This is a genomic window from Marivita sp., from assembly GCF_022763305.1.
In the GTDB taxonomy this organism is placed as follows: domain Bacteria; phylum Pseudomonadota; class Alphaproteobacteria; order Rhodobacterales; family Rhodobacteraceae; genus Marivita.
Genome location: NZ_JALEGT010000031.1, coordinates 1 through 89,597, shown reverse-complemented (window position 1 = coordinate 89,597; position 89,597 = coordinate 1). Strand labels below are relative to the sequence as shown.

Here is an 89,597-nt window from a genome sequence, read left to right as displayed (position 1 = left end):
CTCAAAAGCTGCATATTTGGCGGTAGCACCCAAAACATACAGCATTTCAGACGGTTACGCTACCTCCGCCGCCTTCTCGTGAATTATCCGGGCTAATATCCTAGTTGCAAAGTTATGGGGGGATCGTGCTATGTAGATGTCACGGCCAATCGCATCAGGAGGGCTCGATCCATGGGGACACCCGTTCAGAAAACCGCCGCACCGCTGCCCCTGCCCCAACTGCGCCAGCCGGTTCAGCCGTCGATTGCCGATCAGGTCTTCAAGGTTCTGCACGACCGCATCCTGTCGCTCGAACTGCCGCCGGAAACCAAGATTTCCGAAGCCGAAGTCGCGGCCAAGATGGGTGTGTCCCGCCAACCGGTGCGCGAGGCGTTCCGCCGTCTGGCCAATCTTGGCTTCCTGCAGATCCGTCCGCAAAGCGGCACCACCGTCAGCCTGATTTCCGAAGAAGCCGTCCTGCGCGCGCGATTCATCCGCCTTGCTTTGGAGTTGCAGACCTGCCGGACGGCGTGCGGCGTCATTTCCGACGAGGGGCTCCGCGCCCTGTCGTCACTGATCGAACAGCAGAAACAGGCCATCGCTGACAAGAACCGCACCTTGTTTCACGCTTTGGACGATGCGTTCCACCGCGAGATCTGCGTTCAGTCGGGTGTCGGGTATGTCTGGGACGTGATCAGCGAAAACAAAGGCCATATGGACCGTGTGCGTATGCTGACCCTGGACACGTCCTCGCAGAATTTTGCGCTGAATGAACACATCGCCATTCTGGACGCCGTGACCGCCCGAGACGCAGATGCTGCAGCAGATGCCATCGACAAGCACCTGTCGCGCATTCTGGTTCAGATCGAACAGATCAAGGCCGAGAACCACAACTGGTTCACGGACCTGTCCCAATGACGCGCATCGTCTGCATCGGGGAATGCATGGTCGAAATGGCCCCACTGGCCGAGCGCGGCACCTATCGCATGGGCTTTGCCGGGGACACGCTGAACACCGCGTGGTACCTCGCGCGGCTGCTGTGCGACCGGGCGCAGGTGTCCTACTTCACCGCGATCGGAACGGACGGGATTTCCGACCAGATGCTGACCTTCCTCGAAGACGAGAACATCGGCACGCGAACGATCCAGCGTCGCACGGACCGGACACTCGGGCTCTACATGATCCAGCTGCAGGACGGCGAACGCAGCTTCAGCTATTGGCGCGGCCAAAGCGCGGCCCGCACGCTTGCGCAATCACGCCCGGATCTCGACGCCGCCTTGCAGGATGCGGATATCGCGTATTTTTCGGGGATCACATTGGCGATCCTGTCGGACTGGGACCGTGAAACCCTGATGAGAGCGCTGGACCGCTTCAGTGCTGCGGGCGGCGAGATCGTCTTCGACCCGAATCTGCGGCCAAAGCTGTGGCCCAATGCCAATGGAATGGTCAACGCCATCATGCAGGCCGCAAAGCTGAGCGATATTGTCCTGCCCTCGTTCGACGACGAGGCCACATGGTTCGGCGACCAGACCCCCCTTGCCACCGCTGAGCGCTATGCCAGCCACGGCGCCTGTACCGTGGTCGTCAAGAACGGTCCGGGCGAGATTGTCCTGCTGAATGATTGGGAGATCAGCCGCTTCACACCCACGCCGATGGACGATGTGGTGGACACGACCGCTGCCGGGGATTCCTTCAATGCGGGCTTTCTGGCCGGTCGCATCGTGGGGCAGTCGCTGGAAAAGGCGGTGGCGACGGCGGCAGCGCTTGCCGCGCGGGTGGTTTCGCACCGCGGCGCGCTTGTGGCCGACGCCGTCACGTGCACGGACCTGAGTGGCTGACGCAGCACCTCAGGCGTCCCGCGTCATGATCCATTCCACCTCGGGCGCTGGCACGAACCGCCATTTGCGCAGCGGGCCGGCCATGACGTTGAGGTAATACATCTCGAACCCGTAGGGCGCGCCGCAGGGGTGATGCCCGCGCGGGACCAGCACCACGTCGCCGTCGCTCACGGCCATGGTCTCGTCAAGCTTGCCGTCATCGGTATAGACCCGCTGGATGCCGAACCCGTTGCCGGGGTTGAGGCGGTGGTAATAGGCCTCTTCCAGATAGGTGATGCGCGGGAAATCATCCTCGTCATGGCGATGGCTCGGGTAGCTCGACCAGTGACCATTCGGGGTGAACACTTCGGTGACAAGCAGACTGTCCGCGTAGTCCTCGTTCTCCATCGCAATGTTGTTGATGTAGCGGGTGTTCACCCCCTTGCCGCGTTCGGTGAGCGTGATCCCCTCCGGCCCGATCCGCCGCGCCGCATGCCCGCCTTTGCCCGGGGCATAGCAGACCGCAACCGTACACGCGGTTACGGCAGTTGCCGTCCAGTCCGATCCGTTGGGCAGGTAAAGGCAATGCGGTGGGGTTTTCTCGAACACATCCATGCGGTCGCCCAGCACCCCCCAATCCTGCCCGGCCCCGGTGATGCTGGCTTTCCCCTCGACCATGACAAGGATCACCTCGCGGTCACCCGTGGCCTCGCTCACGGTTTCGCCTTCGCGCAGGCGGTAGAGCGAAAAGCCGACATAGCGCCACCCGGCAGAGGCAGGCGTAATCTCGTGTACCTTTCCGTGGGTGCCGAAGGGTTTGCGCAGAAGATCGGGCATGGTCTTGTCCTTTTGGAGCCTCGGGACGCCGATGCGACGCCCCGAGGCAGGGAGGTTACTGGCTCAGGCCGCCTGACGGGCGGACATCTGACCAAGGGCGTCGTTGAGGTGATCCGTTGTCCACCCCTCCGACACCGCGCGGCGCAGGAGATCGGCCTGGCTTTCCGGCGCAAGGCCACCCACCGGCGGGTCTGTGTCGAGGTTGGTCGGAAAGCTGTAGCCCTCGGCACAGGCCGCAATCGCCGCATCGAGTTCTGCGGCACTCAACCGCCCACCCTGTTTCAGCGCCACCAGCGCCGGGAACAGGGCAGACGTCATCGACCGACGGTCGATTGCCTCCATCGCCCGACCGAAGGCCGAGGACACTTGAAGCAGGTTCACCATGCGGTTGATGTCCGCGCTCCGGTTCTCACCCGCCGCATGGAAGAGTGCCGGGTTGAAGAACACAGCATCGCCTTTTTCGAGTGCCACCTGAACATGCGCCTCTTCGAAATAGGCGCGGTGGTCCGCCTCGTGAAAGCCCAGATACCCTGCAGGATAAAGCTGCGAGAACGGCAAAAGCTTGGTCGGCCCGCTTTCGATCGGCAAGTCGCAATGTGCCACAGCGCCCTGAAGCGTCAGGGTGGCCGTCACTTCATGCGCATGCGCCGGATAGCGCGCCGACTGATCGGCCGTCATAAAGCCCAGATGGTAATCCCGATGTGCCGATTGCGCCTTGCCGCCGGGCCGGACCTGATTGACCTGTGCGGTCATCTGGTAGTTCGGTCCCAGCCACGCCTCACAGGCCGCCGCGATGGACGCGTTGCCGTAGTAGAGCGCAAAGCCTTCGGGGTCGCGCAGGCATTGCTTCTGCAGCGAATTCCAGACCCGGTCATTTGCGCCTGAGGCGGCAAAGTGATCGCCCTTCCCGGCAGATCCGGCCTTTTCATCCGCGATGATGGCGTTGAACACATCCGACGCCCGGTCGATGACCGAGGTGTCGGCATAGGCGTGTTTGAGCGCGATCACCCCGGCCGAGCGGCGCAGCACCTGCGCCCATTCCGCCATCAGCGCGCGGCGTGTGCCCGGGTCGTCCAACGCTGGACGCAGCGCCGCCATGTCGTAAAGCGGCACGTTCTTCTCGATGGCGGCGGCATGGGGCACATCCGCCGCGTCAAGCTGTTGCGAGGTCAGCACCTTGAATTCATCCAGATCGCAGGATTCCCGGTCGAAATAGCCGATATATCCGAATGTCTGATGTACCATGTCGTCCTCCTGTTGCATGGCATGCGGTGCTGGCCCCGAAGCGGGACCGGTGAAACCTTAGGGCGCGATCTGCAGACCGGAGGCGGCGGCAATCGCGCGGATGTGGTCGTAGCCCATTTTCGAATACTCATAAGGCGGCGCTTTGGCGGGGTCCTGTTCGGCCTCGACCACGATCCAGCCGTCGTAGTTCATCGCCTTCAAACGTTCGGTGATGGCCTGAAAGTCGATGCAGCCTTCGGGATCGCCCGGGACAGAATAGACCCCAGCGGCGACACCATCGAGAAAGCTGCGATCCTCGGCGCGGACCCAATCCAGAACCGGCTGGCGCACGTCCTTGAAATGCACGTGGTGGACACGGTGGCCCCATTTATCCAACACTGCGAGCGGATCAGCCCCGGCAAAGTGCAGATGCCCGGTGTCATAGAGCAGCGTGAGGTCCTCGGTCGAACCTTCCATCAGCCAGTCGATGTCCTCGGCACCCTGCACCATCGCCCCCATATGGTGGTGGTAGGACAGGACACAGCCCTGATCGGCGGACCACTTGGCCAGTTCAGACAGCTTCGCGCCGTAGCCCATAACCTCGTCACGGGAGAGCTTGGGACGCTGGCTGACCGGGCGGTGAATGTCGCCCTGAATGGTGTTGGAGCACTCGGCATAAACGATGCACGGCGCATTAAGAGCGGCGAATTGCTCGACCTGCTGACGGATCGCGGCCTGTTCGGTGGCCAGATCGTTGACCATCAGGTTGCCGGAACACCAGCCCCCGCAGAGCACGACGCCATAACGGTCGAGATAGGCGCGCAGCCCTTCGGTGTCGGCTGGCATGCGCCGTCCACGCTCGACGCCCTGATAGCCGATGCGGCCTGCATCCTCCATCGCGCCTTCGGTGGTGAAGGCGGCGGTGAGGTCCGGCAGGTCGTCATTCTGCCACGCAATGAGGGAGATCCCCAGTTTCACAGCCATCAATCGGCCCTTTGCAGTTTCTTGTTGCTCACGTATTTCTCATGCGCCGCGCGCACTTCGGCCCGGTCGGACACTTCGGGCACGCCGACTTCCCACCATGTACCGCCATGCTCGGTCGATGGGTACGGGTCGGTGTCGATCACGAGGACATAAGGCACGCTCTTGTCGTGCCGCTTGGCCAGCGCCTCTTCCAGTTCAGCGATGGAGCCGACCTTGACGCTGACCGCGCCCATCGCCTCGGCATGTTTGGCAAAGTCGATGGCGCTGGGGTTGGCGTGGACGGCATGGTCCAGCAGGTTGTTGAACTCGGCCCCGCCGGTACCCACCTGCAACCGGTTGATGCAGCCGAAACCCCGGTTGTCGGTGACCACGACGGTGAACGGGATGCCCATCATCGCGGCGGTCGCCATTTCCGAATTGGCCATCATGTAGGTGCCATCGCCGGTAAAGCAGATCACGTCCGCATCCGGCTGGGCCATCTTGATGCCCATGGCGCCTGCGATCTCGTAGCCCATGCAGCTAAAGCCGTATTCCATGTGGTAGCTGCCCGGCTTGCCTGCCTTCCAGAGCTTGTGCAATTCGCCCGGCATGGTGCCCGCGGCGCACATCACAACCGTGTTTTCGGCGGCGGCGCGTTGGACGGCGCCGATCACCTGCATGTCGGTTGGAAGCTGGTTGCCCTCTGGTGCGTCGGTCAGTGGGTCAACCTTGGCGAACCAGTCGTTTTTCAACGATGCTGCTGGCGCTTCAGGCGCATAGCCTGCCAGTTCGATGGAAAGCTCGGTCAGACCAGCCTTCGCATCAGCCTGAATGGGCATCGCGCTGTGTTTCATCGCGTCATAGGCCTGCACATTCAGACTGATGAGTGTGCGGTTCGGATTTGCGAAGAGGCCCCATGACCCGGTTGTAAAATCCTGAAACCGTGTGCCGATACCGATCACCACATCCGCCTCGGCGCAGGTGATGTTGGCTGGCTCGCCCCCCGTCACGCCGATGGGGCCGAGGTTCAGCGGATGGTCCCACGGCAGCGCGGACTTGCCCGCCTGCGTTTCCACCACGGGAATGTTGTGCGCCTCGACAAAGGTTTTGAGGTCGGCTGTCGCGTCCGAATAGTGCACCCCTCCCCCGGCAACGATCACCGGGCGCTTGGCAGCGCGGATCACCTCGACCGCGCGGTGCAGTTCGTGCGGGTCGGGATGGATGCGGCGGCGGTGCCAGACGCGGGGTTCGAAAAAGCTTTCGGGGTAGTCATAGGCCTCGGCCTGCACATCCTGACAGAAAGCCAGCGTGACGGGGCCACACTCTGCCGGGTCAGTCATCGTGCGGAAGGCGCGCGGCAGGGCGGTGAGGATATGTTCGGGCCGGGTGATCCGGTCGAAATAGCGGCTCACAGGGCGGAAGCAGTCGTTTGCGCTGACCGTGCCATCGCTGAAGACTTCGGGCTGTTGCAGCACCGGATCGGGTCCGCGATTGGCGAAGACATCGCCGGGCAGCAACAGCACCGGCAGGCGGTTCACATGGGCAAGCGCGGCGGCGGTGACCATGTTCGTCGCCCCCGGCCCGATCGACGAGGTGACCGCCATCGCACGGGTGCGGCGCAGTTGTTTGGCGTAGGCAATGGCCGTGTGCGCCATCGTCTGTTCGTTGTGCCCGCGATAGGTCGGGATCGTGTCGCGCACGGTATAGAGCGCCTCACCCAGCCCTGCGACATTGCCATGACCGAAGATCGCCCAACAGCCCGCGATGAAGGTGTCGCCGTCCTCGTTCAGCTGTGCGGTCAGGTAGCGCACCAGCGCCTGTGCGGCGGTCAGTCTGATGGTCTTACTCATGCTGCGTCCTCCTTCGCGCCTCTGCGGGCGTCGTCCCATATCCGGCAGAGCCGGGTGTAGCGGTCGGCCATCTGTGCCACCGCGTCGGTGTCGCTCATCTGGCCTTGCAGCCATCTTCGCGCCGCATCGCCGAAGATGGTGCGCCCGACGGCAAAGCCTTTGACGAGCGGTTGTTTCGCTGCCAGAGCAAAGCTGGCCGCCAATTCATCCTCGGACGCGTCGAGGCCGAGCACGACGATGCCCCGTGTGCGCGGATCGCTGCGGGTGATCGCGTCAACGGCGTTCTGCCACGCTGCGTCTGTCTTGAACGGCTCCAGCTTCCACCAGTCAGGGTAGACGCCGGCGTCGTAGACCGTCTGGATCAGGGTGGCAGTTGTGCTGTCGTCCACCGGGCCGACCTTGGACGGGATCACTTCGAGCAGGAATTCCAGCCCGTTGCGGCGGGCCGCAGTGAACAACCGTTTGACCCGAGCGACCTGCATCTTGGCTGTCTTGTCGTCATCATCCGGGTGGCAGAAGACCAACAGCTTGACCACGTTCTCGCGCGCCCATTCGCGCAAACCGCCGAGGTCGTCGCCCAGTTCCGGCTCAAACTCGATGGGCCGCGACCCAGGCAGTTCGGTGGGCCGTCCGATCCAGAGGCCACTGCCGCTGGCCCGGTGCAGCGCGCTGCGCCCGATCCGGTTGTCGCAAAGGATTCCATAGCCCCCCTGCCCGTTCGCCACCTTGAGCGCCGCGTCGAGGCAAAGTTCCTTGAACGCCGCACCCTTGGCGGGCGTGTAGCCCGGCATCTCTTCCAGTTGTGACCGGTGGTCGAAGGCGAAGGTGCGCAGGGTGGACCAATCGCCCTTGCGGTTCGTGGCCCAGTGGACCTGTTCAAGCTCTGCATCGTTGCGCAGATCGGGGCGTTTGATGCCGCGTTTGAAGAAGAATTGCAGCTCGTCCCAGCTTGGGTAAGCCGGGGTGCAGCCGTGGCGGCTGACCGCGAAGGCCCCGCAGGCATTGGCGTATTTGAGCGCGGTGGGCCAGTCTTCGCCGTCCAGCCAACCCTTGAGCAATCCGGACATGAACCCGTCACCTGCACCCAGCACGTTGAACACCTCGATGGGAAAGCCCGGTCCGGTCTGGCTGTCGTCCAGAGAGTCCGGGATGTCGCCCTCAAACGCCACCGCACCTGCGGCCCCGCGTTTGCAGACCAGCGTCGCACCCGACACGGCCCGAACCGCACGCAGGGCGGCAATCGTATCGGTCGACCCACCCGCGATGTGGAACTCTTCTTCGGTGCCGACGATCAGGTCGAAATAGTGCAGCGTCGATTGCAGTTTGGCCGTCACGGCAGCGCTTTCGACAAAGCGGCTTTCCCCATCGCCATGGCCCGCCACGCCCCAAAGGTTCGGGCGGTAGTCGATGTCGAGCGCGGTCTGCATGCCCGCATCCCGCGCGATCTGCAGCGCCTTGAGCGTCGCGGCCTCCACCCGGGGATGGCTGAGATGGGTTCCCGTGGCGACCACGGCCCGCGCCCGGCGGATGAACTCAGGGTCGATGTCCTCAACCGTCAGGCCCATATCGGCACAGTTCTCGCGGTAGAAGATGAGCGGAAACTGCTCCTGATCGCGGATGCCCAGAAGCACCAGCGCGGTCAGGCGGTCGGGGTCGGTCTTGACCCCGGTCGTGTCCACGCCCTCTTTCTCCAACTGCTCGCGGATGAAGCGGCCCATATGTTCGTCGCCGACCCCGGTGATCACCGCCGATTTCATACCCAACCGCGCCGTCCCGCAGGCGATATTCGTGGGCGAGCCACCGATATACTTGTCGAATGACCCCATATCCTCGAGCCGGCCGCCCACCTGTGCGCCATAGAGGTCCACCGATGATCGGCCGATGGTGATGAGGTCGAGTGTCTTGGTCATGGCTCAGCCCGTGATCTCGGAGACTTTGACCGCGCGGCCCTCCTGAACCGACAGCACCGCCGCATCGGCCAATGCGAGCGCCATCAGCCCGTCCTGCCCGGTGGTGGGCGTCGGAGCGCCATCGGCGACCGAGGCGACAAAAGCCGCGATTTCGTTTTCGTATGCTGCGACGTAGCGCGTCATGAAGAAGTTGAGCAGCGGCGGCGTGCCGAAGCCAGAGCCGTTGGCCAGTTCGATATTCGCCTCAGCCATGTTCTTTGCGCTAACCATACCTTCGGAACCCAGCACCTCGATCCGCTGGTCATAACCATAGGTGGCGCGGCGGGAATTGGTGATGATCGCCTGTTTGCCGGATGCGGTGCGCAGCATGACGTTGACGCTGTCGAAATCCCCCGCCTCGCCGATCTTGGGATCGGTCAGGACCGAGGCCTGTGCCGTCACGGTTTCGACCTCTTCCCCCAAGAGCCAGCGGGCCATGTCGAAGTCGTGGATGGTCATATCGCGGAAGATGCCGCCGGACACCTTGATATACTCGACCGGAGGCGCGCCCGGATCGCGCGAGGTGATCGTGACCATCTCGACCTTGCCGATGCGGCCTGCGTCGATGGCCGCCTTGACCGCCATGAAGTCGGGATCGAAGCGGCGGTTGAAGCCGACCATCAGGGTCGCCCCTTCCGCCGATGCGGTGGCAAGGCAGTCCTGCACCCGCTTCAGACTCAGGTCCACGGGTTTTTCGCAGAACATCGCCTTGCCCGCCTTTGCGAACTGCTCGATCAGGTTCGCATGTGTGTTGGTCGGAGTGCAGATCGCCACCGCGTCCACGTCATCTGACGCCGCGATTTCGTCGATTGTGCGGATGTCGCAGCCATAGCGGTCGGCCACAGCCTGCGCCGCGTCTGCCACGGGGTCGGCGATGGCAACCAATGTGGCACCCGGGGTGGCGGTGACAGCCTTGGCATGGACCTGGCCGATACGGCCTGCACCAAGGATCGCGAATCTGACAGTCATGGGTCTTCCTTTATCCTCCCAAAGCCTTTCGCTTGGGACGTTCTTGTTCTCATTGCACCGACACCCGCATCACATGCCTGACAGCGGCATCCAGCGAGTCTCGAGCGTGCCAGACTTACGCGCGGCACGCCCGTTCATCAAAGCCTCTTCGGCGTAGAAGCGCGGTCAAAGCGCCTCGGCCACCTCGTATTCCGGCTGCGTCTTGGCGCCGGTGATATAGGCCACCACATCCTGCCCGTCGGTGTCTTCCTTGCGCAGGTTCGCGCAGATCCGGCCCCTGCGGAACACGACGATGCGGTCCACAAGATCCATCACCTGCCGCATATTGTGGCTGATGAGGATCAGGGGTTCACCCTGCTCTTTCAACGTGCGGATGATGTTCTCCACCTGCGCGGTTTCCTGCACCCCCAAGGCCGCCGTCGGTTCGTCCATGATGGTCAGCTTGGAATGAAACGTCGCCGTGCGGGCGATGGCCACGCACTGACGCTGACCACCTGACATGTTCTGGATCGTGTTTCGGATGTTGGGGATCTTCACCCCCGTCTTGTCGAGTGCCGCCAGCGTGTCGTCGCGCATCGCCTTGTAGTCGAGAAACCGGAACGGACCCAGCCAATCGAACCTAGTCTTCTCGCGCCCCAGAAACAGGTTGTCCGACACGTCCAGATCATCGGCCAGAGCCAGCGTCTGGAACACCGCTTCGATCCCGGCCTCGCGGGCATCCAAAGGCCCAGCAAAATGAACCGGTTTGCCGTCGAAATGGATCTCGCCGCGCGTGGGCTGTTCGACCCCGGTGATCTGGCGCACGAAGGTGGACTTGCCCGCCCCGTTGTCGCCCATGATGGCCACGTGTTCGCCTTTGCGCAGGGTGAAATTCGCGTCCTGCAGGGCATGCACACCGCCGTAATGCTTGGTGAGGTTGCGGGTTTCGAGGATAATGTCTGACATGGGTCTTCTCCCTAAATCCGCATGCTGGAGCGTTGCTGCCGCCACTTGTCGAGAACGACCGCGCCGATGATGATCGCGCCCATGGCCATGATCTGAAAATACGCGTCGAGCTTGATGTAGGTGAAGCCGGACTGGATCACGCCGAACACCATCGCGCCGAGAACCGTGCCGATGATGGACCCGCGCCCGCCGGTCAGGCTGACGCCGCCGATCACCGCCATGGCGATGGCGTAAAGTTCGTAGAACAGACCCATCCCGGATTGCGCCGTGAGGTTCTTGGAGCTGAGAACGATGGCGGCGAAAGCTGCCAGCATCGACGCGATCATGTAGACCATGACCTTGTGCCGCTTGACGTTGATGCCCGACATGCGCGCCGCGTCTTCGTTCGATCCGATGGCATAGGTGTGCTTGCCGTAGACCGTGTAGCGCAGCAGCACGTGGCACAGGATCGCCAGCAGAACGAACCAGACCACCGGCATCATACCCGCGCCCAAAGCGGCATAGCTTTCGGTCGGGAAGGAGACCGGCTGGCCCCGTGTCCACCACTGCGCGATGCCGCGGCAGATCAGGAACATGCCAAGCGTCGCGATAAAGGGTGGGATGCGGGTGAAGGCAATCAGACTGCCATTGATCGCGCCGATGAAGGCGCCGAAGGCAAGGCCGACGATGATCGGAATGAGAACCGGAAGATCGAACGCCCACGGTCCGAACACCGCCTTGGGGTTGGGATTGCCGTTGACCAGCTCGGTCTGGGCAAAGGACATCACGATCATCGCGGTCGCGGCCACCAGAGGGCCGGAGGACAGGTCGATCCCGCCCGAGATGATCACCTGCGTCACCCCGAGCGAGATGATCCCGATGATCGCGACCTGCAGGATGATGATCTGCAGACGCGCTTCGTTGAAGATGGAGTCGAACCGGTCGTTCGTGTCGAACAGGAAACTCTGGCCGTTCATGTAGGGCAACACCTGCCCAAGCAGTTCGAAGATCGCGACGATGATCACAAGCGCGATGAAGATGTTGATTTCATTGGGCCAGCTGCGCTTGGAACTGTCGTATTTCAGCCCGCCTGTCCCGTGCGTGGTCTCCGCCATGGATGACACTCCCGATGGATATGGTCTGGGCCCGAAACGGGCCTCAATGCTCGAAGGGAGGCAGGGCGTCGGATGCGCCCTGCCCTGCCACTCTGCGCGAAGATCAGTTCTTGCTCAGGAAGTTTTCGACATTTGCCGGGGTCACCAGCTGGAACGGGATGTAGACCTTCTGGTCCACGTCTTCGCCACGCGCGAGCGCCAGCGCCGCATCGACAGAACCTTCGCCCTGACCAAACGCGTCCTGGAACACGGTGGCGTCCAGATCACCGGCCTGCATGGCGACCAGCGCGTCCTGTGTCGCGTCGACGCCAACCACAACCACATCCTCCATCGAAATCCCGGCGGCCTTCATCGCCTGGATCGCACCGATGGCCATTTCGTCGTTGTTGGCGAAGACGACCTGGAATTCCTCACCCGAGGACAGCCAGTTGGTCATGAGATCCTGCGCTTCGTCGCGCGACCAGTTGGCGGTCTGACGGTCGATGATCGAGATGAAGTTGCACATGTCGATCCCGATGATGTCGTCAACGTCCTTGGTCCGCTGTACGGCGGCCTGGTTCGAAAGCTGACCCATCATCAGGTAGCCCTTGGCACCGCCCGCATAGCCCATGCCGCGCAGCAGTTTGCAGGCCTCGAACGCGGCCAGCGTGCCGGATTCGATCTCGTTCGAGGCCACAAAGGCCTGATTGTCGGGCAGGCTGTCCACGTTGATCGGCTGGCGGTTCACATAGACCAGCGGGATACCGGCATTCGCGGCAGCCTGCGACATCGCTTCGGTCGCCGAGGTGTCCACCGCGTTCACGATGATGGCATCGACGCCGGACGCGATGAAGTTGTTGATCTGGTCAAGCTGCTTGGCCACATCGTCCTGGGCGTCCTCGACCTGCAATTCGACACCGTCGATGCTCGCCGCGTAATCCACCATCCCGTTGCGCATGACGGTCAGGAAGTTGTCGTCGAACCGTGCAATCGACGCGCCGATGGTTTCGGCCATCGCGGTGGTCGACATCAGGGCAGCAAGGCCTGCGGCGATAAGGGTTTTCTTCATCAGTTTAGTCCTCCCAATTTGGTGCCGGCACACCACTCTACACGCCGGTGCCCCGTTCGGGGCGGTTTGTCTTCACTCAGGCGGCCTCCACCGCGAGTTGCGAAGAAATGAACTCGAACGACTGACGGAGCGCGCGCTCCGGATCGGGCAGAGCATGGGTCTCCGGAGAGAAACATTCATAGGATACCGGGCCGTCATAGCCGGCCTGCAACAACGCCCGGATCTGCGCCACATTGCCAAGACGGTCCTTCGCATCGACCAGAACGCGATGCGCGTCCTCCATCTGGTCAAGGCCAAGCGACGGGTCGACGACGCCCGAGATGTGCACGATGCCGGTCTGGGCGGGAAAGATCGGCCCGCCCCCGGCCAGCGTGTGGTGGAACGTGTCATGGACGATCCGGAACACGTGCGACGCATCCAGCGCCTCGATCGTGTCGACCAGATCCTGTTTTGACCGCAGCGACGAGCGCGGAAAACCCAAGGGCTCGACCAGCGCGATCAGCCCGGCCTCTTCGACCATCGGCTTGATGTTCTTGAGCGCGATGCGCAGGTTCGCATGGCGTTCGCCATTGCCGCATTCGGTGCCGTCATTGCGCGGGATCAGGCTGATCGTTTCCGCACCGCAGGCCTTGGCGATGCCGATCAGATCGCGGACCTTGGATTCGATGTCGGTGGACCAGCTGTTGAACGGGTAGACCTGGCTCAGCCCGACAAGGCGCAGGCCGCTGTCACGCACCATCTGGCCTGCCGTGACCGCGTCAATCCCGTCAAACAGAGGGCGATCAAGGTCGTTGCGGACCTCGACCCCGATACAGTCGAGGGCCGAGGCAAGGGCCAGAAAGGGCTCGAAGCCAAGATGCGGAACCGTCATGTGATTGAGCGCACGCTTCATGTCGATCACATCCTCCCAAATGCTTCGGCCAGTCTGACGTGGCGTTAGCAGTGCGAAGCTGTGGCGATTCCGTCAACGCTCAGCAGGTCGCTTTGCATCACACATGATGGATTTCTGCGGCTGCAAAATGATGTTTTTACATCATCACAGGATCTCGGGCAGGATGATCCTCGGGTCCAGAAAGTGCTGCTCGACCGAGGTGGAATGCGGGTCGGAACAGGCCTTGATCGCGAGGTCGATCAGGCTCTGGCAGACCTCTCCAAGGGGGGTGGAGATCGCCATCTGCACATACCCATCCAAAAGCCCGGCACGGCTTTCCGGGGTCACCTCGTTGACCACAAGCCGCACTTTTCCGGGGGGGCGCACCTCGCGCAGGGCGGCAATCGCGCCCTCCATGCCGCCACCTGCCACATAGATGCCGCGCAGGTCGGGATGTCGGTCCAGGAGGCTCAGCGTGGCCTCATAGGTCAGTTGCCGGGTCTCGAGATTGACCAACGTTTCAAGCGTTTCGAAACTGGGCGCGTTTTCCCGCATAAAGGCGCGGAACCCCACCTCTCGCAGGTCGTGACCGTGCCATCTGTTGCCGCCGACAAAGATCGCCACGCGCCCCGGTGTGGCCGTCTGAGTGAGCATCCACGCCGCCTGACGCCCCACCTTCATGTTGTTCAACCCTATGTAACTGCGACGAATTCCCTGAGCAAAGTCGTTCAGAAGAGAAAACACCGGCACATCTCGCGCCTTCAGGTCCGACACCACCTTGTCAAGGCTTTGATGGTTGACGGCGACGGCTGCCACGGCATCACAGTCCTGCCCAAGCTTCTGCAACAGCTCGGCAAATTCGGACGGGGATTGCGAGTTGGAAAAGCGGATCACGGCCTTGCCACGGATGTCGGTCCGTTCCGAGATCGCCTTCTCGATCTGGGCGCGGAACGCTTGATAGAAGGCCTGTTTCTCTTTCAGCAGAACAACCCCGATCCGCAGTTCGGGCACAGTTGCATCCAACCGGTGATCGAGAAGACCCCGCGCGTGATAGCCCACCTCGCGCGCGGCGTCCGCGATGCGGCGCAGGGTTTCCTCGCGCACCTTGGAGCGCCCGTTCAGCGCCCGGTCGATGGTCGCGGTGCTGAGCCCCGACACGCGGGCGATGTCCTTGATCGTTGCTCTGCGTGCCATGCGGTGTCCCTTTGCCATGAAAGCCCTCATTGCATCACGAATGATGTCTTTTCGGCAAGAGGGCAATTTTCGCGGCCGGATTTTTGCAACCTGTTGCAAAATCCTGCAACGCGCCTGCAAACTGCTGCAACGCAAAAGGAACCTGACCCATGCCCATCACGCTTCAGGACGTCGCCGCCCGCGCGGGTGTGTCGAAATCGGCGGTGTCGCGCACCTTTACCCCCGGCGCGTCCGTGTCGGCCAAGACGCGCGCCAAGGTCGAGGCGGCGGCGCGCGAGTTAGGCTATACGCCGAACGTGCTGGCCTCCAGCCTGACCACGGGGCGCACGGCGTTGGTCGGGCTGATCTCCAACAACTTTACCAACCCCTACTTCCTCGAAATCTTCGACCTTTTCACCCGCGCGCTGCAGGAGGCCGAACTGCGCCCCCTGCTCATCAATCTGAGCGCCGAAGAAGACGCAAGCCGGTCGCTGTCGATGCTGCGGCAATACAACGTGGATGGGGTGATCGTCGCATCTTCGACCCTGCCACCGGACTTTGCCAAGGTGTTCCACGATGCAGGCATTCCGGTGGTGCATGCCTTTGGCTGGTCCTCGGACACGCCAGAAACGGGCCGTGTGAGCATCGACAACACCGAGGCCGGGCACCTTGCCGCCGTCACGCTGATCGAACGGGGGTACACGCGCGTCGGCTTTCTGGGCGGACCGCAGAGTGCCGCCACCACGTCAGACCGGCTGGACGGCTTTCGCGCGGAACTCGCCACACATGGGATGGCGCCCGAGATCCAGTTCGCTACCGCCTACTCCTATGATGCCGGGCGCGTCGCGATGGCCCGCGCGCTCGAATCCGCCCCGACGATCGAGGCATGGTTCTGCGGCGACGACGTGATCGCCATCGGCGCGATGGATGCCGCACGCGCCTTGGGGCGGGTCATCCCGGATGACCTTGGGCTGATCGGTCTCAATGACATGCGGATGGCGGGTTGGGATCGCGTCGGGCTGACGACGATCCGCCAGCCCGCACCTCAGATCGTGGCGGCCTCGGTCGATCTGATCCGCAGGGGCATCGCCGATCCGGCGATGCCACCGCAGCGGGTGCTGCTCCCCTGCACGCTGGTCGAGCGCGGCACCCTGCGCGCCAGACACTAGCTGCGGTACATCGGCGGGCGGGCATCGACCCAAGCCCCCTGCGCCTTGCCGCTTTCCGCCACCGCGAACACCGCCGCCATCGACCGCAAGCCGTCTTCCGCGCGGGGATAGAGGTTTGCCGCCGGGTCCATAGGGCGGCCCTCTTTCTCGGCCCGAATCGCCTCGGCCAGATCGGCATAGATATTGGCAAAGGCGAGCGGCATGCCTTCGGCATGGCCGATGGTGACACGGCTGGTGCGGTCGGCCTCGGGCGACAGGTTCGCCTCACCGCGTTCGATCACCTGCAAACGCTGGCCAAGCGGCATGAAGTAAAGCTGGTTCGGCTGTTCCTGCGCCCAGCGCAGCCCGCCCTTTTCGCCGAAGACCTGTATCGACAACCCGTGCTGGTTGCCCAGCGCGATGGACGAGGTCCAGAGCCGCCCCACCGTCCCGCCATCAAAACGCAGGTTCAGCATCGCGTCATCTTCGAGCACGCGGCTTTCGATGCAACTGACCGTGTCGGCGCTCAGCCGGTCCACCTCCTGCCCGATCACGAAAGACGCCATATGCAGCGCGTGGATGCCGCAATCGGCAAACTGCGCGCTGACCCCGGCCTGTGCCGGATCGTAGCGCCAGCGCACACGCGGGTTGTCGGCATCGGCGGCATCGGCGTGATGGCCGTGGGCGAACTCGGCCTTGACCAGCCGGATGCGCCCCAGATCGCCCCGCGCCACCATCGCGCGCATGTGACGGACAAGGCTGTAGCCGGTATAGCCGTAGTTCACCGCGCAGATGCGCCCTGTGGAGTGCGACAGGCGCACGATCTCTTCGCCCTCGTCCACCGTCATGGTCATGGGCTTTTCGCAGAGCACATGAAACCCGGCTTCAAGGAAGGCCTTGGTGATCTCGAAATGGGTGGCGTTGGGGGTTGCGACCGTCACCAGATCAACGCGGTCGTCACGCCCCTTTTCGCCCGCCAGCATCTCGCGCCAATCGCCATAGGCGCGGTCCTCGGCCAGACCCAGCCGCTTGCCGTAGTCGCGCCCGGCATCGGGCCGGTGATCGAGCGCACCTGCGGTAAATTCGAAATGCCCATCAAGCCCCGCGCCCAAGCGATGCGCCGGGCCGATCTGGCTGCCTTCGCCGCCACCGATCATGCCCCACCGAAGCTTTGCCATTCTGTTCGTCCTTTCGTGAAACGCCCTGACCCTGTGCCGGGATCAGAAGCCGATAGAGGTGAGGTACTCGCGGTTCGCCCGCGCATCGTCGATGGGCCGCACGTCGAGCGTCGGATCACAGTCCTGTTCGACCGTGCACCAGCCGTCAAACCCCGCGTCCAGCAGCACTTGCCGGACCGCCGGGAAGTCGACATCGCCCTGCCCGAGGTTGCAGAAGATGCCCTGCCCGCAGGCCTTGTAGAAATCGGTGCGTTTGGAGACGACATCCGCTTTCACCGCCGGGTCGATGTCCTTGAAATGCATGTAGGATATCCGGCCGATATGGCGCTGCATGAACGCCACTGGATCGAAACCGGCATAGGAGTGGTGGCCGGTGTCGAAACAGATCTTGAGCAGGCTCTCATCAACCTCGTCCAGCAGCCGTTCGAGCTCCGGCTCGAAGTCGATGAAGCCACCGGCATGGGCATGGATCGACGGGATCAGGCCATACTCCTCGGCCCCGATTTTGGCAGCCGTTTCAATGCGCTGAACAAAGGCGCGCCATTCATCCGAGCCCATCTGCTCAGCCTCATCGGCGCGACCTGCGGTGGGCGCGCGACGCAGCGAGATCGAGTCGATCAGCACGAAATGCTGCGCACCGTGCGCGGCAAGCGCCTTGGCCGTGCGATTCACACCGTCCAGCACATCTTCCCACTTGTCCGCTTCGTGGAACGGGCGGAACACCACGCCGCCGATCAGCTCCATCCTGAATTCCGACAGCGCCTCGCCCAGTTCCGCCGGGTCTTCGGGCATGAAACCCACTGGCCCCAGTTCGATGCCGGTATAGCCCGCCTCGGCGCAATCGCTCAGCACCTGCCGCCAGGGCGGGTTGCGCGGATCGCCTGCGAATTCGACACCCCAGGAACAGGGGGCATTGCCGATGCGGATGGTCATTCTGGGGTCTCCTGAAAATCGCTGACATTGGTCCATGCGCCCGATGCGGCAGAGGTGTGAATGGCTTCGATCACCTCGGCGACCGCAAGCCCATCGCGGAAAGTGGGCCAGACGGGGTCTCCGGTATGGATGGCGGCAAGAAAATCACGGGCTTCGATGATGATCTGGTCCTGATAGCCGGTGCCATGACCCGGCCCGAGGCAGAACGGCAGATAGTCGGGATGCGCCGGTCCGGTGAGGATCTTGCGGAACCCGCGCGTGGTCTCCGGCCCTTCGACCAGATAGAGCCAAACCGCGTTCTGGTCTTCCTGATCGAACCGGATCGCTCCCTTCGTGCCCGTGATTTCATAGGCATAGCCCATCTTACGGCCCGTCGCGATGCGGCTGGAATAGATGTGGCCCATCACACCCGACGCGAACCGCACCATGATCTGCGCGTGATCGTCATTGTCGACGGTGCCGCCGGGGCGGGTGCTGTGCACAGTTTCGAGATCGGCGCAGACCTTGGCCACCGGCCCCATCAGCGCCAATGCGGCGTTGATCGGATGCGGGGCGAGGTCGCCCATATTGCCATTGGCAAGACCGGTGCAGCGCCAGTTGAACGAGGTTGTTGGATCGGACAGGAAATCCTCGGTATGTTCGCAGCGGAACCATGTGACATCGCCGATGGTGCCTTCGGCCAGAAGCTGGCGCACGAACTGGCTGGCGGGCGTGCGGATGTAGTTGAAGCCGATCATGTTCGGCACACCCGCCGCCTCGGCCGCGCGGACCATCGCGCGGGAGTCCTCAAGCGTGTCGGCCAAGGGCTTTTCACAGAGCACCGGCTTGCCCAGTGCGATGGCCGCTTCGGCAATGGCGCGGTGCGTGTCCTGCGGGGAGGCGATGATTACGGCGTCTACCTTGGGATCAGCAACCAGCGCCTGCCAATCCGGGGCCGCGCGATTGAAGCCAAAGGCGGCGCGATAGCGTTCGGCACTCTCCGGCGTCGAGGCCGCGACCATCTCAAGCCGGGGGCGCAAGGGCGTGTCGAACACCGCGCCGACAGACGCCATGGCCACGGCGTGCGCCTTGCCCATATAGCCCCCGCCGATGATGCCGATTCCGATCTCGGACATGGCTTCCTCCCTGCATCTTGCAACCGGTTGCAAAATCTGTATCGTCAGCGCGAAACCGGTGCAACTCAAATTGCGTGAGACCATGAAAGATCTGGCCCGACTGCACGGCAAAGGCTTCCTCGTCATCGGACGCGCGGGGATGGATTTCTATGCCGACCCGCCCGGAACCCGGCTGGAGGACGCGGTGCAGTTCACCGCAGCCTTGGGGGGATCATCGGCCAATATCGCCGCCGGTCTGTGCCGTTTGGGATGTGACGCGGCTTTGGTGACATGCCTGTCAGACGATGCCATTGGCCGTTACTGTCTGAAACAATTGGACAATTACGGGATCGACCACCGCTTTGTCCGGTCGGTCGGTGGCGAGGCGCGCAATTCGCTGGCGGTGGTGGAGACACGGATCGAGAACACGCAATCGGTGATCTACCGCAACAACGCCGCCGATTTCGCGATGACGATGCAGGATGTCGAGGCCCTGCCCTATGCCGGGTTTTCGGCGCTTATCACAACCGGCACCGTGCTGGCGGCAGAGCCGTCGCGCAGCGCGACATTCCACGCGTTCGAGCGCGCCAATGCCGCCGGGGTGCCGGTGATTTTCGACTTGGATTACAGGCCCTATTCATGGTCTTCGGCGCAGGAGGCGTCGGAGGTTTATTCCCGCGCGGCAGCGCTGTGCGACATCGTGATCGGCAATGATGTGGAATTCGATTTCATGGCCGGAGCCGAAGGCCAAGGGCTTGAAAAGGCGCGGTCTTTGATCGGCGACGGCGCGCAGATCGTCGTCTACAAGATGGGCGAATTGGGCGCGATCACCATCACGCCCGAGGGCGAGACGCGCACCGGGATTTTCGAGACCGAGGCCCTGAAACCGACAGGCGCGGGCGACAGTTTTCTTGCCGGGTTCCTTGCCGCTCTGGCCGACGGCCGGAGCGTCGCGGACGCCGTGCGCCAAGGCTCCGCCGCCGCCGCCATCGTGGTGTCACGCGTGGGCTGCGCGCCTGCCATGCCGACCCCGGACGAACTCACCGACTTCATGGCGCGTGCCGACATGCGCTCTGCCAGAGAGGAGGCTTTATGCACATTCCCCCCCATGACAACGGCAACAAGCCGATCGTCGATGTCGATCACCCGCTGGTGCCGCTCAACTACTTCAACATCGTGAAGCTGAAGCCGGGCGAAACGTACGAGTATAGGCTTGAAGCGTACGAAACCTGTATCGTGCCCGCGACCGGGACCGTGACCGTGGAAACGGCGGGCGAGACCTTTGCCGACATTGGTCATCGGGGCGAGGACGTCTGGGATGGCGACCCCGAAGGCGTCTATGTGCCCACCGGATCAGGTGCCCGGATCACCGCGCGGACAGAGACCGAGGTGTTCATCGCCGGTGCAAAATTTGCAACGACGTTGCAACCCTTTGCCGTCCGCAAGGATGATCTCGACCTCGTGCAGTACGGCAGCGACGACACCAAGACCCATCGCAAGATCAAGCACATCCTCGGGGCCAATCACCATGACCGTGTCGGGCGTTTGCTGGTGTCGGAACTCTTCACCGTGGGCGCTGGCGGCTGGTCGGGATTTCCGTCGCACAAGCATGACACGGACCGCCTGCCGGACGAGACCCGGCATGACGAAACCTATAATTTCCGCTTCAAGCCGGACTATGGCTCGGGCCTGCAGATGCTCCAGCGCGTCGATAACGAGCCGGGGGACGCGTATCATATCATGAATGGCTCTACCGTGCTGATCGACAAAGGGTATCACCCCTGCTGCGCCCTGCCGGGATACGAGATGTATTACTTCACCATCCTTGGCGGGCTGTCGCAGCGGTCGCTCAAGCAGTATTTCCAGCCGACCCATGCCGAACAACTGCACACGATCCCCGGCATCATGGACATGGTGGCCAAGTTCAAATGACCCGCGCCACGCTGGTCGAGGTGTTGCAGCCCGCCCTGCGGGAGGGCTACGCGGTGGCGGGGCTGGTCTGCCTTGGCTGGGAAGACGCCCGCGCCTATGTCGCCGCCGCCGAGGCCGAAGGCGCGCCGGTGATCCTGCAGGCCGGACCGGGCGCGCGGGCGCATATGCCCCTGCCCGTCTGGGCGGCGATGTTTCATGCCTTGGCGGATGCCGCCTCGGTGCCGGTGGTGTCCCATCTGGACCACGGGACCAGCGTTGCAGAATGCTCAGAGGCGATTGCGCTGGGGTTTACGTCGGTGATGTTCGACGGCTCGCGTTTGCCGTTGGAGGAAAACATCGCGCAGACGAAGGCCATCGTGGAGATGGCGCATGCGGCGGGTGTGTCTTGCGAAGGTGAGATCGGGTTTGTGGGATACGCGGATGGGGTTGCTTCAGAAGGCACCGATCCCGAAGACGCAGCCCGCTTCGCGGCGGAGACAGGCATTGACGCGATGGCGGTGTCCATCGGCAATGTGCATCTGCAAACGGATCAGGTAGCGCAGATCGACCGCGACAGGCTGGCCCGGATCGAAGCTGTGACGGACGTGCCGTTGGTAATCCACGGGGGGTCCGGCTTGCCGCATGACCTCCGCCACGACCTCGCGCGGACCAGTCCGATCTGCAAGTTCAACATCGGGACGGAGTTGCGGATGAGTTTCGGCGGGGCTTTGCGCGAAACCCTCGCGGCACGGCCTGATATGTTTGATCGGATCGCAATTTTGTCAGCGGTGGAGGAACCTTTGACAGCGAAAGTGCGGGAGGTGATCCGGGGGTTGCGCTGATCCTCCGGCCTTTTTGCCCATTCAGCTTCGAACCAGCGTCGCGCCCGCCCCGTGGGGGCGGTTCGGGCGCTGCCTGTGCTTGGCACAGGCATTGGGCACTGGATTTACAGAACACTCCCTTCAATCCTTTCGAAAAACTGTCATGTTGGAAGCACTCGACCCACCAAAGGACAAACTCCTATGATCGCCTATGTCACCGTTGGCGCAGATGACATCGAAGCCGCCAATCGGTTCTATTCGGCGTTCCTGCCTGCCCTTGGCTATAGCATGACCCAAGGCTCCGAAGGACTGAGCTTTGCTCTGCCGGTGCCGACGGGTGAAGCGCCCATTCACCCGGATTTTTACGTCAAACCCACCTTCGACGGGCGTCCCGCATCGGGCGGGAACGGGACCATGGTGGCGTTTGAGGCCGCCGATCAGGTACAGGTCCGCGCACTGCACGCCGCCGCGCTGGCCGCAGGTGGGTCGGATGAAGGGCAACCGGGGTTTCGCGCCAATTACGGCCCCCGCTTCTATGTTGGCTACCTGCGCGACCCGCAGGGCAACAAGATCGCACTGTTTTCGAGCAATCCGAACGAAGCCAGTCGGGACGACTGAGGCTCAGACCTCAATCCACACGCGGCCGCCTTCGACCTCGGTTCTGTAGGTGTTGAGGTTCACGCAGGCCGGAGCGCGTTTGGCCTCTCCGGTGCGGTAATCGAAGGTGGCATTGTGCTTGGGGCACTCGATTTCGTATTCCATCACCAGCCCGTCTTCGAGATGCACCTGCTCGTGCGTGCAGAGGCCGTCGGTGCAGAAATAGTCACCGTCGGGGCTGTGGTAGATGGCAAAGGTGCGGTCTTCGTGATCGAAGCGGATCAGGTCTTCTTCGTCGATGTCATCGGTGGCACAGGCGTCGATCCAGGGCATATCTTGTCCTTGCTTGTTTCTCAGATCATTCGGCGGCAGCGACAAGGGCGGCTGCGTGGAAGTCCTCGCGATAGGGTTTCGCGGTGGGCGGCAGATCGCGTTTGAGGAAAACGTCCTCATAGGCCAGTTGGCGGCGCAGTACGGGCAGGATTTCGCTGTAGGCCTGCCAAATGGAGGTGTTGGCCGCGGGCAGATCGTGTTTGATCGCTGTGTGAAGGTCGGGCAACCGGTGATAGGGCACCATCGGGAACATGTGGTGTTCGACGTGGTAGTTCATGTTCCAGTAAATGAAGCGCGAGACCGGGTTGATATAGACAGTGCGGGAATTCAGCCGGTGGTCGGTGACATTGTCGGCCAGACCCGCGTGCTGCATCACGCCGGTCAGGACGTGGTGCCAAGCGCCGTAGAGCCGGGGCAAACCGATCACCATGAGCGGCAGGATCGACCCCATTGCAAAGGCCAAAGCGATGGTCGCGGCATAGATCGCCACCCAGATCCGGGCGATGCGGATCACCTTGGGCTGTTCCTGCTCGGGGATGTAATCCGCCTCTTCCGGGTGGATGCGGCCCGAGGCGTTCACGAGCATCCGTTTCCAGCCATCATACGCGTCAAAAATCCCCAGGAAATTCAACGCGATCCGGAAGAGCGCAGGCGGGCGCATGGCGACGATTTCGGGATCGCGCCCGACGATGATCGTGTCGGTGTGGTGGCGCGCATGGCTCCAGCGCCAAGAGACCGGGTTGCGCACCATGCAGAAGCTGGCGATCTGGTAAAGCCAGTCGTTGTAACGGCGCGTCTTGAATGCCGTGCCGTGGGAACATTCGTGCCAGCGGGAATCCATGGCCGACCCGTAGAGCACGCCGTAGGCCAGCCAGAACGGTGCGCTCCACCACGAGGGCCACAGGGCGATGCCGATGGCGGCGAACAGCACCATGCAGGCGAACAGGATGACCGTGTCGCGGATCGCGGGCTGATCCGAGCGCTGCATCAGCTCTTTCATCTGCTTGCGCGGGATATCGGTGTGATACCACTCCGCCGCGGCAAGCCCGGTTTCAACGGCTTGACGGGCGTTTGGTCCAAGGAGGGAATAGTCACGTTTGGCCATGCTGCAGCACCTCGGGCGGGTCACGCTTGGTTCAACCTATCTGTGGCACGGTGTGCGGGAAAGATTTTGCGCGGCCAATCACATCAGTTTACATCAGTTCCGGCAGTGGTATTGATGGAAAAGACATCAGAGCGGATGTGCCATGCCCAAACGCCCGACCCTGCAGGACCTGGCTCAGGCGGCCGGCCTTGGCACCGCCACGGTGGACCGGGCGCTGAACGCACGCGGCAACGTATCGAGACGGAGCCTAGCTGCGGTCATCGCGGCGGCGCAGCGGATCGGCTACCCCCTGCCCGCACAACTGGATGGGTCCGAGAGGCGCGACCGCATCTCACTCGGGTTCGTTCTGCACAAGCGAACGCAAGCCTTCTATCAGCGGTTCGCAGATGAGATCGCCCACGCCTGTGCCGCCTTTCCGGATGCGGTAGTCACGCCGCATCTTCATTTTTCACCATCGCAGGCCCCGGACGATTTCGCGGAGGCCATCCGTGCGGCTGCCGCCGACGGACAGGCTGTGGCGGCGACCGCGATCAATCATCCAAATCTGACACGGCTGGTCGAGGATTTGAGTGCCGCCGGCACTCCGGTCTTTTCACTGCTCAACGATTTCGCCGGGCGCGCCGGTGCGGGGTATTTCGGGCTCGACAACATGAAGGCGGGGCGGCTTGCCGGGTGGATGATGGCAACGCAGTTGCAGCGACGGTGCCGGGTTGCCGTGATCGTGGGCGGTGCCCGATGGCATGGGCAAGGGCTGCGCGAGACCGGGTTTCGCACAGCGCTCCGGGAACATGCGCCGCAAATCGCCATTGCCGATACCAGCATCAATCTCGAAACCCGGCAGGTCACGTACGAAGCGACGCTTGACCTGTTGCAGCGCCATGCGGATCTTGCCGGTCTCTACGTGGCGGGCGGTGGCATGGAAGGCGCGATCGCGGCGCTGCGCGAAAGCCGTCCACCGGGCAAGCTGTCTTTGATCGTCAACGAACTGACACCCGAGAGCCGGACGGCACTCGCGGACCGCTATGTCACGATGGTGATCGCAACACCGCTCAGCGAGATGTGCGCGGCGCTGGTCAGGCGGATGGTGGACAGCCTGCGCAAGGGTGCCACCGGGGCTGCACCGGCCCATCTGATGGAGCCGTTGATCTATCTACCGGACTCGCTCTGACGCCACACCAACGCGGCAAAGCCAGATCAACCGTTGCGTGCAGCGCGCCCTTATGGCGTGCAAATGCTTCCGAATTGGAAACAGACGTGCGGATATCCTGCATTGTTTCCGGACCGGAGCACCAAAGACCACAAGCGCGCCAAAGTCGTTCGAAATTGTGGCCCCAATTTCAGGTTACGACCTTTTCAAGGGGATCCGTCCAAGGCCGTGCCATCCGGTCGAAGCCAGTGACAGACCGCCGTTGGAATGAGTGACTGGAGTACTGTCTTGGCGACCAAACTGCTTTCTCGGGCCGATATGACGACCCGCCGGAATCTGGCCGACATAAAGCGACCAAGCTTTGAGCCGTTACCTGCATTGTCTGTATCTGCGCCCAAGGACGCGTAACGATGGCCACCTACGTCGTCTCATCATTGAATTGGAACTCCGTCGCGTTCTGGACGGCCATCACGGAATCCGCGAGCGGCCATACTCTGGATTTCTCGGGGCTCGACGCGACATATTCCGTCGTTGTGGACCAGACGACCGGTGTCATCTGGATCACGAACAGCGCGACCACCTTCATCATCGGGGAAGCCGGTGTCACCGGAGTGAACGCCAATTTCGGCGGCAGCACGCTGCTTGATTATTTCACGACCATTTCCGGCGCTCAGAGCGGTGACCGCGTCACGGGGTCCGCATCCAATGACGTTCTTGACGGGAATTCCGGCAATGACAGCATGGAAGGCCTTGACGGGAACGACACGCTCTTTGGCAATGGCGGAACCGACGTACTGTACGGTGACGACGGGGCCGATGTCATCTACGGCGGCAGCGAAGCCGATCTGCTTTACGGTGGTGCGGGCACGGACCAGGTGTTCGGCGAAACCGGAAACGACACGATCGACGCCGGAACGGGCGAGGACTTCGTCGATGGTGGCGCAGGTGCCGACCTGATCTATGGTGGTGCCGATGCCGACCACCTTGAAGGCGGTTGGGAAGACGACAGTGCAGATACGATCGAAGGCGGCACCGGCAATGACCTGATCTTCGGCGCGGGCGGCAACGACGTGCTGCTCGGCCAGGACGACTGGGACTGGATCGACGGCGGCTACGGAGCCGACTTCATTGACGGCGGAACGGGCAACGACCGGCTCGTGGGCGACAAGGACAATGACACCATTCAGGGTCAGGTCGGGATGGACACCCTCACCGGGGGCGCGGGCGCTGACATTATTTTGGGGGGTGCCGATGCGGACGCGATCTGGGGCGCTGCCGGTGACTTCATCGACGGCGGCGAGACCGGCACAGACTATGACACACTGAACGTCTCGAACGTGTCCTCGGTCAGCTATTTGACCGCCGAGTCCGGGACGGTCTTTTTCAACAGCGGTGGGTCGTTGACGTTCCAGAACATCGAAAACGTCAACATCCTGTCGAACAACTACATCGTCGAAGGCACGGCCGCCGGTGACCAGATCGGTCAGTTCTATTTCGATGCCGATGGCGACTGGGTCGACAATAATGATGCCTTGGGCGGCGGCGAGGCGGACAGCATCCGCGCAGGGGCCGGCAATGACACGGTCTGGGCCAACGAGGGCAACGACACGATCCGGGGCGACGACGGCAGCGACCTGATCTACGGCGGCGGCGAGAACGACGCGATCTATGGCGGTGACAGCAATTTCCTGACCGCCGATGATGCGGGCGGCGCAGACACGATCTATGCCGGATCGGGCAATGATCTGGTCTTCGGCGAAGCGGGCAACGATGTCATCTACGGCGACGATGGGCTGGACACGCTCAGCGGCAACGAAGGCGCCGACCAGATCGACGGCGGCGCTGGCGCGGATTCGCTTCAGGGCGGCCAGGGCAACGACACCCTTCTGGGTGGCAATGACAACGACATCCTTTTGGGGGACGGTCAGTGGTACAACCCCACCGATTTCTCGTCCGGTCCCGGGATTACGGCCACCAGTCTTACAGTCATCAACAGCGCCGACGGCCCGATTGAGCTTTGGTGGATCAATGACGTCGGCACACCGATTCAATACGCCACAATTCAGGCGGGCAGCACTTATGTGCAGGGCACCTTTACGGACCACAACTGGGTGCTCCGTGACACGGATGGCCATTGGCTGGAAGTCATCGCAGGCGCGCCGAACCAGACCGTGGTTTACGGTGCCGAAGGGCTGAACGACACGCTCGAAGGCAATGCGGGCGACGATACGATCTACGGCCAGTTCGGCGATGACCGGATTGAAGTCGACTCCGGCAATGACCTTGCCTATGGCGGCTATGGCAATGACAGCATCTACGCCGGGACCGGGTTCGACACGCTCTATGGCGACGCGGGCAACGACTTCATCGTTGTCGGCGAATTGGACGGCACCAGCACAATCGACGGCGGGACCGGGAACGACACGCTTGATGTCGATACATCTACATCCGGTGGCTTTTCGGTCATCTTCAACACAACGGACGGCGGGACGCTCAACGCGACGAATACTTCTGCCTCCGGTACATTCTCGAATATCGAGGCCGTGTGGGGCAGCTCGGCCAACGACACCATCGATGCTGGCGCGGACACCGACGGAACCGAGGTTCTGGCGCAGGGGGGCAACGACAGCGTGGTCGGTGGCTCCGGCAACGACACTCTCGCGGGCATGGATGGCAACGACATCTTGCGCGGCGGCCTGGGCAATGACAGCCTGACCGGCGGCCTTGGACAGGACACATTGATCGGCGAGGCTGGCGCAGACTTCCTGCAAGGCAACGAGGACTCCGACCTTGTCGATTACAGCGCCTCGGATGCAGCGGTCACGATCGTTCTCGATGGCGGTGGTGCGGCTGGATTCGCGTCTGGCGGCCATGCCGAGAACGACACGATTGTCGGCATCGACGAAATTCTCGGGTCCGCGTTTAACGACTCTCTGACCGGCTATGACGCCACCCATCACGGCACGCTCAGCAACATCATCGATGGCGGAGCGGGGGATGACACCATCGACGGGATGGGCGGAAACGACATCCTGTACGGTGGCACGGGTAACGACAGCATCGCGGGCGGTGCGGGCGACGATTTCATCGACGGCGGCGACGGCAATGACAGTCTGACCACCGGAGCAGGGACGGACACCGTTTTCGGTGGCGCGGGCAACGACACGATCCGCAACGGCGAAGGCGACGACAGTCTGGTCGGTGGCACCGGCGACGACCTCATCATCGCGAGCGCGGGGAACGACACGCTGGAAGGCGGAGACGGCAACGATACGCTGGATGGCGGCATCGACAATGACAGCATGTCGGGCGGCGCGGATGCCGATACGTTCATTGTCAATGACAACTTCGGCAACGACACGCTCGCGGGCGGCGAGACGGTCACAACTGGCGTCGATTCAGACACCATCGACCTGAGCGCCGTGACCACGGGCGTCACAGTCAATTTCTCGGCGGGCGAAGCGGGCACCATTGACGACAACGCCAGCACCGACGTCATCACGTTCACTGAAATCGAACGGCTGATCCTGACGGATCAGGCCGATGTCGTGAACGGTGGCGGCGGCAACGAGGTGATCGACGCGGGCGGCGGCGATGACACGGTCGCCACGGGCACCGGCAATGACAGCATCTTCGGCGGCGCAGGCAATGACAGCCTGATCGGCGGCGACGGCAATGACACGGTCGATGGCGGCGCGGGCGATGACTACGTCGCGGCCTTTACCGGCGATGACCTGTTGCTCGGCGGGGATGGCAATGACGAGATCTTCTCGTTGGGCGGTGGCAATGACACGCTGGATGGTGGCGCGGATGCCGACCTGATTTCGGTCATGACCATGAGCACCACCACCGTCACAGGTGGTGAGGCCGTCACAACCGGCACCGACAACGACACGCTCAACGCGAGCACCGGGGTCGACATGACCCTGACCATCACCGGCGCCGAATCTGGCACGATCACGGCTGGTGCCGACACGATCTCGTATTCCGAGATCGAAGCCGTTCGTCTGGGCTCTGGCAATGACACCGTCGAAGCGGGCACTGAAACTGCAGGGCTGAATATCGACGCGGGTGGCGGGGACGACCTCTTCAACGCGGCCTCCACCACTGGCAATAACACGCTCGAAGGTCAGTCGGGCAACGATACGATCTACGGCGGCTCCGGCGACGAAACGCTTGGCGGTGGCTCGGGCAACGACCAGATCTTCGGCGGCGCAGGCAACGACTCGATCCGAAGCGGTGGTGATGCCGACACGGTCGAAGGCGGCTTGGGCAACGACACCATCGACGGCGCACAGGGCGATGACCTGCTTGATGGCGGTGATGGTGCCGACCTGATTTTTGGCGGCGACGGGGCCGACACGATCATCGGCGGTGTCGGCAACGACACCCTTGCGGGTGGTGGCGATGCGGACACGTTTGTCTTTACCGACGGGTTCGGCATCGACACCGTGAGTGCCGGCGAAACCGCGACCATCGGAACCGATTTCGACACCATCGACCTGAGTGCGCTGAATTCCTCGGTGACGGTCATCTACTCCGGCGTCGAGGCGGGTACGGTCGACGTTGATGCCACCACGGACAGCATCGGATTTACAGAAGTCGAACGACTGATCCTGACGGACCAAGGCGACAGCGTACTGGGTGGTGCCAGCGATGACGTGATCGACGCTGGCGGCGGCAACGATACCGTGAACGCCGGCGACGGCAACGACACCATCAACTTTGGCAGCGGCGATGACAGTGGAACGGGTGCCGCGGGCAACGACAGCCTCGACGGCGGGGACGGCAACGATACGATAACCGGTGGAGCCGGGAATGACACGCTCATCGGTGGCAGCGGGGACGACTCCCTGTTCGGCGCGACGCAGGCCGACACTCTTAGTGGCGGCGACGGAAACGATACACTGGATGGTGGTCTCGGCGCGGACTTCCTGTCTGGCGGGGCAGATTCCGACACGTTCCGTCTGACGGACAGTTTTGGCAACGACACCATCGTCGGCGGTGACACGTTCACCACCGGTGCGAACTACGACACGATTGATCTGACAGCGGTCTCGAATGCGGTCAGCGTGGTGTTCAGTGGTCAGGGCGCGGGCACGATCACCGACAGTGTGACCGGCCATGTCGTCACCTTCTCGGGGATCGAACAGCTGATCCTGACCCAAGGCGACGACACCGTCGATGCGACGCTGGATGATGGCTACACCTACATCCAGACCCGTGGCGGCAACGACTACGTTCAGGGCAGCCCGGCCAACGACGTCTACGACGACGAGATTTTCGGCCCCAACGGCTCTGGCAACGACACGTTCATCGGTGGAGATGGGGCCGATCAGCTCTGGGGCGGAACGGATCAGGACAGTCTCGTCGGTGGTCTGGGCGATGACAGCCTCTATGGCCAGTCGGGCAATGACACGCTGGACGGCGGTGCGGGCAATGACGTGCTCGAAGGTGGCATCGGCGATGACAGCGTCACAGGCGGCGACGGCGCGGACCTGATCACCGAGTACAGCTACGGCGGAACGGTGGTTGCAGACGGCACCACGGTGACGGGTACGAACAGCAATGACGCGTTTGTCTTTGCCGGAGCAGCAGGCACCAGCGCGACGATCATCCTCGACGACGGGTCCGGCACGGCGAATGATGCCGACGTGGAATATGACACGGTCTTCGTCACCTCCACCGGCGATGCGGCAAGCCTGACCCTCGAAGGGTTCAGCTACGGCACCGACCGTATTCAGGTGTCCGAACCCTGGGCGGGCCTCGCATCATCGGAGATTGCATCGGGCCATCATCAGGTCACCGTCACCTACGCGAACGGCAATACCCAGACCTTTGACGTTCTCCACGACAACGGAACCGATTTTGACCCCACGTTGGTGATGTTCACCTATGCCGGCAACGACACGCTGGATGGCGGCGCGGGCAATGACACGATCCTGGCTGCCTATGGCGACGACCTCGTCTTCGGCTGGACCGGCGACGACAGTGTGCTGGGTGGTGACGGCAATGACACCGTGTTCGGTCAGGACGGTAATGACACCATCTTCGGCGGGGCTGGCAATGACTCGCTGGACGGCGATGACGGACTTGCAGGCGCGGATTCCATCTTTGGCGAAGATGGCGACGACACGATCATCGGCGATGGCGGCATGGACACGCTGTCTGGTGGTGACGGCAATGACCTGATCTTCGCGGGTGCCGACAACGACTCTGTCACCGGTGGCAGCGGGAACGACCAGCTGTTCGGCGAAGGCGGCGCGGACAGCATTGATGCAGGTTCAGGTGATGACACCATCGACGGTGGCGATGGCAACGACACGATCATCGGTTTTGAAGGCAATGACAGTGTCCTTGGCGGCGCAGGTGATGATGTCATCAACACCCGCACCTCGCCCGGCACGGGCTTGCCGGACGAAGGCTATGGCGCTTCCGGCAACCCGCTCTACTATCCGGCCGACCCGGATGCGTTCAATGACCGTGACTTCGTTGATGGCGGCATCGGCAATGACAGCATCCTGACCGGCGACGACAACGACATCATCTTTGGCGGTGACGGGGCCGATACGGTCGATGCCGGCTTTGATGACGACCTTGTCTCCGGCGGCGCAGGTGCGGATGTTCTGGAAGGGAACGAGGGCAACGACACCATCGACGGTGGCGCGGATGGCGATCTAATTTATGGCGACGTCGCACCGACCAACCCCGATTACGCCGTCTTTGCCCCCTATGACCTGCCCAACGACGGCACGGATCTTGCGCCGAACAACAATGCCGACAGTCTGACCGGCGGCGACGGCAATGATACGATCTACGGCCAGGACGACAATGACACGCTCGAAGGTGGGCTTGGCGACGACGTCCTCGATGGCGGCACTGACAACGACTATCTCGACGGGGCCGACGGCGCCGATACGCTGATCGGGGGAACCGGCAACGACACCCTGCTGGGCGGCAATGATGCCTCGGCTGACAGCCTCGACGGGGGTGCCGGGAATGACGAGCTCAGCGCAGGAGATGGCAACGACACGCTTCTGGGCGGGGATGGCAACGACTCGCTCTTCGGCGGCGGCGATGATGACCAGCTCGATGGCGGGACCGGCGCAGACACGCTGGATGGTTGGTCGGGCAATGACACGCTGACCGGCGGGACCGGCGACGACCTACTGACCGGGAGCGACGGCAACGACACGTTCGTCTACGTCGCGGGCGACGGCACTGACACGATTACCGATTTCAACTTCGGCAACACCGGCACGCTCAATGACGGTGACATCACCAACAACGACCGGATCGACCTGTCGACCTTCTATGACGACATCTGGGAACTGACTGCCGACTTCAACGATGACGGCGTCCTCAACCAGTCCAACAGCACCCTGCTTGGTGGCACGGTCGATTACTCGAACAACGCGAGTTTCGGCGGCGGTGGTGTGGCCTTCACCAACGGGGTCGGCGACACAAGCTTCTTCACCGCCGAGAATACGGGCGTCGTCTGCTTTACGACGGGGACCCGCATTCTGACCGAAGCGGGCGAGCGTCCGATCGAAACCCTGCGATCCGGGGACCGGATCGTGACCCGGGACAATGGTGTGCAAACCCTGCGCTGGATCGGTCAGCGGCATCTCAACCGGTCCGAGCTGAGCTGCGCGCCCAAGCTGCGTCCGGTCCTGCTGTCGCCCGACCTGACCGGGGGGGACGCCCCGTTGATCGTGTCGCCGCAGCACGGTGTCCTGCTAGACCTCGATGGCGAGGAAACGCTGATCCGCGCGGCCCATCTGGCCCGGATGAAGGGTGGATCGGCGCGGGTGATGCAGGGCTGCCGGGCGGTCACCTATGTGCACATGCTCTTTGAGGCGCATCAGATCGTTTTTGCCAACGGAGCCCCGTCCGAAAGCTTTTTCCCGGGACGCTTTGCCCTCGCGGCCTTGAAGACCGGCGCCCAGGGCGAGATTTTTGACCTGTTCCCGGAGTTGAGGCATCTGGAGGCCGAGACAGCCTACGGACCGACTGCCCGCAGCTTTGCCCGTGGCGTGCATCTTCCAAATCACCTCAAGTCACTCAAGGCCCGGCAGCGTTTCGTGCCCGGTGCTGTGATCGCGGCGCGGGCACTGTCCTCTAGGCGGCGGGCGGTACCTCGGATCGCGTCTTGACTGGCTGCCGCTGTCTCAGGACAGGATCGCCGACCGGTCGATGCCCAGCGCCTTGATCCGGGAATAAAGCGTGGTGGGCTGCACATCCAGCAGCGCCGCCGCGCCGGAAGGACCAGAGACCTTGCCCCCGGTTTCGCGCAGCGCCGCGATGATGTTGCGGCGCATCATGTCCTGCATCTCGGCCTCGGTGCGGACCGTGGCGTTGGTCGGCGACGCCACCTGCCCGCCCCCACCCAGTTCGAGCACCAGTTTCCGGTCGCGAGACACGATGGCGGCGCGTTCGATGACATTGTGCAATTCGCGCACATTGCCCGGCCAGTGATAGGCCTGCATCTGCTGGACCACCCGTTCGGTCAGCACCGGCACGGGGCGTCCATGCCGACGGCAAGCCAGCTTCAACAGGTGCGCGGCAAGCAGCGGAATGTCCTCCAGCCGATCCCGAAGCGGCATGCAGGAAATCGGAAAAACGTTGAGGAAGAGGTAGAGGTCTTCACGAATGCGGTTTCCCGACCGCGTGTCGGTCGGTGCCTGCGTCGTGGCCGCGATCACCCGGATGTCGAGCGGTTTCTCGCGCGTGTCACCCACGCGGGTGACGGCGCTTTTCTGCAGCGCATGGAGCAGCTTGCCCTGAATTTCAAAGGGCAGTTCCTCGACATCGTCCAGAAACAGCGACCCGCCATGGGCGAGTTCGAGCTTGCCCGGCTTGTCGCGCGTGGCGTTGGGGCCAGCCCCGCGGACGTGGCCGAACAGTTCCGCCTCGACATCCTCGGGCGCGACCGAGCCGCATTTGAAATGGATCAGGGGGCGGCGCGACCGGGGGCTGGCCTTGTGGATTTCGGTGGCGACCAGCGCCTTGCCTGTGCCAGCCTCTCCTGTGATCAGAACGGTGGCGTCGGTACCCGCCACAAGGTCGATGCGCGTCACGACCTGACGGATCGCGGGCGAGCTGCCGATGATGTCGTGATGCGCGCGTTCCGAGCTGATGGCCTCTTGCAGGTATTCGTTTTCCTGCTCCAGCCGGTCCCGCAGCGCCGCAACCTCGTCCAGCGCCTCGCGCAGTTTGCGCTCGCCTTCCTTGCGTTCGGTGATGTCGCGGAAGATCACCACGGCCCCGGCGAGCACCTTCTGGTCGTAGATCGGGGTCGAGACATATTCGACGCGAATAGGTTTGCCATCCTTGCGCCAGAACACCTCGTCCTCGATCCGGTGGACCTGTTCGAACCGGAATGAGCGGTAGATCGGGCATTGCTGCGACGGGTAGACCTCACCGTTCAGATGATGGTGGTGGATCATCGAATGGATGTCCTTGCCCAGCAAATCCTGCGTGGTCCAGCCCAGCATTTCCTGCGCGGCGCGATTGACGAAGGTGGTCTTGCCTTCGGCGTTCACGCCGTAAATCCCCTCGCCCGCCGCATTCAGGATCAACTGGTTCTGGCGTTCCAGTTCGGCGAAGAAGGTCTCTGCCCGTTTCCATTCGAGCAATCCGGCGCGGTGCAGTTCGGCGGCTTCCGCAATCTGGGTGCGTTTGTCGAACGCATCCAGATCGGTGAAGCTGAGCAGAAGCCATCCCGGCTGATCCGGCACGCCCCGCGCGCGGATTTCGCAGCGCAGGGGATGCCCGTCATAGGTGGTCAGGGGCACATCCCGCGTCCAGCACTCGCCCCGGTGATCCACCTCTTCGACAAAGACTATGAAGGTCGCAAGCGCTTTGCCCAGAAACGCCGAAAACCGGATGGGATGGTCCGTTTCACCGTCGACGCCAAGAAGCGTCGCCGCCCTAGGGTTGAGCGCCACGACCCTGTCCTCGGTCGTGTCGAGAAGCAGCGCCGCATCGGGGAAAGCGGCGAGAAGGGAATCAGAACGGGTTAGATCATCGAGCATAGCGACAAAGATGACGCCGCAGCGCAGAACAGTCTAACGAAATTTCGTAAATTACGATTTATCGTAAAATATTGTTATCGCTAAACCCTCACAACCCACTGTTTTTAATGTGTTTTTACAGTTCGAACAATTATTGGGCACTCGGTTTTGCGACGTCAATCGGCCTGTCACGATGTCATCAATCACAAGGAACATCCACCAGACAGGGGACTGCACATGACGATCAAGAGCCTAGGAAACCCGTTTTCCGCAGACACTGACCTGCGTCACGGCGCGGATTGCGGTTGCACAAGCTGCGCCGCCGGTCACACCCACGCAACCAAGGATGCCGACCCGGCGCAGATGTCCTCCGAGCAGATGCTGGAGCGTGCTGTTGAAAGCGCCATCGTCCGCTCGATCTTCGGCCAAAGCGACATTGGCCGCCGGTCCTTCATGGGGATGCTGGGTGGCAGCACGGTGGCAGCGGCTCTCGCGTCTGTCTTCCCGATCAACGAGGCCAAGGCGGCCATCCTCGACAATCTGGGCACGCCGGAAAAAACCGATCTCAACATCGGCTTCGTGCCGATCACCTGCGCCACCCCGATCATCATGGCGCAGCCCATGGGCTTTTACGAACGCTATGGCCTGAATGCGCAGGTCATCAAGACCGCCGGTTGGGCCGTGGCGCGCGACAAGTCGCTGTCGGGCGAGTATGACGCGTCGCACATGCTGACGCCGATGCCTCTGGCGATGACGCTGGGCGCGGGGTCTGTGGCGACGCCCTACATCATGCCCGCCGTCGAGAACATCAACGGTCAGGCCATCGTGCTGTCGAACGAACATCTCGACAAGCGTGACCCGACGCAGTGGAAGGGCTTCACCTTCGGCGTGCCGTTCGAATACTCGATGCACAACTTCCTGCTGCGCTACTACGTGGCCGAATTCGGTCTCGACCCGGATGTCGACATCCAGATCCGCGTTGTGCCGCCGCCCGAAATGGTTGCCAACCTGCGCGCGGGGAACCTTGACGGCTACCTGTCGCCCGACCCGTTCAACCAGCGCGCGGTCTGGGAAGGCATCGGCTTCATCCATCTTCTGACCAAGGAGATCTGGGAGGGCCATCCCTGCTGTGCCTTTGCGGCTCCGCTGTCCTTTGCGACCGAACTGCCGAACACCTACGGCGCGCTGCTCAAGTCGATCATCGACGCAACCCAATTCGCCTCAAACCCCGAGAACCGAAAGGAAATCTCGGCCGCGATTGCGCCCACGAACTATCTCAACCAGCCGGTGGAAGTGATCGAACAGGTCCTGACCGGCACCTTTGCAGATGGTCTGGGAAATGTGCAGCAGGTGCCCGACCGGATCGACTTTGACCCGTTCCCCTGGCATTCGATGGGGGTGTGGATCCTGACCCAGATGAAGCGGTGGGGCTATATCGAGGGTGACGTAGATTACAAGGCCGTGGCGGAACAGGTCTATCTTGCCGCTGACGCGAAGAAGGTCATGGAAGACCTCGGTTATGAGGCACCGGACGTCACCTACAAGTCGCACACGATCATGGGCAAGACCTTCGATCCGGCGGAACCCGAAGCCTATGTGTCCAGCTTTGCGATCGGACGGGGCTGATCCATGCTGGACAGTCTTTCCGTCAACAAGCGCGCTGCGATCCTGTCGATTGCCATGCTTGTGGTGGGCCTCCTGATCTGGGAGGCCGCCATCCCGGCACAGAAGGCCGCAAGCGAGCTGACCGAGTATGAGCGCCTCACCGGTGGGGGCGCTCAGAAAGCCGGTGTGCCGCCGCCCAGCCAGGTCTTTGCCAAGGCTTGGGAGCAGTTGAGCAACCCGTTCTATGACGCAGGCCCCAACGACAAGGGTATCGGCATTCAGATCGGGTATTCGATCTATCGCGTGCTGACCGGCTATTTCCTCGCCGCTTTGGTCGCCATTCCGCTCGGGTTTCTGATCGGCATGAGCCAGGTCGCCTACAAGGCGTTCAACCCGTTCATTCAGGTGCTACGTCCCATTTCACCGCTGGCGTGGATGCCGCTGGCGCTGTTCATCATTCAGGATTCCGAGGCGTCTGCGATCTTTGTGATCTTCGTCTGTTCGATCTGGCCCATGCTGCTGAACACCGCGTTCGGCGTGGCCGGGGTGCGAAAGGACTGGGTCAATGTCGCCCGGACACACGAGTTGAGCCCGCTCAAGACAGCCTTCACCGTGATCCTGCCCGCCGCCGCCCCCACCATCGTCACGGGCATGCGGATTTCCATCGGCATCGCGTGGCTGGTGATCGTCGCGGCCGAGATGCTCGTCGGGGGAACCGGCATCGGCTACTACGTCTGGAACGAGTGGAACAACCTCGACCTGACCTCGGTCATCTTCTCAATCCTCATGATCGGCGTTGTCGGCATGCTGCTGGACTCGGCCTTCGGTGTCCTGCAGCGCGCGGTCGCCTACGCCGAATAAAGGAGACACCCCATGGCGAAACCTTTTCTCAGTATCGAGCGATTGACACAGCAATACCCGGACGGCGCGGGCGGCATGATGACCGTCTTCGAGAACGCCAGCTTCGGGATCGAAAAAGGCGAATTTGCCTGCATTCTTGGCCATTCCGGATGCGGCAAGTCCACGATCATGAACATCCTTGCCGGTCTGGCTGAACCCACGTCGGGTGTGGTCAAGATGGACGGGTTCGAAGTCTCAGGCCCGTCACTGGACCGGGGCGTGGTGTTTCAGAACTACTCGCTTCTGCCGTGGCTGTCGGCGCTGAAGAACGTGACCTTCGGCGTCAAGGCCCGGCATCCGGACTGGTCAGCCGAACAGGTCGAGGCGCATGCCCGCGACTACCTTGCAAAGGTGGGGCTTGAAGGGGATGTGGTGCATCGCAAGCCCAGCCAATTGTCCGGGGGCATGCGTCAGCGCGTGTCCATCGCGCGGGCCTTTGCCAACCAGCCAAAGCTGCTGCTTCTGGACGAACCGTTCGGTGCGCTGGATGCGCTGACGCGGGGCACCATTCAGGAAGAGCTGATCAAGGTCTGGGCAGGTACAGAACAGACCGTGTTCATGATCACACATGACATCGACGAGGCGATCCTGCTGGCCGACCGCATCCTGCTCATGACCAATGGGCCGTTTGCCCGCGTGGCGGAATCGGTCGAAATCACCATCCCGCGCCCGCGCAGCCGGACCGAGATCGTCGAGCATCCGAACTACTATGCGATCCGCAACCACCTGGTGCAGTTCCTTGGTCAACGCTCCAAGGAACTGGCGGGCAAGCAAAGCGACGATGCCGATCAGCGCCCGGAAACGGTTCGGATCGACAAGACGGCCGCCGAGGACGAACCCAGCGCCCCGCCGCCCTTGCGGGCGGTGAATGAGTGAACAGGGGTTTTCGGGGATGACACATCAGGACACCCCACGCGCACCCCTGCCCCCGTTCTCCTATGAGGACGCGGTGCTGAAGGTGCGGATGGCCGAGGATGCGTGGAACAGCCGCGATCCAGCCAAGGTGGCGCTCGCCTATACGCGGGACACGATCTGGCGGAACCGGGACGAGTTTCTGAACGGACGCGCCGATGTCGAAGCGTTCCTGACCCGGAAATGGTCCAAGGAAAACGGGTATCGCCTGATCAAGGAGATCTGGGCGCATGAGGAGAGCAGGATCGCCGTGCGCTTTTGCTACGAATGGCATGATGATGCCGGCCAGTGGTTCCGCGCTTATGGCAACGAGAACTGGGAGTTCGACGCGCTTGGCTACATGGACGTGCGCCACGCCTCGATCAACGATCTGCCCATCGCAGAGTCGGACCGCCTGTTTCATTGGCCCCAGGGCCGCCGCCCCGACAACCACCCCGGCCTGACGGAACTCGGGCTGTGACCCACCGATTTTTCAATACGACCCAGGAGGACAAACAATGAAAGACAATTACGAGGTGCCAGTCATGATGACCAAGGAAGACGTGACGATGATGATCCTGTCGGCCAAGAAACAGGCCGGCATGACATGGGAGGGCATCGCCGAGAAGATCGACATGTCTCCGGTCTGGACGCATTCGGCCTGCATGGGCATGAACGCGTTTCCCAAGGACAAGGCCGAGGCGCTGGTGTCGGTCATGGGTCTGCCGCAGGAAGCGGCCAGCGTGCTGGAAGAACCGCCCACCAAGGTCTGGGAGCAGTCGATCCCGACCGACCCCTGCATCTACCGCCTCTACGAGATCGTCGGCGTCTACGGTCCGACCATCAAGGCGTTGATCGAAGAAAAGTTCGGCACCGGCATCATGTCGGCCATCGACTTTGACATGCAGCTGACCCGCGTGCCGCATGAAAAGGGCGATCGCGTGAAGCTTGAGATGTCGGGCAAGTATCTTGCCTACAATTCGTGGTAAATCAGATTGAGGTGCCCGGCTGGCAACAGCCGGGCATATCCTGACCGGTCAGGCGACCGCCTTGCCCTCTGCCGCCCAGATGGCCCCGCGCCGGATCATCTCGGTCACTTGCGGCACTTTCAGATCGTCCAACTCGTGACCGATCGAACAATAGAACACCCGCCCCTTGTCCCAGCGCCGTGTCCATGTGACCGGGATCACCGTGCCTTCGATCCACCACAGGTGGTCGCCGGAGAAGGTGGTGGTCGCCAAGACGTTGTTCGACGGATCGGTCAGCATGTAATATTGCTCTGACGTGATACGGAAACTGCGGATGCCTTCGACCAGCGGGTGGTCGGGCTGGCAGATGGTCACATCGTAGTCGATATAGTCTTCCTTGGGCTGGAGATTGTCCGGCCATCCGGGCGGGTGCGCCACGAATTGGCCGCCGATCAGGAAGTGGTATGTGGGCCGATCGCGGAACGCATCGCCCATATGCCCGTGCCATCCCGCCAACCCGCACCCATTGCCGATGAGCTTGAGAAGCCCATCTTCCTGCGGCTTTGTCATGTTGCCGAATTCTTCCTGATGGCCAGACCGTGCCGAGGACCAGATCGGTGTGATCAGATCGAGGTCAGCCAGATCGTCGGGGCGTTCGAGCGGTTCAAGCGTGTCGTAAACGTCAACCTCGAACCCGTTGTTTCGCAGGAGATCCTCGTACCAATCCGCGAAATGCGTGGGCGTATGGCCTTCCCAGCCACCGACGAAAAGTGCGGCTTTCATTCGTTTTCCTTTCGCATGAAATTCACCATCGCCGCCATGTCGCGCGTCCCAAATCCGACGGCTTCTGCGCGACGCAGCGTGTCGAGGGTCACGTGCCCTTGCGGCATGGCGGTGCCCAAACCGTCAGCCAGGGCAGCCGTCACTTCCATGTCCTTGAGGGCCAGCGCGACGGTAAAGGTCACGTCATGATCGGCTTCGCACAGATAGAGCGGTTTGCGGTAGGACAGCATGGGTGCCGCTGCTGCGCTGTGTTCGATCACGTCGAATGCGGCTTCGGGCGCGATGCCGGCTGCTTCGCTCAGGGTCAGCGCTTCGGCTAGCGTCTGGTTCAATCCATGGATCAGGGAATTGACCGCCAGTTTCATCACTGCACCCGCCCCGGTTTGACCAAGGCAGATGGTCTTGCGCCCCAGAGCGTCGAATATGGACATCAGCGGCGCTGCTGCGTCGCTGGAGCACCCCGCCATGATCAACAGCTGCGCCTCGGCCGCCGCCTGCGTTGCCCCCGAAACCGGCGCGTCGATCACAATACACCCTTCTGGTGCGGCCTTGGCGAGCCCTTGGATATGATCGGGCGACATGGTGCCCATCTCGACGAAGACCCGCGCGCCCTGCACCGCAAACAGGCCATCCGGACCGCGATGCACCGCATCGGAAGACGGATCATCGGCAAGCATTGTCACCACGACGTCGCAGGATGCAGTCAGGTCAGCAGGCGTTGTGGCCACTGCGCATCCGGTCTTTTCCGCCAGTGCCCCCGCCTTTTCTGCTGACCGGTTCCAGACGGTGACCTCATGCCCAGCCGCAACAAGATTGCCAGCCATCAACGCGCCCATCCGGCCAAGGCCCGCGAACCCGACGTGCATGTCAGGCCACCTTGCCGTTGATGATCCCGGAAATCGCCTGAATGAGACTGTCCTCGGTGACTTCCTCGGACGTGAATTCGCGCATGACCTTGCCGGAATACATGGCGACGATCCGGTCGGACACATGCAGCACTTCCGGCATTTCCGAGCTGATGACGATCACCGCATAGCCCTGGGCCGCCAGATCGCGGATCAGGTTGTGAATCTCGGATTTGGAGCCGACGTCGATCCCGCGGGTCGGTTCGTCCACGATCAGCACCTCGGGCCGCATCGACAGCCATTTGCCGATCACGATCTTCTGCTGGTTCCCGCCAGACAGGTTTCCGACGGTCTGGCGCCAGCCGGGTGTGCGGATGTCCAGCTTGTCGCGGTACTGGTCGAAGATGGCAACCTCGGCCCCGTCACTGACAAACGGACCCGCCGTCAGATCATCGACCTGCGGGAGGGTCATGTTGTCCCGGCAATTCATGCCGAGAACCAGCCCCTGCCCCTTACGGTCTTCGGGAACGAGGGAAATGCCATTGGCAATGGCGTCGATGGGCGATTTGATCCGCACCTCCTGACCATTGAGCAGGATCTGCCCGGCGGAGGGATCGCGCAGCCCGAACAGGGTCTCGGCAATCTCGGTCCGGCCAGCCCCGACCAGACCGTAAAAACCCAGAACCTCGCCTTTGCGGACGGAAAAGCTGACATCCTGATAGAGCTTGCCACAGCTCAGCCCGCGCACTTCCAGAGCGACATCCCCCATCTCGTGATGGCTTTCATTGCGCGACAGATCAAGGCTGCGCCCGATCATCAGCTTGGTGACGTCTTCCTCGTTTGTTTCACGGGTGGTGAGTGTGCCCCGATACTGCCCGTCGCGCAGCACGCTGATGCGGTCGGTGATCTTGAAGATCTCCTCCATGCGGTGCGAAATGTAGATGATCCCGACGCCTTTGGATTGCAGGTCCGCGATCACGTCGAAAAGCACGACCTTTTCCGCGTCCGTCAGGGATGCCGTCGGCTCGTCAAAGATCACCGCTTTGGGGTCCACGGTCAGGGCGCGGGCGATCTCGACCATCTGCTGGTTGGCAATGGACAGGTCACCGACCCGTGTCTTGGCGTCAAACCCGACGTTCAAGGTTTTCAGAATGGCATTGGTGTCGTCGTACAGCTTGGTCCAGTTCACCCGACCCAAGGATTTGCGCGGCAGCTCCCCAAGCCAGATGTTCTCGGCCACGGTCAGTTCGTCGGCGAGGCTGAGTTCCTGGTGGATGAAGACCACCCCCTTGGCCTTGGCCTGTGCGGGTGTGACCATCACGGTCGGCTCTTCTTCTATGAAGATGCTGCCCTCATTGGGTTGCAGTATACCGCCCAACACCTTCATCAATGTGGACTTGCCGGCACCGTTTTCGCCCATCAGCGCGTGCACCTCTCCGGGCAGGACGCTGAAGGACACACCATCCAGAGCGCGGACACCGGGGAAGGTTTTCACGATGTCCTCGAGCCGCAGAACCGGGGTTTGATCGGTCATGTCTTCAACTCCTCTTTGCCCTTGCGGTTCAGCTGACGGTCGAGAAACAGGACCGCGATCAGGATCAGACCGATGACAAGGTTCACGGTTTCCGTATCCGCCCCGATATGACCAAGCCCCTTGCGCAGAAGCTGGATCGCGATGACGCCGCCGAGGGTAGAGATGATCGAGCCATACCCACCCGTGAGTTTCGTGCCGCCCAGAACCACGGCCGTGATGGCCCACAATTCGTAGAGCATCCCGTCATTGGGGTTCACCGAACCGGATTCCGAATAGAAGACAACCGCAGACAGCGATGCGAGGAACCCGATCAGCATGAAGTTCCAAAGGAAGTGCGGACCAACCCGGATACCCGCGTTCACTGCTGCTTCGCGGTTGTTGCCGATGGCATAGGCGTTGCGGCCATGCACGGTGCGGGTCATCAGCAGCCACAGAAGCAGCGTTGCGCCCAAAAGGAACCATGTCGCGGTGTGCAGGCCCAGAAACTGCGCTTCGGCAAAGTCGACAAGCGTCCAGTTCAGGTGACTGGTCGGTTGTTCACCATTATACATGAACACCAGACCGCGATACCCGAGCATTGAACCGAGTGTGACGATGAAGGCGTCGACACCGGTTTTCCACACGATCAGACCGTTGATGGCGCCAAGGACGATGCCCGTGGTCAGGGCAAACATCCAGGCAAACGGGATCGCCCAGTCGCCAAGGTCCTGCATGAAGGGCCACGTCATGCTGTCCAGCAGAACGATCGCCGAAAGCGCGTAGGTCGCGCCGACCGAGAGGTCGATATTGCCGTTGATCATGATGATCGTCATGCCCACCGCGATGATCCCGATGGGAGCGGATTGCTTGAGCAGCAACAGCATGTTGTCGAAATCCATGAAGGCGCTGTCGGAGACCGAGAGATACGAGCCAGCAACCGAGAAGAAGACCAGCTCGACAACGATGAAGGCCCAGATCGCGCCCTGCTTGAGAAGGATGTCCTTGTTCATGGGATGCTCCTCACGCGATCTGCGACCAGAGGCGACCGCGTTTGGCCGCGATATCGAGCCAGACAGCCAGGATGATGATCACCCAGGTCACGACATATTGGACGTAAAAGGCGAGCCCCATCAGCAGAAGTCCATTCTGGATGAACCCGAGGATCAGAACGCCGATCACCGTCTTGAAGATGGTTCCCGACCCGCCCAGGAGCGATGCCCCCCCGAGGATGACCGCGGCCAGCACCTCAAGTTCGAGCCCCTGCCCCACGGTGTTCTGGCTGCCAAGACTGCGGCTTGCCTGCAGTAGCCCGGCACAGGCCACGCAGAACGCCGAGATCAGGTAGGTCATGAATACGATCCGCGCGCGGGGAATGCCCGAGAAGGTCGCGGCCTTGCCGTTACCGCCAACCGCATAGACCTTGCGGCCGAACGGCGTCTTGGAGAGCACAAGGCTCAGCACGATGGCCAGGGCTGCGAAAATCAGGATCGGCACCGGCACACCGGCGATCTCGCCCTGCCCGAAGACCGAGAACCATGTGCCCTCCTTGTCGGCAATGTCCATGTTCTGGCCGCCTGACCATGTGAGCGTGAGACCGTGAATGGCCGACAACATGCCCAACGTCACGATCAGCGAATTGAGCTTGAGGTATCCCACAAGGAACCCGATGAACGCCCCCAATCCCAAGGTCAGACCGAACATCGCCGGGATGGCGAGCGTCGGCCCGATCTTGTCGTGCAGGTCCAGAACGACAATGGTCGAGAAGGACATCATGGAGCCCACCGACAGGTCCAGATTACCGCCGATGACCACGAAGGTCACACCCAGCGCCATCACCCCCAGAATGGCCGAGGACCGGATCACACCAGAGATGTTGTCGATGTCGATGAAGCGCGGGTTCGCCAGCGCAAAGCCGATCATGAAGATGACAAACGCGATCAGGATACCCTGTTTGGCAAGGATCCGTCCGATGCCCTGTTTCGTCAGTTCTGCCATGTGTTCCTCCCAAGGGTGCGCGGGTTATGCCGTCACACCAACGTCATTCCCCCGTCGATCATCACGATCTGGCCGGTCATGTAGTCGCTGGCGGCAGAGGCGAGGAACGTGGTCGTTCCAGTGATATCCTCGGGCCGCGCGACGCGTCCGCGCAGGATTTCGGCCGAAAACTCCTCCATCGCCTGGCCGGGGCGTTCTGCGGCCCCGATTGCCATCAGGTCCTGATCGACCTGTTCCCACATTTCGGTCGCAACCACACCGGGGGCAAATCCCGTCACGGTGATGTCATGCTTGGCCAGATCCCGCGCCCCCGACTGGGTCAGCGATACGACAGCCCATTTGCTGGCACAATACGGGGCTACATTGTCGAACCCCTGCCGGCTCGCAATGCTGGCGGTATTGATGATCTTGCCGCCACCACCCTGCTCGATCATCTGGCGGGCAGCTTCCTGCATACCGATCAGGCAGCCCAGCCCGTTGATTCCCATGATGAAGTTCCAATTGTCCTCGGTCACATCGAGGAAATTCATCGGTTTATTGACGCCCGCATTGTTGAACTTGACGTCCAACCGCCCAAAGCTTTCCACCGCATGCGCGATCATGGCTTTCACCTGATCACGGTCGGTCACATCGACCGCTGCGTGTGTCACCTTGCATCCGGCGGCGGCGGCACGCGCTGCATTCGCATCCGCCACTTCGGCCACCTTGGCCGCGTTGATATCCGCAAAACAGACATGCGCGCCTTCGTTCAAAAGCGCCTCTCCTATTGCACGGCCGATACCCTGGGCCGCGCCGGTCACAATACATGACCGTCCCGAGACTCCTGCCATCTCGTCCATCCCTCGTCTTGTCGTTGAGAAAAAGAACACGCGAGGCAGACATGCCGCCCCGCGCATTCCGGGAGGAGATCAGAAGACGGGCTTGGTAAACTCGTCCATGTTGTCCTGGGTGATCTTCGGCGTGTCGAAGTAGTTGAGGAAAGGCACTTCCTCGCCGTTCAGAACGTCGATCGCCGTCTGCAGGGCCGCTTCGGCGTCATCGACAGGCGACTGGTAGATCGAGCCCCAGTATTCCCCGGCGGCCATCGCTTCGTAGCCGACCGCGAAGTTGGTCGCGCCGACGAAGATGATCCCTTCGCGACCCGCTGCCTTGGCCGCGTTCAGAGCGCCGACGCCCATGTTGTCGTCACCGGCATAGACGCCGTCGATGTCGTCATACTTGACAAGGAACGCTTCCATCACCTGCTGCGACTTCTCGCGGTTCCAGTCGCCCGGCTGCTGGTCGATCTGTTCGACATTCGGGCACACTTCGGGCAGGCGATCGTTGAAGCCTTTCGCACGCTCAATGGCGGTGGTGTAGCCCGGCTGGCCGGTGATGTGGACAACCTTGGCTTCGTTCTCGATGCCCATGTCCTTGAACTTGTCGCACATGATCTCGGCCGACCGTGCGCCTTGGGTGATGTTGTCGGGGCCGGAGAAAGACTTCACGAAGTCAAAGCCCTGCTCGGCGATGTTCGAGTTTGTGACAATGACCGGGATATCGGCCTGGTAGGCCTTGCGCACCGCGGGGATCACGGCTTCGCCATTGGTCGGCCAAATGATGATCGCGTCGACTTCCTGCTGGATCAGGTCTTCCATCTGCGCGATCTGGCGCGCCACGTCACCACCTGCGTCCAGAACCACGGTCTCCACCATGTCATTGGCTTCTGCCGCTTCGATAAAGGCCTTCTCGTACGTGGTCTGGTAGCTGTCCACGCCCACGTTGTTCTGGGTAATGCCGATGGTCATCTTGCCGCTGTGGGATTCGGCCATGGCAGTGCCGACAAGCGCAGTGGATGCCACCAAAGCGGCCGTAAGGGTCGTTTTCATAGTCGTGTCCTCCCTAAAGGTATGTTCGCACGATTGCTGCTGTCCTCTCAGCCCGGACGGTCCGGATGCAACCTGACCCATATCCAGCGTCATTTCGACAAAGAGCGAACGCATCGTTTTGTTCATTTTGGACAAAAATTTGTCCATTTTGGATTTATATCCGATACTCGCAAACCGTCAGATTGAACAATTTGAAAGGGTGCCGCCGTGAGCGACTCGATCCCACCTCGTAATCCCTCAAACAAAAAAGCGACAATGTCCGGAACCCTCGCCAGTGATATCCAATATGGACAGCACGCCATGCAGCGTTCGACACATGTCGCCGCGGCCGCGGAGGGTCCGGAGCTGGAACGTGTGGTGGAGTTCCTCAAGTCCCTGTCGCTCGAGCTTGAGACGTCAATCGAGCCGAACACGCCCAATCCGCATCTGAACATGATCCTGCATGTCCTGCAAAGCCATTCCGAAGGGCGGCTCGTGTCGCCGTCCTCCATGGTTGCGGCGGCAGGCGTCCCCTATGCAACTGCGACGCGCAAGCTGACGGAACTCAAGGACTCGGGCCTGCTCGAGCAGCGGCCACGCACCAAGAGCGGCAAGAGCTTTTCCCTGCATCCGAGTCCCCGTCTTCTTGACCGGTTCAGTCAGGTGGCGGACCGGATCGAACGACTGGCCCGCAATTCCTTTGGCGCCGTGCCTGAAACCGAAGAGACCGAGCATTACTATTATGGTGGCTCCTACCAGGCGACCCGCGCAACCATCGCCCCGCCCCGTGCCCTGCCCCAACCGCTCAAGCTGGCCGGTGGGCTGCGCATCCTCGTCCATGGCGATCCCACATTCATGGTGATGGACACGCTCAAGCGTCAATTTGAACAAATCGTCGGGACGAACATTCATCAGCGCGCCTTTTCGATCGACCGGCTGCGCGAAGAAGCATTGCGCAACAGCGAGCGCACCAAGAGCCGGTACGATCTGATCGCCGTCGATCTACCGTGGCTTGGGGAATTCGTGAAAAAAGGGGTGATCCGCCCGCTGACCGATGTGATGGATGTCTCCCGGCTTGATCCCGCCGATTTCCACACCGCAGGCTGGCGCGCGGCGCATTGGGACGGAACCCCCTACGGTGTGCCAAGCCAGACAACGCCCGAATTGATGTTCTACCGCAAGGACTGGTTCGCAGCGGAAGGGCTGGAGCCCCCTGTAACCACCGACGCGGTGATCGAAGCCGCCCGTCACTTCAATGACCCCCGCAGAGGCCGTCATGGCGTGGCGTGGAATGCGGCACGCGGCACAGCACTGGGCCACACGTTCATGATGACCTGCGCCGCCTTCGGTCAGCCCATCATCGACCTGCCACCGATCGCCGGGGGGTTCGATGCGGATCACCTCGACCAACCGGACCTGCGACCGATGCTGAACACCGATCGCGCGCATGCGGCGGCGGATTACCTGATGCAACTGCTGGAGTTTTCCCCGCCCGACATTCTGTCGATGTCCTGGTACGAACGTGTGCGCCCCTATGCGTCCGGCAAGGTGGCCATGGCCTATGGGTATACCCTGCTGGCCCCATATTTCGAACTCGACGACAGCTGTTCGGCGCATGGCAACACCGGCTACCTGCCCCATCCGCATGGGCCCGAGGGGGCCCCCATCGCCCCTGTCGGCGGCTATGTGTTCTGCGTGCCGTCAAACCTGGCGGAGGACCGCGTGGCGGACACGGTCGAGGCGCTGGTCGCCTTCACTTCGCCGGCGGCACAAAAGCTTTATGCCCAAAGCGGCAGCCGTACGGCGCCCCGCTATTCCGTCGGGGCGGACCCGGAAGTGCGGCGCCTGTCTCCGATCTTCGAACTCGTCGACCAGATGTCCTGGCGCGACGAGCTGCAATTCTGGCCGCGCCCGCCGATTCCGCACATCTCGGAGATCATCCACATCTGCGGCCACGAACTTCACGACATGCTGCGCGGGATCGTGTCCCCGCGCGAGGCGCTCGACCGGGCCCAGGCCCGCGCCGAAGACATCATGAAACACCAGGTCACTTAGGGAGGAAACCATGGACCCCAATCGCCTCAAAGGTAAGAACATCCTGATCACCGGAGCCGCCCGTGGCATGGGTACCGCCAATGCCGAGGCTTTCGCCGCCCAGGGGGCGAATGTCTGTCTGGGGGATCTTGACGGGGACGAAGCGCAGGTCGTTGCCGACCGGATCAACGCCGCCGGAAACGGCAAGGCGATTGCCGTGAAGATGGACGTGACCAAGCGCGACGACAACGCGGCTGCCGTGGCTGCAACGGTCGAAGCCTTCGGGTCGATCAACGTGGGTCTCTTCAATGCGGGCCTGAACAAACCCCGGTTCTTCATGGATATCGACGAAGACAACTGGGACATGATCATGAACGTCAACACCAAGGCGATGTGGCTTGGGATGCAGGAAACCGCACGCCAGATGATCAAGCAGGGTCCGATGGAGGATCACCCCTACAAGCTGATCAATGTCGGCTCCATCGCGTCGCGCAAGCCGCTGGTCGACGTGACCGTCTACTGCACTTCGAAATACGGCTGTCTGGCGCTGACCGAATGCGGTGCGCTGGGTCTGGCCGAGCACAACATCACCGTCAACGGCTATGCCCCCGGCGTCGTTGTGACACCGCTTTGGGAGCAGCTGGACAAGGACCTTGTCGAGATCGGGTTCAAGGAACGCGAAGGCCAGGCCTATGACGACATCGTCGCCAACAACCTGGTGATCAAGCGGGTGTCCTACCCCAACGACATTGTCGGAACGGCCTCGTTCCTCGCCTCTGACGACAGCGATTACATGACCGGCCAGATGATCTCCATCGACGGCGGCTGGGTCACGAAGTAACCCCTCACCCCCCTGTTTTTCAGAACAAACCGGGTGCGCCACGCGGCACCCGAAAGGAGCTTTTCATGTCTCGCGCACTGATGCCGAACCTGCTCACACCGCAGGATCTTGAACCCAACTGGGAATGGCGCGACCGCCTGCCCGCCTGGGGCCACACCTCGGTCGATTTCGAACGCCGGGTCGATCACGACCGCCTGCGCCGCTACCGCCTTGCCCGCACGCGCCAGTCGCTGCAGAACTCGAACGCCGGGTCGCTGCTGCTGTTTGACGTCAACAACATCCGCTACGTGTCAGCCACAAAGATCGGCGAATGGGAACGGGACAAGATGTGCCGCTTCTGCCTACTGACCGGCGACGACAGCCCCTATGTCTGGGATTTCGGCTCTGCTGCCGTGCATCACAAACGCTATTCCGACTGGCTGGAACCCGATCACTGCCTCGCCGGCGTTGTCGGCATGCGCGGCACGATCCCGCCGGAATTCGGCCTGATGAAGAAATACGCCAAGATGATCGCGCAGCTGATCAAGGATGCGGGCATGGCCGACATGCCGGTCGGCGTGGACTATGCCGAAACCGCCATGTTCCACGCGCTGCAGGAAGAAGGCATCAAGGTCGTGGACGGCCAGCAGATCATGCTGGCAGCGCGCGAAATCAAGAACTGGGACGAAATCCAGCTTCTGACACAGGCGGCCAGCATGGTCGATGGCGTCTACCACATGATCTACGAAGAGCTGAAACCCGGCGTGCGCGAGAATGACATCGTCGCGATGTCGAACAAGCTGCTCTACGAGATGGGCTCGGACGACGTCGAAGCGATCAACGCGATTTCCGGCGAACGCTGCAACCCGCACCCGCACAACTTTACCGACAGGCTGATCCGCCCCGGCGATCAGGCGTTCTTCGACATCCTGCAAAGCTATCAGGGCTACCGCACGTGTTACTACCGCACATTCAACGTCGGCCGCGCGACGCCTGCTCAGAACGACGCCTACGTCAAGGCGCGCGAATGGATCGATGCATCGATTGCCATGATCAAGCCGGGTGTCACCACCGACAAGGTGGCCGAGGTCTGGCCGACCGCACAGTCGCTGGGCTTTGACAACGAGGATCAGGCCTTCGGTCTGCAGTTCGGTCACGGTCTGGGCCTTGCCCTGCACGAACGCCCGATCATCAGCCGCGCCGTCAGCCTCGATCATCCGATGGAAATCCAGACCGGCATGGTGTTCGCGCTCGAGACCTATTGCCCGGCCACCGATGGCTATTCCGCCGCCCGGATCGAGGAAGAGGTCGTGGTGACGGAAACCGGCTGCGAGGTGATCAGCCTCTTCCCCGCAGAAGAGCTACCCATCGCCAACCGGTATTGACGAGCCCCGCCGGGGGACGCCTCCGGCGGGAGTTTATTCGGCAAGATGAAGCAGGGGCCGCGCGCCCTTGCCCCCTTTGGGAGGGATCCAATGGCCAAGGCCAAGACAAATACCGAAGACTATCTGCGCATGTATCGCCAGATGATGCGCATCCGCACCTTCGAGGACAACGCGAACCAGCTTTACCTGTCGGCCAAGATGCCGGGCCTCACCCACATGTATTCCGGTGAAGAGGCTGTCGCCGTCGGGATCTGCGAGGCGCTGACCGATGACGACCGTATCACCTCGACCCACCGGGGTCACGGGCACTGCGTAGCCAAGGGCGCGAACTTCAAAGAGATGTTCTGCGAACTGTTGGGCAAGGAAGAAGGGTATTGCCGGGGCAAAGGCGGGTCGATGCACATCGCCGATCAAAGCCATGGCAACCTTGGGGCCAATGCCATTGTCGGCGGCTCCATGGGGATCGCCACAGGCTCGGCACTGCGGGCCAAGCTGCTGGGTCAGGACGACGTGACCGTCTGTTTCTTTGGCGACGGCGCAACCGCGCAAGGGCTGCTCTACGAAGTGATGAATATGGCCGCGCTCTGGAACCTGCCGGTGATTTATGCCTGCGAAAACAACGGCTATTCCGAATACACCAAGACCGAGGAAATCGCCGCCGGCTCCATCACCGCCCGGGCCGAAGCCTTTCGCATCGAAGCGTTCCAGGTCGATGGGCAGGACGTGTTGGCCGTCAACGAGTTGTCACAGAAACTGGTGGCCCGCTGCCGCAAGGGCGAAGGCCCGTTCTTCGTCGAACTGATGACCTATCGCTATCACGGCCACCATGTGGGCGACATCAACCGCGAATATTACCGCTCCAAGGACGAAGAGAAGGATTGGAAGGACAACCGCGATCCGATCATCCGCTTCCGGTCGTTCCTCGTGAGCGAGGGCATCGCCACCGAAGACGAGATCGAGGCGATGAATGCCGAGATCGAAAAGGATGCCGCCGAGGCCGTCGCCTATGCCGAGGCTGCCAAATATCCCGACGTGTCCGAAGTGGACATGCATGTCTACGCGGACTGAGGAGAGACCGACATGAGAGAGATCACCCTGTCCCAGGCCGTCAACGAGGCCATCGCCGAAGAAATGCGCCGCGATCCCACGGTGTTCCTGTTGGGCGAAGACGTGGCCGAGGCCGGAACGCCCTTCAAGGTGCTGTCCGGTCTGGTCGAGGAATTCGGCACCGACCGCGTCATCGACACGCCTATCGCCGAACCCGGTTTCATGGGAATCGCCGTCGGTGCCGCCATGACCGGTGCGCGACCCATCGTCGATCTGATGTTCGGCGACTTCATCTTCCTGATCATGGATCAGCTGTGCAATCAGGCCGCCAAGATCCATTACATGTCCGGCGGCAAGCTCAACGTGCCGCTGGTGCTGCGCACCAATATGGGGGCCACACGCCGCTCCGCCGCGCAGCACTCGCAGTCTTTGCAAGCGCTTGTGGCGCATATTCCGGGGCTGAAGGTCGCGATGCCGTCCTCGGCTTACGAGGCGAAGGGTCTGATGAAGACCGCGATCCGCGACAACAACCCGGTTGTGATCTTCGAAGACAAGCTGATGTATCAGGACAAGGCCCCGGTGCCGGAAGAGGAATACCTGATCCCCTTCGGCGAGGCGCATATCAAGCGGGAAGGCAAGGACATCAGCCTGATCGCCACATCCTCGATGGTGCAGGTGGCCGAGAAAGCCGCTGCGATCTTGGCGAAAGAGGGTATCGAGGCCGAAGTGATCGACCCACGCACCATCGTGCCTCTGGACGAGGCCACGCTGATCGAAAGCGTCAAGAAGACCAGCCGCGCCATCGTGATCGACGAAGGCCACCAGAGCTATGGCATCACCTCGGAAATCGCATCGCGGCTGAACGAAAAGGCGTTCTACCATCTGGATGCCCCGGTCCTGCGCATGGGCGCGATGGACGTCCCTGTGCCCTTCAGCCCCGCGCTGGAGGACATCACCGTGCCGACACCGGAACGGGTTGCCGACGAAGCGCGCAAGCTGTGCTCGGGGGAGCTGATCCATGCCGCATGACGTGACAATGCCTCAACTGGGCATGGCGCAGGATGCGGGCAAGATCGTGTCATGGCTCAAGGCGCCGGGCGATGCGGTGGCCAAGGGTGACGCGCTCTTCGAGGTGGAAACCGATAAGGCCACGATGGAGGTCGAGGCACAGGCCAGCGGCTTTCTGACCGGCGTGTCCGCGTCCGAAGGTGAAGACGTGCCCGTCGGGGCGGTGATTGCCCGCATTTCGGACAGCGCCGAGGACGACGCACCAGCGCCCGCCGCAAAGGACGACGCGCCGCATGACACCGAGGAGGACGCGCTGCCCGAGGGCAAGTCCGTCACCATGCCGCAATTGGGCATGGCGCAGGACAGCGGCCTTCTGGTCAGCTGGCACAAGGCGCCCGGCGACGCGGTCAAAGCGGACGACGTGCTCTTCGAGGTGGAAACCGACAAGAGCACGATGGAGGTCGAAGCCGGCAGCGACGGCTATCTGGCTGCCAATCTGGCTGAAGCCGGGGAAGACGTCCCCGTCGGACAGGCGGTGGCGATCATCAGCGCCGACAAGCCGGCGAGCCCTATGTCCCGAAGCGCCAAAGCCCCGGCACCTGCCGAAGCCGACGCACCTGCCCCGGCGACCGCGACGAGGCCTGAAAAGGCCAAGGAGCCACCTGCTCCGGCAAAACCAGCCGTTGCCTCAACCAGCGGGCGCATCCTCGCCTCACCCAAGCTGCGCAGACTGGCGATCGAGCAGGGTCTTGATCTTGCTCGACTGGTCGAGGCCGGTCACCCTCAACCCTATCACGTCCGGGACCTGGAGGTGCTGAAAGCCCTGCCGCGCACGACAGCGCAACCAGCGGTCAGCACCGCTGCCGCGACCCACCACCTTGTCGCAAAACTGTCGGGCGATGGCCTGACCGACTTCACCAGATGGGCGTCGCAAAGCCACGGTTTGACAGATGCCGACGCGTTGCTTGCCGGTTTGGCCGGAGCCTCCATGCCCACTGCACAGACGGTTGCCATCGAACGGTTCGGTGCCTCGACCAGCTATGCGGTGACCGACGGCGGAACGCTGTCGGACGTGACAGAAACCGAGGACGCGCCAGACCTGATCGTCCGTGATCTGCGCGGCACAACGATCCGCAGTGCGGCCATGGGTGCCGACAGCGTGCCGGTCGTCACGATCACGCAGCGCCGCAAAGGGCTGAAACTCACGCTGGATTGCGCCGCTGACCACATGGATGCGCCGACCGCGATCCAGCTTCTGACCGATTTCGCAGGCCGGGTGGAGCAGCCGCTCCGCCACCTGCTCTGACCTTCCGGGGGACCGACATGGACTATACCGATCTTTATATCGACGGCGGCTGGCACCAGACCGCCGACCGCTTTGACGTCATCAACCCGGCCACCGAAGAGGTGATCGCCTCGGTCGCGTCGGCGGACATCGCCGATGCGGACAAGGCGCTGGACGCTGCCGAAAAGGCGATGGCCGATTGGGCCGCCCGCACCCCGCGCGAACGCTCCGAAGTGTTGCGCAAGGCGTGGGAGTTGATGACAGCGCGGCTGGATCATTTCGCCCATCTCATCACGCTGGAAAACGGCAAAGCCGGGACAGATGCCAGGGGCGAGGCGACCTATGCCGCCGAGTTCTTCCGCTGGTTCGCCGAGGAAGCCGTGCGCGCGGATGGTCTGATCACCCATGCCCCCGCCTCGGGTGCGCGCATCGTCGTGCAGCACAAACCCGCCGGGCTCGCGGTGCTGGTCACACCGTGGAACTATCCCGCCGCGATGGGCACGCGCAAAATCGCGCCCGCCCTGGCCGCAGGCTGTGGCGTCATCATCAAACCGGCATCGGAAACACCTCTGACCATGCTGGCGCTGATGCCGCTTCTGGAAGAGGCCGGTGTGCCGCCCGGGCTGGTCAACGTCCTGCCCTCACGCAGGACCGGTGCGCTGGTGGATCACATGCTGCACGATCCGCGTGTGCGCGTGGTCAGCTTTACCGGCTCCACAGGTGTGGGACGCAAGCTCCTGAAATCCGCGGCAGATCAGGTGTTGAAACCCGCGATGGAGCTGGGCGGCAATGCACCCGTGGTGGTGCTCGAAGATGCCGACATGGACACCGCCATCGAGGGCACCATGCTGGCCAAGATGCGCAATCTGGGCGAGGCCTGTACCGCTGCGAACCGCATCTATGTGCATGACAGCATTGCGGACGACTTCACCAAACGCCTGACCGAAAGGATGGCGGCGCTCAAAGTAGGCGACGGCACCGATCCATCCGTCGATGTCGGCCCTCTGGTCAATGCCGACACGCGCGACAAGGTTGCGGCCTTTGTCGCCGATGCTGTCGCAAAAGGTGCCAAGATCGAATGCGGTGGTACAGTGCCCGAGGGCAAGGGCTTCTACTATCCGCCCACGGTCCTTTCGAACGTGTCCGAGGACGCGGACTGTGTGCACGACGAAATCTTCGGCCCGGTTGCCGCGATCCAGACCTTCAGCGATCAGGAAGAGGTCATTCGACGCGCGAACAACACCGAATACGGCCTTGTCGCCTATGTGTTTTCCGCTGACTTCAAACGCGCGCTTCAGGTCTGCGAACGGCTGGACTACGGCATGGTCGGCCTGAACCGGGGATTGGTCAGCGACCCGGCGGCGCCGTTTGGGGGCACGAAGCAATCCGGTCTCGGACGTGAAGGCGGGCATGAAGGGATGCTCGAATTCATGGAAACGCAATACATCTCGGCAAGCTGGTAAGGGGGAGGACATGGCAGACTTCATCGCAAGCCCGGCCACCCGGCGTCTCGCCCGCGAGAAAGGCGTCGAGATCGAAGCCCTGGCCAAAAAGCTGGGGCGGAAGACCATCGGCGCAGAAGATTTGGACAGCGGCGCTGCACCCGCCTCGGCCCCGTCAGGCGACACCTCCTACTGGGATGTCGATCACAGCCAATATGGCGACGTGACAGAAGAACCGATGAGCCGCTTTGCCCAGGTCGCCGCGCGCAATCTGGCGGCGGCGCAAGCGCTGATCCCGGCAGTCACCCATCACGACCGCGCCGATGTCAGCGCGATTGAGGCGTTCCGTCAAAGCCTCAAGTCCGAGGCAATGGCGCGGGGCGTGAAGCTCACCGCTTTGGCGTTTCACGTCGCGGCCTTGGCGCGGTGTCTGAAGGCATTTCCGCGGTTCAACGCCTCGCTGTCGGCGGATGGCGACACGCTTTACCTCAAGACCTATGTCCATATCGGTATCGCCGTGGACACGCCGCATGGCCTTATGGTGCCGGTCATCCGAAACGCCGACCGCAAAGGGCTTTGGCAGATCGGGGCCGAGATTGCAGATTTGGCCGCCAAGGCGCAGGCCAGAAAGGTCAAGCCCGACGAGATGGGTGGCGCGTCCATGACGATCACCAATCTTGGCGGCATCGGCGGCACTGCCTTTACCCCCATCGTGAACCCGCCCGAGGTGGCGATCCTCGGTATCACGCGAACCGAGACCGTCACTGTCTGGGACGGCGACACCCCGCGTCCGGTGCCGATGGTGCCGCTTGATCTGTCCTATGATCACCGTGTGATCAACGGGGCCGATGCGGCGCGGTTCCTGGCGCACTACGCCAAACTGATCGGCGATCCGCGCAATATGCTGATCTGAGCCACGGCGGGTGCCTCAGCCCGCTGCCTCGATGGCAATTGCGATACCCTGCCCGACGCCGATGCACATGGTGGCCAGTGCTTTTTGACCGGCGCGCAGGTCCAGCGCGGCAGAGCCGGTGATCCGCGCCCCTGACATGCCCAGAGGATGGCCCAGCGCGATGGCCCCACCGTTACGATTGACGCGCGGGTCATCGTCGGCGATGCCCAGCCGCCGAAGCGTCGCCAATCCTTGCGAGGCGAACGCCTCGTTCAGTTCGATCACGTCGAATTCGGACTGTGTCAGACCCAGCCGCGCCATCAGCTTTTCCGAAGCGGGCGCAGGTCCGATCCCCATGATGCGCGGCGCAACGCCGATGGAGGCACCGCCCAGAACCCGCGCGATGGGGCGCAGCCCATGCGGCTTGATCGCTGCCTCAGACGCCACGATCAGCGCCGCCGCCCCGTCGTTTACACCAGAGGCGTTGCCCGCCGTGATCGTGCCGCCCTCGCGCACAAAGGGCTTGAGGCGCGCCAGATCATCGGCGGTTGTCTCTGGTCGCGGGTGTTCATCCGTGTCCACGATCACCGGCGCGCCTTTGCGGCGCGGGATTGTCACCGGTGTGATCTCCTGCGCCAGACGCCCGCTCTGTTGCGCGGCCCCCGCGCGTTGCTGGCTCCGCAAGGCAAACGCGTCCTGATCCTCGCGCGACACGTTGAAATCTTCGGCCACGTTCTCAGCCGTCTCCGGCATGGAATCGATGCCGTATTGCGCCTTGAGCACCGGGTTCACGAAGCGCCAGCCGATGGTGGTGTCGTAGACCTCAGCCTGCCGCGCAAAGGCCTGTTGCGCCTTGGGCATCACGAAGGGCGCGCGGGTCATGCTCTCGACGCCACCCGCAATCACCAGATCCGCCTCGCCCGCCTTGATCGCGCGGGCGGCGGCGAGAACCGCATCCATGCCCGATCCGCAGAGGCGGTTCATCGTCGTGCCCGGCACGGTTTCGGGGTAGCCCGCCAGCAACACCGCCATGCGTGCCACGTTGCGGTTGTCCTCCCCAGCCTGATTGGCACAGCCAAGGATGACCTCGTCGATCGCCGCAAGATCGAGCGACGGGTTCCGCGCCGCCAAGGCCGCCAACGGCACCGCCGCCAGATCATCAGCCCGCACCGAGGCCAGTGCACCACCATAGCGACCGATGGGCGTACGGATGTAATCACAGATGAAGGCTTCGGGCATCGGGCGGCTCCGGTTTGGTCAGGCTTGGTCCATATGGCGTCGAAAGCGGACCAAGATGCAAGTCAGCCGTCGACCCGCGCCCCTGCCGGGATTGTCGGATCAGCGGCGTTCAGCGTTTCGATAGCAAACCCGGCGGCGGCCTTGTATTTCGCCATGAAATCAGCGCGTTCCGCCGCGGGGATCACGTCTTCGATGTCGTCGAACACACCGCCGCAGCGCTCATCGAGCAGGTTGAGCAGCCCGAACGGCCCCGCACCCCGGTTGCGCAGCACCAGTTCCGACACCGGGCCACAAAGCTGCGCATCATAGGCCGCCAGTGCCGCCTCTGTCACGCCATGCTCCAGCATCTTCGCCCCGATCACACGCGCGTCGACAATTGCCTGGCTCGCCCCGTTCGATCCGGTCGGATACATTGCATGCGCCGCATCGCCCATCAGTGCCACCGCACCATCGACCCAGCTTGGCACCGGATCGCGGTCGATCATCGGGTTGACATAGGCGCAATCCGCGCCGCGCAGCATGTCAGGGACATCCAGCCAATCGTAGCGGAAGTCTTCGAAATGATGGATGAACTCGCCGATCTCGACCGGTTTGAACCAGCCGTCCTGCTGCCAGCCGCCTGCATCGTCCATCGTGACTTCGGCAATCCAGTTGATCAGCGACATCCCGTCGGCATCGGGCGCAGAGATCGGGTAGATCACCATCCGGTGCCGATGTGTCCCCAGCCCGACAAAAGACGACTCCGTCCGCAATGGCTTGGCCCGAACCGTGCCGCGCCACATGACGGCCCCGCCCCAATGGATCGGTGGCTGATCGGGATACATCTGTGCCCGGATCGCGGAATGGATGCCATCGGCGGCGATCAGCAGGCGGCCCCGCTCCTCTCTCTCTCCGGCAGACGAAACGATCCGCGCCGTGACGCCGGACCCATTCTGTGCGTAGGACGCGACCTTTGCCCCAAGCTGGACCGCATCCGCACCCGCCCGCGCAATCAGCGTCTCGTAGAGCAGCATGTGCAACTGACCCCGATGCACGGCGTATTGCGGCCAGTTGTACCCGGCCCCCAGCCCGCGCGGTTCGGAATAGACCTCGCGCCCGTTCAGACCGACCAGCGCCCATTCCTTTGCGGGCAGACCCACCTTGTCCAGATCGTCGGCGGTGATGCCAAGATCGAAAAGCTCGCGCACGGCGTTCGGTTGCAGGTTGATGCCAACGCCCAGCGGCTTCATCTCGCGCGCGGATTCGAACACTGTGAAGGGCACGCCGATCTGGTGCAGTGTCAGCCCAAGCGTCAAACCTGCAATGCCGCCCCCGGCGATCAGGATCCTGTTGTCGGACATTCCGGTCTTCCTTGTCTTTTGGATGCGTGTAGGGCGATCCGACGCTCAGGACAACGGATCAGGACTGCCGATGTCCACGATTTGTGTCGTGAGCGCCGACGCCACGGCAAGCGCACGCCCTGTTGCCTGAACCATCTGCGGCAGGATCATCCATTCCAGCGTCCACGCCGCGCCCGAGCGTTCCTGTTCGTGGATCATCGCCTGATGCAGCCCTGACACCTGAACGGCATTGAACCGCGCCAGCGTGACCAGCAGTTCCGCAAGCACCGGGTTCTGCTTGTGTGGCATGGCCGACGACCCGCCACCGCCGTCCATCCTGATCTCGTCTATCCCCTGCTGCGCCATGAGGCAGATGTCCTGACCCATCTTGCCAAGGGTTCCCGTGACCAGAGACAGGAGCGATCCGGCCTCGGCGATGCCGTCGCGCATCGCGTGCCAGCTTTGCGGTGGTGCCGACAGCCCAAGGTCAGCCGCAACCGCATGGCAGATCGCCTCCGCGCCCTCACCCAGCGCCGCGCGGTCGCCCGCGGCACCGCCGATCTGAACCACTGCCACGCGGGGGCGCAGTTGCTCCAGGCGTTCGCGGTGCGAGGCAAGCGGCAGACGCCATGTCTGCACCCGGTCGGCCACGGTGATCGGTATTGCCGCCTGCATACGCGTGCGGCCCATCAATGGATTTGCACCGAACCGGGTCTCCAACGCGGACAGGTCCAAATCCAGTCGCTCAAGCCGCCCGCCGATCAGATCGAGGCTGCGCACAAGTGACAGGACCGTTGCGGTGTCGATCACATCCTGAGATGTCGCGCCTTTATGGATCGCGTTTGCTCCGGTCCGCTCTTTCAACAGCCGAACGAGGGCCGGTACGCAGACGCCATCCTGCGCCGTGCCATCAGAAAGCTCTTTGGGGTCAAAGTCGACAGAGGTGACGGCATCGGCCGCGGAGTGCCCTTCCGCCTCGGACCACAGGCCTGCCAGATGCCCATGGCGCGACCACGCGGACTCGAACGCCAGCATGGACGAAAGCTGCGCTTCGGCGGACCAAAGCGCAGCGATTTCGTCATCGGCAAAGAGGCCCGACAACCAGGGATGGTCAAAGACGCCCGTCATCACAGGTCAAGAAATACCGTTTCGCCCTCGCCCTGCAGCCGGATGTCGAACCGATAGGTGCCGTCGCCGGTTTTCCTGGCGATCAGCGTGTCCACACGCGGGCGTTGTTCGATGCGGGCCAGCAGCGGGTCGGCGCTGTTGTCTTCATCCTCGAAATAGATGCGGGTGTTGAGACCGATATTGATCCCGCGCGCCACGACCCAGAGCGAGATATGCGGCGCGAACACCTGTCCGTTCCGGGCCTTCACCGCACCCGGTTTGACGGTGCGCAGGGTGAACTCGCCGCTGTCCTTGTCGGCGGCGAAGCGGCAGAAGCCCGAAACCTTCGGATCGGCCCCGTCCTGCCCGGCAAACAGACCAGCGGCATCGGGTTGCCAGCTTTCGATCATGGCATCGCGCATCGCCCAGCCGGTACCGTCATAGACCGACCCGACGATGGTGATGACCTCGCCTTTGGCGCCGTCTTCGATCGGGCTCAGGCCAAGGTCTTCGGGATAGACGCCCTCGACACCCGCAAAGGTCGGGATGCAGCCGATATGGACATAAGGGCCGGCGGTCTGGCTGGGGGTTTCCACCAGAATATCAAGCGGTTGCGTCATGGCTTACATCCCTTCCGGCTTGTTTTCGAACATGGTCTGACGGCGGCCGCGCAGCACAATGTCGAACTTGTAGGCAAGATAATCCATGCCCCGCGAATTCTGCATGTCGAGCGGCGCGACCAGACGGTCGAGTTGGCTCCGATCCCGCACAGTGGCGGCAATCGGGCACATATCGATCAGCGGATCCCCCTGGAAATACATCTGGCTGATCAGGCGCTGCCCAAAGGCATGGCCGAAGATCGAAAAGTGAATGTGCATCGGCCGCCAGTCATTGGCCCGGTTCGGCCACGGGTATGCCCCTGGACGGATCGTCATAAATTCGTAGTAGCCATTCTCATCTGTGATCGTCCGCCCGCAGCCGCCGAAATTCGGATCAAGCGGTGCGAAATACGTGTCCTTGATGTGCCGATACCGCCCACCGGCATTGGCCTGCCAGATCTCGACCAGCGTGTGCGGCACCGGACGCCCGGTTTCATCAAGCACGCGGCCATGCACGCGGATGCGTTCGCCCACGGCGAGCGCCTTGCCCTGCGTGTAGTTGCAGATCAGGTTGTTATCCAAGGCACCCAGCTTGTTGTGGCCAAAGCGCGGCCCGGTTTCCTCGCTCGGCGTCGACTCCATCGACAAGAGCGGGAGCGACGGGGACCGCGTGATCGACGTCTTGTAGTCGAGGTAATAGGGATCGGGATGCACCTCGCGGCGGCGGGGCATCAGGGCGGCGGTGTCAGTCATCGGATTGCTCCATCTCTGCATAAGTCTGTTTGGCCAGTTTGATGGCGTGGTTCGCCTTGGGAACGCCGGCATAGATCGCGACGTGCTGGAATGCTTCCATCACATCCTGTTTGCTGGCTCCGGTGCGCGCGGTGGCGCGGATATGCATCGGGATTTCCTCGAAATTCCCGGTCGCGGCCAAAAGCGCCAAGGTCAGCATGGACCGTTCCCGACGACTGATCCCGTCCGACGACCAGACCGTGCCCCACGCGCCCTCGGTGATCAGCGTCTGGAACGGCAGATCGAACTCGGTCTTGTTGGCCTCGGCCCGGTCGACATGGGCGTCGCCCAGAACCTCGCGCCGGGTTTTCATTCCCTGATCAAAGCGGTCAGACATGGCCCGTCTCCTTGAGGAACGCGGTGATAAGGGCTGCGGTCTCGGCCGGTTTTTCGACGCAGGGCAGATGGCCTGCCGCGTCGATCACGTGGAATGCGGCACCGCACAGGTCCGCTGTTGCGCGCACCAAATCGGGTGGGGTCGATCCGTCTTCGGACCCGGCCATGGCCATCACCGGGATGGCGAGGTCTGCCGTGCTTGCGGTGAAATCAGCCCCCGCAATCGCCGCACAGCAGCCGACATAGCCTTCGACCGGCGTGCGGCTGAGCATGTTGCGCCATGGGGCCAGCGCCGCCGCATCGTTGCGCATCTCGGGCGCGAACCACCGGTCAAGGATGGCGTCCGCCATGCCACCAAGCCCATCCGCGCGCACCCCGTCGATCCGCGCTTGCCACATCTCGGGTGTTCCGATCTTGGCCGCCGTATCCATCAGCACCAAGGCCTTGATCAGATCCGGGCGGCGCGCAGCCAGCCCCTGACCGATCAGTCCACCGATGGACAGGCCGACAAAGGCGATCTGCGAAACGCCGAGCGCGTCCGCAACCGCCTCAGCGTCTTCGACCAGCGTGTTCATGTCATATGGCGCGGGCGGGCAGTCCGACAGACCATGGCCCCGCTTGTCGAAGCGGACAATCCGAAGCCCTTGGGGCAGATGCGGCAACAGCGGATCCCAGACGCGCAGATCGGTCCCCAGCGAGTTGGCGAACATCACCACCGGGCCAGCCTCGGGGCCGTCCACTTGCACATGGAGCACCGCCCCACCTGATGTGACCGTTTTCATGTTTGAAATTCTCCTCTGACCTCTCTTTGGCATTTCTTTACCGCTCTGAAAATTATATTCTTGCGCCATTTACTTAACCCATGAGTTATACATGCTCGATCCCCGCATCCGGCTGCGTCATCTCAAATGCTTTCTCGAAACCGCGCGCCTCGGTTCGCTGTCCGCGGCGGCGGATGCCCTGAACGTGTCGCAACCCGCCGTGTCGAAAACCATCCGCGAACTCGAGGATGTGCTGGGCAAACCGCTGTTCGACCGTTCGAACCGGCGCTTGACGCTGACCACCGTGGGCCGGGTATTTCAGCAGCATGGCGGTGCGGCGATGGCCGAACTGTCGCGGGCGCAATCGCTGGTCAAGGACACGCCATCTCAGATCACCCGACTGTCTGTTGGGGTTCTGCCCACTGCGGCGACGTCGCTGATGCCGCGCGCAGCACTGGCCTTTCGCGAGACCCACCCGAATTGCCTGTTGCGGGTCAGCACCGGGCCGAACTGGCTCCTGATGTCGCAATTGCGGGAAAGCAGCCTTGATCTGGTTGTCGGTCGGATGGGCAATGCCGAGGTGATGCAACACCTGTCGTTCCATCATCTCTATTCCGAAGACATCGCTGCCGTTGTCAGACCCGGGCACCCACTCTCGCATCAGGCGGAGCCGCTCGATGCGCTGGACGGCTATCCGCTGCTGCTTCCACCTCCGGGGGCGGTGATTGCCCCGCTCGTCCGGGCGCTGTTGTCCCGTCATGGCATCGCGGCGCAAAGTGCCGCGTTCGAATCCGTCTCGCTCGCCTTCGGGCGGCGCGTGGTGCAATCCTCCGACGCGGTCTGGTTCATCTCGCGCGGCGTTGTCGAAGACGAACTTGACGCTGGCACTCTGACCGCCCTGCCCCTAGGCAATGACCTGCGCGGTGGTCCCATCGGGATTTCGATGCGCGCGGATGGTGTGCTGACCGAGGAACAATCCGGTCTGATCCGCGCCCTCGAAGCCGCGCGGGACGCATTGCGCCCCGTGGGCCGACCCGTCCCCTAGAACGGCAGCCCGATATAGTTCTCGGCCAGATCACGCCGCGCCGTTTCCGATTGCGACAGATGATAGAGCGTCGCCTTGCGCATCTGCGCCGCAAAGCTGTCTTCGCCGTCGAACCGGTGCAGCATGGTCGTCATCTGCCAACTGAAGCGCATCGCCTTCCAGATCCGCAGAAGCGCCCGTTCCGAATAGGCGTCGATCCCTTTTGTATCGCCGGTTTTCACCGCGTCGATCAGTGCCTGATAGAGGTAATGCACGTCCGACACCGCAAGGTTCAGCCCCTTGGCCCCGGTCGGCGGCACGATATGCGCGGCATCCCCGACAAGGAACAGCCGTCCCCAACGCAGTGGTTCGCTCACGAAAGACCGCAGCGGGGCGATGGATTTCTCGATCGACGGGCCGGTCTCCATGGTCTCTGCCACTTCGGACGGCAGACAGGATTTCAGCGTCGTCCAGAAGCGCGCGTCGCTCCAGTCTTCGACATTGTCGGTCAGCGGCACCTGCACGTAATACCGGCTGAGGGTCTCGCTGCGCATCGACGCCAAGGCAAACCCGTTCGACGAATTTGCATAGATCAGCTCGTGATGCGCCGGGCGTGTGCGCGACAGAACCCCGAGCCAGCCAAAAGGATAGACCCGTTCGAATTCGCGGCGCTTGTCGGCGGGAATGGTCTTGCGGCTGACACCGTGGAACCCGTCACAGCCCGCTACATAAGAGCAATCGAGGCGCTGCCGCGCCCCATCCAGCGTGTATTCGACGTAGGGCGCAGTGCTGTCGGCATCATGGATCACCACATCCTCGACCCCGTGGATGATGGTCGCCCCAATGGCATCCTGCGCAGTGTAGAGGTCTGTCGTCACTTCGGTCTGGCCATAGACCATCACGGGCGTGCCGGTCAGTTCCTTGAAGTTGATCCGCACCATCAGATCATCATCGGTAAGAAAGCACCCCTCGTGCGGGATGCCTTCGCGGTCAAGACGCTCTGCGACACCGGCTTCGCGGAGCATGCTTACCGTGCCCGCTTCGAGAACTCCGGCCCGGATGCGTGACAGGACATGATCGCGCGAGGCCCGCTCAAGAACCACCGTCGCAACACCTGCCTTGTTCAACAACTGCGACAGCAACAGGCCCGATGGCCCCCCGCCGATAATCGCAACCTCGGTCTTCATGTCGGCACTCCTCCTAAAGCTGAACGTGGTGATATGCGCGAAACGGGCGTGCGGTAATGGCAGCACCCGGCGACCTGTGGTAAGATTCGAACATGCAGGCGCAAAACACCATTCCCGCCTTCGGGCTTTACGGCGAAGAGGACCCGTTTCCCGACGTGCTGCATTTCGAGCATTTCTCGGCGCGCGCCCCGATTCACGACTGGCGCATCCTGCCGCACCGGCACAGCCAGATGTCCCAGCTCTTCATGGTCGAGGACGGCTGGATCGACGCCATCGTCGATGGCGAACGAATGCACGTCGCAGAAACCGAGTTTCTCTATATTCCAGAGCATTGCGCCCATGAGTTCACATTTCGATCGGGATCGGAGGGGCGGATTTTCTCGTTTCCCGTCAGCCTTGTGCGCACGCTCTCACCCGCCACGGACCAGCTGTTGACGGCCCTGTCGGAACCGTTTGTCGGGCCGGTCGCCGACCCTCTGGACAGGATCACGCGCCTCGTGCGCGACATGATGGACGAGCCCAGCCCCTTTCGGGCCCAGCAGCTCGTCGGATTGGCACATTCCGTGCTTGCCCGGATTGCCGAGACACGGCTGGCCGAACGGGCCACCGACCCGCGTACCAAACATGCGCGGCTTTTTGCGCTGGACGATCTGATCGCGGCCCATATGTCCGACGGCTGGACGGCGTCGGATTTTGCCAGCGCGCTTGCGATCAGCACCGGCCACCTGAGCCGCCTGTGCCGTGCCGCTACCGGTATGGGCGCCACCGCCTATATCGAGCAGCAGCAGATGCACGAAGCCTGCCGCCTGCTTGCATTCACCCAATTGCCAGTTTCCGAGATCGGCTACAGGTTGGGATTCATGGACCCGTCGTATTTCTCGAAACGGTTCCGCGCGGCCCGGGGACAGACACCTTCGGCCTATCGGGCGCTCTTCACGAACTGAGCACCCGTTCGGCCAGTGCCGTGATCCGGTCAGGCTCGGGGTGATGTGCGGCAACCGAAGCGCATCTGGCCCAGCAGGCCAGGTAGAAAAGCCGCGCCGTCGCCTGCGCGAAATCATGCGCCAGCGCCTCGGCGTCAGCCGCCGCCCGCATGTGGTCGCGCCGGTCTTCCCAAGCCGAGAGATCGGCCAACACACGCTCCGATCCACTCCCAAGCTCCCGGATCAGATCCGCAAAGAGATCGGCCCCCGGCCCTTTCAGTCCGCGCGTGGCAATACCGCGTTCGTGGATGCCGTTGGCCCCTTCGTAGATCGCGGTGATCCTCGCATCGCGCCAGACCTGCCCGATGCCGTATTCGTTCAGATAGCCGTAGCCGCCCAAGACTTGGATCCCGACATCCGCCGCCCGAATCCCTGCCTCCGAGGCGAAGAGCTTGCAAAGCGGCGTCAGGAAAGAAACCAGGTCCGGGCGGCTGCCCTCTTCCAGTTCCACAAAGGCCACATGGCACATCGCCCGCGCTCCGATCGCAAGCGCAGCCTGCTCGGCCAGCATCCGCTGGACATCCGCATGGTCCGACAGCCGCGCCGGGCTCCCATCCTTACGGCGTCCCTGCACGCGGTCGTCGGCATAGGCTGTGGCGATCTGCGCCGCCCGCGCCGCATGCGCAACGCCCTGCAGGGAAACGTCCAGCCGGGCATGGTTCATGACGGTGAACATCGCTCGAAGCCCGTCGCCCTCGGCGCCGATCAATTCGGCCTGCGCGCCCGAAAAAGCCAACTGGCATGTGGGCGATGCATGCAGACCCAGCTTTTCCTCGATCCGTGTGACGCTGACGCTTTCACCCGCCGGGCACAGAAAGAGAGACAGGCCCTTCAGCCCGTCGTCCATCGTGCCGCTGCGCGCCAGCACGAGATGCAGGATGCCGTCCGACAAGTCCTGATCACCACCCGAAATGAAGATCTTCTCTCCATCGAGCCGCCAGTGATCACCGTGCCGAACCGCCTTGCACCGGATCGCCGACAGGTCCGAACCTGCTGCCGCTTCGGTCAGGCACATGGTCGACAGAACCTCGCCCGAGGCAAGGCGCGGGATCCATGCGTCCTGCTGCTCCGGCGTTCCGAAATGCAGAAGCGTGTCGATGGCGCCGGGCACCAGATTGCAGACCATTTGCAACGCGTGATTGGCGCCGCTGAAGATTTCCGACACACCGGCCGCCACAAGGGCCGACTGCTCCATTCCGCCAAAGCGTTCGGGCGCACGAAGCCCTTGCCAGCCGCCCTCGGCCAATTGCGCATAGGCCGCGCCGAACCCGTCCGGCATCCGCACGCGCCCATCGACGAGCCGCGCCCCCTGCGCATCCCCGATTGCGTTCAACGGGGCCAGCACCCCTTCGGCAAATTGACCGAAATGTCCGAGGATGTCGGCGGCAAGTGCGTCGTCCCAATCGCTGACGCGATGGGCTTCGGCCACATGGCGGAACGAGAACAGGATGTCGTCAATCGGTGCGGCAAACTCCGTCATGGCTCCGCTCCTACACCGATACGCCCAGCAGACGCATCGCGTTCTCCTTGAGGATCAGCGGGCGCACCTCATCCTTGAAAGGCGCATCGGCAAAATCCTTCAGCCAGCGATCCGGTGTGATGGCCGGCCAGTCCGACCCGAACAGCATCTTCTTTTTCAGAATGGAATTTGCGTATTTGATGAAGATCTCCGGGAAGTACTTCGGCGACCAACCCGACATGTCGAAATAGACATTCGGCTTGTGCTGCGCGACCGCCAGACCCTCCTCGGTCCAGGGGAAACTGGGATGAGCGAGGATGATCGGCATGTCCGGGAAATCCACGGCCACGTCATCCAGATGCATCGGATTCGAATACTTCAGCCGCATGCCCATGCCACCGCGCATCCCGGACCCAACACCGGTCTGTCCGGTATGGAACAGCGTGATGACACCTTCTTCGGCACAGGCTTCGAGCACCGTGTAGCAGGCCTCGCGGTCATTGGGGAAAAACCCCTGCATCGTCGGATGGAACTTGAACCCGCGCACACCGAACTCGCGGACAAGGCGGCGCACTTCGCGCGCGCCCGCTTTGCCCTTGTGCGGATCAATCGAGGCGAACGGGATCAGGATGTCGTCATTTTCGGCGCAGATCTGCGCCACTTCCTCGTTGGAATAGCGCTTGAAGCCGGTTTCACGCTCTGCATCGACGGGAAAGATCACCGCTGCAATATTGCGCTCTCGGTAGTAGGCGGCCGTGTCCTGCACGGTGGGCAACATGCCCTCGGCCCCTGCGGGATTCCGGAAATAGGCCGCCATACCGGCTTGGAAATCGTTGTAGCCATCGTCCCGGCCGTGATTGCACGGCTCTTCTGCATGCGTATGAAAATCAATGGCTTGCACCTTGGCGAAATCAACCATGACCACCCTCCCGAAGCATGAAACATCCGTCGTCAAAAAATGCTATACAGCAAAACCGTTTATATATACAACAATACTCATCGACAGACCGGGAGGATGACATGCACGATGGCACACAGCGCTCGGAGGCGATCACACGTGTGGAAATCGACGGCGACATCGCCACGCTGATCTTCGACCGCCCGGAAAAGCGCAATGCCATGAACGATGCCCTGATCGACGCGCTTGATCGGTTCTTCTCGTCCCCGCCCGAAGGCGTCAATGCCGTGATCCTGCGCGGAGAAGGCGGACATTTCTGCTCCGGCCTCGATCTTGCCGAGCATGAACACCGCGCCCCCGTCGAAGGGGTCTATCATTCGCGCAACTGGCACAGGGTGTCCGAAATGATGGAATTCGGCGGCCTGCCGGTGATTTCTGTCCTGACCGGCGCCGTGATCGGCGGCGGGCTCGAAATCGCCGCATCCACCCATGTCCGGATTGCGGAACCATCGGCACGCTTCCAGCTCCCCGAAGGACGCCGGGGCATTTTTGTCGGCGGCGGGGCCACCGTCCGCATCGGCCGCATCCTCGGCCCCGACCGCATGCGCGAAATGATGTTGACCGGGCGCAATTACGGCGCGGAGGAAGCGCTGTCGCTGGGGCTGGCGCATTACAGCGTCGGCGAAGGCGAAGGCCTGCCGTTGGCCCGCAAGCTTGCGCGCCAGATCGCGGACAACGCGCCTTTCTCGAATTACCTCATGATCAACGCGCTGGCGCGGATCGGTGACATGTCCCGCGCCGATGGGCTCTTCGCCGAAAGCCTCGCCGCCGCTATGAGCCAGACCTCGGATGGAGCGAAAGAGGGGCTGAGGGCCTTTCTCGAGAAAAGGGAGCCGAAGTTCAGAAAATGACCGGCCGACAAAGGATCGCGCCGGCACTTGTCCAAAAAGGAAGGTCCGGAATGCACGTTTTTTACCATTGCGTGACCAGCCAAGACATTCCGTTTCCTACAGGAACGGATCTAATGCGTCGGCGTGAGTATGCGCTGACCCCGTGACACACGACAAATCTGGGAGGATTTACAATGAAAAGAAGAAACTTCGTGAAAAGTGCCCTGTTGGGTGCCGCAGCCGCCATCGCCGTGTCCAGCGCAGCCTATGCGCAGGAAGTGACGCTGCGCCTGCATCAGTTCCTGCCGCCACCCGCGCCGGTTCCGGCCATGATCCTCAAGCCCTGGGCCGCACAGGTCGAGGAAGCCTCGGGTGGCCGCATCAAGATCGAACATTTCGACGCCATGTCGCTCGGCGGTCGTCCGCCCGAGCTGATGGATCAGGCGCGCGACGGTGTGGTCGATCTGTCCATGACGGTGGTCGGCTACACGCCCGGCCGCTTCCCCCGCACGGAAGTGTTCGAACTGCCCTTCATGATGACGGATCCGGTCGCCACCGCGAAGGCCTACTGGGAAATGGTCGAGACCGATTTCCAGAACAACGAATACAAGGACGTGAAGGTTCTGGGCGCGTGGGTGCATGGCCCCGGCCTGATCCATTCCACCGATGGTGTGACCAGCCTCGAAGACATGGACGGTCTGACGCTGCGCGGTCCGACCCGCATCATCAATGACCTTCTCTCCGAGCTGGGCGCAGAGCCTGTCGGCCTGCCGCTGCCGGGCATTCCCGAAGCGCTGTCCAAGGGTGTCGTGAAAGCCACCGTGATCCCATGGGAAGTGACGACCGCGATCCGTCTGTCGGAACTGGTGAGCAACCACACCGAATTCTCGGGGGACGAGTCGCTCTATACCGCTGCCATCGTCCTCGTGATGAACAAGGCCAAGTACGAAGCGCTGCCGGATGATCTGCGCGCCATCCTCGACGCGGAATCGGGCGAGAAGCTTTCGGCCTTCGCCAGCCAGGTGATGTGGGACATGGATGCGCCGGCCCGTCAGATCGCCGTCGATGCGGGCAATACCATTGTCACGCTCGACGAAGCCGAGGTCGCGCGCTGGAAAGAAGCCGCACAGCCAGTGATCGAACGCTGGGTGGCCGACATGGACGCGCAGGGCATCGACGGTGCAGCCCTGATCGAACAGGCCAAATCCCTGATCGCCAAGCACGGCGGCTGACGATTTCGAGCAGAAGATTGCGGCGGGCCGATCCGGTTGACCCGTCGCGCTTCAGGGAGAGGGCGACATGTACAGGCGGCTCCAACTTATCGTCGAACTCATTGCGCGCGGACTGGCGCTGGCGGGCGGTGCAGTTCTGCTGTGCCTGATCGCGCTCACCTGCGTGTCGATCCTCGGGCGCGCACTTGTGCCACTGGATATCGGCGTCGGTCCGATCCGCGGGATCTATGACATGACCGAGATCGGCATGGCCGCCGCGATTTTCGCGTTCCTGCCGTGGGCACAATTCACCGAGGCCCATGCCCGGGTCGACCTGTTCCAATCCGTCATGCCACGGACCATGGACCAGCTGCTCGATCTGGCGTTCAACGTCGGCATGTTGGTCGCCGCCAGCGTCGGCACGTGGCGGCTCTACCTCGGCATGCAAGACAAGCTGTCTTTCGGAGAAACCACGCTGATTGCGCAGATCCCGGTCTGGCAAGGCTATGCCGCAAGCCTCGTCGGTGCGGTCGGGTTCATTCTTGTCTCCGCGTTCTGCGTACTGCGGGCCGGACGACGCATCGCCGGACTATCGGACTAGGACCCCGCCATCATGAGCAATATCGAACTCGCATTATGGTCGTTCCCGATCCTGCTCGCGCTGGTCTTTCTGCGCGCGCCCATTGCACTGGCGATGATCGGCATCGGTGTCGGCGGCACCTATCTGGTGATCGGGTCGTCCATGATGACCCTGAACCAGTTGAAAACGCTCACCTACGGCACGTTTTCCAACTATTCTTTCTCGATCATCCCGCTCTTTCTGCTGATGGGCCAGTTCGCGACCCTGTCCGGCATGTCCGCAGCCCTTTTCCGCGCCGCCGAAAGCTTTCTGGGCCATCGCAAAGGCGGTGTCGCCATGTCCGCCGTCGGGGCCTGTGCGGGGTTTGGCGCGATCTGCGGATCATCGCTGGCGACCGCCGCCACGATGGGACAGGTCGCCCTGCCCGAACTTCGCCGCTACGGCTACCCGGGGTCTCTCGCCACCGGCGCGTTGGCGGCGGGCGGCACGCTGGGCATCCTGATCCCGCCCTCGGTGATCCTCGTGATCTACGCGATCCTCGCCGAACAGAATATCGAGAAGCTGTTCGTCGCCGCCCTGATCCCCGGTATCCTCGCCGCCATCGGCTACATGATCGCCATCTCCGTCTGGGTCCGCATGTCCCCCAACAGCGCCGCCGTCAAAGACCGCGTGCCGTGGGGCGAACGGATGAAGGCGCTGGGTCAGGTCTGGCCGGTCATCCTGATCTTCGTCGCCGTCGTGGGCGGCATCTATGCGGGCATCTTCACCCCGACCGAGGCCGCTGCCGTGGGTGCAGCCGGGACCGGCCTTGTGGCGCTGGCCTCGGGCCAGATGACCTGGGGCAAGCTCAATCAGGCGATCCTGTCGACCGCCGCGTCCTCGGCAATGATCTTTCTCATCATCCTCGGTGCGGGCATCTACAACAACTTCCTGTCGCTCACCCAACTGCCGCAGACCGCCTCGGCCTGGGTCGGCGATCAGGGCTTCTCGCCGTGGTTCGTGCTGACGCTCGTTCTCATCATGTACCTGATCTTCGGGTGTGTGATGGACAGCCTGTCCATGGTCCTTCTGACCGTGCCGATCATCTTCCCGATCATGTCCGTGCTGGATTTCGGGATGAGCGCCAATGATTTCGGCCTCTGGTTCGGCATCCTCGTGCTGATCGTGGTCGAGGTCGGGCTGATCACTCCACCTGTGGGGATGAACCTCTTCATCATAAACTCGATGGCCAAGGACACCCCCATCGGCCAGACCTACAAGGGTGCCCTGCCCTTCGTCCTGACCGACATGGTACGCGTGGTGATCCTCGCCGCCTTCCCGCCGATCACGCTCTGGCTGGTCTGGGTAATCGACGCGCTGTAAGTCGTCTTGCGCCATCCAACGGCGCAAGACATCCCCCGATGCTGGACAGTGCCACCCGCCTGCGGCACATCTAGGTTCCCGAACCCCAAGCAAGCGAGCCCGGCATGTCAGACCGTCCCAACGTCCTCTGGATCATGGCTGACCAACTGCGCTTCGATTACCTGAGCTGCTACGGCCACCCGCATCTGCACACCCCCCATATCGACGCCCTCGCCCAGCGCGGGGTGCGGTTCACCAACGCCTACGTGCAATCGCCGGTCTGCGGCCCGTCGCGCATGTCGGCCTATACCGGGCGCTACGTGCGCAGCCATGGATCGACGTGGAACGGAATGCCCCTGCGCGTGGGCGAACCCACTTTGGGCGATCACCTGCGCGAAGTGGGGTCGCGCGCGGTTCTCGTCGGCAAGACGCATATGAAGGCCGACGCCGAAGGCATGGCGTGGCTGGGCATCGACCCCAACAGCGAAATCGGCGTACGCCGCGCGGAATGCGGGTTCGACATCTTCGAACGCGACGATGGACTGCACCCCGACAGCGCGCGGCAGACCTGGTCAGCCTATGACGATTACCTCGTCGCGCACGGCTATTCATCGGACAACCCTTGGGAGGACTTCGCCAATTCCGGTGTCGATCCCGATGGCGAACTGCTTTCGGCCTGGCTCCTGAAAAACTCGCGCCTTGCGGCCAACGTCCCCGAGGAACACTCCGAGACCGCCTACATGACCAACCGCGCGATGGACTTCATGCAGGCCGCGCAAAATGACGACCGCCCGTGGGTCTGCCACCTCAGCTATATCAAACCGCACTGGCCCTACATCGTGCCTGCGCCCTATCACGACATGTATGACGCGCGCCACATCCTCGACCCGATCCGCTCTGACGCGGAACGCACCACCGACCATCCGCTGATGCAGGCCTACCTGAACGCCCGCGTCTGCCGCAGCTTTTCGCGCGACCATGTGCGCGAACACGTGATCCCCGCCTATATGGGCCTGATCAAGCAGCTCGACGACAATCTGGGCCGCCTGTTCAAATGGATGGACGACACGGGCCTCAGCAAGACCACGATCATCGCCTTCACCTCGGATCACGGCGATTACATGGGCGACCACTGGATGGGCGACAAGGATTTCTACCACGATGTCGCGGTCAAGGTGCCGCTCATCATCCACGATCCCCGGCCCGAGGCCGATGCGACACGCGGGCTTGTCTCAGACGCGCTGGTCGAGATGATCGACCTCACGCCGACCTTCCTCGCGGCTGTCGGCGGCACGCCGAAACCCCACGTTCTCGAAGGCCGCGACCTCACGCCGATCCTGCATGGCACAGACGGCTTTTCCCGCCGCTATGCGATCAGCGAACATGACTACCATTGGTCCGAAATGGCGCAGGCGCTTGGCGTGCCGCAGGAACACGCGCACACCAAGATGATCTTTGACGGGCGTTGGAAGTACATCCGCTGCGAGACGTTCCGACCGATCCTCTTCGACCTTCAATCCGACCCGCAGGAGCTGACCGACCTCGGCGCGTCAGACCTCCCCGAGCATCAGCAGGTCCGCGCCCGGATGGAGGCAGCCCTTCTGGACTGGGCGACGCGGCATCACACCCGAATAACCGCCACACCGCAGGTGCTGGAAGGCCAGAAGATCGCAGCCGAAGTCGGCATCCTGATCGGGTTCTGGGACGAGGCGGAATACGAGGCCACCACCGGCAAGCCTTTCGACAGCCTGAAACCCGTCGGCCACCCGACTGATGAAGCCTGATCCTAGCGGGGCGCCATCCGGATCGCGCCGTCCAGACGGATCACCTCGCCATTCAGCATCGGGTTCTGCGTGATGTGCGACACCAGTGCCCCGAATTCTGCCGGATCGCCAAGACGCGACGGGAACGGCACCTGCTCACCCAAAGACACCTGCACCTCTTCGGGCAATTCGTGCAGCAGCGGCGTCAGGAACAATCCGGGCGCCACCGCGCAAACGCGCACGCCCTTGTCGGCAAGGTCCCGGGCCATCGGAAGCGTCATCGACACGATCCCGCCTTTCGACGCCGCATAGGCCAATTGGCCGACCTGACCATCAAACGCCGCAACGGACGCCGTATTCACGATCACCCCTCGCGCGCCATCCGCCCCGACCGGGTCGGCAGCCACCATGCGCGCCGCGATCTGGCTGGCGCAGTTGAAGCTGCCCATCAGATTGACCCGAATGGTGCGTTCGAAAAGACCCGGATCATGGGCCACACCGCGCGACACCGTCTTTGCCGCGCCACCGATCCCGGCACAATTGATCAGGACCCGAGGCGTCCCATGCGCAGCGCAGGCGATGTCGATCCCGCTCGCCACCGACGCGGGGTCGCTGACATCGACAGGGGCAAAGGCACCGCCGATGGCCTTGGCGTGTTCGGCCGCAAGATCCGCATTGCGGTCAAATATCGTGATCTTCAGCCCATCCGCAGCCAGCCGCGCAGCAGTCGCCGCGCCAAGACCCGACGCACCGCCCGTGACGATGGCACCATATCCAGCCCAATCCTGCATGATTATTCCTCGTTCGACCTGATCTTGCCGAGCAAAGCCAGAAGCGTTGCCTTTTCCGCATCCGACAGGTTCGACAGAAGCCTGTCCTCATGCGCCCGCACCGCAGCCCGCGCCTCGAGATACGCTTTGCGCCCCTTGTCCGTCGGCACCAGCGCCTGCACCCGCCGATCGCCCGGCACATGGGTCCGCTTGAGAAGCCCGCGCCCTTCCAGTTCGTCGACGATGGCCACCAGCCCCGAGCGTTCGATCCCCAGCATCCGTGCCAAGCCGCTCTGGGTCACGTTGGGATATTGCACGACCAGAGACAGCGCCGAAAACACGCGCGGCGCAAAGCCGTCCTCGCCCAACGCCCGCCGGAAATCCGTCTGCACGATCACGTAGGCGCGCTTCAGATTGTACCCGATGAACTCTTCCAGATCCGGGGTCTCGACAAGCGCGTCACCCTCGGTCTGGCGGTTGGTCTTGCGCAGCGATGCCATGCGTCATCTCCTGTTGTTCAAAAACAATTTATCCCATATTGTTAATCTAGTAAACAGTCTGTACCGCAAAGGACCCACATGCAGCTGCCCCAGCCAAAGCTTGACCATGTCTGCACGCTTCATGTCGCGCTCGATCCCATCCGCGAGATGGGCACAGGCCGCGCCGGGGCACGGCGGATCATCCCGATTGTGGGCGGCACGGTCACGGGCCCGCGCCTCAATGGGCGGATTCTGAATGTGGGCGCGGATTGGCAGACCATCTTCTCCGACGGTCTGGCAGAGCTCGACACGCGCTACGCCATGGAAACCGACGACGGTGCGACCATCGAGATCGTCAATTATGGCTATCGTCATGGCCCGAAAGAGGTGCTCGAGGCTGTCGCCCGTGGTGAGCCGGTGGACCCGACTTCGTATTACATGCGCACCCATGCGCGGCTGGAAACCGGCGACGACCGCTATGCCTGGGTCAACCGCACGCTCTTTGTCGGCATTGGCGCGCGCAACCAGTCCAGCGTTCAGGTCGAGCTTTACGCGCTTGTCTGACGCGCCGCCTGCGCGGCAATGTCCTTGGCAATCGCGTCCCGGTAGAGCGTCCGGAGTCCGTGGGTAAGCGGCCGGTCTCCGGACCCGATCAGCTTGCCGTCAATCGACGCGACAGGCGTCTGTGCGCCGAACGTCCCGGTGAGGAACGCCTCATCGGCGGAATAGGCCTCGTACAGCGAATAGTTCTTTTCGTAGACCGGGATCCCGTTTTCCCGGCAGAGGTCGATCACCTTCTGACGCGTCACCCCGTTCATGCAGTAATCCCCGGTCGAGGTCCAAACCTCGCCTTTGCGAATGATGAAGAAGTTGCAGGCATTGGTCGTGTTCACGAAGCCATGCGGGTCCAGCATCAACGCCTCGTCCGCCCCGGCCGCCTCGGCCTGAAGGCAGGCGATCACGCAGTTCAGTTTCGAATGGCTGTTGAACTTGGCGTCCTGGCTGTGCGGCAGCCCCCGCACCTGCGGGACCGACGCCAACCGGATGCCCTGCGCCTGCAGGGACTGTGCGGGCTTGGAATGCTCCATGATGATCACCAGCGTTGGCCCAGACCGCGACAGGCTCGGATGCTGAAAGGGCTTCACCTTCGTGCCCCGGGTCAGCATCAGCCGGCAGTGCACATCCGTCGTCATGCCATTCGCGTCAGCAGTCATTCGCAACGCCTCGGCAATCCCCGCGCGGTCCATGCCGACATCAAGGCCAACCGCATAGCAACTGTCGAAAAACCGGTCCATGTGTTCATCGAAGAACGCCCAATGGCCGTCATAAAGGCGCATGCCCTCCCACATGCCGTCGCCCAGCAGGAAGCCGGAATCATAGACCGACACCTTCGCCTCCTCGCGCGGGTAAAGCTCTCCGTTGATGTAGATAAGGATGTCGCGGTTGCGCGCGTCCTCTTCCGCGTCATGGGTGGTGGTGTGATCGGTCATCGTGCCCGCTCCATCAGTTCGGACAGCTGCACCTCGTTCAGGGCCACGGGATTCGCCTTCATCGAGGACGAGCTCACCGCATCGCGCGCCGCCTGCGCCCGCGCTGCATCGCTGATGCCCAGCGCATCCAGTCCCGGCAAACCCGCCGACCGTGACCAGTCGTGCAAGACGTCGAATGCTGCATCCGGAGCCCCCCCGAAGGCCTGCGCAATCCACCCCTGCACCTCGGCAATCCGCGATTGCAGGACCGGGTCCTCCCCGGCCGCCGCATTGGTCCGCATCCCGTGCGGCAAGAGCGCGCCACAGATCGCCCCATGCGCCGCGTTGGACAGCCCACCCAAAGGACCGGCCAACCCATGCACCACGCCCAGACCGGAATTGGCCAGCGCCAGCCCCCCGCAAAGGCTGACCCAGGCCAACGCATCCCGTGCTGCAGGGTCTTCAGCCGCCATGATCTGCCGGATCGCCACCAATCCCTTGGGGATCGCATCACGACAGATCGCATCGGTCAGCGGATTGGCTTTTGACGACAGATAGGGCTCGATCACCTGCGTGACCGCATCCAGCCCCGAGGCAAGGGTCACGCCGCGCGGGCAATGATCCGTCAGCGCCGGATCGACAACAGCCAGCACCGGCAACATGCGCGGGTCGCGCAAACTCACCTTGCGCTGCGCATCGGGCACCGCAATCACAGCATTCTTCGTCACCTCGGCCCCGGTGCCGGCGGTTGTCGGCAAAGCCGCAAAGGGCAAGGGCATGGCCTCGAGCGGCAAGCCCTTGCCGACCACTTCGAGATGGTCGAGCATCGGTCGCGTGGCCGGCGTCAGCGCCGCAATCGCCTTGCCCGCATCGACCACCGCGCCACCGCCCACCGAAATCACCGCATCGACCTGCGCCGCCTGCGCCATCGCGACACCGGCCTCGATCAATGCAACATCTGGCTCCTTGCCGACGGAATACACCGTCACTGCAACGCCATCCGCGTCAAGCGCGTCCTTGAGCCAATCCGCCCGGGCCGGTGTTGCCCCTGTGACCAGCAGCACGCGCCTCCCCAAGGCGGCCAAAGCGGGAACGGCCCGCACCGCCTCTCCCCGTCCGAACCGGATCATTCCAGCAGTGGCAAAGGCAAACGGGGTCATGGGCGCTCCTCCTCGTCAGGTCTGCCCAAAGATGTGCCTGTCTTTGCCCCCGGTGTCGAGGGTCGCGCCTCACACCGTCTGCGCCGCCCCGTCGCTGCGCAACCGCCCCGACGCCAGTGCCGATAGCGCAACCATCGCAGACGCCGTGCCCAGCATCAGCGCCAAACCGCCCACCTGATAGCTCAGCCCGGACAGCACTGTCCCCAAAAGCCGCCCACCCGCATTGGCCATGTAGTAGAAACCCACATCCATCGTGACCCGTTCGCTTTGGGTAAAGGCCAGGATCAGGTAGGAATGCAGCGCCGAGTTGATCGCAAACAGCGCTCCGAAGGCCAAAAGCCCGACCATCAGCGCCACCGTCAGCCACATCTGCGGCTCGGGCGACAACATCGCCGCCACGGTCAAGACCACCGGCACCGTCAGCAGCAACAGCGCCCATGTCCGCGCATCCGCGATCAGCGCCGCCTCGCCCCGCTCTGCCGCACGCAGCAGTTTCGGCGTGTTGGCCTGAACGATCCCGTAAAGGATAATCCACACCGCCATGAACGTGCCGATCAGAAAGAACGTCGCCCGGTTGCCCGCCTCGGTCCCGTCCGACAGCACCGCGTAGAAATAGATCGGGATGCCCACCACGAACCACACGTCCCGCGCCCCGAACAGGAACACCCGCGCCGCCGAGAGCCAGTTCACATTGGCGGATTTTGAAAACACTTCGGAAAACTTGGCCCCCTTGCGGCCTTTCGGCAGGCCCGACGGCATGAAGACGACGATCGCCAGCAGGATCACCGCCAACACCGCCGCCATCGCATAGACCGCCGCGACAAAGCCGAGCGTCGCCAGCAAAGCCGCGCCCAGCAGGAACCCGACCCCTTTCACCGCGTTCTTCGATCCGGTCAGCACCGCCACCCAACGGAACAGCCCGCCGTCTTCTTTGGGGGCCAGCAACTTCACCGCCGATTTCGAGGACATCTTGGCCAGGTCTTTGGCCACCCCCGACGCACCCTGCACGCACATGACAAAGGCGACCGAGGCCGCGATGCTCCATGTTGGATCCAGTTGGGCCAAGGCCACCAGCGCCATCACCTGCACCCCCAGCCCGGCGTAAAGCGTCGAGGTCAAACCGAACCGTGCCGCGATCCACCCGGCGCTCAGGTTCGTGACCATGCCTGCGATCTCGTAGAGCACGAACAGATACGCCAGTTGGATCGGCGAAAACCCGAGCGTGTGAAAGTGCAGCAGCACCAGCATCCGCAACGCGCCATCGGTCAGCATGAAGGCCCAATAGGCCGCCGTCACGGCGATATAGGCGGAAAGACCCTCAGGTTTGCTCACAACCGACCGCCCACCATCAGCGCCACATCCACCAACCGATGCGCATAGCCCATCTCGTTGTCATACCACGCATAGACCTTCACCTGCGTGCCATTCACCACCATCGTGGAGAGCGCATCAACGATGCTCGACCGCGTGTCATTGGTGTAGTCGGTCGACACCAGCGGGCGTTCCTCGTAGCCCAGAATGCCCATAAGCGGACCTTCGGCCGCCGTCTTGAACAGCGCGTTGACCTCCTCGACCGTGGTCGCGCGATCCATCTCGAACACGCAATCGGTCAGCGACGCGTTCAGCAGCGGCACCCGCACCGCGTGGCCGTTCAATCGCCCCTTGAGTTCGGGATAGATCAGCGTGATCGCCGTCGCACTTCCCGTGGTTGTCGGGATCAGCGAATTCAATGCCGACCGCGCGCGGCGCAGATCTTTGGCGGGGCGATCCACGATGGTTTGCGTGTTCGTCACATCATGGATTGTCGTGATTGATCCGTGGGTTATTCCGATGCTCTCATGCAACACCTTCACAACCGGAGCCAAGCAGTTGGTTGTACAACTCGCCGCCGTCACGATGTGGTGCATTTCGGCATCATAGATGTCGTCGTTCACACCATAGACGATGTTTGCCGTCGGCCCGTCCTTGACCGGGGCGGAAACCACGACTTTCTTCGCCCCCATTTGAAAGTAAGGTGCGATCTTCGCCTCTGATTTGAAAACGCCGGTGCAGTCGATCACCACATCGACACCCTCCATCGGCAGCGCGGACAGGTCTTTTGTCCCGACAAACGGCAGGCGCTCCTCGTCGATGGTGATGCTGTCCGCGTCATGCGCGAACTCCGCGTTCCAGCGTCCATGCACCGTGTCGAACTCGAACAGATGCGCATGCATCGCCGGATCGCCCACCGCGTCATTGATCCACGCGATCTTCGCCCCCCGCTCCAACAGGGGTTTCAGGGCAAGCTTGCCAATGCGGCCAAGCCCGTTCAGCGCGTAGGTGGTCATGCGGAGGTGTCCTCTTCGGTCATCTGTCCAATGTCATCGACCGCTTTCTGCAGAGAAATCCGGTCCAGCGTGGTCATCGGCAGCGCGGTAAAGGCGCTGATCCGGTTGCGCAGCGCGCCATAGGCCGCCTGAAACGCCAGGCTGCGTTCGGCGTCAGACCCGGTCGCCTTGACCGGATCGACCATGCCCCAATGCGCACTGATCGGCTGGCCCGCCCATGCCGGGCAGTCCTCGTTCGCGGCCTGATCGCAGACGGTGAAGACGAAATCGAACTTCGGCGCGTCACCGCCCATGAATTCCTGCACATTCTTGGCGCGCAGGCTGGACACGTCATGCCCTTTCTGGCGCAGCACATCGACCGCCATCGGGTTCAGTTCGGAATAGGGTTTGGTTCCGGCTGAAAACACCTCGAACCGATCCCCGGCCATGTCGCGCAGGATCGTCTCGGCAAAGATCGACCGCGCGGAATTGCCGGTGCAGATGAAAAGAACATTGAACTTTTCCAGAGACATATCCGTCATTCCTTGTCCAAAACCGGCCGCGAGCGGGCTGCACATATCCGGTCGCCCCCGACAACACTCGAGCAGCAGGAAATCCAGCATGCCCTGCACATTCGGTACGTTCACTGTGTAACGAAGCGATGTCCCGACACGCGTCTGGCTCAGCAATCCGGCGTCCAAAAGGGCCGACAGGTAAGCCGACAAAGTGGACGGCTTGATGTACAGCGCGTCTGCGATTTCCCCGGCAGGCACCCGGTCGGGCATCCGCCGCATGAGCATGCGAAAGATGGCCAGCCGTTGCGGATGCCCGAGGGTCGACAGTTGTGAGGCGATTCTTATTTCCATATTTCGTGAATAATGGAATTAATTATGCCGTCAATGACTCGTTTGCCCATCCCTGCTGGCAAACGGATTTCGCATTGCGACCCGCGTCAAAACCCGTAAACCCGCATCTGACGTTCCGACCGGAGACCTGCCATGTCCCTGCCCATCGCCAGCATCACCCCTGTCACACAGCCGCTGGTGGGTCGCGTGACCCTGCCCGGATCCAAATCCGTGACCAACCGTGCGCTTCTGGTGGCGGCACTGGCGCGCGGCACCAGCCGCCTGACCGGTATCCTGCGCAGCGACGACACCCACTACATGATGACCGCCCTGCGCCAGATGGGCGTCGGGATCACCGAAATCGACGACACCACGGTCGAGGTCACAGGTTCCGGCACCCTGCACCCAGCGACCGAACCTCTTTTCCTTGGCAATGCCGGCACCGCGACCCGCTTTCTGACCGCCGCTGTCGCACTGGTGAACGGGACCACCGTCGTCACCGGCGACGAGCACATGCAGAAACGCCCCATCGCACCCCTGCTCGACACACTCCGCGCAATGGGCGTCGATGCGACTTCCGAAACCGGATGCCCGCCCGTCACGGTCAAGGGCACCGGCAGGTTCCAGAGCGGCGAGATCGAGGTCAGCGGCAAACTCTCAAGCCAGTATATCTCGGCCATCATGATGCTCGCCGCGATGGGCGACGCTGAAACCCGCATCACCATCGGCGGCGGCAAGATCGGCGCGGTCGGCTATCTGCACATCACCGCTGCCGTCATGCGTGCATTCGGCGCGACGGTCGAATTCCCGTCCGAAAACCAGATCAACGTCGCACCCGGAGGCTACACTGCCGCCGATTACCACGTCGAACCCGACGCAAGTGCCGCGACCTACCTTTGGGCTGCGGAGAAACTCACAAACGGCAGCATCGACATCGGCACCGCCCCGGGCGACATGAATCAGCCCGACGCCAAGGCCTATGACATGATCGCCGCCTTCCCGCAGATGCCCGCGACGATCAACGGCTCACAGATGCAGGACGCCATCCCGACGCTGGCCGTGCTGGCCGCGTTCAACGAAACGCCCGTGCGCTTTACCGGAATCGAGAACCTGCGGGTCAAGGAATGCGACCGCATTGATGCGGTTCACAAAGGCCTGTTGCAGGTGCGCGCAGGTTTGGCTTCGGTCGAAGGGAACGACCTGATCATACATGCCGATCCCGCGCTGGCAGATCATGTCAGCGACGGGCTCATCGACAGCCACGCCGACCACCGCATCGCCATGTGCTTTGCCCTCGCCGCTATGAAGGTCAAAGGCGTGCGGATCGAAGACCCTTACTGCGTGTCCAAGACCTTCCCAAATTACTGGGATGTGCTGCGCGGTTTAGGGGTTGAGGTTGAAATCAGCGAGGGTTGAGCTTTTAGAGAAGGGCATCCCCGACCGCGGGTGGGGGTGAAGCCCCCGCCCGTGGGGGCGGTCGGGGGCTGCCCGGCGTGCCGCCGGGCGAGACCTCACTTCAAAGCTCACTCCGCCGCGATCTGCGCTGCAGCGGTATCGCCCCGCAGCGACACCCACTCTCCGCCGCCGGTATAGCGCCAGCCCAACCGCCCCTCGTCGTCCATCGCGTACAGCTTTAGCCAGCCGTTGTCGAACAGCGCAGCAACCCCGGCGTGCCGCTTGAGGATCTCGCTGATCGCTTCACAAGGCGCTTCAACTGCGACCGACAACCGCAGGGGATCATGCATGAAAGTCTGGCCATCGTGCACCGACTGCCACGGCAGACCACCGCGCAGCACACCGCCATTGCCTTCGACCACACCGATCCCGCCGGTCACGTTGTGCAGCAGCTTGTTGCCCGCCCCGAACGCATCCGGTGCCACGGACGATCCGTAGTACTGAAGGCTGATCCAGCTTGCCACGACCACTGGCGCGGTCAGGATCAGTTCCAGAACACCGAACCCCTTGTCCTGCCGCCAGTCATAGCTGTGCAGAAAGGACCGCCCGTCAAGGCTCCGCCCCGCTGTCCGCGACCGGGGAGCCGCGATGAAAGCCGAACAGCCCGCAAGCCCCCATTCGGGCCGCGTTTCCGACCAGTCCTTGGCCCGCGCCATGACCGCCATCTGATCCGCCGCCCGCGGCAGACGCGCTGCCCGTTCGCCCCGTGTCACCTTGGCCGCCAGTTTCAGCGCCTGCTTCAGCGATGCGATCGTCGCACCCTGCGTATGACCTGCGGGCAGATCATCTTCGTAGAGCCGCACCTCGTCGGTCACCGTGTCATGTAGACCGGCAAGGAACACGGTCTCGGCAGGCACCACGATGCCCTTCTCGACCAACCCGGCCCGCACCTCTGCATCATTGAGCAGCAGCGCCACCAGCCGGGCGTTCACATCGCCCGCGTGGCCGCCGCAGGCCCCGCATTGCAGAGCGCTCGCATGGGGATTGTTGACCACACCCGCGCCGTGACCCGCCAGCAGGATCACCTTGGCAAAGCCCGATTTCATCGACATCGCCGACAGGATGGTCGCCGCCATGCCGATCCGGTCCTCAAGGGTCAGGTTCCCAGACAGCGCCGGTGCCGGATCATTGCCCAGGCTCGGATGCTTCTGCGCCAGCGAATCCCGCACCAGCTTGCCAAGGTACAACGGCCCGGTCGCCTCGACGAAGGCAAAGCTGGACACTGCCGCCAGCCGGAACCGGCCCCAGGCCCGCGTCACCCGTTTCGCCACGCGGGTCAGAACGTCGCTGTCCTGCGGATCGGTCGCAGCCGAGGTCGCACCGGGATTGATCAGCACCGGCCCCCGTGTCTCCAGCACGTCAGACGCAAACCCGTGATGCGCCGCCGCGATGCCGAAGAAGCCCGCAAAACCAATGGTTTCGATCCCGTCGCCCGAGGCTTCCAGCGCCCGCCGGAACACTTCGGACCGTACGTCGATGCAGAATGCCGCCTGCACATTCGGCACGGTCTCCTTGGTCTCCACGGGCTGCGCCAAAGTGGCGTCCAGCGCCCGCGCCGCCGCGTGATCCGCTGCTGCCTGAAGGGCTGCGTCGATCAGGTCGTCCTCACTCGGCACGATGGGCTGGGCATGCTCTTGCAACAGCCGTTCCCACGCGCTGCCGATCTTGTCCTTGTAACGCGCCAGCAGCGCCGCCTCGAAGACCAGCTTGGCGGTCAGAAGATCGGTGATGTCGTTGTTGCCCTCACCCTTCAGGTTCGCGCGGAACGCCTCGCCAGACGCGAGTTGCGCCCAGCCGCCAAGCCGCATCAGCAGCGTGTGGAAATAGCTTTCGCAGGCATCCGCCGTGATCCCCATGTCCTCGGCGCATTTGGTCAGCGCGCCCCGTGCCGACATCGACATCGACGCCACCCGCGATGCAAACCCGGTCAGGCCGAAAATCTCGGGCGTCAGGTCGCGCTGCGCGAAAGACCGCCAGGACAGCCACGCCCGTGTCTTGGGCGCAGGCCAAAGTGCCTGACCGGTGTCATAATGCCCACCCGCCCAGTGACCGATCCGTTCAGCGACAAAATCGGGCCAGTTGATGTCTGACACCTCTTCGGCCAGATCGGCCAGCGTCGGCAGCGCTTCAGGCAGCGGCACGGTCTTGTCCATCGCCGCGATCAGGTCGTCGACCGTCGCCGCCAGCTCCGGCACTTCGGCCAGACCCGCCTCAAGGTCGGCCACGTTCAACTGACCTGCCGCGAACTTTGCCTTGAAATGTGCCCGCTCCGGCACCGTCCGCACACCGGCCACCCGCGCCAGCCGCGCGGCGGCCACCTGCAAGGGCTCACCCGCCTGCCCCACATAAGGGTTCACGGCGACCGTCGCCTCAAGCGACCAGAGCGGCGGGATATGGGCGGCGGCGGTCTTGGCACCTGCCATGATCTCAAGGGCCGGACCCGAGAACCGTTCAACCATTGTCAGCATGTCTTGATCTCCTGTCCTGTCCGTTACCGTGACCGAGCGGCCCAGCCGCCAGTCAGCCGGTCAAACACCGCGTTGAGGTAAAATCCGTTCGAAAGATGCACCCGAAGGCCCTGTGCCGCCGGATGGCTGGCCCAGTTCGGGAAGGTCGCCTGCGCCCAGGCCACGGTGCCAAAGCTGAGGATGGTCAGCACCATTAGCGCCCATTGCAGCGGGCCGGGGGCCGGGGTTGCCGGCAGCGCGCCGGTGGTCAGCCAGATCGCCATGGATTGCAGCGCGAAGTAGCTCACCGTAGTCGCCACCGAATAGGCCGCCATGCGCCGGGTCAGCAGTTCGGGCGCGTGATCCGCAAGGCCTTGGGCCAGAAGGTACGCCACACCCATCACCAGCACCGCCCCCAGCGCAATCGCCTGTGCCGACTTGCCGTCGATGCCCAAAAGCAGGCCCAGCGTGCCGTAGATCGCCAGTGCGATGGCAAAGGCCTTGAGCACCGCGCGGCCATTCGGGATCGCCACCGGACCGGGCCGCCGGATCGACGCCACCTGCGCCACCGCCCCCCCCGAGGCAAGGAAGGCATGCGCCTTGTAGAGCGAATGCGCCACGATGTGCAGCAGCGCCAGATGGAACAGCGCCAGACCGCATTGCAGGATCATGAAGCCCATCTGCGCCACGGTCGACCACGCAAGCGAGGTTTTGACCGAAGGCTGGGTCAGCATGACCAGACCACCGAACAAGGCCGAAAACCCACCAAGGATCACCAGAACCGACAGCACGCCGGGGGCCAGCAGCATCACATCCGCAAACCGGATGAGCAGAAAGCCCCCCGCGTTCACCACGCCCGCGTGCAGCAGCGCCGAGACCGGCGTCGGTGCTTCCATCACCTCGGTCAGCCAGCCATGGGTCGGCACTTGGGCCGACTTGAACAGCGCCGAAATCGCCAGCAGACCTGCGGCCAGGATCGCAGCACCACCGCCCTCGCCCGCCCGTGCGGCCTCGATGATGGTGTGGATGTCCGCCGTTCCATAGGCCGCCGCCAAAGCGAAAGCCCCCGCGATAAGACCCGCGTCTGAGGCCGCCGAACACAGCGCCTTCTTCCGCGCCGCCCGCTGTGCCGCCGCCCGTTCGGGATAAGTCAGCAGCAGCCGGTTGACGCAAAGTCCCACCGCGCCCCAGCCGATGATCAACTGGATCAGGTTGCCCGCCGTCACCAAAAGAAGCACCGACGCGAGGCCAAGGCTCAGCCAGCCCAGGAATCGCGTCTGGTTTTTTTCTCCGTCGGTGTAGGTCACCGCGAACCGCATCACGACCCAGCCGATGAAGCTCACCAGCATCAGCATGGTCACGCTTACCGCGTCGATCCGGGCGGCAAAGCCCATCTCGGCCGCGCCGATCAGCGGGCTGGTGGCCGATCCGTTGGCGATCAGAAGACCCAGCGCGGCAAGCGACACCACCATCGCAGCCAGACCCGCATATTCGCCCAGGCGCAACTGGGCCGACCCGCGCGGCATGTCGCTGCGCATGTAGACCAGGCCGATAAGGGCGAAGAACAAGGGCGCAAGAAGCGGCAAGGCGGTGATCATGATACGGTCTCCTTTTGAGGGCGTGATCTTGACCGGGGACGTAGCCTGCCGCTTTGGTGAAGAAAAATACATTGTTTAGGATCAATCGTTCACTTAAACAGAACGAATGTCGGATCTCAATTACCACCACCTGCGCTATTTCTGGGCCGTGGCTCATGACGGCAATCTCACCCGCACGGCTGAGCGGCTGAACCTGTCGCAATCGGCTTTATCGTCGCAAATCAAGCAGTTGGAGGACCGTCTCGGCCAGACGCTTTTCGAACGTCGGGGCCGCGCCCTGCACCTGACCGAGGCCGGGCGCATCGCGCTCGACCATGCCGATACGATCTTTTCCGCCGGGGAAGAGCTGCTCGACACGCTGCGCGAAACCGCCCGCCCGGCCCGCGCCTTGAGGGTTGGTGCCTTGTCGACCCTGTCGCGCAACTTCCAGATCACCTTTCTGGAGCCGGTCCTTGGCCGCCCCGATGTCGAGGTGATCCTCCGCTCCGGCAGCGCGGCCGAGCTGTACGCCGCTCTGGACGCGCTGAACCTCGATGTGGTGCTGACCAACACGCCCCCTGCCCGCGACGCGATCAGCCCGTACCTGACGCAGAAACTCGCGGATCAGACCGTGGGTCTTTTCGGCACCCCCGACCGGGTGCGCGGCAATCGCCCGTTCGAAGACCTGGTGGCCGAGCACCCCCTGATCCTGCCCACCCGCGACACGCAGATCCGCAACGCCTTCGACACGCTGCTGGCCCGCGTCCGCGCCAAACCGACAATCGCCGCCGAAGTCGACGACATGGCGATGATCCGCCTTCTCGCTCTGCGCGGCACCGGGTTGGCCGTGGTGCCGCCCATCGTGGTGAAGGACGAACTGGCGCGCGGGGAATTGGTGCAGGCGGCCATGCTCGACCTGCACGAACTCTTCTACGCGGTCAGGCTGGATCGCCGCTATCCGAACCCGCTGCTGACCGAGTTACTCGCCGCCGCAGTCCGTTAGGGAATGATCTCGAACTTCGTCACATCGACCATCCCCCGGTCGGTGATCTTGAGCGCCGGAATGACCGGCAGCGCGAGAAACGCCAGTTGCAGGAACGGCTCGTTGAGCGTCACGCCAAGGCTCTTGGCCGCCGCACGCAGATCGACCAGGCGGTCATGCACCTCTTCGAATGGCTCTAGGCTCATCAACCCGGCCACCGGCAAAGCCAGCTCGGCCAGCACCTCGCCCCCGGATGCAACCACGAACCCGCCTTCGATTTCGGACAGCCGGTTCGCGGCCAATGCCATGTCGGCGTAATCCACCCCGACACAGGCGATATTGTGGTGGTCGTGGCAAACGGTCGAGGCAATCGCCCCCCGCTGCAAGCCAAAGCCGCGCACAAACCCCGTGGCGATGTTGCCGTTCTTGCCATGCCGTTCCACTACCGCGATACGGATCAAGTCGCGCGCCGGGTCGGGGTGTTTGTCGCCGTCTTCGACCACAATGGTCTCATGCAGATGTTCGGTGATGATCTTGCCTTCGACGATGCCGATCACATCGGTCTCGGCCCGGTTCGCCTTGGCGCGGAAATCCTCAGGGGTCAGGTGCGGCGCGTGGACCGATCCGGTGCCCACGGGGTCGATTTTTGACCGTTTGGTAAAATTCTCGACCGTGGCCTCCACCCCGGCGCAGAACACGGTCTGCACATCGCAGGCCTCGAGCGACCGAACAGCCACGATGTCCGCCCGTTTGCCCGGCGCGATCAACCCGCGATCCTTGAGCCCGAACGCCTCGGCCCCCGACAGAGACGCGGCGCGGTAAGCCGCCAGAGGTGGCGTGCCCAAGGCGATCAAGGTGCGGATAATGTAATCAAGATGCCCCTCTTCCGCAATATCCAGCGGGTTCCGGTCATCCGTACACAGGCACATATACGGTGCCGTGCGTTCGGTCAGCAGCGGCTGCAGCGCGTGCAGGTCTTTCGACACCGACCCTTCGCGGATCAGCACGCGCATCCCTTTCTGCAGCTTCTCCCGGGCCTCCTCCGCCGTCGTGGCCTCATGCTCCGTGGAGATCCCCGCAGCGATATATGCATTAAGGTCCATGCCGCGGAGTTGCGGGCAATGGCCGTCGATATGGCCACCCTCAAACAGATGAAGCTTGTCCATCACCTGAGGATCGCGGTGGATCACACCGGGATAATTCATGAATTCCGCCAGACCGATGCCCGATGGATGGCCCATGAGCGGCGCGAGATCGGCGGCGAACAATTCGGCCCCGGCGGTTTCCATATGCGTGGACGGCACGCAGGAGGACAGTTGCACGCGGATGTCCATCAGCGTGTGGCGGCTGGTCTCCTGGAAATAGCTGATGCCGTCGGCACCGATCACATTGGCGATCTCGTGCGGGTCGCAAATTGCGGTGGTCACGCCATGCGGGGCGACACAGCGGTCGAATTCATACGGTGTGACGAGCGAGCTTTCGATGTGCAGATGGGTGTCGATGAACCCGGGCACAAGGATCAGACCCGTCATGTCGCGGATCTCGGCCCCGTCATAGGTGCCGCAGGTGCCTGCGATCATGCCGTCGCAGATAGCGATGTCGCCGTCGAGCAGCTCCCCTGTCACAAGGTCGAGCATCCTGGCCCCGCGCAGGACAAGATCGGCTGGCGCATCGCCGCGCCCGACGGCGATCCGGCGTTCAAGGGGGGATGTGTCGGGCATGGGTCTGCGCTCCTTCGATGATGGGTGAAGTCTATGACAGGGGCGCGTCTGGCACCAAGTCCCCGATTTGTGCCCGAGTCCGACTCAGCGCCTGAAATCGGGGCGCTTTGGAGCGGATGATGAAAATTTCGGCACATGAAATTCGGCATACAGCGGCATACCGGATCAATATGTCACACCTGCACAGTCATAAATCATGCTGCTTCAGCATGTCACGGTTACCGCAAACGGTGAAAATCCGCATCGCGGGAACTTGCCTTGATTTAGAGGAGTTTACGTAGCGTCGGGTAAATTTGTTTACGTATTTTCCTTTCTTCTTGAAAATTATTTACACCTAACTTACTGTTTTTCATTTACTTATTTCATTGTTTTCACTCTCACGTATGATCCGGACAAGCCGCGATAACGCATCCGTGATCGCAGTCTGGAACGCTCGAAGGGGATCGGGCGACGTGAGGGGAGACCAAGCCATGAAAGATCAAACCACCACCACCGAGGGCACGGCGGTCTACCCGCCATCATCCGAAACCGTGGCCCGCGCCCATGTTGATGCAGGGCGGTATGAGGAGATGTATGCGCGGTCGGTGTCGGATCCCGAGGGGTTCTGGGCGGAGCAGGCGCAGCGTCTGGACTGG

The 89,597-nt window shown here is 62.7% G+C and carries 77 protein-coding genes; 33 read left to right on the top strand and 44 right to left on the bottom strand.

Translation table 11 applies throughout. The annotated features are described in order from the left end of the window. The first annotated feature begins 171 nt into the window (after window positions 1–171). Window positions 172–897 (top strand): GntR family transcriptional regulator, encoded by a 726-nt coding sequence (locus tag MRY75_RS05405; RefSeq protein ID WP_292306122.1) that lies wholly within the window; start codon window positions 172–174, stop codon window positions 895–897. After that, on the top strand, window positions 894–1,817 hold the full coding sequence (locus tag MRY75_RS05400; RefSeq protein ID WP_292306121.1) for a sugar kinase: 924 nt from the start codon (window positions 894–896) through the stop codon (window positions 1,815–1,817). The genes MRY75_RS05405 and MRY75_RS05400 overlap by 4 nt, the downstream gene beginning before the upstream one ends. 9 nt (window positions 1,818–1,826) lie before the next feature. Here MRY75_RS05400 and iolB read toward each other — a convergent pair whose 3' ends face one another. The 11 genes from iolB to MRY75_RS05345 all read right to left on the bottom strand — a co-directional run bounded on the left by iolB (window position 1,827) and on the right by MRY75_RS05345 (window position 14,740). Beyond that, window positions 1,827–2,633: a 5-deoxy-glucuronate isomerase gene (iolB, locus tag MRY75_RS05395; protein WP_292306120.1), complete on the bottom strand. Its 807-nt coding sequence runs from the start codon at window positions 2,631–2,633 to the stop codon at window positions 1,827–1,829. Between the two features lie 63 nt (window positions 2,634–2,696). Beyond that, window positions 2,697–3,878, bottom strand: a complete 1,182-nt coding sequence (locus MRY75_RS05390; protein WP_292306119.1) for a phytanoyl-CoA dioxygenase family protein — start codon at window positions 3,876–3,878, stop codon at window positions 2,697–2,699. 57 nt (window positions 3,879–3,935) lie between these two features. After that, a complete protein-coding gene (gene iolE, locus MRY75_RS05385) occupies window positions 3,936–4,841 on the bottom strand; it encodes a myo-inosose-2 dehydratase (protein WP_292306118.1) in 906 nt (301 codons plus the stop codon). Then, the gene (gene iolD, locus MRY75_RS05380) at window positions 4,841–6,670 is read right to left on the bottom strand and encodes a 3D-(3,5/4)-trihydroxycyclohexane-1,2-dione acylhydrolase (decyclizing) (RefSeq protein WP_292306117.1); all 1,830 of its coding nucleotides are present in this window, start codon (window positions 6,668–6,670) and stop codon (window positions 4,841–4,843) included. The genes iolE and iolD overlap by 1 nt, the downstream gene beginning before the upstream one ends. Further along, complete coding sequence (gene iolC / locus MRY75_RS05375) at window positions 6,667–8,580, bottom strand: 5-dehydro-2-deoxygluconokinase (RefSeq protein ID WP_292306116.1); 1,914 nt, start codon at window positions 8,578–8,580, stop codon at window positions 6,667–6,669. The genes iolD and iolC (MRY75_RS05375) overlap by 4 nt, the downstream gene beginning before the upstream one ends. Window positions 8,581–8,583: 3 nt before the next feature. Beyond that, the gene (iolG, locus tag MRY75_RS05370; protein WP_292306115.1) at window positions 8,584–9,588 is read right to left on the bottom strand and encodes an inositol 2-dehydrogenase; all 1,005 of its coding nucleotides are present in this window, start codon (window positions 9,586–9,588) and stop codon (window positions 8,584–8,586) included. A 165-nt stretch (window positions 9,589–9,753) separates the two neighbouring features. Further along, window positions 9,754–10,533 carry an ATP-binding cassette domain-containing protein gene (locus tag MRY75_RS05365; RefSeq protein WP_292306114.1) on the bottom strand — a complete coding sequence of 260 codons (780 nt, stop codon included), beginning with the start codon at window positions 10,531–10,533 and terminating at the stop codon, window positions 9,754–9,756. 11 nt (window positions 10,534–10,544) lie between these two features. Then, window positions 10,545–11,627: an ABC transporter permease gene (locus MRY75_RS05360; RefSeq protein WP_292306113.1), complete on the bottom strand. Its 1,083-nt coding sequence runs from the start codon at window positions 11,625–11,627 to the stop codon at window positions 10,545–10,547. A gap of 103 nt (window positions 11,628–11,730) precedes the next feature. After that, complete coding sequence (locus MRY75_RS05355) at window positions 11,731–12,675, bottom strand: sugar ABC transporter substrate-binding protein (RefSeq protein WP_292306112.1); 945 nt, start codon at window positions 12,673–12,675, stop codon at window positions 11,731–11,733. Between the two features lie 76 nt (window positions 12,676–12,751). After that, entirely contained in the window at window positions 12,752–13,567 is an 816-nt protein-coding gene (locus MRY75_RS05350) for a TIM barrel protein (protein ID WP_292306111.1), read from the bottom strand. A 144-nt stretch (window positions 13,568–13,711) separates the two neighbouring features. Next, the gene (locus tag MRY75_RS05345) at window positions 13,712–14,740 is read right to left on the bottom strand and encodes a LacI family DNA-binding transcriptional regulator (protein ID WP_292306110.1); all 1,029 of its coding nucleotides are present in this window, start codon (window positions 14,738–14,740) and stop codon (window positions 13,712–13,714) included. Between the two features lie 149 nt (window positions 14,741–14,889). On the opposite strand from MRY75_RS05345, the gene MRY75_RS05340 reads away from it, so the two are divergent. Further along, window positions 14,890–15,888 (top strand): LacI family DNA-binding transcriptional regulator, encoded by a 999-nt coding sequence (locus MRY75_RS05340; protein WP_292306109.1) that lies wholly within the window; start codon window positions 14,890–14,892, stop codon window positions 15,886–15,888. Here the strand turns inward: MRY75_RS05340 and MRY75_RS05335 are convergent. From MRY75_RS05335 to MRY75_RS05325, 3 genes are read right to left on the bottom strand one after another with little or no spacing between them, the layout of a single operon-like run. After that, window positions 15,885–17,045, bottom strand: a complete 1,161-nt coding sequence (locus MRY75_RS05335) for a Gfo/Idh/MocA family oxidoreductase (protein ID WP_292306108.1) — start codon at window positions 17,043–17,045, stop codon at window positions 15,885–15,887. The two genes, MRY75_RS05340 and MRY75_RS05335, sit on opposite strands and share 4 nt — an antisense overlap. Window positions 17,046–17,087: 42 nt before the next feature. Beyond that, window positions 17,088–17,978 (bottom strand): TIM barrel protein, encoded by an 891-nt coding sequence (locus MRY75_RS05330; protein WP_292306107.1) that lies wholly within the window; start codon window positions 17,976–17,978, stop codon window positions 17,088–17,090. Further along, window positions 17,975–19,093, bottom strand: coding sequence for a Gfo/Idh/MocA family oxidoreductase (locus MRY75_RS05325; RefSeq protein WP_292306106.1), 1,119 nt, complete (start codon window positions 19,091–19,093; stop codon window positions 17,975–17,977). Before MRY75_RS05325 ends, MRY75_RS05330 begins: the two co-directional genes overlap by 4 nt. A gap of 82 nt (window positions 19,094–19,175) precedes the next feature. Here MRY75_RS05325 and iolC (MRY75_RS05320) point away from each other — a divergent pair, with 82 nt between their 5' ends. From iolC (MRY75_RS05320) to MRY75_RS05305, 4 genes are all read left to right on the top strand, one after another. Beyond that, on the top strand, window positions 19,176–20,252 hold the full coding sequence (gene iolC / locus MRY75_RS05320; RefSeq protein WP_292306105.1) for a 5-dehydro-2-deoxygluconokinase: 1,077 nt from the start codon (window positions 19,176–19,178) through the stop codon (window positions 20,250–20,252). After that, entirely contained in the window at window positions 20,165–21,004 is an 840-nt protein-coding gene (locus MRY75_RS05315; RefSeq protein WP_292306104.1) for a 5-deoxy-glucuronate isomerase, read from the top strand. The genes iolC (MRY75_RS05320) and MRY75_RS05315 overlap by 88 nt, the downstream gene beginning before the upstream one ends. Further along, window positions 21,001–21,825 (top strand): class II fructose-bisphosphate aldolase, encoded by an 825-nt coding sequence (locus MRY75_RS05310; protein ID WP_292306103.1) that lies wholly within the window; start codon window positions 21,001–21,003, stop codon window positions 21,823–21,825. Before MRY75_RS05315 ends, MRY75_RS05310 begins: the two co-directional genes overlap by 4 nt. Before the next feature lie 180 nt (window positions 21,826–22,005). Next, a complete protein-coding gene (locus MRY75_RS05305) occupies window positions 22,006–22,422 on the top strand; it encodes a VOC family protein (protein ID WP_292306102.1) in 417 nt (138 codons plus the stop codon). 3 nt (window positions 22,423–22,425) lie between these two features. On the opposite strand, the gene MRY75_RS05300 is transcribed toward MRY75_RS05305, so the two are convergent. Further along, window positions 22,426–22,734 carry a MocE family 2Fe-2S type ferredoxin gene (locus tag MRY75_RS05300; protein WP_292306101.1) on the bottom strand — a complete coding sequence of 103 codons (309 nt, stop codon included), beginning with the start codon at window positions 22,732–22,734 and terminating at the stop codon, window positions 22,426–22,428. A gap of 25 nt (window positions 22,735–22,759) precedes the next feature. Beyond that, window positions 22,760–23,839, bottom strand: coding sequence for a fatty acid desaturase family protein (locus tag MRY75_RS05295; protein WP_292306100.1), 1,080 nt, complete (start codon window positions 23,837–23,839; stop codon window positions 22,760–22,762). A gap of 142 nt (window positions 23,840–23,981) precedes the next feature. Between MRY75_RS05295 and MRY75_RS05290 the strand changes: the two genes are divergently transcribed. Together MRY75_RS05290 and MRY75_RS05285 are read left to right on the top strand one after the other, a co-directional pair. Next, on the top strand, window positions 23,982–25,007 hold the full coding sequence (locus tag MRY75_RS05290; protein WP_292306099.1) for a LacI family DNA-binding transcriptional regulator: 1,026 nt from the start codon (window positions 23,982–23,984) through the stop codon (window positions 25,005–25,007). A gap of 389 nt (window positions 25,008–25,396) precedes the next feature. Next, entirely contained in the window at window positions 25,397–33,142 is a 7,746-nt protein-coding gene (locus MRY75_RS05285; protein ID WP_292306098.1) for a Hint domain-containing protein, read from the top strand. Between the two features lie 15 nt (window positions 33,143–33,157). On the opposite strand, the gene MRY75_RS05280 is transcribed toward MRY75_RS05285, so the two are convergent. Continuing rightward, window positions 33,158–35,023: a sigma 54-interacting transcriptional regulator gene (locus tag MRY75_RS05280; RefSeq protein WP_292306097.1), complete on the bottom strand. Its 1,866-nt coding sequence runs from the start codon at window positions 35,021–35,023 to the stop codon at window positions 33,158–33,160. Between the two features lie 216 nt (window positions 35,024–35,239). On the opposite strand from MRY75_RS05280, the gene MRY75_RS05275 reads away from it, so the two are divergent. The 5 genes from MRY75_RS05275 to cynS are packed head-to-tail and all read left to right on the top strand — an operon-like array spanning window position 35,240 to window position 39,387. Beyond that, window positions 35,240–36,628 (top strand): CmpA/NrtA family ABC transporter substrate-binding protein, encoded by a 1,389-nt coding sequence (locus MRY75_RS05275; RefSeq protein WP_292306096.1) that lies wholly within the window; start codon window positions 35,240–35,242, stop codon window positions 36,626–36,628. Between the two features lie 3 nt (window positions 36,629–36,631). Then, window positions 36,632–37,468, top strand: a complete 837-nt coding sequence (gene ntrB, locus MRY75_RS05270; RefSeq protein WP_292306095.1) for a nitrate ABC transporter permease — start codon at window positions 36,632–36,634, stop codon at window positions 37,466–37,468. Window positions 37,469–37,480: 12 nt separating this feature from the next. Then, a complete protein-coding gene (locus MRY75_RS05265; protein WP_292306094.1) occupies window positions 37,481–38,383 on the top strand; it encodes an ABC transporter ATP-binding protein in 903 nt (300 codons plus the stop codon). Window positions 38,384–38,399: 16 nt separating this feature from the next. Further along, complete coding sequence (locus MRY75_RS05260) at window positions 38,400–38,879, top strand: nuclear transport factor 2 family protein (protein ID WP_292306093.1); 480 nt, start codon at window positions 38,400–38,402, stop codon at window positions 38,877–38,879. Window positions 38,880–38,916: 37 nt separating this feature from the next. Beyond that, a complete protein-coding gene (cynS, locus tag MRY75_RS05255; RefSeq protein WP_292306092.1) occupies window positions 38,917–39,387 on the top strand; it encodes a cyanase in 471 nt (156 codons plus the stop codon). Window positions 39,388–39,435: 48 nt separating this feature from the next. Here the strand turns inward: cynS and MRY75_RS05250 are convergent, their stop codons facing one another. From MRY75_RS05250 to MRY75_RS05220, 7 genes are all read right to left on the bottom strand, one after another. Further along, window positions 39,436–40,149, bottom strand: coding sequence for a ThuA domain-containing protein (locus MRY75_RS05250; protein WP_292306091.1), 714 nt, complete (start codon window positions 40,147–40,149; stop codon window positions 39,436–39,438). Further along, entirely contained in the window at window positions 40,146–41,015 is an 870-nt protein-coding gene (locus MRY75_RS05245; RefSeq protein ID WP_292306090.1) for an NAD(P)-dependent oxidoreductase, read from the bottom strand. The genes MRY75_RS05250 and MRY75_RS05245 overlap by 4 nt, the downstream gene beginning before the upstream one ends. Window position 41,016: 1 nt before the next feature. Then, window positions 41,017–42,528, bottom strand: coding sequence for a sugar ABC transporter ATP-binding protein (locus MRY75_RS05240; RefSeq protein ID WP_292306089.1), 1,512 nt, complete (start codon window positions 42,526–42,528; stop codon window positions 41,017–41,019). Next, complete coding sequence (locus MRY75_RS05235; protein ID WP_292306088.1) at window positions 42,525–43,517, bottom strand: ABC transporter permease; 993 nt, start codon at window positions 43,515–43,517, stop codon at window positions 42,525–42,527. Before MRY75_RS05235 ends, MRY75_RS05240 begins: the two co-directional genes overlap by 4 nt. A 10-nt stretch (window positions 43,518–43,527) precedes the next feature. Then, a complete protein-coding gene (locus tag MRY75_RS05230) occupies window positions 43,528–44,502 on the bottom strand; it encodes an ABC transporter permease (protein WP_292306087.1) in 975 nt (324 codons plus the stop codon). A gap of 32 nt (window positions 44,503–44,534) precedes the next feature. After that, a complete protein-coding gene (locus MRY75_RS05225; protein ID WP_292306086.1) occupies window positions 44,535–45,332 on the bottom strand; it encodes an SDR family oxidoreductase in 798 nt (265 codons plus the stop codon). Between the two features lie 78 nt (window positions 45,333–45,410). Then, window positions 45,411–46,370 (bottom strand): sugar ABC transporter substrate-binding protein, encoded by a 960-nt coding sequence (locus tag MRY75_RS05220; RefSeq protein ID WP_292306085.1) that lies wholly within the window; start codon window positions 46,368–46,370, stop codon window positions 45,411–45,413. 300 nt (window positions 46,371–46,670) lie between these two features. Between MRY75_RS05220 and MRY75_RS05215 the strand changes: the two genes are divergently transcribed. The 8 genes from MRY75_RS05215 to MRY75_RS05180 all read left to right on the top strand — a co-directional run bounded on the left by MRY75_RS05215 (window position 46,671) and on the right by MRY75_RS05180 (window position 56,283). Continuing rightward, window positions 46,671–48,404 carry an extracellular solute-binding protein gene (locus MRY75_RS05215; protein ID WP_292306084.1) on the top strand — a complete coding sequence of 578 codons (1,734 nt, stop codon included), beginning with the start codon at window positions 46,671–46,673 and terminating at the stop codon, window positions 48,402–48,404. 10 nt (window positions 48,405–48,414) lie between these two features. Beyond that, window positions 48,415–49,224 carry an SDR family oxidoreductase gene (locus MRY75_RS05210; protein ID WP_292306083.1) on the top strand — a complete coding sequence of 270 codons (810 nt, stop codon included), beginning with the start codon at window positions 48,415–48,417 and terminating at the stop codon, window positions 49,222–49,224. Window positions 49,225–49,289: 65 nt separating this feature from the next. Then, window positions 49,290–50,588, top strand: a complete 1,299-nt coding sequence (locus tag MRY75_RS05205; RefSeq protein WP_292306082.1) for a Xaa-Pro peptidase family protein — start codon at window positions 49,290–49,292, stop codon at window positions 50,586–50,588. Between the two features lie 90 nt (window positions 50,589–50,678). Further along, window positions 50,679–51,656, top strand: coding sequence for a thiamine pyrophosphate-dependent dehydrogenase E1 component subunit alpha (locus tag MRY75_RS05200; RefSeq protein WP_292306081.1), 978 nt, complete (start codon window positions 50,679–50,681; stop codon window positions 51,654–51,656). 12 nt (window positions 51,657–51,668) lie between these two features. After that, on the top strand, window positions 51,669–52,664 hold the full coding sequence (locus tag MRY75_RS05195) for an alpha-ketoacid dehydrogenase subunit beta (protein ID WP_292306080.1): 996 nt from the start codon (window positions 51,669–51,671) through the stop codon (window positions 52,662–52,664). Further along, a complete protein-coding gene (locus MRY75_RS05190) occupies window positions 52,654–53,949 on the top strand; it encodes a biotin/lipoyl-containing protein (protein ID WP_292306079.1) in 1,296 nt (431 codons plus the stop codon). The genes MRY75_RS05195 and MRY75_RS05190 overlap by 11 nt, the downstream gene beginning before the upstream one ends. A 17-nt stretch (window positions 53,950–53,966) precedes the next feature. Next, a complete protein-coding gene (locus MRY75_RS05185; RefSeq protein WP_292306078.1) occupies window positions 53,967–55,391 on the top strand; it encodes an NAD-dependent succinate-semialdehyde dehydrogenase in 1,425 nt (474 codons plus the stop codon). Between the two features lie 10 nt (window positions 55,392–55,401). Next, on the top strand, window positions 55,402–56,283 hold the full coding sequence (locus MRY75_RS05180; protein WP_292306077.1) for a 2-oxo acid dehydrogenase subunit E2: 882 nt from the start codon (window positions 55,402–55,404) through the stop codon (window positions 56,281–56,283). A gap of 15 nt (window positions 56,284–56,298) precedes the next feature. Here the strand turns inward: MRY75_RS05180 and pcaF are convergent, their stop codons facing one another. From pcaF to pcaD, 7 genes are all read right to left on the bottom strand, one after another. Further along, window positions 56,299–57,501, bottom strand: coding sequence for a 3-oxoadipyl-CoA thiolase (gene pcaF / locus MRY75_RS05175; protein WP_292306076.1), 1,203 nt, complete (start codon window positions 57,499–57,501; stop codon window positions 56,299–56,301). Between the two features lie 62 nt (window positions 57,502–57,563). Next, window positions 57,564–58,841 carry a flavin-dependent oxidoreductase gene (locus MRY75_RS05170; protein ID WP_292306075.1) on the bottom strand — a complete coding sequence of 426 codons (1,278 nt, stop codon included), beginning with the start codon at window positions 58,839–58,841 and terminating at the stop codon, window positions 57,564–57,566. Window positions 58,842–58,886: 45 nt separating this feature from the next. Then, a complete protein-coding gene (locus MRY75_RS05165; RefSeq protein WP_292306074.1) occupies window positions 58,887–59,948 on the bottom strand; it encodes a 3-carboxy-cis,cis-muconate cycloisomerase in 1,062 nt (353 codons plus the stop codon). Then, complete coding sequence (gene pcaG / locus MRY75_RS05160) at window positions 59,948–60,547, bottom strand: protocatechuate 3,4-dioxygenase subunit alpha (protein WP_292306073.1); 600 nt, start codon at window positions 60,545–60,547, stop codon at window positions 59,948–59,950. Before pcaG ends, MRY75_RS05165 begins: the two co-directional genes overlap by 1 nt. 3 nt (window positions 60,548–60,550) lie before the next feature. Further along, entirely contained in the window at window positions 60,551–61,279 is a 729-nt protein-coding gene (gene pcaH / locus MRY75_RS05155) for a protocatechuate 3,4-dioxygenase subunit beta (protein ID WP_292306072.1), read from the bottom strand. Then, window positions 61,272–61,655 carry a 4-carboxymuconolactone decarboxylase gene (gene pcaC / locus MRY75_RS05150; RefSeq protein ID WP_085640075.1) on the bottom strand — a complete coding sequence of 128 codons (384 nt, stop codon included), beginning with the start codon at window positions 61,653–61,655 and terminating at the stop codon, window positions 61,272–61,274. The genes pcaH and pcaC overlap by 8 nt, the downstream gene beginning before the upstream one ends. Then, window positions 61,648–62,436, bottom strand: a complete 789-nt coding sequence (pcaD, locus tag MRY75_RS05145) for a 3-oxoadipate enol-lactonase (RefSeq protein ID WP_292306071.1) — start codon at window positions 62,434–62,436, stop codon at window positions 61,648–61,650. Before pcaD ends, pcaC begins: the two co-directional genes overlap by 8 nt. A 91-nt stretch (window positions 62,437–62,527) precedes the next feature. On the opposite strand from pcaD, the gene pcaQ reads away from it, so the two are divergent. Further along, entirely contained in the window at window positions 62,528–63,460 is a 933-nt protein-coding gene (pcaQ, locus tag MRY75_RS05140; protein ID WP_292306070.1) for a pca operon transcription factor PcaQ, read from the top strand. Here the strand turns inward: pcaQ and pobA are convergent. After that, window positions 63,457–64,626, bottom strand: coding sequence for a 4-hydroxybenzoate 3-monooxygenase (gene pobA / locus MRY75_RS05135; RefSeq protein WP_292306069.1), 1,170 nt, complete (start codon window positions 64,624–64,626; stop codon window positions 63,457–63,459). The genes pcaQ and pobA overlap by 4 nt on opposite strands. 92 nt (window positions 64,627–64,718) lie before the next feature. Between pobA and MRY75_RS05130 the strand changes: the two genes are divergently transcribed. Further along, the gene (locus MRY75_RS05130) at window positions 64,719–65,570 is read left to right on the top strand and encodes an AraC family transcriptional regulator (RefSeq protein WP_292306068.1); all 852 of its coding nucleotides are present in this window, start codon (window positions 64,719–64,721) and stop codon (window positions 65,568–65,570) included. Here MRY75_RS05130 and MRY75_RS05125 read toward each other — a convergent pair. Together MRY75_RS05125 and MRY75_RS05120 are read right to left on the bottom strand one after the other, a co-directional pair. Further along, window positions 65,560–67,089, bottom strand: a complete 1,530-nt coding sequence (locus MRY75_RS05125; protein WP_292306067.1) for an acyl-CoA dehydrogenase family protein — start codon at window positions 67,087–67,089, stop codon at window positions 65,560–65,562. The two genes, MRY75_RS05130 and MRY75_RS05125, sit on opposite strands and share 11 nt — an antisense overlap. A 10-nt stretch (window positions 67,090–67,099) precedes the next feature. Then, entirely contained in the window at window positions 67,100–67,987 is an 888-nt protein-coding gene (locus tag MRY75_RS05120) for an amidohydrolase family protein (protein WP_292306066.1), read from the bottom strand. Between the two features lie 101 nt (window positions 67,988–68,088). Here MRY75_RS05120 and MRY75_RS05115 point away from each other — a divergent pair, with 101 nt between their 5' ends. The 5 genes from MRY75_RS05115 (at window position 68,089) to MRY75_RS05095 (ending at window position 73,772) form a co-directional block, all read left to right on the top strand. Continuing rightward, window positions 68,089–68,877 carry a crotonase/enoyl-CoA hydratase family protein gene (locus tag MRY75_RS05115; RefSeq protein ID WP_292306065.1) on the top strand — a complete coding sequence of 263 codons (789 nt, stop codon included), beginning with the start codon at window positions 68,089–68,091 and terminating at the stop codon, window positions 68,875–68,877. A 173-nt stretch (window positions 68,878–69,050) separates the two neighbouring features. Next, window positions 69,051–70,088 (top strand): TRAP transporter substrate-binding protein, encoded by a 1,038-nt coding sequence (locus MRY75_RS05110; RefSeq protein WP_292306064.1) that lies wholly within the window; start codon window positions 69,051–69,053, stop codon window positions 70,086–70,088. Window positions 70,089–70,155: 67 nt separating this feature from the next. Next, on the top strand, window positions 70,156–70,668 hold the full coding sequence (locus MRY75_RS05105) for a TRAP transporter small permease subunit (protein ID WP_292306063.1): 513 nt from the start codon (window positions 70,156–70,158) through the stop codon (window positions 70,666–70,668). A 12-nt stretch (window positions 70,669–70,680) separates the two neighbouring features. Beyond that, a complete protein-coding gene (locus MRY75_RS05100; RefSeq protein WP_292306062.1) occupies window positions 70,681–72,009 on the top strand; it encodes a TRAP transporter large permease in 1,329 nt (442 codons plus the stop codon). Window positions 72,010–72,113: 104 nt separating this feature from the next. After that, the gene (locus MRY75_RS05095; RefSeq protein ID WP_292306061.1) at window positions 72,114–73,772 is read left to right on the top strand and encodes a sulfatase-like hydrolase/transferase; all 1,659 of its coding nucleotides are present in this window, start codon (window positions 72,114–72,116) and stop codon (window positions 73,770–73,772) included. A 2-nt stretch (window positions 73,773–73,774) separates the two neighbouring features. On the opposite strand, the gene MRY75_RS05090 is transcribed toward MRY75_RS05095, so the two are convergent. Together MRY75_RS05090 and MRY75_RS05085 are read right to left on the bottom strand one after the other, a co-directional pair. Then, window positions 73,775–74,542: an SDR family NAD(P)-dependent oxidoreductase gene (locus tag MRY75_RS05090; RefSeq protein ID WP_292306060.1), complete on the bottom strand. Its 768-nt coding sequence runs from the start codon at window positions 74,540–74,542 to the stop codon at window positions 73,775–73,777. A gap of 2 nt (window positions 74,543–74,544) precedes the next feature. Next, window positions 74,545–75,021, bottom strand: coding sequence for a MarR family transcriptional regulator (locus tag MRY75_RS05085; protein ID WP_292306059.1), 477 nt, complete (start codon window positions 75,019–75,021; stop codon window positions 74,545–74,547). Between the two features lie 78 nt (window positions 75,022–75,099). Between MRY75_RS05085 and MRY75_RS05080 the strand changes: the two genes are divergently transcribed. Then, window positions 75,100–75,564 (top strand): DUF3237 domain-containing protein, encoded by a 465-nt coding sequence (locus MRY75_RS05080; protein WP_292306058.1) that lies wholly within the window; start codon window positions 75,100–75,102, stop codon window positions 75,562–75,564. Here the strand turns inward: MRY75_RS05080 and MRY75_RS05075 are convergent. From MRY75_RS05075 to MRY75_RS05055, 5 genes are all read right to left on the bottom strand, one after another. Then, window positions 75,549–76,490, bottom strand: a complete 942-nt coding sequence (locus tag MRY75_RS05075) for an aminotransferase class IV (protein WP_292306057.1) — start codon at window positions 76,488–76,490, stop codon at window positions 75,549–75,551. The two genes, MRY75_RS05080 and MRY75_RS05075, sit on opposite strands and share 16 nt — an antisense overlap. After that, the gene (locus tag MRY75_RS05070) at window positions 76,487–77,629 is read right to left on the bottom strand and encodes an iron-containing alcohol dehydrogenase (protein WP_292306056.1); all 1,143 of its coding nucleotides are present in this window, start codon (window positions 77,627–77,629) and stop codon (window positions 76,487–76,489) included. Before MRY75_RS05070 ends, MRY75_RS05075 begins: the two co-directional genes overlap by 4 nt. Window positions 77,630–77,698: 69 nt before the next feature. After that, entirely contained in the window at window positions 77,699–78,961 is a 1,263-nt protein-coding gene (arsJ, locus tag MRY75_RS05065; protein ID WP_292306055.1) for an organoarsenical effux MFS transporter ArsJ, read from the bottom strand. Further along, on the bottom strand, window positions 78,958–79,956 hold the full coding sequence (locus MRY75_RS05060) for an ArsJ-associated glyceraldehyde-3-phosphate dehydrogenase (RefSeq protein WP_292306054.1): 999 nt from the start codon (window positions 79,954–79,956) through the stop codon (window positions 78,958–78,960). The genes arsJ and MRY75_RS05060 overlap by 4 nt, the downstream gene beginning before the upstream one ends. Further along, window positions 79,953–80,801, bottom strand: coding sequence for a helix-turn-helix domain-containing protein (locus MRY75_RS05055; protein WP_292306053.1), 849 nt, complete (start codon window positions 80,799–80,801; stop codon window positions 79,953–79,955). Before MRY75_RS05055 ends, MRY75_RS05060 begins: the two co-directional genes overlap by 4 nt. A 132-nt stretch (window positions 80,802–80,933) precedes the next feature. Between MRY75_RS05055 and aroA the strand changes: the two genes are divergently transcribed. Beyond that, on the top strand, window positions 80,934–82,196 hold the full coding sequence (gene aroA / locus MRY75_RS05050) for a 3-phosphoshikimate 1-carboxyvinyltransferase (RefSeq protein ID WP_292306052.1): 1,263 nt from the start codon (window positions 80,934–80,936) through the stop codon (window positions 82,194–82,196). Window positions 82,197–82,303: 107 nt separating this feature from the next. Here aroA and MRY75_RS05045 read toward each other — a convergent pair whose 3' ends face one another. Together MRY75_RS05045 and MRY75_RS05040 are read right to left on the bottom strand one after the other, a co-directional pair. Next, window positions 82,304–84,694, bottom strand: a complete 2,391-nt coding sequence (locus MRY75_RS05045) for a YbcC family protein (protein WP_292306124.1) — start codon at window positions 84,692–84,694, stop codon at window positions 82,304–82,306. Window positions 84,695–84,726: 32 nt separating this feature from the next. Continuing rightward, a complete protein-coding gene (locus tag MRY75_RS05040) occupies window positions 84,727–86,280 on the bottom strand; it encodes a proton-conducting transporter membrane subunit (RefSeq protein WP_292306051.1) in 1,554 nt (517 codons plus the stop codon). Window positions 86,281–86,386: 106 nt separating this feature from the next. Here MRY75_RS05040 and MRY75_RS05035 point away from each other — a divergent pair, with 106 nt between their 5' ends. Further along, complete coding sequence (locus tag MRY75_RS05035; protein ID WP_292306050.1) at window positions 86,387–87,262, top strand: LysR family transcriptional regulator; 876 nt, start codon at window positions 86,387–86,389, stop codon at window positions 87,260–87,262. On the opposite strand, the gene ade is transcribed toward MRY75_RS05035, so the two are convergent. Next, window positions 87,259–88,962 carry an adenine deaminase gene (gene ade, locus MRY75_RS05030; protein ID WP_292306049.1) on the bottom strand — a complete coding sequence of 568 codons (1,704 nt, stop codon included), beginning with the start codon at window positions 88,960–88,962 and terminating at the stop codon, window positions 87,259–87,261. The genes MRY75_RS05035 and ade overlap by 4 nt on opposite strands. 470 nt (window positions 88,963–89,432) lie before the next feature. On the opposite strand from ade, the gene MRY75_RS05025 reads away from it, so the two are divergent. Further along, the coding region (locus tag MRY75_RS05025; RefSeq protein WP_292306123.1) for an acetyl-coenzyme A synthetase N-terminal domain-containing protein at window positions 89,433–89,597 on the top strand (165 nt) is incomplete at its 3' end.

What these genes read in the sequence shown, in the direction of transcription:
- MRY75_RS05100 (WP_292306062.1), top strand. Translation starts at nt 70,681, where the DNA reads ATGAGCAATATCGAACTCGCATTATGGTCGTTCCCGATCCTGCTCGCG.
- MRY75_RS05200 (WP_292306081.1), top strand. Translation starts at nt 50,679, where the DNA reads ATGGCCAAGGCCAAGACAAATACCGAAGACTATCTGCGCATGTATCGC.
- aroA (WP_292306052.1), top strand. Translation starts at nt 80,934, where the DNA reads ATGTCCCTGCCCATCGCCAGCATCACCCCTGTCACACAGCCGCTGGTG.
- MRY75_RS05215 (WP_292306084.1), top strand. Translation starts at nt 46,671, where the DNA reads ATGCAGCGTTCGACACATGTCGCCGCGGCCGCGGAGGGTCCGGAGCTG.
- MRY75_RS05045 (WP_292306124.1), bottom strand. Translation starts at nt 84,694, where the DNA reads ATGGTTGAACGGTTCTCGGGTCCGGCCCTTGAGATCATGGCAGGTGCC.
- MRY75_RS05055 (WP_292306053.1), bottom strand. Translation starts at nt 80,801, where the DNA reads ATGGAAATAAGAATCGCCTCACAACTGTCGACCCTCGGGCATCCGCAA.
- iolG (WP_292306115.1), bottom strand. Translation starts at nt 9,588, where the DNA reads ATGACTGTCAGATTCGCGATCCTTGGTGCAGGCCGTATCGGCCAGGTC.
- MRY75_RS05275 (WP_292306096.1), top strand. Translation starts at nt 35,240, where the DNA reads ATGACGATCAAGAGCCTAGGAAACCCGTTTTCCGCAGACACTGACCTG.
- MRY75_RS05085 (WP_292306059.1), bottom strand. Translation starts at nt 75,021, where the DNA reads ATGGCATCGCTGCGCAAGACCAACCGCCAGACCGAGGGTGACGCGCTT.
- MRY75_RS05345 (WP_292306110.1), bottom strand. Translation starts at nt 14,740, where the DNA reads ATGGCACGCAGAGCAACGATCAAGGACATCGCCCGCGTGTCGGGGCTC.
- MRY75_RS05360 (WP_292306113.1), bottom strand. Translation starts at nt 11,627, where the DNA reads ATGGCGGAGACCACGCACGGGACAGGCGGGCTGAAATACGACAGTTCC.
- iolC (WP_292306105.1), top strand. Translation starts at nt 19,176, where the DNA reads ATGAAAGATCTGGCCCGACTGCACGGCAAAGGCTTCCTCGTCATCGGA.
- MRY75_RS05125 (WP_292306067.1), bottom strand. Translation starts at nt 67,089, where the DNA reads ATGACGGAGTTTGCCGCACCGATTGACGACATCCTGTTCTCGTTCCGC.
- MRY75_RS05405 (WP_292306122.1), top strand. Translation starts at nt 172, where the DNA reads ATGGGGACACCCGTTCAGAAAACCGCCGCACCGCTGCCCCTGCCCCAA.
- MRY75_RS05280 (WP_292306097.1), bottom strand. Translation starts at nt 35,023, where the DNA reads ATGCTCGATGATCTAACCCGTTCTGATTCCCTTCTCGCCGCTTTCCCC.
- MRY75_RS05090 (WP_292306060.1), bottom strand. Translation starts at nt 74,542, where the DNA reads ATGCAGGATTGGGCTGGATATGGTGCCATCGTCACGGGCGGTGCGTCG.
- cynS (WP_292306092.1), top strand. Translation starts at nt 38,917, where the DNA reads ATGAAAGACAATTACGAGGTGCCAGTCATGATGACCAAGGAAGACGTG.
- MRY75_RS05205 (WP_292306082.1), top strand. Translation starts at nt 49,290, where the DNA reads ATGTCTCGCGCACTGATGCCGAACCTGCTCACACCGCAGGATCTTGAA.
- MRY75_RS05240 (WP_292306089.1), bottom strand. Translation starts at nt 42,528, where the DNA reads ATGACCGATCAAACCCCGGTTCTGCGGCTCGAGGACATCGTGAAAACC.
- MRY75_RS05165 (WP_292306074.1), bottom strand. Translation starts at nt 59,948, where the DNA reads ATGACGGGCGTCTTTGACCATCCCTGGTTGTCGGGCCTCTTTGCCGAT.
- MRY75_RS05185 (WP_292306078.1), top strand. Translation starts at nt 53,967, where the DNA reads ATGGACTATACCGATCTTTATATCGACGGCGGCTGGCACCAGACCGCC.
- MRY75_RS05260 (WP_292306093.1), top strand. Translation starts at nt 38,400, where the DNA reads ATGACACATCAGGACACCCCACGCGCACCCCTGCCCCCGTTCTCCTAT.
- MRY75_RS05070 (WP_292306056.1), bottom strand. Translation starts at nt 77,629, where the DNA reads ATGACCCCGTTTGCCTTTGCCACTGCTGGAATGATCCGGTTCGGACGG.
- MRY75_RS05115 (WP_292306065.1), top strand. Translation starts at nt 68,089, where the DNA reads ATGCACGATGGCACACAGCGCTCGGAGGCGATCACACGTGTGGAAATC.
- pcaF (WP_292306076.1), bottom strand. Translation starts at nt 57,501, where the DNA reads ATGCCCGAAGCCTTCATCTGTGATTACATCCGTACGCCCATCGGTCGC.
- MRY75_RS05330 (WP_292306107.1), bottom strand. Translation starts at nt 17,978, where the DNA reads ATGACCATCCGCATCGGCAATGCCCCCTGTTCCTGGGGTGTCGAATTC.
- pcaG (WP_292306073.1), bottom strand. Translation starts at nt 60,547, where the DNA reads ATGACGCAACCGCTTGATATTCTGGTGGAAACCCCCAGCCAGACCGCC.
- MRY75_RS05265 (WP_292306094.1), top strand. Translation starts at nt 37,481, where the DNA reads ATGGCGAAACCTTTTCTCAGTATCGAGCGATTGACACAGCAATACCCG.
- MRY75_RS05120 (WP_292306066.1), bottom strand. Translation starts at nt 67,987, where the DNA reads ATGGTTGATTTCGCCAAGGTGCAAGCCATTGATTTTCATACGCATGCA.
- MRY75_RS05095 (WP_292306061.1), top strand. Translation starts at nt 72,114, where the DNA reads ATGTCAGACCGTCCCAACGTCCTCTGGATCATGGCTGACCAACTGCGC.
- MRY75_RS05190 (WP_292306079.1), top strand. Translation starts at nt 52,654, where the DNA reads ATGCCGCATGACGTGACAATGCCTCAACTGGGCATGGCGCAGGATGCG.
- MRY75_RS05110 (WP_292306064.1), top strand. Translation starts at nt 69,051, where the DNA reads ATGAAAAGAAGAAACTTCGTGAAAAGTGCCCTGTTGGGTGCCGCAGCC.
- MRY75_RS05350 (WP_292306111.1), bottom strand. Translation starts at nt 13,567, where the DNA reads ATGAAGCGTGCGCTCAATCACATGACGGTTCCGCATCTTGGCTTCGAG.
- MRY75_RS05195 (WP_292306080.1), top strand. Translation starts at nt 51,669, where the DNA reads ATGAGAGAGATCACCCTGTCCCAGGCCGTCAACGAGGCCATCGCCGAA.
- MRY75_RS05300 (WP_292306101.1), bottom strand. Translation starts at nt 22,734, where the DNA reads ATGCCCTGGATCGACGCCTGTGCCACCGATGACATCGACGAAGAAGAC.
- MRY75_RS05305 (WP_292306102.1), top strand. Translation starts at nt 22,006, where the DNA reads ATGATCGCCTATGTCACCGTTGGCGCAGATGACATCGAAGCCGCCAAT.
- MRY75_RS05285 (WP_292306098.1), top strand. Translation starts at nt 25,397, where the DNA reads ATGGCCACCTACGTCGTCTCATCATTGAATTGGAACTCCGTCGCGTTC.
- MRY75_RS05310 (WP_292306103.1), top strand. Translation starts at nt 21,001, where the DNA reads ATGACCCGCGCCACGCTGGTCGAGGTGTTGCAGCCCGCCCTGCGGGAG.
- iolD (WP_292306117.1), bottom strand. Translation starts at nt 6,670, where the DNA reads ATGAGTAAGACCATCAGACTGACCGCCGCACAGGCGCTGGTGCGCTAC.
- MRY75_RS05315 (WP_292306104.1), top strand. Translation starts at nt 20,165, where the DNA reads ATGCACATTCCCCCCCATGACAACGGCAACAAGCCGATCGTCGATGTC.
- MRY75_RS05400 (WP_292306121.1), top strand. Translation starts at nt 894, where the DNA reads ATGACGCGCATCGTCTGCATCGGGGAATGCATGGTCGAAATGGCCCCA.
- MRY75_RS05390 (WP_292306119.1), bottom strand. Translation starts at nt 3,878, where the DNA reads ATGGTACATCAGACATTCGGATATATCGGCTATTTCGACCGGGAATCC.
- MRY75_RS05230 (WP_292306087.1), bottom strand. Translation starts at nt 44,502, where the DNA reads ATGGCAGAACTGACGAAACAGGGCATCGGACGGATCCTTGCCAAACAG.
- MRY75_RS05080 (WP_292306058.1), top strand. Translation starts at nt 75,100, where the DNA reads ATGCAGCTGCCCCAGCCAAAGCTTGACCATGTCTGCACGCTTCATGTC.
- MRY75_RS05130 (WP_292306068.1), top strand. Translation starts at nt 64,719, where the DNA reads ATGCAGGCGCAAAACACCATTCCCGCCTTCGGGCTTTACGGCGAAGAG.
- MRY75_RS05075 (WP_292306057.1), bottom strand. Translation starts at nt 76,490, where the DNA reads ATGACCGATCACACCACCACCCATGACGCGGAAGAGGACGCGCGCAAC.
- MRY75_RS05105 (WP_292306063.1), top strand. Translation starts at nt 70,156, where the DNA reads ATGTACAGGCGGCTCCAACTTATCGTCGAACTCATTGCGCGCGGACTG.
- MRY75_RS05235 (WP_292306088.1), bottom strand. Translation starts at nt 43,517, where the DNA reads ATGAACAAGGACATCCTTCTCAAGCAGGGCGCGATCTGGGCCTTCATC.
- MRY75_RS05325 (WP_292306106.1), bottom strand. Translation starts at nt 19,093, where the DNA reads ATGTCCGAGATCGGAATCGGCATCATCGGCGGGGGCTATATGGGCAAG.
- MRY75_RS05225 (WP_292306086.1), bottom strand. Translation starts at nt 45,332, where the DNA reads ATGGCAGGAGTCTCGGGACGGTCATGTATTGTGACCGGCGCGGCCCAG.
- ade (WP_292306049.1), bottom strand. Translation starts at nt 88,962, where the DNA reads ATGCCCGACACATCCCCCCTTGAACGCCGGATCGCCGTCGGGCGCGGC.
- iolC (WP_292306116.1), bottom strand. Translation starts at nt 8,580, where the DNA reads ATGACCAAGACACTCGACCTCATCACCATCGGCCGATCATCGGTGGAC.
- iolB (WP_292306120.1), bottom strand. Translation starts at nt 2,633, where the DNA reads ATGCCCGATCTTCTGCGCAAACCCTTCGGCACCCACGGAAAGGTACAC.
- MRY75_RS05220 (WP_292306085.1), bottom strand. Translation starts at nt 46,370, where the DNA reads ATGAAAACGACCCTTACGGCCGCTTTGGTGGCATCCACTGCGCTTGTC.
- pcaH (WP_292306072.1), bottom strand. Translation starts at nt 61,279, where the DNA reads ATGACTGACACCGCCGCCCTGATGCCCCGCCGCCGCGAGGTGCATCCC.
- ntrB (WP_292306095.1), top strand. Translation starts at nt 36,632, where the DNA reads ATGCTGGACAGTCTTTCCGTCAACAAGCGCGCTGCGATCCTGTCGATT.
- MRY75_RS05040 (WP_292306051.1), bottom strand. Translation starts at nt 86,280, where the DNA reads ATGATCACCGCCTTGCCGCTTCTTGCGCCCTTGTTCTTCGCCCTTATC.
- pcaD (WP_292306071.1), bottom strand. Translation starts at nt 62,436, where the DNA reads ATGAAAACGGTCACATCAGGTGGGGCGGTGCTCCATGTGCAAGTGGAC.
- MRY75_RS05365 (WP_292306114.1), bottom strand. Translation starts at nt 10,533, where the DNA reads ATGTCAGACATTATCCTCGAAACCCGCAACCTCACCAAGCATTACGGC.
- MRY75_RS05210 (WP_292306083.1), top strand. Translation starts at nt 48,415, where the DNA reads ATGGACCCCAATCGCCTCAAAGGTAAGAACATCCTGATCACCGGAGCC.
- MRY75_RS05170 (WP_292306075.1), bottom strand. Translation starts at nt 58,841, where the DNA reads ATGTCCGACAACAGGATCCTGATCGCCGGGGGCGGCATTGCAGGTTTG.
- MRY75_RS05060 (WP_292306054.1), bottom strand. Translation starts at nt 79,956, where the DNA reads ATGACCACCTACGCGCTGAACGGGCTTGGCCGCATTGGCAAGCTTGCC.
- MRY75_RS05180 (WP_292306077.1), top strand. Translation starts at nt 55,402, where the DNA reads ATGGCAGACTTCATCGCAAGCCCGGCCACCCGGCGTCTCGCCCGCGAG.
- pcaC (WP_085640075.1), bottom strand. Translation starts at nt 61,655, where the DNA reads ATGTCTGACCGCTTTGATCAGGGAATGAAAACCCGGCGCGAGGTTCTG.
- MRY75_RS05295 (WP_292306100.1), bottom strand. Translation starts at nt 23,839, where the DNA reads ATGGCCAAACGTGACTATTCCCTCCTTGGACCAAACGCCCGTCAAGCC.
- MRY75_RS05250 (WP_292306091.1), bottom strand. Translation starts at nt 40,149, where the DNA reads ATGAAAGCCGCACTTTTCGTCGGTGGCTGGGAAGGCCATACGCCCACG.
- MRY75_RS05035 (WP_292306050.1), top strand. Translation starts at nt 86,387, where the DNA reads ATGTCGGATCTCAATTACCACCACCTGCGCTATTTCTGGGCCGTGGCT.
- MRY75_RS05335 (WP_292306108.1), bottom strand. Translation starts at nt 17,045, where the DNA reads ATGGCAAAGCTTCGGTGGGGCATGATCGGTGGCGGCGAAGGCAGCCAG.
- iolE (WP_292306118.1), bottom strand. Translation starts at nt 4,841, where the DNA reads ATGGCTGTGAAACTGGGGATCTCCCTCATTGCGTGGCAGAATGACGAC.
- pcaQ (WP_292306070.1), top strand. Translation starts at nt 62,528, where the DNA reads ATGCTCGATCCCCGCATCCGGCTGCGTCATCTCAAATGCTTTCTCGAA.
- pobA (WP_292306069.1), bottom strand. Translation starts at nt 64,626, where the DNA reads ATGAAGACCGAGGTTGCGATTATCGGCGGGGGGCCATCGGGCCTGTTG.
- MRY75_RS05355 (WP_292306112.1), bottom strand. Translation starts at nt 12,675, where the DNA reads ATGAAGAAAACCCTTATCGCCGCAGGCCTTGCTGCCCTGATGTCGACC.
- MRY75_RS05340 (WP_292306109.1), top strand. Translation starts at nt 14,890, where the DNA reads ATGCCCATCACGCTTCAGGACGTCGCCGCCCGCGCGGGTGTGTCGAAA.
- MRY75_RS05290 (WP_292306099.1), top strand. Translation starts at nt 23,982, where the DNA reads ATGCCCAAACGCCCGACCCTGCAGGACCTGGCTCAGGCGGCCGGCCTT.
- MRY75_RS05245 (WP_292306090.1), bottom strand. Translation starts at nt 41,015, where the DNA reads ATGCACGTCGGGTTCGCGGGCCTTGGCCGGATGGGCGCGTTGATGGCT.